General features: G+C 59.6%; 105 protein-coding genes and 2 tRNA genes (2 of these 107 only partly in view). 50 read left to right on the forward strand and 57 right to left on the reverse strand.

Annotated elements, in window-relative coordinates; translation table 11 throughout:
- Positions 1 to 1,047: the 5' portion of an NAD+ synthase gene (locus tag FY152_06485; GenBank protein UXS31750.1), read on the reverse strand. It extends 633 nt beyond the left edge of the window; 1,047 of the gene's 1,680 nt are visible here — the first part of the coding sequence; it begins with the start codon at positions 1,045 to 1,047; the stop codon falls past the left edge of the window.
- A gap of 222 nt (positions 1,048 to 1,269) precedes the next feature.
- Between FY152_06485 and FY152_06490 the strand changes: the two genes are divergently transcribed.
- The 3 genes from FY152_06490 (at position 1,270) to sthA (ending at position 6,026) form a co-directional block, all read left to right on the forward strand.
- Positions 1,270 to 3,210, forward strand: a complete 1,941-nt coding sequence (locus FY152_06490; GenBank protein ID UXS31751.1) for an LTA synthase family protein — start codon at positions 1,270 to 1,272, stop codon at positions 3,208 to 3,210.
- Positions 3,211 to 3,327: 117 nt separating this feature from the next.
- Positions 3,328 to 3,861 carry a DUF1003 domain-containing protein gene (locus tag FY152_06495; GenBank protein ID UXS31752.1) on the forward strand — a complete coding sequence of 178 codons (534 nt, stop codon included), beginning with the start codon at positions 3,328 to 3,330 and terminating at the stop codon, positions 3,859 to 3,861.
- A gap of 761 nt (positions 3,862 to 4,622) precedes the next feature.
- Positions 4,623 to 6,026, forward strand: a complete 1,404-nt coding sequence (gene sthA, locus FY152_06500) for a Si-specific NAD(P)(+) transhydrogenase (protein UXS31753.1) — start codon at positions 4,623 to 4,625, stop codon at positions 6,024 to 6,026.
- 364 nt (positions 6,027 to 6,390) lie between these two features.
- Here sthA and FY152_06505 read toward each other — a convergent pair whose 3' ends face one another.
- A complete protein-coding gene (locus FY152_06505; protein UXS31754.1) occupies positions 6,391 to 7,041 on the reverse strand; it encodes a hypothetical protein in 651 nt (216 codons plus the stop codon).
- 252 nt (positions 7,042 to 7,293) lie between these two features.
- On the opposite strand from FY152_06505, the gene FY152_06510 reads away from it, so the two are divergent.
- Complete coding sequence (locus tag FY152_06510) at positions 7,294 to 8,469, forward strand: carbon-nitrogen hydrolase family protein (GenBank protein ID UXS31755.1); 1,176 nt, start codon at positions 7,294 to 7,296, stop codon at positions 8,467 to 8,469.
- Between the two features lie 136 nt (positions 8,470 to 8,605).
- Here FY152_06510 and FY152_06515 read toward each other — a convergent pair whose 3' ends face one another.
- Both FY152_06515 and FY152_06520 read right to left on the reverse strand, forming a co-directional pair.
- The gene (locus FY152_06515; protein ID UXS31756.1) at positions 8,606 to 10,084 is read right to left on the reverse strand and encodes a trigger factor; all 1,479 of its coding nucleotides are present in this window, start codon (positions 10,082 to 10,084) and stop codon (positions 8,606 to 8,608) included.
- A 238-nt stretch (positions 10,085 to 10,322) separates the two neighbouring features.
- Positions 10,323 to 10,405 (reverse strand) — tRNA-Leu (locus tag FY152_06520).
- A 637-nt stretch (positions 10,406 to 11,042) separates the two neighbouring features.
- Here FY152_06520 and FY152_06525 point away from each other — a divergent pair.
- The 3 genes from FY152_06525 (at position 11,043) to FY152_06535 (ending at position 13,734) form a co-directional block, all read left to right on the forward strand.
- On the forward strand, positions 11,043 to 11,189 hold the full coding sequence (locus FY152_06525) for a DUF1127 domain-containing protein (protein ID UXS31757.1): 147 nt from the start codon (positions 11,043 to 11,045) through the stop codon (positions 11,187 to 11,189).
- A 475-nt stretch (positions 11,190 to 11,664) separates the two neighbouring features.
- Entirely contained in the window at positions 11,665 to 11,808 is a 144-nt protein-coding gene (locus FY152_06530; protein ID UXS31758.1) for a DUF1127 domain-containing protein, read from the forward strand.
- Between the two features lie 468 nt (positions 11,809 to 12,276).
- Positions 12,277 to 13,734, forward strand: a complete 1,458-nt coding sequence (locus FY152_06535; protein ID UXS31759.1) for a methylenetetrahydrofolate--tRNA-(uracil(54)-C(5))-methyltransferase (FADH(2)-oxidizing) TrmFO — start codon at positions 12,277 to 12,279, stop codon at positions 13,732 to 13,734.
- A gap of 42 nt (positions 13,735 to 13,776) precedes the next feature.
- On the opposite strand, the gene FY152_06540 is transcribed toward FY152_06535, so the two are convergent.
- Genes FY152_06540 through FY152_06550 form a run of 3 tightly spaced genes read right to left on the reverse strand, consistent with a single transcriptional unit; the run spans position 13,777 to position 16,131 of the window.
- Positions 13,777 to 14,355: a pilus assembly protein gene (locus tag FY152_06540; GenBank protein UXS31760.1), complete on the reverse strand. Its 579-nt coding sequence runs from the start codon at positions 14,353 to 14,355 to the stop codon at positions 13,777 to 13,779.
- On the reverse strand, positions 14,352 to 14,891 hold the full coding sequence (locus tag FY152_06545) for a pilus assembly protein TadE (GenBank protein ID UXS31761.1): 540 nt from the start codon (positions 14,889 to 14,891) through the stop codon (positions 14,352 to 14,354). Before FY152_06545 ends, FY152_06540 begins: the two co-directional genes overlap by 4 nt.
- The gene (locus FY152_06550) at positions 14,872 to 16,131 is read right to left on the reverse strand and encodes a pilus assembly protein (GenBank protein UXS31762.1); all 1,260 of its coding nucleotides are present in this window, start codon (positions 16,129 to 16,131) and stop codon (positions 14,872 to 14,874) included. Before FY152_06550 ends, FY152_06545 begins: the two co-directional genes overlap by 20 nt.
- Before the next feature lie 556 nt (positions 16,132 to 16,687).
- On the opposite strand from FY152_06550, the gene FY152_06555 reads away from it, so the two are divergent.
- From FY152_06555 to FY152_06575, 5 genes are all read left to right on the forward strand, one after another.
- A complete protein-coding gene (locus tag FY152_06555; GenBank protein ID UXS31763.1) occupies positions 16,688 to 17,815 on the forward strand; it encodes an S-(hydroxymethyl)glutathione dehydrogenase/class III alcohol dehydrogenase in 1,128 nt (375 codons plus the stop codon).
- 284 nt (positions 17,816 to 18,099) lie between these two features.
- Positions 18,100 to 18,858, forward strand: coding sequence for a hypothetical protein (locus FY152_06560; protein UXS33230.1), 759 nt, complete (start codon positions 18,100 to 18,102; stop codon positions 18,856 to 18,858).
- Between the two features lie 85 nt (positions 18,859 to 18,943).
- Positions 18,944 to 19,207, forward strand: coding sequence for an acyl carrier protein (locus tag FY152_06565; GenBank protein UXS31764.1), 264 nt, complete (start codon positions 18,944 to 18,946; stop codon positions 19,205 to 19,207).
- Positions 19,204 to 20,736, forward strand: coding sequence for an AMP-binding protein (locus tag FY152_06570; protein ID UXS31765.1), 1,533 nt, complete (start codon positions 19,204 to 19,206; stop codon positions 20,734 to 20,736). The genes FY152_06565 and FY152_06570 overlap by 4 nt, the downstream gene beginning before the upstream one ends.
- Positions 20,720 to 21,997 carry a type III PLP-dependent enzyme gene (locus tag FY152_06575; GenBank protein UXS31766.1) on the forward strand — a complete coding sequence of 426 codons (1,278 nt, stop codon included), beginning with the start codon at positions 20,720 to 20,722 and terminating at the stop codon, positions 21,995 to 21,997. Before FY152_06570 ends, FY152_06575 begins: the two co-directional genes overlap by 17 nt.
- Here the strand turns inward: FY152_06575 and FY152_06580 are convergent, their stop codons facing one another.
- The 6 genes from FY152_06580 to coaD form a co-directional block, all read right to left on the reverse strand.
- The gene (locus FY152_06580) at positions 21,998 to 23,155 is read right to left on the reverse strand and encodes an aminodeoxychorismate synthase component I (GenBank protein ID UXS31767.1); all 1,158 of its coding nucleotides are present in this window, start codon (positions 23,153 to 23,155) and stop codon (positions 21,998 to 22,000) included.
- Positions 23,156 to 23,192: 37 nt separating this feature from the next.
- Complete coding sequence (gene tgt, locus FY152_06585; GenBank protein UXS31768.1) at positions 23,193 to 24,323, reverse strand: tRNA guanosine(34) transglycosylase Tgt; 1,131 nt, start codon at positions 24,321 to 24,323, stop codon at positions 23,193 to 23,195.
- Entirely contained in the window at positions 24,323 to 25,405 is a 1,083-nt protein-coding gene (gene queA / locus FY152_06590; GenBank protein ID UXS31769.1) for a tRNA preQ1(34) S-adenosylmethionine ribosyltransferase-isomerase QueA, read from the reverse strand. Before queA ends, tgt begins: the two co-directional genes overlap by 1 nt.
- A gap of 330 nt (positions 25,406 to 25,735) precedes the next feature.
- Positions 25,736 to 26,245, reverse strand: a complete 510-nt coding sequence (locus FY152_06595; GenBank protein ID UXS31770.1) for a peptidylprolyl isomerase — start codon at positions 26,243 to 26,245, stop codon at positions 25,736 to 25,738.
- A gap of 36 nt (positions 26,246 to 26,281) precedes the next feature.
- On the reverse strand, positions 26,282 to 26,851 hold the full coding sequence (locus tag FY152_06600; GenBank protein ID UXS31771.1) for a peptidylprolyl isomerase: 570 nt from the start codon (positions 26,849 to 26,851) through the stop codon (positions 26,282 to 26,284).
- A gap of 29 nt (positions 26,852 to 26,880) precedes the next feature.
- Entirely contained in the window at positions 26,881 to 27,375 is a 495-nt protein-coding gene (gene coaD, locus FY152_06605; GenBank protein UXS31772.1) for a pantetheine-phosphate adenylyltransferase, read from the reverse strand.
- Between the two features lie 417 nt (positions 27,376 to 27,792).
- On the opposite strand from coaD, the gene FY152_06610 reads away from it, so the two are divergent.
- The 7 genes from FY152_06610 to FY152_06640 all read left to right on the forward strand — a co-directional run bounded on the left by FY152_06610 (position 27,793) and on the right by FY152_06640 (position 35,503).
- Entirely contained in the window at positions 27,793 to 27,972 is a 180-nt protein-coding gene (locus FY152_06610; protein UXS31773.1) for a hypothetical protein, read from the forward strand.
- Positions 27,973 to 28,417: 445 nt separating this feature from the next.
- A complete protein-coding gene (locus FY152_06615) occupies positions 28,418 to 30,310 on the forward strand; it encodes a peptidylprolyl isomerase (GenBank protein ID UXS31774.1) in 1,893 nt (630 codons plus the stop codon).
- A 15-nt stretch (positions 30,311 to 30,325) separates the two neighbouring features.
- Complete coding sequence (trpD, locus tag FY152_06620; protein UXS31775.1) at positions 30,326 to 31,360, forward strand: anthranilate phosphoribosyltransferase; 1,035 nt, start codon at positions 30,326 to 30,328, stop codon at positions 31,358 to 31,360.
- A gap of 19 nt (positions 31,361 to 31,379) precedes the next feature.
- Positions 31,380 to 32,195, forward strand: coding sequence for an indole-3-glycerol phosphate synthase TrpC (gene trpC / locus FY152_06625; protein ID UXS31776.1), 816 nt, complete (start codon positions 31,380 to 31,382; stop codon positions 32,193 to 32,195).
- Between the two features lie 7 nt (positions 32,196 to 32,202).
- The gene (gene moaC, locus FY152_06630; protein ID UXS31777.1) at positions 32,203 to 32,709 is read left to right on the forward strand and encodes a cyclic pyranopterin monophosphate synthase MoaC; all 507 of its coding nucleotides are present in this window, start codon (positions 32,203 to 32,205) and stop codon (positions 32,707 to 32,709) included.
- A complete protein-coding gene (locus FY152_06635) occupies positions 32,710 to 33,927 on the forward strand; it encodes a molybdopterin molybdotransferase MoeA (GenBank protein UXS31778.1) in 1,218 nt (405 codons plus the stop codon).
- Positions 33,928 to 34,432: 505 nt separating this feature from the next.
- Complete coding sequence (locus FY152_06640) at positions 34,433 to 35,503, forward strand: diguanylate cyclase (GenBank protein UXS31779.1); 1,071 nt, start codon at positions 34,433 to 34,435, stop codon at positions 35,501 to 35,503.
- Between the two features lie 233 nt (positions 35,504 to 35,736).
- Here FY152_06640 and FY152_06645 read toward each other — a convergent pair whose 3' ends face one another.
- The 3 genes from FY152_06645 to FY152_06655 form a co-directional block, all read right to left on the reverse strand.
- Positions 35,737 to 36,345 (reverse strand): pyridoxamine 5'-phosphate oxidase family protein, encoded by a 609-nt coding sequence (locus tag FY152_06645; protein UXS31780.1) that lies wholly within the window; start codon positions 36,343 to 36,345, stop codon positions 35,737 to 35,739.
- Between the two features lie 46 nt (positions 36,346 to 36,391).
- Positions 36,392 to 38,203 (reverse strand): potassium transporter, encoded by a 1,812-nt coding sequence (locus tag FY152_06650; GenBank protein ID UXS31781.1) that lies wholly within the window; start codon positions 38,201 to 38,203, stop codon positions 36,392 to 36,394.
- A 272-nt stretch (positions 38,204 to 38,475) separates the two neighbouring features.
- Positions 38,476 to 38,844 (reverse strand): DUF971 domain-containing protein, encoded by a 369-nt coding sequence (locus FY152_06655; protein UXS31782.1) that lies wholly within the window; start codon positions 38,842 to 38,844, stop codon positions 38,476 to 38,478.
- Positions 38,845 to 38,956: 112 nt separating this feature from the next.
- Here FY152_06655 and moaA point away from each other — a divergent pair, with 112 nt between their 5' ends.
- The 5 genes from moaA (at position 38,957) to mobB (ending at position 43,473) form a co-directional block, all read left to right on the forward strand.
- On the forward strand, positions 38,957 to 40,006 hold the full coding sequence (moaA, locus tag FY152_06660) for a GTP 3',8-cyclase MoaA (GenBank protein UXS31783.1): 1,050 nt from the start codon (positions 38,957 to 38,959) through the stop codon (positions 40,004 to 40,006).
- A gap of 153 nt (positions 40,007 to 40,159) precedes the next feature.
- Positions 40,160 to 41,128, forward strand: a complete 969-nt coding sequence (locus tag FY152_06665; GenBank protein UXS31784.1) for a DMT family transporter — start codon at positions 40,160 to 40,162, stop codon at positions 41,126 to 41,128.
- Position 41,129: 1 nt separating this feature from the next.
- Positions 41,130 to 42,329 carry a multidrug effflux MFS transporter gene (locus FY152_06670; GenBank protein ID UXS31785.1) on the forward strand — a complete coding sequence of 400 codons (1,200 nt, stop codon included), beginning with the start codon at positions 41,130 to 41,132 and terminating at the stop codon, positions 42,327 to 42,329.
- A complete protein-coding gene (gene mobA, locus FY152_06675) occupies positions 42,326 to 42,952 on the forward strand; it encodes a molybdenum cofactor guanylyltransferase MobA (protein ID UXS31786.1) in 627 nt (208 codons plus the stop codon). Before FY152_06670 ends, mobA begins: the two co-directional genes overlap by 4 nt.
- The gene (gene mobB / locus FY152_06680) at positions 42,949 to 43,473 is read left to right on the forward strand and encodes a molybdopterin-guanine dinucleotide biosynthesis protein B (GenBank protein ID UXS31787.1); all 525 of its coding nucleotides are present in this window, start codon (positions 42,949 to 42,951) and stop codon (positions 43,471 to 43,473) included. The genes mobA and mobB overlap by 4 nt, the downstream gene beginning before the upstream one ends.
- A 250-nt stretch (positions 43,474 to 43,723) precedes the next feature.
- Here mobB and FY152_06685 read toward each other — a convergent pair whose 3' ends face one another.
- From FY152_06685 to FY152_06745, 13 genes are all read right to left on the reverse strand, one after another.
- Positions 43,724 to 45,289, reverse strand: a complete 1,566-nt coding sequence (locus FY152_06685) for a LysM peptidoglycan-binding domain-containing M23 family metallopeptidase (protein UXS31788.1) — start codon at positions 45,287 to 45,289, stop codon at positions 43,724 to 43,726.
- A gap of 346 nt (positions 45,290 to 45,635) precedes the next feature.
- Positions 45,636 to 46,277, reverse strand: coding sequence for a protein-L-isoaspartate(D-aspartate) O-methyltransferase (locus tag FY152_06690; protein ID UXS33231.1), 642 nt, complete (start codon positions 46,275 to 46,277; stop codon positions 45,636 to 45,638).
- Between the two features lie 8 nt (positions 46,278 to 46,285).
- On the reverse strand, positions 46,286 to 47,056 hold the full coding sequence (surE, locus tag FY152_06695; protein UXS31789.1) for a 5'/3'-nucleotidase SurE: 771 nt from the start codon (positions 47,054 to 47,056) through the stop codon (positions 46,286 to 46,288).
- A 206-nt stretch (positions 47,057 to 47,262) separates the two neighbouring features.
- Positions 47,263 to 48,546: a serine--tRNA ligase gene (serS, locus tag FY152_06700; protein UXS31790.1), complete on the reverse strand. Its 1,284-nt coding sequence runs from the start codon at positions 48,544 to 48,546 to the stop codon at positions 47,263 to 47,265.
- 104 nt (positions 48,547 to 48,650) lie between these two features.
- Entirely contained in the window at positions 48,651 to 49,454 is an 804-nt protein-coding gene (tatC, locus tag FY152_06705) for a twin-arginine translocase subunit TatC (protein ID UXS31791.1), read from the reverse strand.
- Positions 49,451 to 50,170: a twin-arginine translocase subunit TatB gene (gene tatB / locus FY152_06710; protein ID UXS31792.1), complete on the reverse strand. Its 720-nt coding sequence runs from the start codon at positions 50,168 to 50,170 to the stop codon at positions 49,451 to 49,453. Before tatB ends, tatC begins: the two co-directional genes overlap by 4 nt.
- A gap of 53 nt (positions 50,171 to 50,223) precedes the next feature.
- The gene (locus FY152_06715; protein ID UXS31793.1) at positions 50,224 to 50,430 is read right to left on the reverse strand and encodes a twin-arginine translocase TatA/TatE family subunit; all 207 of its coding nucleotides are present in this window, start codon (positions 50,428 to 50,430) and stop codon (positions 50,224 to 50,226) included.
- 129 nt (positions 50,431 to 50,559) lie between these two features.
- On the reverse strand, positions 50,560 to 51,294 hold the full coding sequence (gene scpB / locus FY152_06720) for an SMC-Scp complex subunit ScpB (GenBank protein ID UXS31794.1): 735 nt from the start codon (positions 51,292 to 51,294) through the stop codon (positions 50,560 to 50,562).
- Complete coding sequence (locus tag FY152_06725; GenBank protein ID UXS31795.1) at positions 51,284 to 52,132, reverse strand: segregation/condensation protein A; 849 nt, start codon at positions 52,130 to 52,132, stop codon at positions 51,284 to 51,286. Before FY152_06725 ends, scpB begins: the two co-directional genes overlap by 11 nt.
- Positions 52,133 to 52,190: 58 nt before the next feature.
- Positions 52,191 to 53,207 (reverse strand): beta-N-acetylhexosaminidase, encoded by a 1,017-nt coding sequence (gene nagZ / locus FY152_06730; protein UXS31796.1) that lies wholly within the window; start codon positions 53,205 to 53,207, stop codon positions 52,191 to 52,193.
- 240 nt (positions 53,208 to 53,447) lie between these two features.
- Positions 53,448 to 56,513 (reverse strand): SPOR domain-containing protein, encoded by a 3,066-nt coding sequence (locus FY152_06735; GenBank protein UXS31797.1) that lies wholly within the window; start codon positions 56,511 to 56,513, stop codon positions 53,448 to 53,450.
- Between the two features lie 66 nt (positions 56,514 to 56,579).
- Complete coding sequence (locus FY152_06740) at positions 56,580 to 58,337, reverse strand: arginine--tRNA ligase (protein ID UXS31798.1); 1,758 nt, start codon at positions 58,335 to 58,337, stop codon at positions 56,580 to 56,582.
- Positions 58,338 to 58,413: 76 nt separating this feature from the next.
- Positions 58,414 to 59,631 (reverse strand): deoxyguanosinetriphosphate triphosphohydrolase, encoded by a 1,218-nt coding sequence (locus FY152_06745; protein UXS31799.1) that lies wholly within the window; start codon positions 59,629 to 59,631, stop codon positions 58,414 to 58,416.
- A gap of 214 nt (positions 59,632 to 59,845) precedes the next feature.
- On the opposite strand from FY152_06745, the gene erpA reads away from it, so the two are divergent.
- Positions 59,846 to 60,178 (forward strand): iron-sulfur cluster insertion protein ErpA, encoded by a 333-nt coding sequence (gene erpA, locus FY152_06750; GenBank protein UXS31800.1) that lies wholly within the window; start codon positions 59,846 to 59,848, stop codon positions 60,176 to 60,178.
- Between the two features lie 97 nt (positions 60,179 to 60,275).
- Positions 60,276 to 61,073, forward strand: a complete 798-nt coding sequence (xth, locus tag FY152_06755; protein ID UXS31801.1) for an exodeoxyribonuclease III — start codon at positions 60,276 to 60,278, stop codon at positions 61,071 to 61,073.
- Positions 61,074 to 61,121: 48 nt separating this feature from the next.
- Here xth and FY152_06760 read toward each other — a convergent pair whose 3' ends face one another.
- The 8 genes from FY152_06760 to FY152_06800 form a co-directional block, all read right to left on the reverse strand.
- A complete protein-coding gene (locus tag FY152_06760; GenBank protein UXS31802.1) occupies positions 61,122 to 61,916 on the reverse strand; it encodes a sel1 repeat family protein in 795 nt (264 codons plus the stop codon).
- Between the two features lies 1 nt (position 61,917).
- Positions 61,918 to 62,220 carry a hypothetical protein gene (locus tag FY152_06765; GenBank protein UXS31803.1) on the reverse strand — a complete coding sequence of 101 codons (303 nt, stop codon included), beginning with the start codon at positions 62,218 to 62,220 and terminating at the stop codon, positions 61,918 to 61,920.
- A 259-nt stretch (positions 62,221 to 62,479) separates the two neighbouring features.
- Entirely contained in the window at positions 62,480 to 63,772 is a 1,293-nt protein-coding gene (locus FY152_06770; protein ID UXS31804.1) for a transporter, read from the reverse strand.
- Positions 63,773 to 64,391: 619 nt separating this feature from the next.
- Positions 64,392 to 67,235 (reverse strand): valine--tRNA ligase, encoded by a 2,844-nt coding sequence (locus FY152_06775; GenBank protein ID UXS31805.1) that lies wholly within the window; start codon positions 67,233 to 67,235, stop codon positions 64,392 to 64,394.
- 217 nt (positions 67,236 to 67,452) lie between these two features.
- Positions 67,453 to 68,412 (reverse strand): DUF2497 domain-containing protein, encoded by a 960-nt coding sequence (locus FY152_06780; protein ID UXS31806.1) that lies wholly within the window; start codon positions 68,410 to 68,412, stop codon positions 67,453 to 67,455.
- A gap of 414 nt (positions 68,413 to 68,826) precedes the next feature.
- Entirely contained in the window at positions 68,827 to 69,498 is a 672-nt protein-coding gene (locus FY152_06785; GenBank protein UXS31807.1) for a protein-L-isoaspartate O-methyltransferase, read from the reverse strand.
- A gap of 821 nt (positions 69,499 to 70,319) precedes the next feature.
- Positions 70,320 to 70,393: transfer RNA gene (locus FY152_06795), tRNA-Cys, on the reverse strand.
- Positions 70,394 to 70,633: 240 nt separating this feature from the next.
- Positions 70,634 to 70,786: a DUF3309 family protein gene (locus FY152_06800; protein UXS31808.1), complete on the reverse strand. Its 153-nt coding sequence runs from the start codon at positions 70,784 to 70,786 to the stop codon at positions 70,634 to 70,636.
- A 737-nt stretch (positions 70,787 to 71,523) separates the two neighbouring features.
- Between FY152_06800 and FY152_06805 the strand changes: the two genes are divergently transcribed.
- Positions 71,524 to 71,829 (forward strand): hypothetical protein, encoded by a 306-nt coding sequence (locus FY152_06805; protein ID UXS31809.1) that lies wholly within the window; start codon positions 71,524 to 71,526, stop codon positions 71,827 to 71,829.
- A gap of 94 nt (positions 71,830 to 71,923) precedes the next feature.
- Positions 71,924 to 72,169: a DUF982 domain-containing protein gene (locus FY152_06810; GenBank protein ID UXS31810.1), complete on the forward strand. Its 246-nt coding sequence runs from the start codon at positions 71,924 to 71,926 to the stop codon at positions 72,167 to 72,169.
- Between the two features lie 513 nt (positions 72,170 to 72,682).
- On the opposite strand, the gene wrbA is transcribed toward FY152_06810, so the two are convergent.
- Positions 72,683 to 73,282 (reverse strand): NAD(P)H:quinone oxidoreductase type IV, encoded by a 600-nt coding sequence (gene wrbA / locus FY152_06815; GenBank protein ID UXS31811.1) that lies wholly within the window; start codon positions 73,280 to 73,282, stop codon positions 72,683 to 72,685.
- Between the two features lie 278 nt (positions 73,283 to 73,560).
- On the opposite strand from wrbA, the gene FY152_06820 reads away from it, so the two are divergent.
- The 5 genes from FY152_06820 (at position 73,561) to FY152_06840 (ending at position 81,924) form a co-directional block, all read left to right on the forward strand.
- A complete protein-coding gene (locus FY152_06820) occupies positions 73,561 to 74,352 on the forward strand; it encodes a competence/damage-inducible protein A (protein ID UXS33232.1) in 792 nt (263 codons plus the stop codon).
- A 205-nt stretch (positions 74,353 to 74,557) separates the two neighbouring features.
- Positions 74,558 to 75,403 carry a universal stress protein gene (locus tag FY152_06825; GenBank protein ID UXS31812.1) on the forward strand — a complete coding sequence of 282 codons (846 nt, stop codon included), beginning with the start codon at positions 74,558 to 74,560 and terminating at the stop codon, positions 75,401 to 75,403.
- A gap of 300 nt (positions 75,404 to 75,703) precedes the next feature.
- The gene (gpt, locus tag FY152_06830; protein UXS31813.1) at positions 75,704 to 76,201 is read left to right on the forward strand and encodes a xanthine phosphoribosyltransferase; all 498 of its coding nucleotides are present in this window, start codon (positions 75,704 to 75,706) and stop codon (positions 76,199 to 76,201) included.
- Positions 76,202 to 76,878: 677 nt separating this feature from the next.
- Positions 76,879 to 80,697, forward strand: coding sequence for a vitamin B12-dependent ribonucleotide reductase (locus FY152_06835; GenBank protein UXS31814.1), 3,819 nt, complete (start codon positions 76,879 to 76,881; stop codon positions 80,695 to 80,697).
- Between the two features lie 93 nt (positions 80,698 to 80,790).
- Positions 80,791 to 81,924 carry a hypothetical protein gene (locus tag FY152_06840; GenBank protein UXS31815.1) on the forward strand — a complete coding sequence of 378 codons (1,134 nt, stop codon included), beginning with the start codon at positions 80,791 to 80,793 and terminating at the stop codon, positions 81,922 to 81,924.
- A 103-nt stretch (positions 81,925 to 82,027) separates the two neighbouring features.
- Here FY152_06840 and FY152_06845 read toward each other — a convergent pair whose 3' ends face one another.
- Positions 82,028 to 83,353 (reverse strand): divalent metal cation transporter, encoded by a 1,326-nt coding sequence (locus FY152_06845; protein UXS31816.1) that lies wholly within the window; start codon positions 83,351 to 83,353, stop codon positions 82,028 to 82,030.
- 314 nt (positions 83,354 to 83,667) lie between these two features.
- Between FY152_06845 and FY152_06850 the strand changes: the two genes are divergently transcribed.
- Both FY152_06850 and FY152_06855 read left to right on the forward strand, forming a co-directional pair.
- Positions 83,668 to 84,033, forward strand: a complete 366-nt coding sequence (locus tag FY152_06850; protein UXS31817.1) for a VOC family protein — start codon at positions 83,668 to 83,670, stop codon at positions 84,031 to 84,033.
- A 142-nt stretch (positions 84,034 to 84,175) separates the two neighbouring features.
- The gene (locus FY152_06855) at positions 84,176 to 84,403 is read left to right on the forward strand and encodes a hypothetical protein (GenBank protein ID UXS31818.1); all 228 of its coding nucleotides are present in this window, start codon (positions 84,176 to 84,178) and stop codon (positions 84,401 to 84,403) included.
- A gap of 45 nt (positions 84,404 to 84,448) precedes the next feature.
- Here FY152_06855 and FY152_06860 read toward each other — a convergent pair whose 3' ends face one another.
- The gene (locus tag FY152_06860) at positions 84,449 to 86,176 is read right to left on the reverse strand and encodes an ABC transporter ATP-binding protein (GenBank protein ID UXS31819.1); all 1,728 of its coding nucleotides are present in this window, start codon (positions 86,174 to 86,176) and stop codon (positions 84,449 to 84,451) included.
- A 229-nt stretch (positions 86,177 to 86,405) separates the two neighbouring features.
- Between FY152_06860 and FY152_06865 the strand changes: the two genes are divergently transcribed.
- On the forward strand, positions 86,406 to 87,644 hold the full coding sequence (locus FY152_06865) for an AI-2E family transporter (GenBank protein UXS31820.1): 1,239 nt from the start codon (positions 86,406 to 86,408) through the stop codon (positions 87,642 to 87,644).
- Positions 87,645 to 87,845: 201 nt separating this feature from the next.
- Here FY152_06865 and FY152_06870 read toward each other — a convergent pair whose 3' ends face one another.
- Entirely contained in the window at positions 87,846 to 88,301 is a 456-nt protein-coding gene (locus FY152_06870; protein ID UXS31821.1) for a GNAT family N-acetyltransferase, read from the reverse strand.
- 106 nt (positions 88,302 to 88,407) lie between these two features.
- Between FY152_06870 and FY152_06875 the strand changes: the two genes are divergently transcribed.
- On the forward strand, positions 88,408 to 88,830 hold the full coding sequence (locus tag FY152_06875; protein UXS31822.1) for a hypothetical protein: 423 nt from the start codon (positions 88,408 to 88,410) through the stop codon (positions 88,828 to 88,830).
- Positions 88,831 to 88,949: 119 nt separating this feature from the next.
- Here the strand turns inward: FY152_06875 and FY152_06880 are convergent, their stop codons facing one another.
- The 3 genes from FY152_06880 to FY152_06890 all read right to left on the reverse strand — a co-directional run bounded on the left by FY152_06880 (position 88,950) and on the right by FY152_06890 (position 91,409).
- Entirely contained in the window at positions 88,950 to 90,104 is a 1,155-nt protein-coding gene (locus FY152_06880; GenBank protein ID UXS31823.1) for a DUF2336 domain-containing protein, read from the reverse strand.
- A 106-nt stretch (positions 90,105 to 90,210) separates the two neighbouring features.
- The gene (locus tag FY152_06885) at positions 90,211 to 90,828 is read right to left on the reverse strand and encodes a flavin reductase family protein (protein ID UXS31824.1); all 618 of its coding nucleotides are present in this window, start codon (positions 90,826 to 90,828) and stop codon (positions 90,211 to 90,213) included.
- Positions 90,828 to 91,409, reverse strand: a complete 582-nt coding sequence (locus FY152_06890; protein ID UXS31825.1) for a nitroreductase — start codon at positions 91,407 to 91,409, stop codon at positions 90,828 to 90,830. The genes FY152_06885 and FY152_06890 overlap by 1 nt, the downstream gene beginning before the upstream one ends.
- Positions 91,410 to 91,519: 110 nt before the next feature.
- Between FY152_06890 and FY152_06895 the strand changes: the two genes are divergently transcribed.
- Positions 91,520 to 92,512 carry a hypothetical protein gene (locus tag FY152_06895; protein UXS31826.1) on the forward strand — a complete coding sequence of 331 codons (993 nt, stop codon included), beginning with the start codon at positions 91,520 to 91,522 and terminating at the stop codon, positions 92,510 to 92,512.
- Between the two features lie 241 nt (positions 92,513 to 92,753).
- On the opposite strand, the gene thrS is transcribed toward FY152_06895, so the two are convergent.
- The 4 genes from thrS to FY152_06915 all read right to left on the reverse strand — a co-directional run bounded on the left by thrS (position 92,754) and on the right by FY152_06915 (position 96,211).
- Positions 92,754 to 94,757: a threonine--tRNA ligase gene (gene thrS, locus FY152_06900; protein UXS31827.1), complete on the reverse strand. Its 2,004-nt coding sequence runs from the start codon at positions 94,755 to 94,757 to the stop codon at positions 92,754 to 92,756.
- Between the two features lie 126 nt (positions 94,758 to 94,883).
- The gene (locus tag FY152_06905; GenBank protein UXS31828.1) at positions 94,884 to 95,405 is read right to left on the reverse strand and encodes a DUF1697 domain-containing protein; all 522 of its coding nucleotides are present in this window, start codon (positions 95,403 to 95,405) and stop codon (positions 94,884 to 94,886) included.
- Positions 95,402 to 95,761 carry a membrane protein insertion efficiency factor YidD gene (gene yidD, locus FY152_06910; GenBank protein UXS31829.1) on the reverse strand — a complete coding sequence of 120 codons (360 nt, stop codon included), beginning with the start codon at positions 95,759 to 95,761 and terminating at the stop codon, positions 95,402 to 95,404. The genes FY152_06905 and yidD overlap by 4 nt, the downstream gene beginning before the upstream one ends.
- A 3-nt stretch (positions 95,762 to 95,764) precedes the next feature.
- Entirely contained in the window at positions 95,765 to 96,211 is a 447-nt protein-coding gene (locus tag FY152_06915) for an iron-sulfur cluster assembly scaffold protein (GenBank protein UXS31830.1), read from the reverse strand.
- Between the two features lie 286 nt (positions 96,212 to 96,497).
- Between FY152_06915 and folE the strand changes: the two genes are divergently transcribed.
- The 3 genes from folE to FY152_06930 all read left to right on the forward strand — a co-directional run bounded on the left by folE (position 96,498) and on the right by FY152_06930 (position 98,636).
- Positions 96,498 to 97,124, forward strand: a complete 627-nt coding sequence (gene folE / locus FY152_06920) for a GTP cyclohydrolase I FolE (protein UXS31831.1) — start codon at positions 96,498 to 96,500, stop codon at positions 97,122 to 97,124.
- A gap of 26 nt (positions 97,125 to 97,150) precedes the next feature.
- Positions 97,151 to 97,603 (forward strand): phosphoribosyl-AMP cyclohydrolase, encoded by a 453-nt coding sequence (gene hisI, locus FY152_06925; GenBank protein ID UXS31832.1) that lies wholly within the window; start codon positions 97,151 to 97,153, stop codon positions 97,601 to 97,603.
- A 94-nt stretch (positions 97,604 to 97,697) separates the two neighbouring features.
- Positions 97,698 to 98,636 (forward strand): patatin-like phospholipase family protein, encoded by a 939-nt coding sequence (locus FY152_06930; GenBank protein ID UXS31833.1) that lies wholly within the window; start codon positions 97,698 to 97,700, stop codon positions 98,634 to 98,636.
- Between the two features lie 171 nt (positions 98,637 to 98,807).
- Here FY152_06930 and FY152_06935 read toward each other — a convergent pair whose 3' ends face one another.
- The gene (locus FY152_06935; GenBank protein ID UXS31834.1) at positions 98,808 to 99,242 is read right to left on the reverse strand and encodes a CBS domain-containing protein; all 435 of its coding nucleotides are present in this window, start codon (positions 99,240 to 99,242) and stop codon (positions 98,808 to 98,810) included.
- Between the two features lie 156 nt (positions 99,243 to 99,398).
- The gene (locus FY152_06940; GenBank protein UXS31835.1) at positions 99,399 to 100,136 is read right to left on the reverse strand and encodes a rhomboid family intramembrane serine protease; all 738 of its coding nucleotides are present in this window, start codon (positions 100,134 to 100,136) and stop codon (positions 99,399 to 99,401) included.
- Positions 100,137 to 100,491: 355 nt separating this feature from the next.
- Here FY152_06940 and FY152_06945 point away from each other — a divergent pair, with 355 nt between their 5' ends.
- From FY152_06945 to FY152_06955, 3 genes are all read left to right on the forward strand, one after another.
- Positions 100,492 to 101,049 carry a PAS domain-containing protein gene (locus tag FY152_06945; GenBank protein ID UXS31836.1) on the forward strand — a complete coding sequence of 186 codons (558 nt, stop codon included), beginning with the start codon at positions 100,492 to 100,494 and terminating at the stop codon, positions 101,047 to 101,049.
- A gap of 183 nt (positions 101,050 to 101,232) precedes the next feature.
- The gene (locus FY152_06950; protein UXS31837.1) at positions 101,233 to 101,850 is read left to right on the forward strand and encodes a PilZ domain-containing protein; all 618 of its coding nucleotides are present in this window, start codon (positions 101,233 to 101,235) and stop codon (positions 101,848 to 101,850) included.
- A gap of 744 nt (positions 101,851 to 102,594) precedes the next feature.
- Complete coding sequence (locus FY152_06955; protein ID UXS31838.1) at positions 102,595 to 103,200, forward strand: transglutaminase-like cysteine peptidase; 606 nt, start codon at positions 102,595 to 102,597, stop codon at positions 103,198 to 103,200.
- A gap of 94 nt (positions 103,201 to 103,294) precedes the next feature.
- Here the strand turns inward: FY152_06955 and FY152_06960 are convergent, their stop codons facing one another.
- Both FY152_06960 and FY152_06965 read right to left on the reverse strand, forming a co-directional pair.
- Complete coding sequence (locus FY152_06960; GenBank protein ID UXS31839.1) at positions 103,295 to 103,732, reverse strand: DUF1489 family protein; 438 nt, start codon at positions 103,730 to 103,732, stop codon at positions 103,295 to 103,297.
- A gap of 65 nt (positions 103,733 to 103,797) precedes the next feature.
- Positions 103,798 to 105,201 carry an L-serine ammonia-lyase gene (locus tag FY152_06965; protein ID UXS31840.1) on the reverse strand — a complete coding sequence of 468 codons (1,404 nt, stop codon included), beginning with the start codon at positions 105,199 to 105,201 and terminating at the stop codon, positions 103,798 to 103,800.
- A 656-nt stretch (positions 105,202 to 105,857) separates the two neighbouring features.
- On the opposite strand from FY152_06965, the gene FY152_06970 reads away from it, so the two are divergent.
- On the forward strand, positions 105,858 to 106,208 hold the full coding sequence (locus tag FY152_06970) for a hypothetical protein (GenBank protein UXS31841.1): 351 nt from the start codon (positions 105,858 to 105,860) through the stop codon (positions 106,206 to 106,208).
- 9 nt (positions 106,209 to 106,217) lie between these two features.
- Here the strand turns inward: FY152_06970 and FY152_06975 are convergent, their stop codons facing one another.
- Positions 106,218 to 106,970: a phosphodiester glycosidase family protein gene (locus FY152_06975; GenBank protein UXS31842.1), complete on the reverse strand. Its 753-nt coding sequence runs from the start codon at positions 106,968 to 106,970 to the stop codon at positions 106,218 to 106,220.
- Between the two features lie 131 nt (positions 106,971 to 107,101).
- Positions 107,102 to 107,263, reverse strand: a complete 162-nt coding sequence (locus tag FY152_06980) for an entericidin A/B family lipoprotein (protein ID UXS31843.1) — start codon at positions 107,261 to 107,263, stop codon at positions 107,102 to 107,104.
- A 178-nt stretch (positions 107,264 to 107,441) separates the two neighbouring features.
- On the opposite strand from FY152_06980, the gene FY152_06985 reads away from it, so the two are divergent.
- The gene (locus tag FY152_06985; GenBank protein UXS33233.1) at positions 107,442 to 108,218 is read left to right on the forward strand and encodes a formyl transferase; all 777 of its coding nucleotides are present in this window, start codon (positions 107,442 to 107,444) and stop codon (positions 108,216 to 108,218) included.
- 96 nt (positions 108,219 to 108,314) lie between these two features.
- The gene (locus FY152_06990; protein ID UXS31844.1) at positions 108,315 to 109,244 is read left to right on the forward strand and encodes a methylenetetrahydrofolate reductase; all 930 of its coding nucleotides are present in this window, start codon (positions 108,315 to 108,317) and stop codon (positions 109,242 to 109,244) included.
- Between the two features lie 64 nt (positions 109,245 to 109,308).
- Here FY152_06990 and FY152_06995 read toward each other — a convergent pair whose 3' ends face one another.
- Positions 109,309 to 110,205, reverse strand: a complete 897-nt coding sequence (locus tag FY152_06995) for a LysR family transcriptional regulator (GenBank protein UXS31845.1) — start codon at positions 110,203 to 110,205, stop codon at positions 109,309 to 109,311.
- 768 nt (positions 110,206 to 110,973) lie between these two features.
- On the opposite strand from FY152_06995, the gene FY152_07000 reads away from it, so the two are divergent.
- Complete coding sequence (locus tag FY152_07000; protein ID UXS31846.1) at positions 110,974 to 112,014, forward strand: GlxA family transcriptional regulator; 1,041 nt, start codon at positions 110,974 to 110,976, stop codon at positions 112,012 to 112,014.
- Positions 112,015 to 112,289: 275 nt separating this feature from the next.
- On the opposite strand, the gene FY152_07005 is transcribed toward FY152_07000, so the two are convergent.
- Positions 112,290 to 113,765, reverse strand: coding sequence for an NAD(P)H-hydrate dehydratase (locus FY152_07005; GenBank protein ID UXS31847.1), 1,476 nt, complete (start codon positions 113,763 to 113,765; stop codon positions 112,290 to 112,292).
- Positions 113,762 to 114,034: a hypothetical protein gene (locus tag FY152_07010; protein UXS30546.1), complete on the reverse strand. Its 273-nt coding sequence runs from the start codon at positions 114,032 to 114,034 to the stop codon at positions 113,762 to 113,764. The genes FY152_07005 and FY152_07010 overlap by 4 nt, the downstream gene beginning before the upstream one ends.
- A gap of 89 nt (positions 114,035 to 114,123) precedes the next feature.
- Between FY152_07010 and FY152_07015 the strand changes: the two genes are divergently transcribed.
- Positions 114,124 to 114,462 (forward strand): P-II family nitrogen regulator, encoded by a 339-nt coding sequence (locus tag FY152_07015; protein UXS31848.1) that lies wholly within the window; start codon positions 114,124 to 114,126, stop codon positions 114,460 to 114,462.
- Positions 114,463 to 114,535: 73 nt separating this feature from the next.
- A protein-coding gene (gene glnA / locus FY152_07020) for a type I glutamate--ammonia ligase (protein UXS31849.1) crosses the window boundary here: on the forward strand, positions 114,536 to 115,343 show its 5' portion. The gene runs 602 nt beyond the window's last position; 808 of the gene's 1,410 nt are visible here — the first part of the coding sequence; it begins with the start codon at positions 114,536 to 114,538; its stop codon lies off the right edge, out of view.

Below are 115,343 nucleotides of genomic sequence, written 5' to 3' on the forward strand. Positions count from 1 at the left end.
ACGGCAGCCCAGCGCTTTCGCGCAATCGGCCGCGTCCTTCAGCGATTCCTCCGAAGTATAGCGGTAAGGCAGCATGATGCAACGCACCCGCTCCTCGCCCAGCGCATCGACGGCAAGGGCGGCGCAGATCGCCGAATCGATACCGCCGGAAAGGCCGAGAACCACGCTCTTGAAGCCGTTCTTGTTCACGTAGTCGCGAAAGCCCAGCATGCAGGCGCGGTAATCCGCCTCCTCGCCTTCGGGAATTTTCGAGAAAGGTCCGCTTTCGCAGCGCCACCCCTCTTCCGTACGTTTCCAGTCGGTGACGGCAAGCGTCGCCTCGAACTGGCTCATCTGGAAGGCAAGTGTCTTGTCGGCATTAAAGCCGAAGCTCGCGCCGTCGAACACCAGCTCATCCTGCCCGCCCAGCTGGTTGGCGAAGACGAGCGGCAGGCCGCTTTCGATAACCTGCCGCAGCGCCACCTGGTGGCGCACGTCGAGCTTGCCGCGATAATAGGGCGAACCATTCGGCACCAGCAGGATTTCCGCCCCGCTTTCGGCCAGCGTTTCGCACACGCCCATCTCGTTCCAGATTTCCTCGCAGATCGGAATGCCGATCCTGACCCCACGGAAATTATAGGGACCGGAAATCGACCCTTCGGCGAAAACGCGTTTTTCGTCGAATTCACCGTAATTCGGCAGGTCGATCTTGTCGCGCAGCGCGATGATCTTGCCGCCATCCAGAAGCGCCACGGAATTGTGCCGGCCCGTCTCGCCCTGGCGCGGAAAACCGATGACGATGCCCGGCCCGCCATCGGCGGTTTCCGCCGCCAGCTCTTCCACGGCCTTCAGGCATGCCTTCAGGAAAGCCGGTTTCAGCACCAGATCTTCCGGTGGGTAGCCGGATATGAAAAGCTCGGTCAAAAGCAGAAGATCGGCGCCCTGTGTCGCCGCATCGGCCCTTGCCTCGCGCGCCTTGGCGAGATTGCCCGCCACGTCGCCAACGGTGGGATTGAACTGCCCGACGGCAATCCGGAGATGGTTCTGGATATCGTGTCTGTCGCTCATGGCTTTTCAATACCGCGCCCGTGCCCGCTCCGCAACGCGGCAATTGCATGGCGACGCCCGTTACGCATGGCAGGCGCCCGTTCACGCTAAGGTTATCGCCGCAGCCGCCAGGTTGCGCAAAGTTCATGTCGCGTTCATCGCGCTTATGTGACAGTTACATGACACTTTTGCGACACCCGATTCACCTCCCCGGATCGGCCGTGCCGCCTGCAATACCGGAGTATGAGTTTGAGAGATTCGGCGCCAAAAACAACGGCTTCCGAAAAGGCTTTGTTCGTCTTTTCGCCTGCATGGACAAGGAGCCTTTCGAAGCTTTCGGGCACGGCCTATACGCTTGCCAACCTGACTGTCGCATCCATCGTGCTGGTCGTGGCGCTGGAGTGGATCGCCCGCGGTTCGCTCCATGATGTCGGTGCGTTCCTCACCTCGTCCACCCGCCCGGGCATGACCACCATTGCCGCCGTTCTGCTTTTGCTGGTGGCGCTGGATGCCATTCTTGGCCGTCGTTATCTGTCGCTCATTGCGGTTACGCCGCTTTGCGTGCTGACGGGACTGATTTCCGCACAGAAACAGACCTATCTCTCCGATCCGCTTTATCCTTCCGACCTGCTGTTTGGCCGGCAGATCCTCGAGCTTCTGCCCACCATGCTGAAGGCCCAGCCGCTGACGGCGGTGCTGGTCGGGCTTGGCCTCTGCGCCACGGTTGCGGCGCTGGCCGCCCTCTGGCTGCTGGCGCGGCGTTATTCTCCGGGCCTGAACTGGCGTGAACGCGCCGCAGGTCTGGCATTGGCGCTGCCGCTTTTGGCCAGTCTCGCCTCGCTGATGGATTATTCGCATTATTCCTGGGTACGCGATCGCCTCAACATCATTCCCATGATGTGGGACCAGCAGGAAAACTACCGCCACAACGGCTTCCTGATGGCTTTTGCCTTCAACATTCCGATGGCGAATGTGTCCGCCCCGCAGGGTTACGGTGAAAACAGCATTGCCGACCTGACGGCGCAGCCCGCCGCCTTTGCCGCCAACAAGGGCGATTACCCCGATGTCATCATGCTGATGAGCGAATCGCTCTGGGATCCGACCCGGCTTGAAAACGTGAAGCTCTCGGCCGATCCGATGCCGACCATTCGCGCCAAACAGTCCGGCAATGTCTTTTCCCCCGAGTTCGGTGGCATGACGGCGAATGTGGAATTCGAGGCGCTGACCGGCTTTTCCAACGCCTTCCTGCCCTATGGCAGCATTCCCTATCAGCAATATATCCGCCGCCCGGTGCCCTCGCTTGCCAGCTTCTTTCGTGGCGAGGGTTATTCGGCCATCGCCATGCATCCGTTTCAGGAATGGTTCTGGAACCGCAAGCAGGTCTATCAGAATTTCGGCTTCGAGGAATTCCGTTCCGAAGAGACGCTGCCGGCCATGGAAAAACGCGGCAACTTCGCCTCCGACGACGCGCTGATGGAGGAGATCATGGCGACGGCCGAGCAGGCCCGCAACCCGCTCTTCCTCTTCGCCGTCACCCTGCAGGGACACGGTCCCTACGAGGCGGGCCGTTATGCCGCCGATACCATCGGCGTGGAAGGCGATCTCTCCCCTTCGGCATCGCAGGCGCTCTCGACCTATTCGCAAGGGGTGGTGGAGGCCGACGAGGCCCTTCTGAAACTGATGCGCTGGGCCAAGAAGCGCGACCGTGAAACCATCATCGTCCTCTTCGGCGATCACCTGCCGCCCCTCGGCCAGACCTTTGTGGAAAGCGGCTACATGCCCGGCATGGTGGCCAGCCGCCGCGCGCCGCTGGAGATCATGAAAAAGGAACACGAGACACCGCTCGTCGTGTGGTCCTCGAAAAAGGGCGTGCGCAAGAATATCGGCACCATCAGCCCGGCGCTGTTGCCCTATCATGTGCTGAAAACCGCCGGCTTTTCCGATCCCTTCTACACCGGGACGCTCGGCGAGGTTCAGCAGGCGTTCTCCGTCATCGACCGGCATATGCTGGTCGGCAAAGACGGCAAGGCCCTGCCCGACTGGTCGATTGCCCCCAATTCCATTCCCGACGTGGTGCGAGATTACCGCCTGCTGCAATTCGACATGATGTTCGGCGAGCAATATGGCCGCGAGCGCTTCTTCCCCGGCTTCAACTGGGTCAACGAGGGCACGCCCTCCGTCTGATGGTTTTCGGCCTGGGACATCTGAACCGCATGGCTGTGGAAATCGTTTGAATTCCATCGCCATGCGGGTTTATCTCGGAACGGCCCGCACCGAACCCTCAGCAACCGGAGACACGCCGTGTCAGATATCTCCGACTATGTCACCTCACATTTCAAGCGCTCCTCCCGTGAAATCGGCGAGGTGGAGCGGCGCATTCTGGAACTGGCGCAACAGAAAAAACTGGTTTCGAGTGACACCAATGCGGAATTTTCCGCCGGCGCGGGCCTTGCCGACAGGCTGGCCGACAATATCGCCAAGGTCGGCGGCTCCTGGGGTTTTATCCTCAGCTTCTGCTTTTTTCTGGTGATCTGGGCCATCGTCAACACCATCGTGCTGACAACGGGGGCCTTCGACCCCTACCCCTTCATCTTCCTCAACCTGCTGCTCTCCATGCTGGCCGCCATTCAGGCGCCGATCATCATGATGTCGCAGAACCGGCAGGCCGCCCGCGACCGCTTCGAGGCCGCCAAGGACTATGAGGTGAACCTGAAGGCCGAGCTTGAGGTTCTCTCCCTGCATGAAAAGATCGATGTGAAGGTGCTGGCCGAACTTGCGGCGCTGCGGCAGGACCTCGCCAGCCTCCACCACCACGTCACCCGCAAAGGCGACTGACGCCGAGCTAAATTCATCCCCGCTTTTCCCCGCCCTGCCGCGCCCTGTTATCTTGAACGCAGTCCTGCCGGGTGGATGCCAGACGTGGCGCAAACCGAGGGACGGTTCTGATAGGGACGGTGGCGCGTTCGTGACGACAGAACCATTTCGCAGGGAGGCGGTGCACAGCCCTTTGCGAGATACGGCATAGTGAAAGACCCGGCTGCGCAACGCATCCGACCCACACCAACCTCAACTAAAGCGCAGCCGGGCAATCGCCCGACGCCCTCCCGCTATCCCCGTCCGGCAGCGCCGTGCGGGATGAAGCTGTTGGGGTTTTTAGGGCGTGTTCAGGAAGTGAAGGAGGAGCACGGGGCTTTACCCCCCCTCTGCCCTGCCGGGCATCTCCCCCTCAAAGGGGGAGATCGGCAAGAGGCCCTTTTGTCGCTTCATTCACAAGCCTATAGATGGGCGAGGCCTTGCCGCAGATCGATCTCCCCCCTTGAGGGGGAGATGCCCGGCAGGGCAGAGGGGGGTAAAGCCACACGCGCCCTACGACCGCTTTGAATCGCACAACCTCCTGAAAGTTCACACCCAGTTACGAATCCGTCAGATTCTTGCGCTACAGATTGACGCAGGCGTTTGTTGCATTGCACTCTTGCGGGCAAGGCTTACGGGGAATCACTTCCCCTCGTCAAAATGGCATCACGACCATTTCGCGGCGACGCCACACCGGACAGCACTGTCCGGTCAACGAAATACATTCTGCACCGGGGTTTTTCATGCACCAGTTCGATCTGATTGTTGTCGGCAGCGGTCCGGCCGGAAGACGGGCCGCCATCCAGGCCGCCAAGCTCGAAAAGAAGGTTCTGGTCATCGAGAAAGGCAGCCGCGTCGGCGGCGTTTCCGTGCACACCGGCACCATTCCTTCCAAGACCCTGCGCGAGACCGCGCTCAACCTCACCGGCTGGCGCGAGCGCGGCTTTTACGGCCGCTCCTACCGCGTCAAGCAGGAGATCGACGCGGACGATCTGCGCCGCCGCCTGCTCATCACGCTGGACCACGAGGTCGAGGTACTGGAACACCAGTTCGCCCGCAACCGCGTGCAGCATATTCGCGGCACGGCAAGTTTCGTTGATGCCAACACCATGAAGGTGGTGAAGAACGACGGTGAAATCATGAATGTCACCGGCACCTCCATCCTGCTGACCATCGGCACCCGCCCCTACCGGCCGCCGCATATTCCCTTCGACGGCCAGGCCGTGCTCGATTCGGATGAAATTCTCGAGATCAAGGAGTTGCCGCGCTCCATGGTCGTCGTTGGCGCCGGTGTCATCGGCATCGAATATGCCACCATCTTCAGCGCGCTCGACACGCAGGTGACGGTGGTGGAGCCGCGCGAGACCATGCTGGAATTCATCGACAAGGAAATCGTCGAGGACTTCACCTACCAGCTGCGCGACCGCAACATGAAGCTGATATTCGGCCAGAAGGCGGAAAAGGTGGAGCGTGATGAGAGCGGCAAATGCCTGGTATCGCTCAGCAATGGCCGTGTCCTGAAAGCCGAGACGGTGCTGTTTGCCGCCGGCCGTGTCGGCGCCACCGATACGCTCAATCTTTCCGCCTGCGGGCTGGAGGCCGACAGCCGTGGCCGCCTGAAGGTCGATCCCGAAACCTTCCAGACCTCGGTGCCGAACATCTATGCCGCCGGCGATATCATCGGTTTCCCGAGCCTTGCCTCCACGTCAATGGAACAGGGCCGCATCGCCGCCCGCCACGCCGTCGGCGCACCGGCCGGCGAGCCGCCGCAATTCTTCCCCTACGGCATCTATGCCGTCCCGGAAATCTCCACCTGCGGCCTGACGGAAGAAGAAGTCATCGAACGCGGCATTCCCTATGAATGCGGCATCGCCCATTTCCGCGAAACCTCGCGTGGCCACATCATGGGCCTCGACAGCGGGCTGTTGAAGATGATCTTCTCGCTCAAAACCCGCCGCCTGCTTGGCGTCCACATCGTCGGCGAAGGTGCGACCGAACTGGTGCATATCGGCCAGGCGGTGCTGAACCTGAAGGGCACTGTGGAATATTTCGTGGAGAATACGTTCAATTACCCCACGCTCGCGGAAGCCTACAAGATTGCCGGGCTGGATGCGTGGAACCGCATGGGCGAGATCAAGAAGGATTGAGAGAGTATTCAGCGGGACGGCACAACGCCATACGGGCGCTTGTGGTAAGGTCGTAGCCTCCTCTCCTCGTCACCCCGGACTTGATCCGGGGTCCAGCCAGCCCAAGTCCTTGGGCTGAAAAGACGCGCCGTGGCTGGATGCCGGATCATCCTCGGGCTAGTTCCGGGGACCGGCATGACAAAGGGAGTTTTTCGCCCCGAGACTTAACCTTAGAAACATAGGCCGCCAACGGCATGCTAAAACCTCTCCGTCGTCATCCTCGGGCTTGACCCGAGGATCCACAATCCGGTGCACCACGGATCCTCGGGTCAAGCCCGAGGATGACGCCGAGTTTTCAGACACCCCACTGCGGGCGGAACCGCACTCACCACCGAATACTATACCGCGCACTAACCCCCGGCCGGAAATGATCCGCATAGCCCTGATCCAGCGTTCCCCGCACCGTCAGATTGTCGCCGATCTTCTGCTCCACCGCCACGCCGCTGCTGAACTCGTTGAAGCTGTTGCGGCTCGCCCCCGTCAGCACGAAAGCCGTGCCGGTCTCCGAGCGGGACAGACGCAGCGACTGCGATACATCCAGCCCGTTCCATTGCTGCGCCGTGCCGTCATAACGCACGGTGAAATTGCGGTTTGCCTCGATATCCAGTTCCGGCGTGACGATGCGCTTCTGCTGCGACGTCATGGAAAGGCTGCTCGATCCCGTCAGCGCGTTGAAGATGACGCCGACATCACGGGCCAGCGAAACGCCGGGCAACTGTTCGGCCAGCAGCGTGACATTGCCCCATACCCGCACCGGCGTATCCACCACCTGCCCCGTCTTCGAGGCATTCATGCCCATTTCAAGCCCGGCGCGGATCGGCGTATCGACCGGCAGTTTAGCACCGATGCGCGCCGTATAGGAGCGGTCGGAATTCTTGACCGGCTTCCAGATCAACCCTGCCTCATCCGCATGGGCGGCAGCTCCCGCAAGGGCATAAAGGGCGATGAAAAGGGCGGAACCCGTACGGAGTGACATACTTGTCCCCTGGCAAATTAAGGGCGCACCGGGAGAACCCGGCAGGCACGGTAAAAGCTTAAGGCCAATGGTTTGGCAGCGATAAGGCCGCACGAGAGCGGCACACAATGCCCGAACGACCGCATGCAACGGCCGGGGCAAATCATGCTGCGCAGGGTGCCAGATGAACAGGAGATGAACAAGAGCAGATGCAGCAAAAAATCATGCTGCACCGCATTGTGATCGGGAAGCTTCCCATGAGAGGTGCACCGAATGCTTGACGAATCGGCTTTTCCCAACGGATATTTGTTGCCGCGTGGCCTGCGCCTAACCTCCACGACCTTCCCCAGCAGGGTCTTCAATGGAGGCAAAGGGACTATTGTCTCAGGCACTTGTCTTGGTCCGATCGTTTCGGGCGGGTTGCTGGGGAACTGCGTCCGGGACGTGAAAGGCCTGACAATGACGCAAAATAGCAATCTAAAACGGCGTGTAAGAGCGCGCGCAGCCAAAACCGGCGAATCTTATACAGCTGCTCTCCAGCATATTCGCAGAATACCGGATGCTCCTTTGAGCAACTCAATACGCGTGGCGGTCGCGCAGACATCCCTGTTCAACGATCCTCGTGACATCTCCGCCCTAAAAACCTGCGGACAGGAAATCCGCCGTCTTATGGACGATGCCCATAAGGCTGGCGCTCGTCTCATACATTTCCCTGAAGGGGCAACGTGCTGGCCACATAAACGGATCATGTCAGAGACTGGTCCGGGGCAAATCGGACCATCCGACTGGACACGCTTTGAATGGGAAACTCTGCGCGAAGAACTGGAGGCGATCAGAAAACTGGCGCGCAAGCTGAAACTATGGACGGTTTTGGGTGCCGTCCATCAACTCACGCCACCGCACCGGCCATATAACAGCCTGTATGTCGTCTCCGATCGTGGAAAGCTTGTAACGCGCTACGACGAACGATTGTTGTCGAACACCAAAATCTCGTTCATGTATTCGCCGGGAAGCGTCCCGGTGACGTTTGAAGTCGATGGCTTCCGTTTCGGTTGCGCGCTTGGCATGGAAGCGCACTATCCGGAAATATTCATGGAATATGAGAAGCTGAATGTCGATTGCATGCTGTTTTCGACCGCGGGCGACGCTCCTTCCAATGCTGCGGCATTTGCCGCAGAGATATTGGGGCATGCGGTGAGCAACACCTATTGGGTCAGCTATTCCACCCTTGCCTCACAGAGTCCCAGCGCTCCCTCGGGAATCGCCGCACCGGATGGTCAATGGGTGGCGCAATGCCCGATGAATGGTTTACCGGCCATTGCGCTAGCGGATGTCATCATCGATCGGGAAAGTCCCGCGCGACCATGGCGGCGAAAAGCGCGCGCCGACCTTTACGCGCCTCATCAGGTGAATAACGACCCGAGAAGCGACAGCCGGAACCAGTTCTAACACTCAATACCGGCCAGTGGCGCTGGTTTGTGCCACTGGCCAATTGGCTCAGGGCGGAACGTCGCGTCCACGCCCAAACAAAAAGGCCGCAGCTTGCGCCACGGCCCCTTGTTCAATCAGCTTGCACTGAAGAAGATTATTCAGCGTCGCCTTCCGCGGCCTTCTTCTTGGCCGGAGCCTTCTTCTTCGGAGCGGCTTCTTCGCCTTCAGCGGCGTCGTCAGCCTTGGCAGCAGCCTTTTTCTTGGCCGGAGCCTTCTTCTTGGTTTCCGTTGCTTCTTCGGCGTCGTCAGCCAGCAGCTCTTCCTTGGAAACGGTCTTGTCCGTTACCGAGATTTCGGAGAGCAGCTTGTCGATGACCTTTTCTTCGAAGATCGGAGCGCGCAGCGAAGCGGAAGCGCCGGGGGTGTTGCGGAAGAAATCGAGGATTTCCTTCTGCTGGCCCGGGAACTGCTGCAGCTGCTGGAACAGCGCGCGCTGCATTTCTTCTTCGGTCACTTCAACGCCGGCCTTTTCGCCGATTTCGGAGAGAACGAGGCCGAGACGGACGCGGCGTTCAGCCAGCTTGCGATATTCTTCGCGGGCTTCTTCTTCGGTCGTGTCTTCGTCAGCGAAGGTCTTGCCCGACTGTGCGAGATCGGTGTTGATCTGGCGCCAGATGTTGTCGAACTCGGCGTCGACGAGGCCAGCCGGCGTGTCGAACTTGTACATTTCGTCGAGCTGGTCGAGGATCTGACGCTTGACCTTCTGGCGGGTGACGTTGCCGTACTGGCTTTCGATCTGGCCCTTGACGATTTCCTTCAGCTTTTCAGCCGATTCGAGACCGAGCTTTTCAGCCAGTTCGTCGTTGATTTCAACGGCAGCAGCAGCGGCAACTTCCTTGACGGTGATGTCGAAGTTGGCTTCCTTGCCAGCAAGGTTTGCAGCCGGGTAATCGGCCGGGAAGGTCACGGTGATGGTCTTTTCATCGCCAGCCTTGACGCCGACCAGCTGGTCTTCGAAGCCGGGGATGAAGCGGCCCGAACCGAGAACCAGTTCGGCATCTTCAGCAGCGCCGCCGTCGAAGGCAACGCCGTCAACCTTGCCGAGATAGTTCATGGTGACGCGGTCGCCATCGGCGGCCTTGCCCTTCTTGGCTTCAAAGGTGCGGGCGCTTTCAGCGATCTTCAGGATCTGCTCGTTGATTTCGTCTTCGGAGACTTCAACAACTTCGCGGGTAACCTTGATGCCGTCATTGGCCTTCAGTTCGATGGCCGGAATGATTTCGTAGGCAACGGTGAATTCGAAATCGGATTCGGCCGACAGGATCTTTTCGGCTTCCTGCTCGTCTTCGGTCATGGAGATGGCCGGCTGGGTAGCAGACTTCTCGCCGCGGCTGGAAAGGATTTCGGTCGGCTTTTCACGAACCAGCTCGTTGACGAGGTCGGCCATGATGGACTTGCCGTACATCTTCTTCAGGTGGCCAACCGGCACCTTGCCGGGACGGAAACCGTTGATGCGAACCTTGTCCTTGGCGTCAACCAGGCGCTCGTCCAGACGGGCCTTCATGTCGGCGGCCGGAATAACGACCTTGAGTTCGCGCTTCAGCCCTTCAGCGAGCGTTTCGATAACCTGCATTTTCCTAACCTTCACATCATGGCGGCGGTGCTCAGACAGCCGTTGGTTTACTTTCGAGCACTGCGCCGGAAACGTCGTTCCCCGGCCGTGGCTTCCCTTATTTCTTGACACAAGCGCCTGCCGGACACCATTGCGCCCGCGCCCGAGAGAAAGACCAAGGGGTAAAATGAACCCCGAAGCTCCCGCATCTTATAAAGATGCACTCTGGCGCAAGCGTGGCACAGCCATGCCTTGCTTGTGGTGCGGGTAGAGAGACTCGAACTCCCACGCCGAAGCGTTGGTACCTAAAACCAATGCGTCTACCAATTCCGCCATACCCGCACGTTGGGCGGCGGTATGTCACAATGTTCAGAAAGGGTCAAGCACGCCGTTCCCCCCGCCCCTCGTTTCCTCCGGACTTTTCTTGTCGCCTGCGCCGGCGGGAAGAGGCCGCCGCCCTCTTTGACTATTTGCAGCCCGCGCCAGGAGAGAAGACACGACAGCGGAACAGAGACTATTCCTTGCGGAGAAAGAAAAGCCGCACAGCCCGGCCCGCGCCTTTCCCGCCCGGCAAATCCGCATGGAGGCCGGCGCGGAAAGCGGAGATATTTATGCGGCTACGTTGACATTATATATAGCACGCCCCGCGCCGCACATTGCGCGCGCCCTTTTTCTAATCTGCAATTCACGACTGCTGCGCCCTCCCCCTGCCCGGTCAACCCTCGCGGATTCGCAATGCCGCCCATCCTGCCACCACCAAAAGCACACAAATTGGTCACAAATTATGCATGCATCGCCGCAATCGGCCCGTTTTACCGGCTTGCATTGCATTCCGCGCATAGGTGGCATCTTGCTTTGTCTGTTTTTCTTTTGATTAAACCGATTATATTCGTGGTCATACAGAGATCGAGTTCAGCCCCGGACCAAAGCCTCCCAAGACTGGCCGTAGAGACTGAACAGCACGAAGAGGAAGATGAAAATGAACATTACTCGCTCGCTCACCAACTGGCGCAAGTATCGTCAGACCGTAACCGAACTCGGCCGCATGACCGACCGCGAACTGAGCGACCTCGGCATTGGCCGTCAGGACATCCGCCGCGTCGCCCGTACCGCCGTCGGCATCTAATCCGCCTCGCCGCTTGAATGCGGCGGATGCGAGACTACCCTTCCAAAAGGCCTGAGGCTTCCGCCTCTGGCCTTTTTTTTGTTTTGGGCGATCCTTGAGCAGCGCCCCTCTCCGCCTTCACATGCCGCGAGCACAGCGGTGAAAAATGCATCGCTCAGCCGATCGCCTGGAGCAATGCGAAGCGCCCGAAGGCATTGCCGGCGCCCCAAAAATTGAAAATGGCCGCCCAAATGCCCTCAGAGGCCGCCCAATCTTCAAAAACCGCCCGAAAGACGGGCATTTCCGCTCATATTTTGCTCAGACGATAAGCAAAGCCGCAAATTTAGCCGACATAGTGCACAAATGCATGGCAGTAGCCTAAATTCTGCACTGCACAACATGGCTCAATGTCTATATATAAACCTCAACAGCCGAGAGCACAGACAAACCGCTGAGCCGGCAGACGAATTCACAAAGAAAGATTGAGGAAACGACCATGAACCCTATCCGCATCGCAAAGAACTGGATCTCCTACCGCCGCACGATCAACGAACTTGGCAGCCTCTCCAACCAGGCTCTGAGCGACATCGGTCTGACCCGTTACGACATCCGTAACGTAGCAGCCCGTTCGTTCCGCTAAGGCGTAAACGATCGTCCCGCTGCCCGACCTCCAGGGCGCGACGATTGAGCGACAGGTAAAAAAAGCGGCGCCTCTGGCGCCGTTTTTGATTCCGGGGTCTGGCTGGAGGAACCAGCCTTTGGAAAGACACCCGGCATCGCGGCATATTTCTTCTCCCTGTCGGGGAGAAGGTGGCCCGAAGGGTCGGATGAGGGGGCTAGCTCTCCGAATATCTCTACCCTCGCCCCCTCATCCCGCTGCCGCGGACTTCTCCCCGGCGGGGAGAAGAAGCAGGCGGCACGCGCTCGTTTCACAATGCCCGCACCTCTTCCTCACCCGCCTCATCCCAAAAACATTTGGCTGCCCCGGCCATGCATGCTAGTGCATCCCGCAACAATGCCGCGTCCTCTGGGATCCGCGCGAAACAATCACTCAAGAGACAGCCGCCGGACGGGAGCCTCTGCCCCGCATGCGGCCCATGGACGCCAGATGGACGCCAGCATGCAAGACAAGACCACTTCTCCCATTCACGTCGTGGGCGGCGGGCTGGCCGGCTCGGAAGCCGCATGGCAGATCGCGCAGAGCGGCGTGCCCGTCATCCTGCATGAAATGCGCGGCGTGCGCGGCACGGATGCGCATAAGGGCGATACGCTGGCGGAACTGGTCTGTTCCAACTCCTTCCGCTCGGACGATGCGACCGCCAATGCGGTCGGCGTCATCCATGCCGAAATGCGGCTTGCCGGTTCGCTGATCATGGCCTGCGCCGACAGACATCAGGTGCCGGCCGGCGGCGCGCTTGCCGTCGATCGTGACGGGTTCTCCGAGGCTGTGACGAAAGAGCTTGAAAGTCACCCCCTGGTGACGATCATCCGCGAGGAAGTGAACGGCCTGCCGCCGAAGGAATGGGGCAGCACCATCATCGCCACCGGCCCGCTCACCTCGCCGGATCTGGCAGCGGCGGTTCAGGCGGAGACCGGCGAGGACGCGCTGGCCTTTTTCGACGCCATCGCCCCCATCGTCCACCGCGACAGCATCAATATGGATATCTGCTGGTACCAGTCGCGTTACGACAAGGTCGGCCCCGGCGGCACGGGCAAGGATTACATCAACTGCCCGCTGAACGAGGAACAATATAACGCCTTCATCGACGCGCTGATCGCCGGCGATACGGTCGGTTTCAAGGAATGGGAAGGCACGCCCTATTTTGACGGCTGCCTGCCGATCGAGATCATGGCCGAGCGTGGCCGCGAGACGCTGCGCCATGGCCCGATGAAGCCCATGGGCTTGACCAATGCCCATAACCCCACCGTCAAGGCCTATGCCGTCGTGCAGCTACGCCAGGACAATGCGCTCGGCACGCTCTACAACATGGTCGGTTTCCAGACCAAGCTGAAATACGGCGTGCAGGCGGATGTCTTCCGCATGATACCGGGTCTGGAAAATGCGGAATTCGCACGCCTCGGCGGCCTGCACCGCAATACCTATATCGATTCCCCGATCCTGCTCGACCGCTCGCTGAAGCTGAAATCCCGGCCGGACCTGCGCTTTGCCGGCCAGATCACCGGCTGCGAGGGTTATGTGGAAAGCGCCTCCGTCGGCCTCCTCGCCGGCCGTTTCGCCGCCGCCGAACGCAAGGGCGAAGCCCCAAGCCTGCCGCCGGCCACCACCGCACTCGGCTCGCTCCTCAACCACATCACCGGCGGCCACCTCTCCTCAAATGATGAGCCGGGCAAGCGCTCCTTCCAGCCGATGAACATCAATTTCGGCCTCTTCCCGGAGCTGGAGCCGGGTTCCATCGTCAAGCCGGAAGGCGTGAAGCGTTTTCGCGGCAAGGACAAGACGATCATGAAACGCCAGCTGATTGCGGCGCGGGCGTTGAAGGATTGTGCGGCGTGGCTCGGGACGGGAAACACCGCCCCGGCTGCGGGAACTGTTCAGGATCATTGAACGGCAAGATATCGGCAACGAAGCATTTCGTGGTCGGTGCTGTCAGCGAACGTTCCAGAAGGCCCAGTCCGACTTGCCCTTCTGATATTTGTAGTGCCGGGAAAAATATGGATTGACCGTCGCCACATATTCGAAATGGAAGGTGGTCGCGCTGAGGAACGAGAACAAGGGGCTATATTTGTAACGCCCCGAAATCACGATGACGGACTCTTCCTCCTTGAAGTTCCCCGCCTTCAGCATCTTGTCCCAGGTCACGTTTTCGGCCGAGCCGAAAAAATTGTAGGGCGCGAATTCGGTCACGGCCACACCACCTACCAGTTTGGCACTCCGCAAGGTCAGATCGAGCTTGTCCGGGTCGAGCGGCTGGCCGGCATCGATGACGAAGGTCTTCACCCCCGTCCTCACCCGCTCCTCAAATTCCGGGAAACGGGCGGACCAGCGGGCGGTATTATCGACGACAGTCACAAAACGGTCGTAACTCAGCCAGCCACGACCGATCTCAATCATCACCGCGAGAAAAATGATCAACATCGGCAACAACAGGGAGAATTCCACCGCAGCCACGCCGCAACGGGACCGCATCATGGCGGCAAGGACCGATTTCAGCCGAAAGACCATCATTCCGTCACCCGAACGGCGGTGATTGCCAGAGAAACATTCTGCAATTGCGGCCGCTTGCCGCCGCTTGGGATCAGCAGACGCGTGGTAGGCAGGATGAATTGCCAATTGTAACCGAGCGCCAGTAGATATTGCCCGGCTTTCCTGTCAGGCGCCTCAAACTTGTTCTCGACCGGAAAGGTCAACGGCACGGCGGTGAAATCCGCATCCGGGATCGGAACGAGCGTTATCTTCATAGTCTCTTCCGTCGTGCCGAGCAGGAAATTCGAGGCGATGACCCGCCTGAACTCACTTTCGGTAACCACGCTCTGACTTGCCGCCGCCTTGCGCAGCAATTCTCCCCCGGCATTGGCCGCCGTCGACAGATTGAGACTGAGCAGCAGTGCCAGGCCGACTTCGAAAATACCGAAGATCAGCAAAAAAAAGACTGGCAGGAGCAGGCCGAACTCGACGGCGGTCGCCGCGCGAATGTCAGCCGCATAGGACCTGAACAGACCACGATAACGATCACAGAACACTTTACTTCGGCGAGTCGACATAGGTCACCTCGAAAGCCGTAATGATGCCACCGAGGCTGTCGCTTTTCCCGCCCGCAGCAATCGTCAGCTTGTAGACGGAGTATGTATCGACCGTGATCGCGTAACTACGGCGTTCCCAGAAGACCTTACCCGTCTGTCCCATTTCGATGATTTTCTTTTCCGGGCCCAGTTGCGGACGCAGCGGCTGCAGGAAGACGTCGATGTCGTTGGTACCGCCAAAGGCATCATTTCGACCATTATACCAGACGGAAACCTCATATTTTCCCGGATGCAGTTCCACATATTTGAAAATGGAGCTGTTGGCATCCTTCCTGTTCTGCCCATCCCAGTGACTGTCCAGCTCCACGACATATTTGGTCGGAGGTATCCGGGCGTTCTGGGCAGTCTGCAGCGAAGGACTTTGCGGTTCGTCTGATTTAACCGGACACGGCAGCTTGGCTTCCGTCGATTGCAACGCACCCTTATCGCCCTCTTTCAACTTGTCGTTCTTTTTCGGATCTTTCGGCTCTGCCTGCGCGCTATCCTGCGGCGAGACACTGGCGCAGGCGAGGCCGGCATCGTTGCCCTTCTTCGGTTCCTCATAACCCTGCCAGCCATGTTTTGCACGACACTCGGCATTGCTCCAGTCCTGAAGCTCGATGCCCGGACCTGTGCCGCCGTCCCATCCGAGTTCCTGATAGCTGTAGACCCCCCAGCAACCGTTAGGGGTCTTGGGGCTTTTGCCGTATTTAAGGACCCGGTCCTTGCCGTTCAGCCGGTCGAAAGTATTGTTGACGATTACCTCTCCATCATAGGGATAGGGGGGAATGCCGCCACAACGGTAGGTCAGCGCGTAATCCAATTTTTCGACATCGAACATGTCCCCCAACACCGTATCGTAGGTGAATTTCGCTTCGATATCGGTGGTCAACCAGTCGATCTTCACTTCGCGGCTCAACACCTTCTGTTTGGTGGAGCGAATGAGCGCATCGAACGTGTCGAGCACATTTTTACGGCGCACCTCATCGAGCGGCACATTCGTCCGGGTCGGTTTCGTCGAACGCTCACAGGCCTGCGCGATCACCCGTTTTGACTGGCTGTAATAGGCCAGAGCCCGGCCACCCTCGAAAAGCAGCCCGAAAGTGAAGAGGAAGATCGGCATCAGCAATGCCGTGAGAATCGCAAAATTCGCCCGCCGGTCCTTGAGAAGCGAGTGAAAATCACTCGTCAGGGCGTGCAGTATTCTTTCAATATAAAACATTATACCTATCGCTTTTCATGAACCACCAAGGATCGTCCCAGCTCCTTCCCCAGCCGGACAGACAAAGGCCGCAGCCGAACGAAGCGCCCGGGCTGTCGCAAAACAAACTCAACAAAGCCGCTGATGCGGGCCGCTCTCATGGCGGTGCGATATGAATGGCCCGGGCAGTCACACTCGGGAGATTAAAATCTCTCAATCCGCCGGTCGATCGTAACGATTACGGGCGAAATTCCATTCGTCATTCAATACGGCGAATTAAACACGAGATTCGTAAATTAAAGATCACACCAAAACTGAAAATAATATGCAAAATCATATATTTAAATCAGATATTCATAATTTATCATAGTCGAAATACTGCATTGAATACGACAGGTGGAAACTCAATTGCGACAATGCAATTTTACCGATCCGTGCTTGTCCCCGCGAGTGTTAGGCCGGTCTCGTCTTTTTGAGCGCGACGGATAGGCGAAAGGCGCCTTTGCCCCTTGTCCCTCCAGCCAAGCTCGGGCAAAACAACCCTGTTCAATCACAAGACAATACCAGGAGATCGAAAATGGACGTTCGCGCCGCAGTTGCCATTCAGGCAGGAAAACCGCTTGAGGTCATGACCGTGCAGCTGGAAGGTCCGCGCGCCGGCGAAGTGCTGATCGAGGTCAAGGCGACCGGCATCTGCCATACCGACGATTTCACCCTGTCGGGCGCTGATCCGGAAGGCCTGTTTCCGGCCATTCTCGGCCATGAGGGCGCCGGTATTGTCGTTGATGTCGGCCCCGGCGTCACCTCGGTCAAGAAGGGTGACCATGTCATTCCGCTCTACACGCCGGAATGCCGCGAGTGTTATTCCTGCACCTCGCGCAAGACCAATCTCTGCACCTCCATCCGCGCCACCCAGGGCCAGGGCGTGATGCCCGATGGCACGAGCCGATTCTCGATCGGCAAGGACAAGATCCACCATTATATGGGCTGCTCGACCTTCTCGAACTACACCGTCCTGCCCGAGATCGCGCTGGCCAAGATCAACCCGGACGCTCCCTTCGACAAGGTCTGCTACATTGGCTGCGGCGTAACGACCGGTATCGGCGCGGTCATCAACACCGCCAAGGTCGAGATCGGCTCCACCGCCATCGTCTTCGGTCTCGGCGGCATCGGCCTCAACGTGCTGCAGGGCCTGCGCCTTGCCGGTGCGGACATGATCATAGGCGTGGACATCAACCCCGACCGCAAGGCCTGGGGCGAGAAGTTCGGCATGACCCATTTCGTCAACCCGAAAGAAGTGGGCGACGACATCGTGCCCTATCTCGTCAACATGACGAAGCGCAATGGCGACCTGATCGGCGGCGCGGACTATACGTTCGACTGCACGGGCAATACAAAGGTTATGCGCCAGGCGCTGGAAGCCTCGCATCGCGGCTGGGGCAAATCGGTCATCATCGGCGTTGCCGGCGCCGGCCAGGAAATCTCGACGCGTCCGTTCCAGCTGGTCACCGGCCGCAACTGGATGGGCACGGCCTTCGGCGGCGCACGCGGCCGCACCGATGTGCCGAAGATCGTCGACTGGTACATGGAAGGCAAGATCCAGATCGATCCGATGATCACCCATACGATGCCGCTCGAAGACATCAACAAGGGCTTCGACCTGATGCACAAGGGCGAAAGCATCCGCGGCGTCGTTGTCTATTGATCGGCTAAACACCACGGCAGACGTGCCCCGCGCGTCTGCCGTTCATGCAAATGTGATCACCCCCGCGCGCCTTGCTGCCGCCGCGATTAACGGGACAGTAAATCTATCGTCGTAAGCCAATATTGCCCGGTGGGGTTGAAAATACCCCCGGAAGCCGGCACGACGCCAGACTGCGGGAGCGACCTCTGAAAATAATACCCATCGACAACGGAAACCGCGTCGCCGCCGTTGCGCTTCTGACGAAGGGTTTCCCGGAAAAAGGCGAGGCCTTCTGGTCTCGCGGCCTGTCATTTATCAGTGCACATCATGAGCGGCGGGACCTCGGCGCGATCGGGCAATTGCTGATAAAGGGCGATGATGCCGTCGGCGTTCTCCTGACGATCAGGAGCCGCCTGCCCGATACCGACCAGATCATCGTCAACCTGTCGAGCTGGTATGTCGAGCCGTCCAGCCGGTGGTTTGCACCGCGCATGCTGCAAATGGCCTCGTCCTCCGAAGAGGAAACCTTCACCGACTTCACCCCGTCTCCCGAAGCCTGCAAGCTGAACGAGAGGCTGGGGTTTTCGACTATAACGGATTACACGCTCTTTTATCCCCTGCTGCCAAAGGCGATCGGTCCGGCAAGGGCGCGGCTGCGCCCGCTTACCGACGTGCCGCCCGGCGCGCTATCGGCGGCGATGCGCGACACTCTGGAGGATCATGCGCGTTTCGGCTGCATCGTGGCGGTGCTGGAGGCGGATCAAATTCATCATCCGCTGGTATTCCTGAAAACAACGACCAAGAGGCTGCCTTCGGCCCGCCTCATCTATTGCGAGGACAGGCAGCTTGCGCAAAGGCACATATCGGCAATTGCCCGCCACCTTCTTCGCAGGGGCCGGCTCGCCATGACCATGGCAGCCTCCGATGAAGAACGGGACGCCGGTGGCTTCGCCGTGCTCAAATCCGCGCCGATACAAGTAAAAGGCGCATGGAACCCACGGTTTATTAACGAAACATATTCAGAATTGGTGTTATTGCCACCCTGGGTATTGGGACGCTCCTGAAAAGACCGCGTTGAACCCTGCCTGCAAAGAAGAAAAGGCGCTTCGGCCAATATATCCCGACAGCGCGAACGAGCGGAGAACAAGCATGGTTTCAGCGCAACTCAGGGAAGCGGATGTAGCAGAGACCGTCTATTCCTACCTCTCGCAGCGTTTCCCGGCCCATGCGCCTTTTGCAGACGATACGCCATTGCTCGAAGGTGGCGCGATTGATTCGCTCGGCTTCCTCGAACTGATGATCTTTCTCGGCGAAGGCTTCGGCATAATCCTCAATGACGAGCATTTCACGCCGGAAAACCTCGGCACACCGGCCGATCTCATAAGCTTCGTCATGCAGGAACGGCGCAGATGACACCCCACGTCCTGCTGCACCACCTGCTCACTGCGCGGGCGGAAAGCGGCGATGAGGCACTCGTCTACAAGGAACAATCGCTGAGCTACCGCGAATTTTCCGATGCGGCTGCGCGTTGCGCAGCAGCCCTGCGGGAGGCCGGAGCGGAGCGTGGTGACCGCATCGTCATCTTCCTGCCGCGCGGTATCGAGGAATGCTGGTCGATCTTCGGCGTGAGCATGGCGTCCTGCGTCTTCGTGCCGGTCAACGCACTTTTGAAGGCACAGCAGATCCGCCATATCGTCAGGGATTGCGGCGCGAAAATCATCATCAGCAGTGCTGCGATGACGGATGAGCTGGGTGCTGCCCTGGAAGACCTGGCAGGTGTCAAAGTGCTGCTGGCGGAAGATATCGACAGACGCCCGGCCGCGACGGCGAAAGCCTCGGCTGCAATTGGCGAGGACCTGGCCGCGATCCTCTACACATCAGGCTCCACCGGATCGCCCAAGGGCGTCATGCTGTCGCATCGCAATCTTCTGGCCGGCGCGCGCATCGTGCGCACCTATCTGGGGATCACGGCCACAGACCGCCTTCTTTCCCTCCTGCCCTTCAGCTTCGATTACGGCCTGAACCAGCTGCTGACGGCGGTGGAACAGGGCGCGACGACGATCATCTCCACCTTCAGACTGGGCGACGACATTGTCCGCGATCTGCGCGACCACGCCATTACCGGCCTTGCAGGCGTTCCGACCGTCTGGGCGATCCTGACCAGGGCGGCGCCCCTGCTGGCGAAAACGCCGCTGCCGCAGCTGCGCTATATCACCAATTCCGGCGGCCGCGTTCCGCAGGAAACCGTCAAGGCGCTGCGCGACCGGCTGCCGGATACAAAAATCTATCTGATGTATGGTCTCACGGAAGCCTTCCGCTCCACCTTTCTGCCGCCGGACGAGATCGATAATCGCCCGACCTCCATCGGCAAGGCCATTCCGGAATGTGAAATTTTCATCGTCACCGACAAGGGACAAAGGGCAAAACCGGGCGAGCCCGGCATTCTCGTCCATCGCGGCCCGACCGTTTCGCTGGGCTACTGGAACCGGCCGGAAGACACGGCCAAGGTGCTGCGCCCCCACCCCTTCATTCCGGCGGCGCTGGGCGGCGAAACCGTCTGTTACTCCGGCGATCTGGCGGTGGAGGACCAGGATGGCTTTTTCAGCTTCGTGGCCCGCAACGATGCGATGATCAAATCGTCAGGCTATCGCATCAGCCCGACCGAGGTGGAGGAGAGCCTGATGTCGACCGGCCTTTTCCAGCAGGTCGCTGTCATCGGCCTGCCGGACCCCTTTGCGGGTGAAAAGGTCCATGCCGTCGCAACCGCTGCAAATGAGAACATCGACGTTTCGGCAGCGCTCAGGAAAGCCGCCGAGACGCTCGCCCCCTTCATGATTCCGCGCGCCATCGAACTGGTCGACCGGCTTCCGGTCACGGCCAATGGCAAGGTGGATTACCGCGCGCTGGTGCGCGAACGGACGGACAATGGCGCCCACGGATAGACCCCAGAGCCACGGCCCTGCCCTTGCCGCCGCGCAATTTGCAGTCAGTGAAAACGATCTCGTCATCGGCGGCCTTGCAGTGCGCGATATCGTCGCCGAGACCGGAACGCCGTGTTTCCTCTATGATGCGAGCGCCATGCGCCGCGCTTATCGCGATCTCGAAACCGCGCTGAGTGACTTTGCCGGCATCTATTATTCGGTGAAGGCCAATCCCCTGCCCGCCATCGTGTCGCTCCTCCGCGAAGAAGGCGCCGGTGCGGAAATCGCCTCCGTCGGTGAATATCGCGCCGCCATCAAGGCGGGTGTGCCGCCGGAAAAGATCATCTTCGCCGGCCCCGGCAAACGCCACGCCGAATTGCTGGAAGTGATCGAGGGCGGCATCGGCGAAATCCATATCGAGAGCGCCGAGGAAATCGCCCGCATCGAAACCATCGGCAGGCCGGTCAAGGCCTCGATTCGCATCAATCCGGTGCCGGACGCGCAGGCAGGCGCCATGCGCATGGGCGGCAAGGCTACCGCCTTCGGTTTCGATGAGGAAGAGCTGGAAAACGTCCTGCCCCTGTTCGGCGACAGCAGGCATATCAATCTCGTCGGCATCCATATCTACGGCGGCACGCAGATCCTCGATGCGGACATGCTTGTCTCCCAGTGGAGACATTCCATCTCCATTGCGGCGCGCATGGCGGACATGCTCGGCAGGCCGCTTCAGACCATCGATCTCGGCGGCGGCCTCGGCATCCCCTATTTCGCCGGGGAAACGCCGCTTGATCTCGCAACGGTAAGCGCCGCCATTCCCGACCTCAAGGCGCTCATGCGGGCGCATCCGCTGATTGCTGACGCCCATGTCATTGTCGAACCCGGCCGCTTCCTCGCGGGTCCCGGCGGCATCTATGTGGCGGAAGTCAATGCGGTAAAGACCTCGCGCGGCACCACCTTCGTGGTGACGGATGGCGGCATGCACCATCACCTGGCCGCATCCGGCAATCTCGGCCAGATCGTCAAACGCAACTATCCCATCGTGGCACCCGCCATGATGCAGGCGGATCATGAGGAAACGGCAACCATCGTCGGCCCGCTCTGCACACCGCTCGATACGCTGGCCCGCAATGCCGCCCTGCCGAAACTGAAAGCCGGAGACCTCGTCGCCATCCTGCAATCGGGAGCCTATGGCGCCAGCGCCAGCCCCACGGGTTTTCTCAGCCATGCGGCAGCAAAGGAAGTGCTGGTGGAAGATGGGGCGTTTGAGGTGGTCGGGCGCTGATCAGCCCCGCAACAACCTGTCCCCAACTGCGAATTTAGATTTCAGCAGGCACTCATCATATTCCGCCTCGGCCACGGAATCGAAAACGATGCCGCCGCCGACATTGAAGACGGCGCGGCCATCATCAAACAGGCTGAGCGTGCGGATCGCCACGGAGAACCGCATCTCACCATATGGAGATATGAAGCCGATCGCGCCGCAATAGGCGTCGCGTGACGTCTCTTCCAGCTCGCGCAGGATTTTCATCGCCCACATTTTCGGTGCACCGGTAACGGAGCCGCAGGGAAACAGCGCGGCAAAAATATCCTCGACCGTCGCCTCAGGCAGAAGTTTCGCCCGCACATGGCTGACCATCTGGTGCACAGTCGGATAGGTCTCGATATCAAACAGCCGTGGCACATCGAGGCTGCCAACCTCGGTGATGCGGGAAATATCGTTGCGCAGCAGATCGACGATCATGCGGTTTTCGGCCAGCGTCTTTTCATCGGTCAGCATCGCCGCGATGATCGCCCGGTCCTCTTCCGCATCGGCCCCGCGCGGCGTCGTGCCCTTCATCGGATGAGTTTCGATGAAACCCTCGCGATCCACCGAGAAAAACAGTTCCGGTGAGCGTGACAGGATAACCGGGCCGCCGAGATCGACCAGCGCGCCATATTTCACCGGCTGACGCTCGACAAGCGACCAGAAGGCCGTCAGCGGATCACCGCTCCAGCGGGCATGAACGGGCATGGTCAGATTGCCCTGGTAACAGTCGCCACGGCGCAGATGATCATGCAGCCGCTCGAAGCGCTGGCAATATTCTTCAAGCGTCCATGCGGGCCGGAGATCGGAGAGAAATGCGTCCGCATCCGGCACCTCGCCGGGGCGCGAAAATCGCCCGGCATCCGGCTGCGGAGCGGAGAAGACGCCAAAGCGCAGAAACGGCACATTGCGGGGCTCGGCCGCAAAAGGCGCAAGCTTCGGCTCGAACAGGAAACCCGCCTCGTAGGACATATAGCCGGCAAGATATTTCCCGTCGCGACGCAGCTGCTCCATGCGCTTGAGCGCTGCAAAAAACGCCTCCGGCTCGTCCGCGACGATGATCTCTTCCGGCTCGGTGAAGGCTGTCACCGTGCCGGTCGTATCATCCCGGAAAAGAACGTAAGGCGCATGTGCCAAGGAAAGCGTCCGAAACAGGAAAAAGGGTCGAGGAGGATCAGACCGGGTCTATATCGCCGCGCGCCCACATCTCTATGGTTTCCGCATAAAAATCGGCGAAACGGCCTTCCTCGATCGACTTGCGGATACCCTGCATCAGCTCCTGATAATAGGCAAGATTGTGCCAGGAGAGCAGCATGCCGCCCAGCGCCTCGTTGGAGCGCGTGAGGTGATGCAGATAGGCGCGGGAATAATCGCGCGAGGCCGGGCAGTTGGACTGCTCGTCGAGCGGGCGCATATCCTCGGCATGGCGGGCATTGCGGATATTGACCCTGCCACGACGGGTAAAGGCAAGCCCGTGGCGGCCGGAACGGGTGGGCATCACGCAGTCGAACATGTCGATGCCGCGCGCCACGGATTTCAGGATGTCGTCAGGCGTGCCGACGCCCATCAGGTAACGCGGCTTTTCGGTTGGCAGCACCGGCAGGGTGATATCGAGCATGCCGAGCATCACATCCTGCGGCTCGCCGACGGCAAGACCGCCGACCGCATAACCCTTCAGATCAAGCTGCTTCAACCCTTCGGCGGAACGGACGCGCAAGTCCGGCTGGTCGCCGCCCTGCACGATGCCGAACATGGCCTTGCCGGGCTGCTCGCCAAAGGCGACGCGGCAGCGCTCGGCCCAGCGCAGCGACATTTCCATCGCCCGCTCGATTTCCTTGCGCTCGGCCGGCAGCGCAATGCATTCATCCAGCTGCATCTGGATATCGGAATCGAGCATGCCCTGAATTTCGATGGAGCGTTCCGGCGACATGTGGTGCAGCGAACCGTCCACATGGCTCTTGAAGGTCACACCCTGCTCATCCAGCTTGCGCAGGCCAGATAGCGACATCACCTGAAAGCCGCCACTATCGGTGAGGATCGGATGCGGCCAGCGGATCAGCTCATGCAGGCCGCCAAGGCGGGCAACACGCTCCGGACCTGGCCGCAGCATCAGGTGATAGGTATTGCCGAGAATGATATCGGCCCCAAGCTCCCGCACCTGATCGAGATACATGGCCTTGACGGTGCCGACGGTGCCAACCGGCATGAAGGCGGGCGTGCGGATCACGCCGCGTGGCATGGCGACTTCGCCGAGGCGTGCGCCGCCGCTCGTGGCTTTCAGGGTGAAGGTGAATTTGTCGTGCATCAGTTTTTCCGGAACAACAGGCTGGAATCGCCATAGGAATAGAAGCGGTATCCGGTTTCGATGGCGTGCTTATAAGCGTCACGCATCGTTTCGAGACCGCAGAAAGCCGAAACGAGCATGAACAGCGTCGATTTCGGCAGGTGGAAATTCGTCATCAGAATATCGACCGCGCGGAAGCGGTATCCCGGCGTGATGAAAATGCCGGTGGCGTCGGACCATGGATGAATAACACCATTCTCATCGGCCGCACTTTCGATCAGGCGCAGCGATGTCGTGCCGACGCAGACGATGCGCCCGCCGCGCGCCTTTACCGCATTCAGCCGGTCGGCGGTTTCCTGCGACACATGGCCAATCTCGAAATGCATCTTGTGATCGTCGGTATCGTCGGACTTCACCGGAAGGAAGGTGCCTGCCCCAACGTGAAGCGTCACGAAATGCCGCTCGATGCCCACCTTGTCCAGCGCGGCAAACAGATCGGGCGTGAAATGCAGCCCGGCGGTGGGGGCGGCAACGGCTCCCTTTTCACGGGCGTAGATGGTCTGGTAGTCGGTCTGATCCTGTGCATCTTCCGGGCGTTTCGCCGCGATATAAGGCGGCAAGGGAATATGGCCGACCGAGGCAATCGCCTCGTCCAGCACAGGGCCGGAAACGTCGAACAGCAGCGTGATCTCGCCCTCCTCGCCCTTCTCCTCGACGGTAGCTTCCAGATGGGCAAGGCCGCAGGCATTGTCGCGCTCGTAACCGAAACGGACGCGGTCACCCTGCTTGATGCGCTTGCCGGGACGCGCGAAAGCCTTCCAGCGGGATTGATCGGCGCGCATGTGCAGCGTGGCCGAAACCGCCGTCTCCGGCGCACCTTCGCGCAGCCTGACACCTTCGAGCTGGGCGGGAATGACGCGGGTGTCGTTGAAGACAAGCGCATCGCCGGGCTTCAGGAAGGACGGCAGGTCGAAGACGCGGTGGTCTTCCATACGGTTCTCATTCGGATCGACCACCAGCAGACGCGCGCTATCGCGCGGGTTCGCCGGGCGAAGGGCGATATTCTCCTCGGGTAGGTCGAAATCGAACAGGTCTACACGCATGAAAGGGTCTTCCAGAAATCCAATTTGACACGGCACGGTGTTTTTGCGGCTCGACGCATCCGCACCCCTCACCCCTCATTCCTCATTCCTGTGCTTGTCACAGGAATCCAGTCGGCGCGCGTCTGCGCGGCGGGAGGAGTCCTTTCAGCCCAGGGACTTGGGCTGGCTGGATTCCTGTGACAAGCACAGGAATGAGGGAAGAAGAGAACGACGCGACGGATGGCAAGCGTCAAAACTGCCGCGTCCATCCTTAAAATCACGTACCGTCAATAAACGTCAAAACCCGCCTCGCATAGACTGCGAGACGGGTCGAACTGCAATTTCCAAAAATCAGGCCGCAGAAGCGAGCTTGATGGAAACGATCGAATCGGGGTCCTTCACCGGCTCGCCACGCTTGACCTTGTCGATGGCTTCCATGCCTTCGATGACCTGGCCCCAGACGGTGTACTGCTTGTTGAGCCAGGGCGAATCGGTGAAGCAGATGAAGAACTGCGAGTTGGCGGAGTTCGGGCTCTGCGAACGGGCCATGGAGCAGGTGCCGCGAACATGCGGAATGGCGGAGAATTCAGCCTTCAGGTCCGGCTTGTCGGAGCCGCCCATGCCGGCGCGGGCCGGGTTGAAGCTTTCCGCACCCTTCTTGCCGAACTTCACGTCGCCCGTCTGGGCCATGAAGTCTTCAATGACGCGGTGGAACACGACGCCGTCATAAGCGCCTTCCGATACCAGTTCCTTGATGCGGGCAACGTGGCCCGGAGCAACTTCCGGAAGAAGCTGGATCACGACCTTGCCGGTCGTCGTTTCCATGATGATGGTGTTTTCCGGATCCTTGATCTCGGCCATGATTATTCTCCTCTGTTCGGGCTCTATTGCCCTACCTTACTTCTTGCCGACGGTGACCTTGATCATCCGGTCGGGGTTGGAAACTTCGCCATTGCCGCCGGCGCCGCGCTTGATCTTGTCGACGGCTTCCATGCCGGACACGACCTTGCCGACCACGGTATACTGGCCGTTCAGGAACGGACCGTCGGCAAACATGATGAAGAACTGCGAATTGGCGGAATTCGGATCCTGCGAGCGCGCCATGCCGACCACGCCGCGCGTGAAGGGAACCTTGGAGAATTCGGCCGGAATATCCGGCAGGTCGGAACCACCGGTGCCCGCGCGCTGGGCGCTGAAGCCCTTCTCCATGTTGCCGTACTGCACGTCGCCGGTCTGCGCCATGAAACCGTCGATGACGCGGTGGAAGGCGACATTGTCATAAGCGCCCTTCTTGGCCAGCGCCTCGATCTGAGCCACGTGCTTGGGCGCGACTTCAGGCATCAGCTCGATGACAACGGGGCCGTCCTTCAGCTGGACGGTCAGGAGTTCGGCGGCAGATGCAAGGGTGCTGGCGGCAAGCGCGCCCGCAAACAGGGCGCCGGCAAAGGCAAATCGAACGAGTTTCATCGGATTGGCTCCAGAATGTGGGGCTGAAGTCAGCGCTTCAGCTTGGCGTTGAGGGCTTCAAGCACGGCTTTCGGCACGAAGGCGTCGACATTGCCGCCCATGGCGGCGATCTGCCGGACCAATGTGGCTGTAATGGGTCGCGACGAGGTGCCGGCGGGCAGGAATACGGTCTGGATGTCCGGCGCCATCTGGCGGTTCATGCCGGCCATCTGCATTTCATAATCAAGATCGGTGCCGTCGCGCAGGCCGCGCAGCAGAAGGCGCGCGCCGTGCTGACGGGCAGCATCGACAACCAGATTATCGAAGGAAACGACCTCCATGCGCGCCGCTTCGCCCGGCAGGGTCTCGGAAAGGGCCTGGCGTATCAGCGCCGCCCGCTCCTCGAAACTGAACATCGGCGCTTTTCCGGGATGGATGCCAACGGCGACGATGACTTTGGACGCGACGTTCAGCGCCTGAATAAGCACATCCAGATGTCCGTTGGTCATCGGATCGAAGGATCCTGGATAAAAGGCAATCGTCATATCGCTCTCAGGTGGTGGGCGTTATGTGCCGCCTTTTGTCATGGAGACGGTCGCGGCGCAAGACTTTTACCACCCCGGCCCCTCGTCGGCGCGGCGTGAACCACGGATGAATAGGCCGTTCAGTGCGGTTTCAGGGCTATTTTTTATAAATGGAGCCCAACAGGAAACCGAAACGCCTCTCACCCGTTAAGCATCCGGAGAATTGAAAATGCTGGCCTTCATGATCGTTCTTTCGATCGTCGCATCATTCGCTGCCGAGTATCTTTTTTTTGAATGACGCCCACCGCCAGTTTCCTGAACGCCAGATGAACAAGCCATTCAAGGAAGTTTCACAGGCGCGATGCTAATCGATTTTTACGGTTGACGCGGAACATGATCGCACATGGCGCGTTAAGAAAGAACCAAAGGAACGGACAGATGTTTGTAAGAGAAAAACAGTCTACTTCGGCAAAGATCAGCGTCATCAGCACCGCCTGGACAGTACTGGTCATCGCCATGGTGGCAACGACGTTTAGTATTTATGAACAGAAGCTGGAAAAGCAGGGTCCAGACTACCCGCAGCTGACCGCCCGTTACCAGTACATGAATTATTACTGATAGAGGGCGAGAATTTCTCGCACCAGATGGAGACACTATCATGTTCACATTTTTGACGCTGCTTCTTGCCTTGATCAGCATTATGTTCGTGACATCGATGATCTCCGTCGTCGCCGAGATGCGGCGCGAAGACGAGGAATTCAAAGCCATGATCAGGCGCGACCGCGCTTTTTGAGTGCCCGATTGCGGCCTGATCGCCGTTAAAAAGATGATTCTTCGCAACCGCCTGGCCGCTCCAGGCGGTTTTGTTTTGCCGTTTTACCGGGCGGCAAGGCGAAGATGATGGCGGAAAAACCGCGTCCCAATCACATAAGCGTTTTCAAAACCCCGTTTTTCCAAGGCAAATTCCCTTCAATTTCCGTTTGGATTGATTTAAGGAACGCCGATACGTTGCGGGCCGGACGGCTGGCGACCGCAATGACGTTCCTGTGAGGTTTGCATAACGATGCTCGATTCCCTGAGAAATGCTTCTCGAACCATGGCAGCCAAGCTGCTGCTTCTCCTGCTTGTTGTTTCGTTTGGCGTCTGGGGCGTCTCCGCATCACTCGTCACCGCCAATTCCCATGCCGTCATGACGGTGGGCGACCAGACGGTCAGCCCGGAGGAATTCCGCCTCGCCTATCAGCGTCAGATTTCCGACCTCAGCCGCCAGTTCGGCACCCGTCTGACGACGGAGCAGGCAAAGGCATTCGGCATCGACCGTCAGGTGTTCAGCCAGCTTGCCGCCGGCGCCGCCCTCGACGAGCTTGCCTCGAAGATGAATCTCGGCCTTTCGGAAGACCGCCTTGCCAACCTCATCGCCGAAGACCCGGCCTTCAAGTCGGTCAATGGCCAGTTCGACCGTAATCTCTTCAGCGAGCGCCTGCGCAATTCCGGCTTCCGCGAAGACGACTATATCAAGGAACGCAGCAAGGTTGCCGTCAGAAGCCAGATCGTCGAAGCCGTCTCGGACGGTTTTGCCGCACCGCAGGTGCTGGTGGATGCGCTGAAACAATACCGCAACGAGCAGCGTGCGGTCGATTACGTCATCCTCTCCAACGCCGTCATCCCGCCGGTGAAGGCGCCGAGCGATGACGTTCTCACCCCCTGGTTCGAGACCAACAAGACGAAATATCGCGCACCGGAATTCCGCAAGTTCACCTATGTGAAGCTGGAACCATCGGACATTGCCGATCAGGCCTCGGTAACGGATGCCCAGATCGCCGATTATTATGAGAGCCACAAGGACAGCTTCCGCACCGCCGGCCGCCGCACGGTGGAGCAGCTGACCTTCCCGGGCAAGGAGATGGCCGAAGCCGCTGCCGAGCAGATCCGCCTCGGCAACACCACCTATGATCAGGTGGTGAAGGATCAGGGCAAGACGCCGTCCGACGTGACGCTCGGTGAATTCACCAAGGACACCATTCCCGACCAGTCGATTGCCGATGCGGCTTTCGCCATCCAGAAGGATGGCGGCGTCTCTGCGGTCGTTGAAGGTTCCTTCGGCCCGGTCATCCTGCGCGTCACCGGCATCAAGCCGGAAACCACCCGCACGCTGGAAGAGGCGAAAGAGGACATCCGCAAGGACCTCGCCACCGCCGCAGCCGCGGAAGAAATCACCAATGTGCATGATCGCTACGAAGACCTGCGCGCCGGCGGCTCTTCGCTTGCCGATGCCGCACAGCAGCTGAACCTGAAGCCCGTTACCATCGCCGCCATCGATGCGGCAGGCCTCGATGAAAAGGGCGATGCGGTTCAGGGCCTGCCCTCCCCGCAGTTGGCACAGGAAGTCTTCAAGACCGAGCCCGGCACGGAAGCCCTGCCGATCAATCTTGGCCGTGAAGGTTACATCTGGTTCGACGTCGACCAGATCATTGCCGCCCGCGACCGCACGCTTGCCGAAGTGCGAGACGATGTCGTGGCCGACTGGACGGCGGAGCAGCAGCGCACCGCGCTTGCCGCCAAGGCCGACGAGCTGAAGGCCCGCGTTGAAAAGGGTGAGACCCTTGAGGCCGTGGCTGGCGAGCTGAGCCTTGCCGTCGAGCAGAAATCCGGCCTGCGCCGCACCAGCGAAGACGCTATTTTCGGCCAGCAGACGATCGCGGCGGTCTTCTCCGGTGCTGAAGGCAAGGTTGGCACGGCGGCTGATGCCGACGGCTCCAGCCGTATCCTCTTCAAGGTCACCTCCGTTGACACCAATGCGCCTGCCGATGCGCTGGCCAATGACGACCAGCAATTCGCCGCCATCGCCCGCGCGGCCGGCGACGACATGCTGGACCAGATGGTCAACCGCCTGCAGAACGATTATGGTGTGACCATCAACCAGGCCCTCGCCGATCAGGCGATGGTCGGCTTCTAACCGGGGGGCGAAAAGATGGCCGAACTGAAGCCGCTGATCGCCAAGGTCGCGAACGGAGAAAGCCTGAACCGCGAGGATGCGCGCACGGCTTTCGACATTCTGATGTCGGGCGAAGCCACCCCGTCGCAGATCGGCGGTTTCCTGATGGCGCTGCGCGTGCGTGGAGAAACGGTGGACGAAATTGTCGGCGCCGTCTCCTCCATGCGCGCCCGCATGCTGCCGGTTTCGGCCCCCGCCAATGCCATCGATATCGTCGGAACCGGCGGTGACGGCATCGGCACCTATAATATCTCGACGCTGGCCTCGATCATCGTCGCCAGCACGGGCCTGCCGGTCGCCAAGCATGGCAACCGGGCGCTGAGTTCCAAATCCGGCACGGCGGATGCGTTATCCGCGCTCGGCGTGAAGCTCGATATCGGCCCCGACCTTATCGCCCGCTGCATCAGCGAGGCGGGTCTCGGTTTCATGTTCGCACAGCTGCACCATTCCGCCATGCGCCATGTCGGCCCGAGCCGCGTCGAGCTCGGCACAAGGACGATCTTCAACCTGCTTGGCCCCCTTTCCAACCCCGCGGGCGCAAAGCGGCAATTGCTCGGCGTCTTCTCGCCGCGCTGGCTGGTGCCGCTTGCCGAAGTGCTGCGTGATCTTGGCTCGGAGAGCATCTGGGTCGTGCATGGCGACGGCATGGATGAGGTGACCACCACGGGCGTCACCCATGTGGCGGCGCTGGAAAACGGCAAGATCCGCACCTTCGACCTGACGCCAAAGGATTTCGGCGTTCAACCGGCTCAGATGAACGATCTGAAGGGCGGCGACGGCATTGCCAATGCGGCGGCGCTGCGTGAGGTTCTGTCCGGTAAACGCAATGCCTATCGCGACGTGTCGCTGTGCAATGCGGCCGCGGCCCTCGTCATTGCCGGCAAGGCGGAAACGCTGGGTCAGGCGATGACGATTGTCAGCGAGGCGCTCGATAGCGGCGCGGCAGCCGCAGCACTGGACCGTCTGGTCGCCGTCTCAAACGAGGCAGACCCCAAGCAGGCCGACCATTAAAAGGAATGAGAGCGAAACCATGAGCGACATTCTGAAAAAGATCGAACTCTACAAGCGCGAGGAAATCGCCGCCGCCAAGGCGAAGGTTTCCCTTGCCGATCTCAAGGCGATGGCCGAGGGCCAGACCGCGCCGCGCGGCTTTTACAGAGCGCTCAGGGCAAAACAGGCCGAGGGCAAGTTCGGCCTGATTGCCGAAATCAAGAAGGCCAGCCCGTCCAAGGGCCTGATCCGCCCGGATTTCGATCCGCCGGCGCTGGCGGCCGCCTATGAAGCGGGCGACGCCGCCTGTCTTTCGGTGTTGACGGACAGCCCGAGCTTTCAGGGCGCGCCGGAATTCCTGACCGCCGCCCGCAATGCCTGCGCCCTGCCGGCGCTGCGCAAGGATTTCATGTTCGACACCTATCAGGTGCACGAGGCCCGCGCCTGGGGCGCGGACTGCATTCTCCTCATCATGGCATCACTCTCCGACGACGAGGCAAAACGCCTGGAAGACGAGGCTTTCGCGCTCGGCATGGACGTGCTGGTCGAGGTTCATGATGCGGAAGAAACCGAACGGGCGCTGAAGCTCGCCTCGCCGCTTCTCGGCATCAACAACCGCAACCTGCGCACCTTCGAAGTCAGCCTCGAAACCAGCGAGAAGCTGGCTGGTCTCGTGCCCGCCGACAAGCTGCTGGTCGGCGAAAGCGGCATCTTCACCCATGAGGATTGCAAGCGGCTGGAAAAGAGCGGCATCAGCACCTTCCTCGTCGGCGAAAGCCTGATGCGCAAGGACGATGTGACCGCGGCCACCAAGGCGCTGCTGACCGGCAGCACCGGCGTTCTGGCAGCGGAATGATCGCCCCATGAGCGAGGCGGGCAAGCTGACACATATAGACGCTGCCGGTGAAGCCCATATGGTCGATGTCGGCGACAAGGCTGAGACCGTCCGCGTCGCCGTCGCCGAGGGTTTCGTGAAGATGAAACCGGAAACACTCGCCCTTATTCGCGACGGCAACGCCAAGAAAGGCGACGTCATCGGCACCGCTCGCCTGGCGGGCATCATGGCCGCCAAGCAGACCGCCAATCTCATTCCGCTCTGCCACCCGCTGATGCTGACCAAGGTTTCGGTCGACATCACTGAAGACATTGCCCTGCCCGGCCTGCGGGTGGAAGCCATGGTGAAACTATCGGGCAAGACCGGCGTGGAGATGGAAGCGCTGACCGCCGTTTCCATCACCTGCCTGACGATCTATGACATGGCCAAGGCCGCCGACAAGGCGATGGAAATCGTCAATATCCGCCTTCTCGAAAAGCGCGGCGGCAAGTCCGGTGATTTCAGGGCTGGCGATTTGCAGCGACAGGGGAGCTGAATGAAACCGCTGCTGCCCGTGGACGAGGCCACAAGGCGCCTTCTGGAGGCGGCGGTTCCCGTAACGGCAAACGAGACGCTGCCGCTTGCCGAATGCGATGGCCGCGTCCTCTCGGCCGATCTCGCGGCGCGTCTGACCCAACCGCCCTTCGACGCCTCCGCAATGGACGGCTATGCGCTCCGCAGTGCCGATGCGCCTGAAATCGGCTCGGTTCTCACCGTCATCGGCCAGGCAGCCGCAGGCCATGCCTTTACAGCGACGGTGGGACAGGGCGAAGCCGTCCGCATCTTCACCGGCGCGCCGGTTCCCGCAGGGGCCGATACCATTCTCATTCAGGAAGACGCCGAAGGGCTGGAGGGTGGAAAAATCCGCACCACCTTCGAAGTCACCGCGGGGCGACACATTCGCCCGCGCGGTCAGGATTTCGCCGAGGGTGAAATCGTCCTGAAGGCGGGACGCGAACTCGGTTTTACCGACCTCACGGTTGCCGCGGCAATGAACCACGCCACACTTCCCGTCTATCGCAAACCGCTCGTCGCCATCCTCGCCACCGGCGACGAATTGCTGCCGCCGGGAAGCACACCGCTGCCGGCACAGATCATCGCTTCCAACACCTTCGGCGTCGCCGCACTTGCCCGCAAGGCGGGTGCGGAGGTTCTCGATCTCGGCATCATCGCCGACGACGACGCCCTGATCCGCGCTGCCATCGGCAGGGCCGTGGCGGCAAATGCCGACGTGCTGGTGACGCTCGGCGGCGCATCGGTCGGCGACCATGACCTCGTTCAGGCGGCGTTGAAGGCGGAAGGCATGCAGCTTGATTTCTGGCGTATCGCCATGCGCCCGGGAAAACCGCTGATGGTGGGCGCCATCGGCGCCATGCAGGTGCTGGGCCTGCCCGGAAACCCGGTCGCAAGTCTCGTTTGCAGCCTACTGTTTCTTGAGCCCCTGATCCGCAGGATCGCCCGCCGCGCCCCCCTGCAGCGCGCCGCTACTGCCCGCACCGCAACGCCATTAAGGGCAAATGATCACCGTCAGGACTATCTGCGCGCCCGCTTCAGCACGGACGAAAACGGCGCATTGGTGGCGGAAGCCTATCAAAAGCAGGATTCATCCATGATGAAGATATTGGCCCATTCCGACGGCCTGATCGTGCGCCCGCCCCATGCTGCGGAGGTGGAAGCCGGGACGGAATGCCCGGTGATAAGGCTTAGGGCCTGATACGCGCGCCGCGCGTCGGGATTTGCGGCAAACAGCTGCCAGCCTCTTTGCAACACTTGCCGAATGGTTGCCGCGCCGCTGCAGAACGGCCCTGCCCCCTTCCGTCCGGCACCAGAACCTCAAATAAAACTGTAACATTCCTGTATCCTGAGACGTATGACAAAAAAAACCGCCTATAAGCGGAGTCATTACGAATTCAAAAGACACCTTCTCCATCCGCCATGGGAATATTTCCCCATATTGTTGTGCCAAAATAAATCACATGAATCCTGTTATTGGGATTGACAGAATAAATGCGATGCTGTCACCAAGACGAACAGTAGAGGGGAAAAATTCCGGAATTTCCAGAAAATGAGAATTACTTATAATTATCAATTAAATAAGATAAAAAACGGCGAAAATGGAATTTCCGGCAACAAAAATTAGTTTCCTATAAATTAAGCTTTCCAAAACGGGCTTCATAATAATAATCATAGTCGATAAGCAGACTCACTGGAGTTTCTTGATGAACACGGCATCCACGCCCAAAACCACGGGACCCGACATTGCCGGGCAGATTGCCTATGCCATGCGGAGCATGGGTGTTTCGCCGATCCCGCGCAATTACAGCCTGTTTTACGAAGCCTATATCGGCTCGAACCCGGCCCTGACGAAGGATCTGGCGGCACTTGGAAACCGCGTCACCCAGGAAGACCTGGACGAACTGTCCACGCGCTACGGTGAAGGCAATCCCGGACGGGCAATCGACGACGCGCATGAGAAGCTGCGGCGCGAACTGGAGGGCCTTCTGGGCACGCTGAGGCGCGAACAATCCTCCATCGAAAACTACAACCGGATTCTCGGCGAAACGCGCCAGCGCATCGACGACAAGAATGCCTCCAGCACCAATATTCTGAGGAATGCGATTTCATTGCTGGCCGAGGCGACGGGCTCGAAGATCATTGATGGCGAAAAGGCGTTCAACGACGTCAACCGCCATGCCGAGGAAATGCATCAGGTTCGCCTGGAGCTGGATGAATATAAGCGCATCGCCAATACCGACTCGCTGACCCGCCTTTCCAACCGGCGCGCTTTCGATGACAGGCTGGCCTCCGTTTATGACAGTTCCATCGGCCTGCAATATACCACGCTCGTCCTGCTCGATATCGACCATTTCAAGCGCATCAATGACACATTCGGCCACCCGGTCGGCGACAAGATTCTCGCCACCGTCGCCTCGGTCATCCGCGCCAATGTGCGCAAGGACGGTTTCGTCGCCAGAAGCGGCGGCGAGGAATTCGCCATCATTCTCGATGGCAATACGCCCGAGGAGGTCATGGTGATGTGCGAGCGCATTCGCCTGTCGCTGGAAAGCACGCCGTTCCGCAATTCCAGATCAGGCGCGGACTATGGCACGGTGACGATCTCCATCGGCTTTGCCTCCGCCGCGCAGGCCAACAATCCGAGCGAGCTTTACGGCCACGCCGACACCGCGCTGTACCACGCCAAGGAAACCGGCAGGAACCGCTCCATCTTTTATGAAGACGGCATGCAGAAGAATTATACCGGCAAGAACTGGCTGATTTACCGGACATAAGCCGGGTGGCATTTACCCCACGATCTCCTCCGTCATGCCGGACTTGATCCGGCATCCAGCTTCAGCGCGTCTGAGTCGTGAAAGACGCCTTCTCGCAATCAAGGACTTGATCGCACTGGACCCCGGATCTAGTCCGGGGTGACGGTGTGCGGATGCGTGGTTTCGCCAAGCGAATAGATGCTGCGGCGCTTTCCCGACGTTTTGATTGGGCCACCTAACCGAGCAGGTTCCTTTCACCACATCGTCTTCGCCGCCCGCGCCGCCCATTCCCGGTCATAGGTTTCCTGATCGAATTCCGCCTTTGCGGCTTTCAGCAGGACGCCGGGTGTGGGCAGCGATGCGGGTTCGACGAAATTGGCGGGGTTCCAGAGTTCGGAGCGCATGAGGGCCCTGGCGCACTGGAAATAGACCTCGTCGATCTCTACCACGATCACCGTGCGCGGATGTTTGCCGTCCATTTCGAAACTCTGCAGCAGATCGGCATCGACCGAAATGACCGCACGGCCGTTGACGCGCATCGTGGTATTCGAGCCGGGGATCAGAAACATCAGCGCCACACGTGGGTCGCGCACGATGTTCAGGAGCGAATCGACGCGGTTGTTGCCACGCCAGTCGGGCAGAAGCAGCGTCTTGTCGTCACCCACCCGCACCACACCGCCCTTATCGCCGCGCGGCGAACAGTCCATGCCTTCGGGCCCCACCGTCGCCAACGCCAGAAAGGGCGAGGCCTCGATCATCAGCCTGTATTCGGCCGTCAGCGAGCCGGTCACCTTGGCGATCGACGCTTCGCTTGTGCCATCATAGATGGCCTTCAATTCCTCAACCGTGCGAATGATCGTCATGTCGGCTCCAATCCCGTAAAACAACCTGCACCCCGCCAGACGGGGCTTAATCTTCCGCCGCCTCTGCCTTTTCCCGCTCCGCCCGCTCGCGCGCGGTGCGGGCGGCAACGAGGTCGGCCGGCTGGGCATTGCCGCGGATCAGCGAACGGCCCGCATAGATGCCGCCGACGACTTCCATCGCGAAACGCTCCTCGTCGCGGTCGCGGAATTCCTCGACCAGACGGGCCGCATCCTCGCGCTCCTCACCCATGGCGCCCAGCACTTCCTCGCTGAAATTCAGCGCCGATTCCAGCGTCTCGCGGATCTGGTAATCGACACCGGCCTTCAGAAGATCGATTGCATGGCCACGGTCATAGGCGCGGGCGAGAACCGGAACCAGCGGGAACTCGTGTTTGACGATCTCCGCGATCCGCACCGCCGCGTCCTTGTCATCAACGCAGATAAGCACGGCGCGCGCCGTGCTCGCGCCGGCGGCATGCAGGATTTCCGCCCGCGAGCCATCGCCATAATAGACCTTGAAGCCGAATTCCGCCGCATCGCGCACGAAGTCGGCATCCTTGTCGATGAGCGACAGCGTGTAGCCCCGGGCCAGAAGCGGCTGGCTGACGATCTGCCCGAACCGCCCGAAGCCGATCAGGAGAATGCTGCCCTCGACATTTTCAGGCACGTCGAGATCGTCGGTATTGGGAACCGCCGCCGGCACCAGCCGGTCATGCAGAATGACCATCAGCGGCGTCAGCACCATGGAGATGATGATGGTCGCGGTCAGGATGGCGTTGGCTTCACGATCCAGAATACCGGCGCTGACAGCGGCCGAATAAAGCACGAAGGCAAATTCGCCGCCCTGCGCCATCAGCACCGCCCGCTCCAGGCTTTCGCGCCGCGTGGTGCCGAGTGCGCGCGCCACACCGTAGATCAGGAAGGCCTTGAGCAGCATGTAACCCGCGACGCTGACGACCACGAGCTGCCAGTTGGAGGCGATGACGGCAAGATCGATCGCCATGCCGACGCCAAGAAAGAAAAGGCCGAGCAGAATGCCGCGAAACGGCTCGATATCCGCCTCAAGCTGATGGCGGAAGGAGGATTCGGACAGCAGCACGCCCGCCAGAAACGCGCCCATGGCCATGGAAAGACCGCTGACCTGCATCAGAAGCGCCGAGCCGAGCACGACCAGCAGAGCCGCCGCCGTCATCACCTCGCGCGCACCGGAGGCCGCCAGCAGCCGGAAGAACGGGTTGAGAAGATAACGCCCGGCAAGAATGAGCGCCCCAACCGCGGCAAGCGCAATGCCCACCGAAATCCAGCGCTCCGAGGGCGTCACATGTTCACCGCCGGAACCGAGAAAGGCAACCAGCGCCAGCAGCGGCACGATGGCCAGATCCTCAAACAGCAGGATGGCGATGATGCGCTGACCTTTCAGGCTCGACATGCTGTTGCGTTCCTGCAGCATCTGCATGACGATCGCCGTCGAGGTCAGCACGAAGCCGGTGCCGGCGACGAAGGACATGATGACGGGAAAACCGAGCCCAACGCCGATCAATGTCAGGCCCGCCATACAGACTAGCACCTGCAACGCGCCGAGCCCGAAAATATCCTGACGCATCGACCAAAGCCGAGACGGCTGCATTTCAAGCCCGATGATGAACAGGAACATCACCACGCCGAGTTCGGCGATGTGGAGGATCGCCTGCGAATCGGAAAAGAAACCGAGACCATAAGGCCCGATCACAAGGCCGGCGGCCAGATAACCCAGCACCGAGCCAAGGCCGATGCGTTTGAAGATCGGCGCAGCCACAACGCCCGCCGCCAAAAGCACGACCACCTGGGCCAAATCATTTCCGTTCGCTTCGACAGCCACACGCCACCCCGTTTAAATTGATAGGACGAGGGTGTTCCCTCGCCAGATTGCCCGAAAGCGCCAGAACCCTTCTTCCGTCATGCCGAACTTGATCCGGCATCCAGCCACGGCGCGTCTGCGCCGTGAAAGACTCTCTCGCGATCAAGGACTTGATCGCGCTGGACCCCGGATCAAGTCCGGGGTGACGGAGTGGGGATGCAACAACATTGCCAAACGCACCGGTTCTTCAAATCCCCTGTCTGCATTCTCACGAGGGCATCTCCCTCCATGTTTTATCGGGATAGCGGTTCCCTGCTCAAGCCCTTTTCAGCGAGCTCCCGTTCATAATCGGCAAACAGTGCGTCACCGGTCTCGCCAAGTTCCCTGAGGTATCTCCAGGTATAGATCCCGCTATCATGGCCGTCGTCGAAGACGATGCGAACCGCATAATTGCCGGTCGCGACTATCGAGCGGATGGCGACATTTCGCTTGCCGGGAACGATGACCTTCTGCCCCGGCCCGTGGCCCTGCACTTCCGCCGAGGGCGAAAGCACCCGCAGCATCTCGGCGTCAAGCCGGTAGGCGCTGCCGTCGTCGAAGGAAACGGTCAGTTGCCGCCGGTCTTTCGACACAAGCAGCTCAGTCGGCCAGGCATCACTCATTTTTCACTTCCGCAAGCTCGTCATATGCGTCAGAATTACGGACTTGCCTCACGATAGGCAAGCCACTACATCACCGTGTGTGCCAGGGGCATCGCGCAATGAGGATGGAGACGTGAACAGTTTCCCCGGATCGCTTGAGAGAGCGCAATCCCTGACGGAAAACAACGCACCGATGGTCGACCCCTTCGGTCGGGCGATAAGCTATCTGCGCGTTTCGGTGACCGACCGCTGCGATTTCCGCTGCACCTATTGCATGTCCGAACACATGACTTTCCTGCCGAAGAAGGACCTTCTGACACTGGAGGAACTCGACCGGCTCTGTTCCCTCTTCATCACAAGGGGTGTGCGCAAGCTCAGGCTTACCGGCGGCGAACCGCTGGTGCGCAAGAACATCATGTCTCTGGTGAGGAACCTCGGCCGCCATGTGCGCACCGGCGCGCTGGACGAACTGACGCTGACCACCAATGGCTCGCAGCTTGCCAAATTCGCCGCCGAACTTGCCGATTGCGGCGTCAGGCGCATCAACGTCTCGCTCGACACGCTGGATGCTGACAAATTCCGCCAGATCACCCGCTGGGGCGATCTCGACCGTGTGATGGAGGGGCTGGACGCCGCAGAGGCCGCCGGCATCAAGATCAAGCTCAACGCCGTGGCGTTGAAGGATTTCAACGAGACCGAAATTGCCGAGCTCATGCGTTTCGCCCATGGTCGCGGCATGGATTTGACGGTCATCGAAACCATGCCGATGGGCGAGATCGAGGAAGACCGGACAGACCGTTATCTGCCGCTCTCCAAGCTGCGCGCCGATCTGGAGCAAAGCTTCACGCTCATCGACAGCGACTACCAGACCGGCGGCCCCGCCCGTTACGTCACGGTCAGGGAAACCGGCGGCAGGCTCGGTTTCATCACGCCGATGACGCATAATTTCTGCGAAAGCTGCAACCGCGTCCGCCTCACCTGCACCGGCACGCTTTATATGTGCCTCGGCCAGGATGATGCGGCCGACCTGCGCACTGCGCTGCGCGCTTCCGACAGCGACGCCTATCTTTCCAGCGCCATAGACGAGGCCATTCTGCGCAAGCCGAAGGGTCATGATTTCATCATCGACCGCACGCATAAACGTCCCGCCGTCGCCCGCCATATGAGCGTGACCGGCGGCTGAGCCTGTTTCTCCTTTCCCCACCCATATAAGCGGTTGAATTACCGGCCTCACCGTGTCACGTCTCTTGGCATGGAGGAATGCGCAGTTGCGCCCGGCGGGCAGCCCTTGAGAGGCAATCGGGGCAAGATTGCGCATGGTCTGGGATCATATGGAATGGCATTGACGGATAATACGCGCGGCGCCCTCTTGATGGCGCTCGCCATGGCAAGCTTCACGGCCAACGACGCGCTGACGAAATCCGTCACCCCCTACATCAATACCGGCCAGATCATGTTCGTGCGCGGCATCATGACGGTGGTGCTGATCTATATCGCCGCACGGCATTTCGGCGCGCTCCGGCCCCTGAAAACCCTGCTGCGGCCCATCATCATCCTGCGCTGTCTCTGCGAGGTGACAGCGGCCGTTCTCTATCTGACGGCGCTCGGCCTCATCGAATTTTCCAACGCCTCGGCCATATTGCAGTCCCTGCCGCTGATCGTGACGCTGGGTGCTGCACTTTTCCTGCGCGAACCGGTCGGCTGGCGGCGCTGGGCGGCAATCATAACCGGTTTCATCGGCGTGCTCATCATCATCAGGCCGGGACCGGAAGGCTTCACATCAGGCGCCCTGCTGGTCGTCGCCTCGCTGGCGGTTACCGCCGCACGCGATCTTCTGACCCGGAAAATGTATGCCGATGTGCCCTCACTCGCCATCACCGTCATTACCGCCTTCGTCAATATGGCGGTGGGTGGCCTGCTGATTGCGCCTTTCGGCGGCTGGCAGCCGATGAACTTCATGATCCTGTCGCATCTTGCCGGGTCCGCCATTCTGGTGCTGGTTGGCTATCAGGCGATCATTCTGGCAATGCGAACCGGCGAAATCTCCTTCGTCGCGCCGTTCCGTTACACCAGCCTGCTCTGGGGTTTCATGATCGGCGTGTTCTTCTTCAATGAAAAGATCGACAGTTTCACCATCATCGGCGCCATGATCGTCATCGGTTCGGGTCTCTACACCTTCTACCGCGAAAGCCTGCGCAAGCGTTCGCAGATGGCCAAGCGCGCCGCCGCAACGCCCACGGCCGCAACCACGGTGCGGCCGGCTTCCGTAACGAAAACTGCCGCTACGGAAGAGGCGGGAGAGTGACATGAACAGCGGCCGTTTTCTTGACCGGACAACCCCGCCCCACATCATCACGCTGGTCGTCATCGCCGGCGTCGCAGCCCTGTGCATGAATGTGTTCCTGCCCTCGCTTGCAGCCATGGCGCTTTATTTCGAGGTCGATTACGCGGTCATGCAATTTGCCGTATCCGGCTATCTCGCCGCTACCGCCTGCCTGCAGCTCATCATCGGCCCGCTATCCGATCTCTTCGGACGCCGCCCTGTCATGCTCGCCAGCATCGCGATCATGATCGTCGCCACCCTCGTCTGCATGCTGGCGCCCAATATTACCGTCTTTATGATCGGGCGCGTGGCGCAGGCGGCCGTCGTTTCCGGTTTCGTGCTCGCCCGCGCCATCGTGCGCGACATGGTGCCGATGGAACAGGCCGCCTCGATGATCGGGTACGTCACCATGGGCATGTCGGTGGTGCCAATGGTCGGCCCGACGGTTGGCGGCCTGCTCAACGACATTTCCGGCTGGCAGTCGAGCTTCGCGCTGCTCGCCCTCCTCGGCGTCGGCATTCTGGCGCTCGCCTGGTTTGATCTCGGCGAAACCAACCACAACAAATCGGCAAGCTTTTCGCAGCAGTTTCATGCCTGGCCCGAGCTTCTGCGCTCGCCGCTATTCTGGGGTTATGCGCTGACCTCGACCTTCTCGTCCGGCATGTTCTTTTCCTTCCTCGGCGGCGCGCCCTTCGTTGGCAGCGTGCTTTATGGCCTTGCGCCGGCCATGCTCGGCCTGCAATTCTTCTTCATGGCCAGCGGTTACATGCTCGGCAATTTCGTCTCCGGCCGTTATGCCAGCCAGATCGGCATCACCCGCATGATGTTGTCGGGCAATGTCATCGCCATTGCCGGCATCGTCACGGCCATTGTGCTGATCTCCACAGGTTCGGAAAGCCCCTATGCTTTCTTCGTGCCGCTCGCCCTTATCGGTGTCGGAAACGGTGTTACCCTGCCGAGCGCCAATGCCGGCATGGTCAGCGTCCAGCCGCATCTGGCTGGCTCGGCCTCCGGTCTCGGCGGCGCCATGACCATCGGCGGCGGCGCAGTGCTTTCGGTACTCGCCTCCTCGGTCCTGTCCAGGGAGGACGGAACCTGGCCGCTCCTTATCGTGATGCTGGCGACCGGCCTTGTCGCCCTCCTCACCACCTATGTCGTAAGGCTGCAGGAGAAGCGGCAATGACGGCCCCTTCCAGAATACCCGGTCTCGTGCTCGCCGGCGGCCTGTCGCGGCGCATGGGCACCAACAAGGCGATGGTGATGCTGGGCGAAACACCGCTGCTTTCCCACGTCGTGCGCCGCATCACACCCCAGGTCTGCGATATCACCATCAATGCGGCAAATGGCTGGGCCGAAAGCTTCGGCCTGCCCGTGCTGCCAGACACCGTAAGCGGCCACGCCGGACCGCTGGCCGGCGTTCTCGCCGGCATGCGCCATTTCCAAAAGCACGAAGCCGGAGGAAGCCATTTCCTGACCGTGCCCGCCGACAGCCCTTTTTTTCCCGATGATCTCGTGGCCCGCCTTTGCGAACACATATCGGACAATGCGATCGTCATCGCCGCCTCCAGCGGCCAGCTTCATCCGGTTTTCGCGCTCTGGCCCGTGGCGCTTGCCAATGATCTGGAAGATTGGCTGAAAAACGATGCGAACCGGCGGATCCGCGCCTATCTGGCACGGCACGTCACCATTGGCATTGCCTTTCCGCCGCTGGAAACCGCAAAGGGCAGCCTCGATCCTTTCTTCAACATCAACACGCCGGATGAACTGGCGCTGGCGCGAAGCCATCTGGAGAGCCTCGCGACATGACGGCTCAAAAGGTCTTCGGCATAGCCGGCTGGAAAAACTCGGGCAAGACCGGCCTTGCGGTGCGCATCGTCACCGAGCTGACGGCCCGGGGCTACCGCGTCTCCACTATCAAACACGCCCATCATGATTTCGATATCGACAAGGTCGGCGCCGATAGCTGGCGTCACCGGCAGGCGGGCGCCCATGAGGTCACCATCGTCTCCGGCACCCGCTTCGCCATCATGCATGAGTTGCGCGGCGAACCAGAACCCTCCTTCGAAGACATCCTCTCCCGCCTCGCCCCCTGCGATCTCGTGCTGATCGAGGGTTACAAATACGAGCCGGTGCCAAAGATCGAGGCGCGCCGGCTGGAGGCGGCGAAAACCGAACCGCTTGCCGGAAGCGATCCTTATATCATCGCCATTGCCGCCGATCATGAGGTGACGGACACTGCGCTTCCTGTCTTCGATCTCGACGATACCGGCGCGATTGCCGACTTCATCGAGAGGACGGTGGGGCTGGTGAGGGTAAGCCAAGGATAGCGTTTTAGGCGCTTCGGATGCATCCCCGCATCCGTCATACCGGCCTTGAGCCGGTATCCAGCGAGCCCAAGTCCTTGGGCTGAAAGGACTCCTCTCGCCGCGCAGACGCGCGTCGGCTGGATGCCGGATCAAGTCCGGCATGACGGAGGAGAAGTGGTATGAAGCCGACGCAAGCTCCCACGATCCCTCACCCTAAAAATGAAAAAGCCGGGCTCTAGACCCGGCTTCGTCAATCCTTGAGACGCAATACCTATTCAAGGAAACTGGAGGGGTTCACCGGCGTCGCATCCTTGCGAACTTCGAAGTGAACCTGCGGACGCTTAGCGCTGCCCGTCATGCCCGATGTAGCGATCGTCTGGCCGCGCTGTACTTTCTGGCCACGCTGCACGTCGAGATTGGCGGCGTTGCCGTAAACCGTGACCTTGCCGTCGTCGTGGCGCACCAGCACGGTGTTGCCGAGCTGCTTCAGGCCGTTGCCTGCATAGATGACCACGCCGTTTTCAGCGGCCTTGATCGGCGTGCCTTCGGGAACCGAGATGTTGATGCCATCGTTGCGGCTGCCTTCGACATTGTCGCCGAAATTGTTGATGACAGCACCGCGGACCGGCCAGCGATATTTGCCGATGCCCGTGGATTCCGGTGCGACGGAAGCCATGTCGGACTTCTTCTCGATATCGCTGACGCTTGCCGTGGCGGCGGGTGCCGACGGTGCAGTCGCGGCAGCAGCAGGCGCCTTGTAAGGTTCCGGCTTGGCGGATGCGGTTTCGACTGCCTTGGCCGCTTCCTTGGCGGGAACGGAGGCTGTCTTGATACCGTCGGTGCCGGCGCCCGGCATGGCAAGCGTCTGGCCGACACGGATGCTCTCGTTGGAAATGCCGTTGGCGGCTTTCAGTGCGGCAACCGATACGCCGTTTTCACGGGCGATTTTCGCCAGGCTGTCACCCGGCTGAACCTTGTAACCGCCGCTTGGCGGCAAGGGCTTGCCACCGGGAGGCGTGAGCTTGCCGGCATCAGAGGAAACCTTGTCACGGGCCGCCGCCTGCGACGGCAGCACGGCCACATTCCCCTCGGGGCTGCGCAGCGGTGTCGGCTGGTCGCCATTGCGGTTAAGCGCGATGTTGCCGGCCGCATCCTTGGCGGCGTTGCGAACCTGACCGAATTTCGGAATGAGGATCGACTGGCCGGCCTGCGCCGAAGAGGCTGTCTTCAGACCATTGACCCGCAGCAGTTCCTTTTCAGGAACGCCGTAGCGGTTGGAAAGGGTCGTGATGCTTTCACCGGGACGCAGCGTCACCGAGGAAGCGCCATCCGTATGCCAGCCATTCTTGTCGGAGCGGACGGTTGCGGTGGTGAGATTGTCGGCGACGGGAACGGCGGCCTGCTGCGCTGGCGCTGCGGGAGACGGCGCGGCCTGTCGCTGTGCGGATGGGAAGGGCTGGGCCATGGCTTCGTTGCGCGTCGCCGGATCGCGGCTCGCCACCGCCGTCGGCGCCGACAGTTCGGAGCGCTGAACCGGAGAGGCGGAGGCCGAGCGGGCCGTGGAAGGCTGCACGTTGCCGCCATAACCGCCGGACTGCGGATAGGAGTTGCCAGCCATGTTCTGGTTGGCATAACCGCCCTGCGGCGCGGCAGAGGCGTAACCGCCATTCATGTCGCCCTGCGGAACAGGAGCCTGCCCGTAAGCACCGCCACCCTGCCGGGTTGGAATTGACGCCGTCGTCATCTGATCCGGTCCACTGGAAAAGAGGCCGCTGAACCGCGTTGCATCCGAGCTACAGCCCGTTGCGACGCTTGCCAGCAATGCCGCTGCGAACATTTTTGCGACTGATTTTCCGATTTTAGACGAATGTCTCATACGCATGACTCGATCTACACTGACGCCAACCCGCCGCATCGACATGCGATCCGGCACAAACTTCACTTCTTGCAAGGCCCATTTCCCGAGGTGGGGAAAACCATGCGTCGATGTTTATGATTAAAGCGCGTTAGTGTTACCACGCCGTTAAAACGTTAAGCCGTTTGGCGCTTTTTTGACACTTCGATAACCATGACGAAAACGATGCGCGTCATGTCTGAACAATAATAATAATGAAAATCAAACAGTTGTTGTAATTTAGAACTTTCGAAGACAAAAATGGAACGTCTTCAAAATTTTCATTTTGTTACAAATGACGCGCAATATGGGTGCTGAGCGGCAGATAGGGCGCTTCGAAGAGCTCTTCCTTTTCGAAGCGGCTGCCGGTCTTGGAAAAGCGCGTCATCACGCAGCGATCATCGTCAAGGATGATCGGCGCGATCATCATGCCGCCGGAGACGATCTGTTCGGCGAAAAAGCGGGGCATGGTGGTAAAGGCCGCCGTGGAGACGATGCGGTCGAAGGTGCCCTCGCCCACAAGCCCGTTGCTGCCATCCGCCTGGCGGATCACGACATTGCGGATGGAAAGATCATCCAGACAGTTCTGTGCCTGCTGCACCAGCGTCCTGTAACGCTCCAGCGAAAAGACGCGCTCCACCCGACGCGCGATGATCGCCGTCATGAAACCGCTGCCGGTGCCGATTTCCAGCACGCGCTGGCCCGGCTTCAATTGCAAGCGGGCAAGGATTTTGACAGCCATGTCGGCGCCTTCCATGAAGGCGCCGCAGTCGATCGGGATCGTCCGGCTGGAATAGGCATCGGCCGCAAATTGCGGCGGCACGAATTTGGAGCGCGGCGTCTGCTCCACCGCCGTCAAAAGGTCGAGGTCGGAAATCCCCTCGCCTCTCAGCCGGAGAACGAGAGCGGCAAAACCTTCCTTTTCGACCATGGCAGATTTCAATCGGCGACTCCGAATCCAAGCGCTTGCGCAACCCGATCCTTGACCGTGTAATCCGTCAGGTCAAGCTTTAGCGGCGTGACCGAAATTTTGCCGTGCTTCAAGGCGTGGATATCCGTGCCTTCGCGGAACGTGCCGAGACGCTCGCCGAAACGCAGCCAGTAATAGGGGAAACCACGGCCGTCCTGGCGTTCTTCCACCGTCAGGCCGAAATCGAGCTTGCCCTGCCCGGTCACGGACACGCCCTGCACATCCTTGGGCGCACAATTGGGAAAATTGAGATTGAGGAAGGTGCCATCAGGCAGATCGACATTCATCAGCTTGCGCAGCAGGTCCGGTGCATAGGTCTCGGCGACTTCCCACGGCACGACACGGCCTTCGGCATGGCTGAAGGCCTGGCTGAGCGCGAAGGACCGCACGCCCTGCAGCGTGCCTTCGATGGCACCCGCAATCGTGCCGGAATAGGTCACGTCATCGGCCATGTTGGCGCCGGCATTGACACCCGACAGCACGAGGTCGGGCTTCTCAGGCAGAACTTCGCGAATGCCCATGATGACGCAATCGGTCGGTGTGCCGCGCAGCGCATAATGCTTGTCGGAAACTTTTCGCAGGCGCAGCGGTTCGGAAAGCGTCAGCGAATGAGCAAGACCGCTCTGATCGGTCTCGGGCGCGACGATCCAGACATCGTCGGACAGCGTGCGGGCGATACGCTCCAGCACGGCCAGACCCTCGGCGTGAATACCGTCGTCATTCGTCAGCAAAATCCGCATGTTCATCTCTCCACTGCTACGCCCTCGGGAAAGGACTAATATTGTCTCTCATGGACGCATCCCCATGACCGTCATGCCGGACTTGATCCGGCATCCAGCCGACGCGCCTCCGCGCGGCGGGAAAAACCTCTTCAGCCCAAGGACTTGGGCTGGCTGGATTCCGGCTCAAGGCCGGAATGACAGAGGCGTCTTCAGGAGCCTGACAATCAGGCCGCCTTCTCGATGCGCGTCAGACCGCCCATATAGGGCAGCAGCACCTCTGGAATTGTGACGGAACCGTCGTCATTGAGATAATTTTCGAGAACCGCGATCAGGCAGCGGCCGACAGCCGTGCCGGAGCCGTTCAGCGTGTGCACGAACTTCGTCGCCTTGTCGTCCTTGCCGCGATAACGGGCATTCATGCGCCGCGCCTGGAAATCGCCGCAGACCGAGCAGGACGAGATTTCGCGATAGGTGTTCTGGCCGGGCAGCCAGACTTCCAGATCATACGTCTTGCGCGCGCCAAAGCCCATATCACCGGTGCACAGCGTCATGGTGCGGAAATGCAGGCCGAGACGCTTCAGCACCTCTTCGGCGCAGGCCGTCATGCGCTCATGTTCGGCGACAGCGCTTTCCGCATCGGTAATGGAGACAAGCTCGCACTTCCAGAACTGGTGCTGGCGCAGCATGCCGCGCGTATCGCGGCCAGCGGAGCCCGCTTCCGAACGGAAGGACGGGGTAAGCGCGGTGAAGCGCAGCGGCAGTTTCTCCTGCTCGAGGATTTCACCCGACACGAGGTTGGTCAGCGTCACTTCCGCCGTCGGGATCAGCCAGCGGCCATCGGTGGTCTTGAACAGGTCCTCGGAGAATTTCGGCAATTGCCCGGTCCCGAACATCGCCTCGTCACGCACCATCAGTGGCGAGGAGACTTCCGTATAGCCATGTTCCGAGGTGTGCAGATCGATCATGAACTGGCCGAGCGCCCGTTCCAGACGCGCCAGCTGGCTGGTCAAAACGGTGAAGCGCGAGCCGGAAAGCTTGACCGCACGCTCGAAATCCATGTAGCCGAGCGCCTCGCCGATCTCGAAATGCTCCTTGGCCTCATGGTTCCAGCCGGGCTTCTGGCCGACCACGCGGGCCACCACATTGTCGTGTTCGTCCTTGCCATCAGGCACATCGTCGAAGGGCATGTTCGGCAGGCGCGACAGGGCGTCGTTCAGCTCGGCGGTGACCTGGCGGTCCTCCTCCTCGGCGCGCGGCATGTTTTCCTTGATGTCGGCGACTTCGGCCTTGAGCTTTTCCGCAAGCTCCATGTTCTTCTGCGCCATGGCGGCGCCGATTTCCTTGGAGGCGGCATTGCGGCGGGACTGCATGTCCTGCAGGGACTGGATGACGGAACGGCGCTTTTCATCGAGAGCGATCAGGCCGCTGGCGGCAGGTTCGGCGCCGCGCCGTGCAAGAGCCGCATCAAAGGCTTCGGGGTTTTCACGTATCCATTTAATGTCGTGCATCGTCGTTCCAGACTGTTGTTGGCCGCCCGTGTTTTATCAGCAAAACGCCGGGCGAAGGGCCCGGCGCGAGGAAATTAAATGAGCGGGAAGACCGTGGCGAAGCGTCAGGTCTCTTCCAGCTCCGTGCTTTTGGATTCCGCCGCACGTTTCCTCTCCACGAGTCGAGCCATGTAGATGGAAATCTCGTAGAGAATGATCGCAGGCAGCGCAAGACCGATCTGGGACATCGGATCGGGCGGCGTCAGCACGGCCGCGACCACGAAGGCCATGACGATGGCGAACTTGCGCTTCTCGCGCAGCCAGTCGCTGGTCAGAAGCCCGACGCGGGCCAGAAGCGTGGTAACCACCGGCAGCTGGAACACCAGACCGAAGGACAGAACCAGCGTCATGATGAGGCTGAGATATTCCGACACCTTCGGCATCAGCGAAATCGCCACCTCGCCATCCTCGGGCAATTGCTGCATGGCGAGGAAGAACCACATGACCATGGGCGTGAAGAAGAAATAGACGAGCGCCGCACCGATGAGGAAAAGGATCGGCGACGCGATCAGAAACGGCAGGAAAGCGGCGCGCTCATTCTTGTAAAGACCGGGGGCCACAAACTTGTAGAGCTGCGAGGCGATTACCGGAAAGGAGATCACCATGGCGCCGAACATCGCAACCTTGATCTGCGTGAAGAAGAATTCCTGGGGCGCGGTATAGATCAGCGACGATTTCGTCACATCCAGCCCGGCCCAGATAACCGCCCACTTGTAAGGAATGACGAGCAGGTTGAAGAGATGTTTGGCAACGGCGAAACAGCCGATGAAGGCGATGAAGAATGCGCCGAGCGCCCAGATCAGCCGCGTGCGCAACTCCATGAGATGCTCGATCAGCGGCTGCGGCTTATCCTCGATGTCCCCGCTCATGCTTCATCCTTTTTGGGCTTTGCAGCCTTTGTTCTTGCCGGTTTGGCCGGCTTGGCTTCTACCACCGCCTTCTCCGCCGCCGTTTTCTTGACGGCAGCCTTCTTGACGACGGCCTTCGCGGCAGGCTTCGAAACAGCAGATTCTTCAGGCGCTTCGACAGCCTTGCTGCGCACGGTGCGTTTCGGCTTGGCGGCCACCGCCTCGGCTTCGACGGTCGCAACCGATTTCGCACGCGCGCGTTTCGGTTTTTCTTCCGCTGCCGCAACTGCGGCAACCGGCGCAGATGCCGCAGGTGCGGAGGCCGCGACAGGCGGCGCATCCGGAAGCTTCATCTCGGGCTCGGGCACGCTGACCAGCGGCGCAACCGGCTCGCTCGTCGCCGGTGCTGCTGTCGAAGACAGGGAATCAGGTGCAGCCGTCGCCTTCTGGAGATCGGACTTGATCTCGTTTCCGAGCTGGCGAAGTGGGTTCATCGCGTCGCGCAGCGAATTGGTCGGATTGAGATTGCGGACATCCGAGATCGTCTGCCGCACATCGTCCATATCAGCCTCTTTCAAGGCCTCATCGAACTGCGTGCGGAATTCCCCCGCCATCTTGCGAAGGCCGGCCATCGTTTTACCGAAGGCGCGGATCATGGGCGGCAAGTCTTTCGGTCCGACGACCACGATCAGCACGACCGCAATCACCAGAAGCTCGCTCCAGCCGATATCAAACATCAATACGCTCCCGAGACCCTAGCGCCGGTCTCAAAACAAGCGGCACAGGCCGCTTACTTGATCTCGTCAGCCTTGTGGTCGACAGTCTTCGCATTGGCATCGGCCGGCGGCGGCGTCTGGTCTTCGTCGGACATGCCCTTCTTGAAGCTCTTGATGCCCTTCGCAACATCACCCATCAATTCCGGAATCTTGCCACGTCCGAAAAGGACGAGAACGATCACCAGAACGATGAGCCAATGCCACACACTAAAAGAACCCATAACTGAAACTCCTGAATTTCGCTTTCAGACGATGTAAGATGTTTGAAAGGCTTTTTCAAACAACAAATTGTCGCTTCAACGGGGAGTGAACATAAAGTTTTTGCGTCTTGTCGCCAGTAAGACGGTCAATCATTCATCGCCATCGCCGCCGCCGGGCGCAAGCAGGCCCAGTTCTTCCAGATCGAGCTGCGTGATCGGGTCTTCGTCCTCACGCAATTCATCGCTCATCATCGGCAGGGGCACTCCGAAATTGGATGGAATTCGGCCAGAAAGCAGCCCTGCCCCCTTCAGCTCTTCAAGCCCCGGCAGGTCGCGCAATTCCTCAAGGCCGAAATGATCGAGAAACTCCACCGTGGTGCCGATCGTCACCGGCCTGCCAGGCGTACGCCTGCGGCCCCTGAAACGCACCCAACCCGCTTCCATCAGCACATCAAGCGTGCCGCGCGAGGTCTGCACGCCGCGAATTTCCTCGATTTCGGCGCGTGTCACCGGCTGATGATATGCGATAATCGCCAGAACTTCCAGCGCCGCGCGCGACAGCTTCTTCGGCTCCTTCTCCTCCGTGCGGATGACGAAGGAAAGATCGCCCGCCGTGCGAAAAGCCCATTGCCCGCCGACCTGCACGAGATTGACGCCTCGATCACCATAGGCGGCCTTGAGCCGGTGCAGAATGGCTGCGACATCCATGCCGCGTGGCAGGCGCTCGGCAATGAACCCCACCGAAACCGGCTCGGCCGAAGCAAAAACCAAGGCCTCGGTGATCCGCTCGGCTTCCTTCAGCTGCCGTTCGGAAAATACCGTGGGTTCGAATCCCACCCCATCTGTCACGATCGCCGCTTCGCCGGTCTCGTCGTCATTCGTCATTATCAGTCCTTTCGGCATTCACGGCGCGATCGTCTCTCTCGCTCCTGCGCATATAGATGGGCTTGAAGGCGCCCTCCTGACGAATTTGCAGCGACCCCTCGCGCACCAGTTCCAGCGAGGCGGCAAACGCGCTGGCGATGGCCGTTACCCGCATGGCGGGGTCGGGCACATATTGCAGCAGATAGTGATCGAGCACGGTCCATTCACCGACATCGCCGAGCAGATTGGTCAAGAGCTCCCGCGCCTCCACCAGCGACCAGACCTGCCGTTTTTCAATCGTGACCTGGGTGATGGCCTGCCTTTGCCGCAGATTGGCGTAGGCGCTCAGGAGATCGTAGAGATTTGCCTCGTAGGCGGAGCGGTTGATATGCGGAATATGCTCCGGCGCGCCCCGGGCGAAAACATCACGGCCGAGCTGGGCGCGGTTGACGAGGCGTTCCGCCGCCTCGCGCATCGCTTCCAGACGTTTCAGCCGGAAGGCCAGCGTCGCGGCCATTTCCTCGCCCGAGGGGCCGTCATCCTTGGATTGCTGCGGAATGAGCAGCTTGGATTTGAGAAAGGCGAGCCAAGCCGCCATGACGAGATAATCGGCCGCAAGCTCGATGCGCACCCGGCGCGCGCTTTCCACGAATTGCAGATATTGTTCGGCAAGCGCCAGTACGGAAATGCGCGACAGATCGACCTTCTGCGTGCGGGCAAGATGCAGCAGCAGATCGAGCGGGCCTTCGAAACCCGCGACATCGATGACCAGCCCGGCCTCACCCGTCAGCCGCTCCGGCGTCACATCCTGCCAGAGCTTGTCCATCGGTGTTGAATTGCGAGACTTGTCTGCGGCCATTGTTCCATCCGCCGGGCGTCCGGCCTGTCGTCCCGATTAACGGGCCGCCGCCCAACTGTCAGGAAACGGCCCACATGGCGTTGAATTCGGCTCTCAGTTCCGCTTCGTCGGAAGCGTCCGCAACGGGGAAACCCGCTTCCACGGCCCGCACCCGCTCCAGCGAACGGCCGGAAAGAACGGGAACCTCCTTCACGACCTGAAGCATTTCACCCATCACGCCGTTGCAATGCAAGACTATATCGCAGCCACCAGCAACAATATTCGCAGCCCGCTCGCCAAGCGTACCCTTCAGCGCATTCATGGAACTGTCGTCGGACATCAGCAACCCGTCAAAGCCGATGCGGCCGCGAATGACCTCCTCGATCACCTTCGGCGAGGTCGTTGCCGGTCTCTCGCGGTCGACAGCGTTGAAGACCAGATGCGCGCTCATCGCCATCAATTCACGGTTCAGCGCCCGGAACGGTACGAAATCATGGGCGTCCAGCTCATCGAGCGGCACATCGACAACAGGCAGTTCATGGTGCGAATCCACCATGCCACGGCCATGGCCCGGCATATGCTTCATGACAGGCAGCATGCCGCCCGCCTTCAGCCCGTCGGCCGCCGCCTGCCCCATCTCGGCCACCATGGTCGGCGAGTAGCCATAGGCGCGGTTGCCAATGACGTTGCTGGCGCCTTCCACCGGCACATCGAGCACCGGCAGGCAGTCGACATTGATGCCGAATTTCATGAGGTCGAAGGCATGCAGGCGCGACATCAGCCAGGCGGCGCGCAGACCCTGTTCACGATCACGCTCGTAGATTTCACCGAGAATGCGGGCATTCGGATAGGCCTGCAGGATCGGCGGCTTGATGCGCTGTACGCGCCCGCCTTCCTGATCGATCAGAACCGGCGCGTCCGGCCGCCCGACGGCATCGCGCATGGCGGCGACGAGATCGGTGATCTGCTGCGGCTCGCCGATATTGCGCCCGAACAGAATGAAGCCCCACGGCTGCTGGTCACGGTAAAGGGCAATCTCGTCGGCGGTCAGCGAAAGTCCGCTGCATCCGAGGATCATAGCTTTGCAATCGGTCATGGTGTCACGCCTGTCTGAGAACAAAAGGGGTAAGGGAAGAATGGCCTTTAGCCATCGAGACTGCGGAGAGGTGCGGTTAATTTCTCCGCGTCATCCTCGGGCTTGACCCGAGGATCCATTTCGGCGGCCGTGGATCCTCGGGTCAAGCCCGAGGATGACGTAGAGTTTGCCGGAAGGTCCGAATATGCCAAGGGCTGCCCACGCGGCAGCCCCAATCTTTCTACGCCGGATCAGTTGCTATCAGCGTGCCACCAGGCAGCTGCCGCCGGCCGAGCGGAACTTTTCGCACAGCGCCACGGCTTCGTTCTTGTCACCGGCCGGGATGCGGACGCGGTAGAACGTGCCCTTGCCGGCGATTTCGGCGGCCTTGATGTCGACGCCACGTCCACCGATGACCGAGCCGAACTTGGCCGACATGCTCTGGTAGGACTTCTGGGCCTCCGCCTGGCTCGGCAGGGACGCGATCTGGATGTAATAACCACCGGCCGAAGGGGTGTTTGTCGCTGCCGGCGTCGCGGCGGCTGTCTGCTGCTGCGCGGCTGGCGGCTGGGCCGGAGCGGTAGCGGCGGGACGGACATTGCCCTGATTGGTGACGGTTGCCACGACATTGGAAGGCTGCGAGGACGGACGCGCTGCAGGAAGCGGCGCCGCCGTCTGCGAGGCCGGTGCGGCAGGCGTATTGGCCTGGGGCTGTGCGGCCTGCTCCGGCGCGACCGGAACACGCGAAGCGGCGATGACGGCGGGAGCGCCCTCACCCGGCTTGGCTGTCTGGGGCGCGGCAAGTTCCGCGACCTTGTCGGCCTTCGGCGGCTGGGCTGCCGGTGCATCGACTTCCTGGGCGACCAGCGTGCCATCCGGCTTGACGATCATCGTGCGGACCTTGCGCGGCGAAACACCGGTTGCGCCGGCGCCTTCGTTGTGCGCGGCCTTTTCTTCCGGCGAAAGCAGGCGCGGATCTTCAGTTTCGCCAACCGGCGTACCGGTTGCGGTTTCCATATCCCCGTCGTTTTCACCTTCCAGCGGCAATTGTTCGGGGATCAGCGTGCGCTGAACCACATCGACCGGCTGCTCGCTGCTGGAAATCAGGGCGGGCTGCTTCGGATCGGCAGCACTGCCGCCAGCCACGCGGTCATACACCGCCTTGTCCTGGTTGGGCACGACGCGACCGCCCGGATTTTCCGGCACGACCTTCATCGGATCATTATCGGCGGAAATGATGACAGGCGCGCCATTGGAGCCGGTGCTGGACGAACCGCCTGATATCAGCGCGTAGACACCGCCGCCGACAAGCACCAGACCGATTGCGGCTGCAACCGGCATGATCCAGCGGCGACCGCCGCGCTCATCCTCATCGCGATAAGCGGCCTGATGATCTACATAGGTGTTCTCGGCATCCCGTGCGTTACCGCGAGAAGCTGCAGCCTCCTGCATGGAGCGGCGGAAGTCCTCTTCCAGCGCCCGTTCGAATTCATCGGCTTCTTCCGGAGCCTGAACGGCGGCACGCGCCTGCGGGGCGGCTGCGCGGTTTTCCGCATGTTTGTGACGATCAAGACCGCCGGCGACCGCAGGCGCAAACAGCGTCGCAAGCTCGGTATCGATATCGAGATCTTCTTCGTGACGGCGGGCAACCGGCTTGGGTTCGAAAACCCCGACCGGCAATTCCGGCACATCCATCTCCACAATGGTTTCCGGATGTTCTTCCGTCTCGCCGATCTGCGAAGGATCGAAAGGCAGGCTCTCCAGTGTCTGCGGCGCAACCGGCTGCGGCGCAGCGGCGGCAGGACGCGGCTGAACGGGCGCAGCTGCGGCAATCGGCGCGGATACCGGCACAACGCGCGGCTGGGGCGCGGGCTGCTCCCTTACCGGCTGGGGTGCAGCGGCAGCGACCACAGGCGCAACCGGCTGCTGGCGAACGGGTTGCGGCACGGGCGCAGGTGCGACCTCGGCTTCGGCAATTTCGGAAAGGTCGAGATCAAGATCGAGATCGTCGAGCGCAAGCTCGAAATCATCGTCGTTGAAGCCCGCAAAATCGCTGAAATCCGGTTCCTGAACGGGAGCCGCAGATGTTGCAGCGGCAACCGGGGCTGCCCGTACCGGTATAGCGGCAACTGGCGGTTCCACCTTCGCAGCCTGAGCGACAGGTGCGGCCTGAACGACAGGCGCAGACTGGACGACGGGTTCTTCACCACGGCCGGGAATGGAATATTTTGCAACGTCGTAGATCAGCTCGTCCATCGGCGACAGATCGGCCGCAACGGACTTCTGAACAACAGGAGATGTGACCGGCTGCGCAGCAGGCGTGAAGGTTTCAGCAGGCAGAGGCGTAAAGGCAGGCGCAGTCTCTTCCGCCTGAATGACGACGGGCGCCGGTGCAGGTTCGATCTGCGGTTCAATCCGGGCTACCGGCTGCTGTTCGGACCTCGGCTCGACCCGTCGCGGATCGACAGCCGAAACATCGCGACGCGCCCCGAAATTGGCAAGCGGCAGACGCAGGCTGGAAAATTCCAGCGAAGAACGGCCGCCATGCGAAGGCGGACGCACGGAAACGGGTGCAGGCGCTTCCTCGGCAACCGCGATCTCCACCTCATCGGCAAGATCGAAGGCCTGCGGCTCCGGCGCGTAACCATGCGAAGACGGAATGTTGCTGGAAACATCGGCCGGAAGTTCCGGCATGGCGTGCCATTCGGGCTGGGCCGGCTCGACGGCCTGCGGCTCTTCCCATGCCAGTTGTTGGGCGGCCTGCTGGTAAACCACCGGCTCGGCAGCACGCGGCTGGCGCGAATGCACGTCGAAAACTTCGGCGACCGCACCGGCATCGTCGCGGAAATCCGCGCGAATGTCCTGCGTCGACGTTTCCACGTAACTGTGAATATAGGCGTTGTCGACTTCCGGAAGCGGCTCTTCCGTGAACTCGGGCGCCACCTCATAGGCCGGCGTCGGCTCCGGCGCATACCGGGCCTCGACCTGCGGCTCGGCCACGGGAGAAAGTTCCGGCTCGCGGCGGGCGAAAACCTGCTCGACACGCTGCATGAAGTCGTTGGGGTGGATGCCCGCACGGACATCGTTTGCTGGATCAAGAACGACCGGATCGGCGTGCGGTGCGTCGTAAACCTCGAATTCCCTCAGAAGCTCATCTTCGAGATTGAATTCGGGTTCGCGGCGGGTCACCGATGGCGCAGCCTCGGAACCCGCATGCGAAGGACGATCTTCGAAGCCGACGATACGCGCCAGTTCTGCCAGAGGATCGTTGTCAGCGAACCCTTCGGACCGGGCGTCCCGGTTATACGCGACATTTTTTTCGACCATTACGTGTTCCACCATCTACGCATTGCAGCTCTTGCCAGCGTATTGTGAGCAAATAATGGTGATATGTTATCGCATCTCGTCAGGCGCGTCCGCTCCTAAAAGAGCCAGGCCAGACTTCAAAACATTCGCGACAGCATTCACCAGCCCAAGTCTGGCAATGCTCAATTCTCGGTTTTTATCGTTAATAAAACGTAATTCCTGATGGTCTTTACCCTTGTTCCAGTGTCCATGGAAGGAACTGGCGAGATCATAGAGGTAAAAAGCAAGCCGGTGCGGCTCATGCGAAAGGGCCGCCGATTCGATCAGGCGCGGATATTCAGCGAGCTTTGCAACCAGTTGCAACTCGTTGATATCGCTAATCAAAGAGACAGACGCCGCCATCTCTTCAGCCGAAGGAGAAAGCCCCGGAAACGCCTCCTGCGCCTGCCGGAAGATCGACATGGAGCGGGCATGGGCATATTGCACGTAAAAGACCGGATTATCCTTCGATTGTTCGGTCACTTTCGCGAAATCGAAGTCCAGCGGCTCGGAATTCTTCCGATAAAGCATCATGAATCGCACCGGATCGCGACCCACTTCGTCCACAACATCGCGCAGTGTCACGAAGTCGCCGGAGCGCTTTGACATCTTCACCGGCTCACCGTCGCGGTAGAGCTTGACGAGCTGGCACAGGAGCACCGTCAGTTTCGACTTGCCTTCCGACACAGCGCGCGCAACCGCTTCCAGCCGCTTCACGTAGCCGCCATGGTCGGCGCCGAGCACATAGATCATCTCGGAGAAACCACGGTCGAACTTGTTCTTGAAATAAGCGACGTCTGCGGCGAAATAGGTGTAGGAACCGTCCGACTTCATCAGCGCGCGGTCCATGTCGTCGCCCACTTCCGTGGAGCGGAACAGCGTCTGCTCGCGGTCTTCCCAGTCTTCCGGCAATTCGCCCTTCGGCGGCGGCAGGGTGCCCTTGTAGACATGGCCCTTGAAGGTCAGATCATTGATGGCCGAGAGGATTGGCCCGCCATTGCCCTCATGCAGCGTGCGCTCCGAGAAGAACACGTCATGCTTGACGTTCAGCGTCTCAAGATCCTCGCGTATCATCGCCATCATCGCGTCGATCGCCTTGTCCTTGACGATCGGCATCCACTTTTCCTCGGGCATGGCGCGCAGCTTGATGCCATATTCATCCGCCAGCGCCTGACCGACGGGAACGAGGTAGTCGCCGGGGTAGAAGCCCGACGGAATGGCGCCGATATCTTCGCCGAGCGCCTCGCGGTAACGCAGGAACACCGAACGGGCCAGCACGTCGATCTGCGAACCGGCATCGTTGATGTAATATTCCTTGGTGACGCCATAACCCGCAAAAGCAAGCAGGTTCGCCAGCGTGTCACCCACCACGGCACCACGGCAATGGCCGACATGCATCGGGCCGGTCGGGTTGGCGGAGACATATTCGACGTTGATCTTCTGGCCCGCACCGATGGTGGAGCGGCCGAAATCGATGCCCTGCCCGATCATGTCGGCGAGAAGACGCTGCCAGTAACCGACCGAGACCTTGAGATTGATGAAGCCAGGACCTGCGACATTGACGCTGTCGACATCGCCATCCGCCTGAAGTGCCGGCACGATGAGTTCGGCCAGCGCCCGCGGATTGGTGCCGAGCGGCTTCGCCAGCACCATGGCGGCATTGGTTGCGACATCGCCATGGCTCAGATCGCGCGGGGATTCGACGGTAATTCGACTGAAATCGACCTTTTCGCGGTTCTCTTTCACGAGATCGAGGGTCTCGAGCGCGTTTTTGATCCTGGTATCGAAATCGGCAAAAATGTTCATCGTTCCAACCTGCGCGAAGGGCTTCTGTTTATGTCCGGCCATCATAACCGGGTTGGCTTCGCGATCGCCCGCTGCCCTATCGCAAATCGGGGGTGTGGTCAAACAGCCGCTGGTGGGCGCGCAGTGCATAACTATCCGTCATACCCGCCAGATAATCGCCCACATGCCGGGCTTTTGCGGCCACGCTCATGCCGGAAATGCTGTCCACCCAGTAGTGGCTCTGCATCTCCGCCGGCGTTTCCATATAACGGTGGAAAAGATCGGTGACGATCTGTGTCGCGCCGGCGCGGATGCGCATGATCTCCGGGTGGCGGTAGATATGGCCGAACAGCAGCTTCTTGATCTGCCGGTCGGTCTCGGCCATTTCCGGCGAGAAGGTCGCAACGGTGAAATCGGCAGCGCGGATATCCGCCGCACTCTTCGGCTTCAGACGGGCCAGATTCTGCTGCGCAACGCCGATCACATCCTCCACCATATGGGTGATCTGCCGGCGCATGATCTCATTGGCGAAACGCTCCTTGTCGAGCACGGGATATTTCGCCCGCACCTGCGCCATCAGGCCGCTGAGGAACGGCACCTCCTCCAGCATCTCGAAAGTGAGATAACCGGCGCGCAACCCGTCATCGATGTCATGGGTATTATAGGCGATGTCATCGGCAATCGCCGCCACCTGCGCCTCGAGGCTGGCATAGCTGCCGATCTCCAGATCCTGCAGCTCGCAATATTCGAGGATGGGCAGCGGAACCGGCCCCTTGATCCCCTCGCCCCTGGCATTCACCAGCGGGCCATTGTGCTTGACCAGCCCTTCGAGCGTCTCCCAGGTGAGGTTGATGCCGTCATATTCGGCGTAGCGGCGCTCCAGCTTGGTGACGATGCGCAGCGACTGCGCATTGTGATCGAAGCCGCCATAGGGCAACAGCACCGCGTCCAGCGCATCCTCGCCGGTATGGCCGAAAGGCGTGTGGCCGAAGTCATGCACCAGCGCCACGCCCTCGGCCAGGTCCTCGTCGAGTTTCAGCGCGCGGGCGAGCGCGCGGGCGATCTGGGCCACCTCAATGGTGTGGGTGAGACGCGTGCGATAGTGATCGCCGTCGGGGCTGATGAACACCTGCGTCTTGTGCTTCAGGCGGCGAAAGGCTGTCGTGTGGACGATGCGGTCCCGGTCGCGCTGGAATTCCGACCGTGTCAGGCTACCCTCTTCGGCAAAAAGACGCCCGCGCGTGGTCCACGGATCGGAGGCGAAAACCGCTCTCTCGCCACTTCCGAAACCCAATGCGCGCTGGTCTATGATCATATATCCACCTGTTGTCTTCTCTGGCCGCGACGTCCTTTTCGTCTCGGCCATTGACCTTTTCATTCACCCTTCATACCTATCGAAGAGGTCAGCGCAAAGCATCATCGCGGCGCAGGCGCCTTCACACAGGCTATAGACCGTTAATTTGACCGGTTTATAATAGTGACAATGAGATAATTGCTCTCCGGTTCTTGACCCCGGCACGAGGAACGACATGGAAAACAGCGACATTACACTTTCGGAAGCCGCAGCGAAGCGAATCGCCCAGATCGTCGCAGCGGATGCAGGCAAACAGGCATTGCGCGTTTCGGTGGAAGGCGGCGGCTGCTCGGGCTTCTCCTACAAGTTCGATCTGGCGGAAGACCCCGCCGATGACGACATCGTGATTGCGCGCGGCGACGCCAAGGTGCTGATCGACAGCATGTCGGTCATCTACATGGCCGGCTCCGAAATCGACTTCGTCGACAACCTGCTCGGCCAGTCCTTCCAGATCAAGAACCCGAATGCGGTCGCAAGCTGCGGCTGCGGCACCAGCTTCTCGATCTGACGCCATTCTATCCACCACATCCTCACCAGCCGTTTCCAAAAACGGTGGCAATCGCTTTTGCATCGGGTAAAAGTACCCCCACAAAAGGGAAACTCCGATGAAGATTGCCACCTGGAACATCAATGGCGTCAAGGCGCGTATCGAAAACCTCTGCCAGTGGCTGAAGGATTCATCGCCTGACATTGTCTGCCTTCAGGAAATCAAATCCGTCGACGAAGGCTTTCCCCGCCTTGAGATCGAGGCTCTCGGCTATCATGTCGAGACACATGGTCAGAAGGGCTTCAACGGTGTCGCCCTGCTCTCGAAGATGAAGCCGGACGAGATCAATCGCGGCTTGCCGGGAGACGATGCCGACGAACAGGCGCGTTTCATCGAGGGCGTGTTTTCCGTCGATGGCGGCGCGATCCGGGTCTGCTCGCTTTACCTGCCGAACGGCAATCCGCCGGATGATCCGGTCAAATATCCCTACAAGCTTGCCTGGATGGAACGGCTGCGCCGCTTTGCCGAAGACCGCCTCGCGCTGGAGGAGCCGCTCATTCTGGCCGGTGACTACAACGTCATCCCCGAACCCTTCGATTGCCACGACCCACGCGTGTGGGAAGGTGACGCCCTGTTCCTGCCGCAGACCCGTTCGGCCTTCCGCAAGCTGGAAAATCTCGGCTTTACCGATGCCGCGCGCGCAACGACGGATGAGCCCGGACTTTATTCCTTCTGGGATTATCAGGCCGGCGCATGGCCGAAAAACAACGGCATCCGCATCGACCACCTGATGCTGTCGGCGGAAGCGGCGGACCGGCTGCAATCGGTCAACATCGAAAAACATGTGCGGGCATGGGAAAAACCGTCCGACCACGTACCGGTCTGCGGTTACTTCGATTTCAGACCGGTCGGCTGACCGGCTCTCACCAAGGCGGCTGAAGCCTCAGCCGCGGGCGACATCAGTTCAATCCGGATCGTCGATCCGCATGTTCTGCGCCATCGCGATTGCCGCGCGGCGATCATTTTCACCAGAGAGCGAAAACGCCTGCTCCTGAAGGCTCTGGATCCAGGTGCAATCCACCGCCGTGCATTTGTCCAACGCGGCCGTCATGAAGGCCAGTCCTTGCGTCGTCTGGCCTTCCTGGAAGAGCAGATTGCCGAAAATCGACATGGCGCCAGCATGGCCGTGCTTGCGCGCCTGGTTAAGCCACTTCTTGGCCTGCTGCACATCCGCGCGGCCACCCTCGCCCGCAAGGATCATCTCCGCCAGCCGGAACTGCGCTTCGGCCACACCAAAGGTTGAAGCCACCTGAAAATAAAGCTGGCGGGCCTGCGAAAGGTCCATCTTCACCGGGCTTCCGGGAATACCGTGGCGGTAATAATCGGCAAGGGAAAGAAGCGCGTTGACGAAGAAACCGGTATCTTCCGAACCCGGCTCGACGCCCTGATTGGCGATTTCGCTGTAAATCTTGAAAGCTTCGAAGTCGTTCTTGGCGACGCCGTCGCCGAAGGCGTACATATTGGCAAGCGCCCAGCGCGAGCCTGTATGGCCCTTTTCAGCCGCGTAGCGATAGGCCTCGACAGCTTCGCCCTTGTTGCCGTTCTTGTAGGCCTTGAAACCGAACTTGAACAGATCGAAGGGGCCGGATTCCTTGGTCACGCCCGCATTGATGTCAAAAGCCGCGGCAGGCATTGCGAGCGACGCAAGCAACATGCCCATAAGGAGCGGCTTTAAAACGTTGGCTTCACATTTCAGCATTTCAGCGAACTTCTCTCACTCTTCCCGGCATATAGCCAATACTTGCGGAATACTGCAAAGCCGAACCCCGCCGGGTCGCGATTTTTCGAACACACTGCGTCTTTCCGGCAGCACTTTCCAGCGCACCGCCGGTGGTTTCATGCGGCAATTGCTCAAAATTTTCAGTGAGACAGATATAGGCATAATTTCCGGCAATATAACGGCGTTTCACCGCCTGCCGGTCAACGTCAAACAAGAAAGCCGGACCAAATTCCCGTATTACTTGCTTAAACCCTGAATCCAAATCCGTTTTCACTTTCTGCAATTCCGCAGGCCCACATCAAACGCCTGCATGTTCTTCCATTCCCGCGCCCATAAACATAAGCCAAGCACCCTGTTTGTGGCGGGAAATGGACAGATATGCCCACATTCCAACGCGGCTCCACGCTTGCAGAAAAGTGTTGCCAAATCGTCACAAAACTTGTGGGCTAGAAATTTTTACCAGGCAGGAATCACAGTCGGCCAAGAAAAAAGGTCCGGTTGGTAAACCGGACCTTTATTTTAGCATCCACGAAAGGATGGCGTCAGAACTTGACCTTCACGCCCGTGGAGATGGCAGCCACGAGATCGTTGCCGAAGGTGTAACCCGCCTCGTCGCCACATCTTGCGCCCAGGGGACCGCAGGGTGCGCCGCCGATGGAAGAGCTGCCCGATGTCAGGAGGCCAAGCGCGCCGGCAATCTTGAACTCAATGTTCTTGTTGGGCGAATAGATCAGCTGCGTGCCGACCATCCAGGTATCGGTCTGCGTGCCGATGACCGTCGATGTGCCGCGATCCCAGGTCAGGCTGACCGCGCCGCTCCACTGTTCGTTGAACTTGTGGCCGATACCGCCCGAAATCGTCCAGCCGTCGCGGTAGAAGAGGTCGAGCGTGTTGATGGCGCTGGCGGTTCCCGCAACGCAGGTCGGCGAACCGACGGCGCAGAACGGAATTGTCTGGATCTGGCTCCAGTCGGTCCACTTCACCGAACCGAAAGCCAGCCAGCCGGGCGCAATACCGGACTGGACCTTCCACTCAATGCTGTCAGGCATGGAGACGCTGCCGTAAACCGGCGTGATCCGTCCGGAAATCGCATTCAAACCAACCGGAAGATTGGTGAGATTGACGTTACCCGTCAGATCGACATCAACGGCACTGTTATAAACAAGGCTGGTGCGGAAAGCGATTTCCGGAATTTCGTAAGCGACACCGGCGCGCCAGCCCCAGCCATCGCCTTCCATTTCCAGCTTGCCGATACCGTTATAGATCGAGGTCGGAATGCCGCCTGCGGCAAGGGCAATCGGCGATACGACCTGACGATATTTGTAGCCGCTGAGTTCCTGATAGAAACCACCGCCGATGATCGAGAAATCACCCTTGCCGAGATCGAATTTCACGCGGCAGGTGGTGGCGTAGTTATGTGATTTCACCTTGGTTTCGATGTTGTAGCTCGCGCCCTGCCAGATGCCGGGGTTGAGATCCGCGCCCCAGGGCTGAGAATAATCGAACATGCAGTCGCCGAAATCGCCGATGGCCGCTTTTGCGCCAACCCGGGTCGACCAGTAGTTCTCGCCATCGTCAGCGCTGGTGCTCCAGCTGGCCGGCAACGGAATGGGTGTCGCACTGGTCGGGCTCTTGTTGGGATTGTCGCGCGCATTCTCGACCTTGCGCTGCGGCGCTACGAAAGTAGCGGAACTATCCAGAACATAGTCGGACGGGTCGAACAGCAGGTCGATATTATAACCACCGCGCTCAAGGCCACCCGCCAGTGAAGGCGTGACCGCCGCGATGCTGACTGCGAAACATACCGCGCCGCGAAAAATTGCAGTTTTTGCCATCTCTCTCCCCAATCAAGGCAATGTGATCGAGGATAGAGTGAAGTGCTGACGGGCAAATGACAATGTGCCGCAGCGCGGCGCGATCCTGCCCGCACAGCCATTTTTTTACGTAAGTTTTTTATGTATGCCCTCTTATATAATCATTTTAGGCTATTTTTCTAACCCGACTGGAAAAACTGATACAAAACGAAACAAATTCCCAACCGGAACGGGAAATGTCGCCAAATAACCACAGTTGGCGGTTTCCCGAACAAACCCGCTTATCAGGCCGTTTTCATTGGTTTTTTTCAGCTTTTCCAGGCGTTTTTGGCGACAATCAGGGTGAAATAATCGCACTGTCAGGCAAGTGCGATTCGCCAGTGCAACGCAGCAATGAAAAGAAATGAATTGTCACAACCGGCAAAAAACACCCGCCCTTGCCGGTGCTTCAGACAGTCGATGAAAGGTCGAAAATACTGGCGCTGTCGTCCTCGCCCGTGAGGCGAGAAACCATCTTCGATCGTGGGCCCTTATCCCCGGGCCAAACCCGGGGATAAGCTTGTGTTCAAGGGGAGAACATCCACGATGGGCCTGCCCTCCTCATGGCCCGCTTTCAATATGCGGCGGCACACCGCAAGCCTTATCCCGCCTCGCTGACGCGTTGCAGGGCGGTTCTGAGGCTCGCCAGCTGAACATCCAGCTCCGCCTTGCGCTCGCGCTCGGCGGCCACGACTTCAGGATCGGCATTGGCCACGAATTTTTCATTCGAGAGCTTCTTGTCGATGCGCTCCATTTCCGCATCCACCTTGCCGATCGCCTTTTCAAGGCGCGCTTTTTCAGCACCAAGATCAACAAGGTTGCCAAGCGGCAGGCAGACAGTGGCTTCGCCGACGATGATCTGCGCGGAACCCTTCGGCGCAACATCGGCGCCGCGGATTTCATCAGCCCGCGCCAGACGCCGGATGGCGGCAGCATGGCGGTCGAGCCGCGCCTCTGTCGATGTGTTGGCGCCGACAACCACCAGCGATGCGGTGGCGCCCGGCGGCACATTCATCTCGGCGCGCGTCGAGCGGATACCGGAGACCAGATCGATCAGCCAGTTGATTTCCGCAGCCGAGGCATCGTCACGGAACTCCGGCACCGGCCAGTCGGTCAGGCAGAGCAGATCGTCCCGCTCCTCGCCCTCGCCGGCCGTGTGCGCCCACAGCTCTTCCGTCATGAAGGGCATGAAGGGATGCAGAAGCTTGTAGATCTCGTCCAGAACATAGGCCGCGCAGGCCTGCGATTCCGACTTTGCCTTTTCGTCTTCGCCGCTGAAGACGGGCTTCAGCAGTTCCAGATACCAGTCGCAGAACTGGTTCCAGACGAAGCGGTAGAGAATGCCGGAGGCATCGTTGAAGCGGAAGTTCTCAAGCGCCGCCGTCACATCACGCGCCGTATTGGCAAGTTCGGTCAGGATCCAGCGGTTGATGGTCAGCGAAGCGGTTTCTGCAAGGAAATGCGGATCGCGCTTCACGCCGTTCATCTCGGCAAAACGCGTCGCATTCCAGAGCTTGGTGCCGAAGTTGCGATAACCGGCAATACGCGCCGGATCGAGCTTCACGTCGCGGCCCTGCGCCGCCATGATGGCAAGCGTGAAACGCAGCGCATCCGCACCATATTCGTCGATCAGTTCCAGCGGATCGATGACGTTGCCCTTGGACTTCGACATCTTCTGGCCGTTCTTGTCACGAACCAGCGCGTGGATATAGACCGTGCTGAACGGCTCGACCGGATTGCCCGCATCGTCCTTCATGAAATGCAGGCCCATCTGCATCATCCGCACAACCCAGAACGGGATGATATCGAAGCCGGTGACCAGCACGTTGGTCGGATAATAACGCGCCAGTTCCGGTGTCTGCTCGGGCCAGCCGAGCGTCGAGAACGGCCAGAGCGCCGACGAGAACCAGGTGTCGAGAACGTCTTCGTCGCGGGTCAGGATTTCACCCGGCTTGAAGTTCTCAAGCTTCTCCTCGACCCAGGCCTTCCATGGGCCTTCATGGGCGATGTAATGCTGGATGGCCGCCTGAAGCGCCTCTTCCTCGGTCTTCTCAACGAAGACCTGCCCGTCCGGGCCGTACCATGCGGGAATCTGGTGTCCCCACCACAATTGCCGCGAGATACACCAGGGCTGGATATTTTCCATCCACTGGAAGTAGGTGTTTTCCCAATTCTTCGGCACGAAATTGGTGCGGCCTTCACGAACGGAGGCAATGGCCGGCTGGGCCAGCGTCTTGTTATCCACCCACCACTGGTCGGTCAGACGCGGCTCGATCGGCACGCCGCCGCGGTCACCATGCGGCACCACGTGCTTGTGCGGCTCGATCCTGTCGAGCAGGCCGGCTTCCTCGAAGATTTCGACGATGACCTTGCGGGCGAAGAAGCGATCCTGTCCTTCCAGACGATCCCACGCGCCATGCAGCGCGGCGGGATGGCTGAGGCCTTCGAGGAAATCCTCGTTCTCCTTGATCGAAATCGTTCCGTCGATATTCATGACGTTGATGGCGCGCAGGCCACAACGCTTGCCGACTTCGAAATCGTTGAAATCATGCGCAGGCGTGATCTTGACCGCGCCCGTTCCCGCCGTCGGATCGGCATAATCATCAGCGACGATCGGGATCTTGCGGCCGACGATCGGCAGAATGACGTGCTTGCCGACGATGCCCTTATAACGCTCGTCCTCCGGGTTCACCGCAACGCCCGTATCACCCAGCATGGTTTCCGGGCGCGTCGTGGCAACGACGATGTAATCGCGCGTCTCGAATTCCGTGGGTTTGCCTTCTTCATCGAAAGCAACGGGGTATTGATAGGTGACGCCCTTTTCCAGCGGATAGCGCAGGTGCCACAGATTGCCCTTCATCTCGATCTGCTCGACTTCCATGTCGGAAATGGCGGTGAGCAACTTCGGATCCCAGTTGACGAGGCGTTTGTCCTTATAGATCAGGCCCTGTTTGTAGAGCGTGACGAAAACCTCGAGAACGGCCTCGGAAAGACCCTCGTCCATGGTGAAGCGCTCGCGCGACCAGTCACAGGACGCACCGAGGCGTTTCAGCTGGTTGAAGATCAAACCACCCGATTCAGCCTTCCACTCCCAGACCTTCTCCACGAAAGCCTCGCGGCCCATGTCGCGGCGGCCCGGAAGCTGGGCTTCCATCAGCTTGCGCTCGACGACCATCTGCGTGGCGATGCCCGCATGGTCCATGCCCGGCTGCCACAGCACATCCTTGCCGCGCATGCGCTCGAAGCGGACCAATATATCCTGCAGCGTGTTGTTGAGCGCATGGCCCATATGCAGGGAGCCCGTCACATTTGGCGGCGGGATGACGATGGTGAAGGTTTCCGCACCCGGCTTGGCATTGGCGCCGGCCCGGAAGGCGTTCGCCTCGTCCCAGGCTTTGGCGATCTTCGGTTCGACGGTTGCGGAATCGTAGGTCTTTTCGAGCATTTCCTGACCTGAATTTTAGAGTTCTTGTGTGGATTTTTTAAATAAGGATGGACGGTCGAGAGTCAACAGAAACCAGCCCGCGAGCGACCCATTGAGAGGTTCCATCTGCGACTATGACCCGATAACGCCTTCATCTTCAACAAAAAAGCCGCCCCGGTGCCGGAGCGGCCTGTGTTTCGTCATGCCTGTCGCATTGCAACAGGCGACCGGGCGTGATTTAGCGGCGCGAACCGCGCGCCACGCGTTCGATTTCCTCACGCACGAGACGCTCCACCAGGGTCGGCAGATTGTCCTCCAGCCAGTCCTGCAGCATCGGACGCAGCATGTCGGCGGCCATGTCCTCGATCGAACGGCGCTCGACACCATCAAAAACCTCCGCAAGCTCGCTGAAGGAGCGCGCGATCTGCGCACCGGCGGCGGCGGAAATAAGGTTGAGCGACAGCCCGCCCTCTTCCTGCGGCTCGGCCAGATCGAATGTCGGCATCTCGACGGCAGGTTCCTGCACGGAAATCTCGAAACGCTCCTCGGCGGCAGGCGTCTCGATGGCGCCGCGCAGCGTCAGCTGATCGAAGCGGCTCCCGGCAAAAGGCGCATTTTCGACGGCGGCAGCGGCGGCGCGATCCTCTGCGGCAAAAGATGCGGGCTGTTCGCTGATGCTTGCGGCAGCGGCTGCCAGCAACGGGCGCACATCGGTCGGGCGCTGCGGCGCGGCGCGTTCAACCGGCTGTGCGGCCGAAGGCTGAGCTACGCCTGAAGACTGGGCAGCGGGAGCCGCTTGTGCGGGCTCACGCTGTGCCTGTGCGGCGAATGCCTGCGGCCCCATGGCGGCGTTGCGGTCGGCAGCGGCACGCACGCGCGCTGCGACATCGGCCAGCGACATGGTCTTGTCAGAGCTGTCCTGCTGTTCAGGCGCCGGCTTTTCGGAGACCGGAGAGAAATCCTGCACCGGCCTTGCGCCATAGGCCTGGTTTGCGGCGGGGGGAACACGTGCCGGCGGGCTGGCAGGCTCCGCCACGAAGGCCGCTTCGCTTGCAGCGTCGTCTTCATCATCATAGACAGGCGGCAACTGTCCGGAAAACGCACCGGCAGGGCCGGTCTCGTTGCTTTCGATGATCCGGCGTATGGACGCCAGAATTTCTTCCATGGACGGTTCACGCGCTACGCTTGGCTGAGCCATATCAATCCCCGGTTTCCACTCTCGAGCGTCCCAGCCGCATCGCTTCGGATGCCGGACAGGGCGCTTCGCACCTGTTCAATTCCTGCATCGCGTTCACGACAATCGAACCCGATCGCCGCGCCGATGCTCTGAAACATGTCAGGTCAAAACCGCCGAGCGTCTTTGCCGTCCCTGTCGCAGGTTCATGCGGGGCAGAAATACGCACACCCCGAATCACCCTTAGTTTAGGGCAGCATACTCAGGAACTAAATCACTGATTCGACAACTTTCGTGGTGATGCACAGCTTTGTGAGAACGGCCTTTTCGGCAATGCCGAGGATGAGCGGGGGGCACATGGCGGCCCTGCCCCAAAAAACAAACGCCGGGGTGAAAACTTCACCCCGGCGTCCGGAACAGAATGATCTATTCCTGGGATCAGAAAACGAATTCGGCCGCCTTGGCGAAACCCGGCAGGGGCTTGACCGAAGCATTGAAGGAGGTCACGGCCGACGTGCTGTTGCCGTCGCGGCGATAGACGGTGGCCTTTGCCGCATTGCCATATCCGACAACGACAACCAGACGTCCGCCGTCACGCAGCTGGTCGGTCAGCGCCGCCGGCACTTCCTCGACCGAACCGTTGACGAAAACGAGATCATAGGGCGCTTCGCCCGCATAACCCTTTTCGAGATCGCCGGTGACAACAGCAACATTGTCATATCCGAGCGAAGCCAGCGTCTCGGTGGCCTGTGCCGCCAGAGCCTCATCGCTTTCGAGAGAAACCACCGAACCGGCGATCTGCGAAAGGATCGCGGCCGCATAACCGGCGCCACCGCCGACTTCCAGCACGACGTCTTCCTTGGACACGGCAGCAAGCTGAAGAAGCTTTGCCAGTGGCGAAGCCTTCATCACGTAACGGGCCGGGAGGCCGTCCCGGGCGGGACAGATCTGCAGATCTTCGTCCGCATAGGCAATCTGCCGCACGCCCGCCGGCACGAAAGCCTCGCGCGGCACGCTCAAAAACGCCTTCAGCACCGAATGTGACGTCACGTCGGTCGTGCGCAACTGGCTATCGACCATATTGGCGCGTGCGGTTTCGAAATCCATCATATCGTTATCGCCTCAATTTCGCGGATGCCGGTCGGGAAGCCTCGGCTCCAAAAGCTCAAAACGGCACGGGTCTCCCCTCGCCTTTGGATAACCTCATAATTGCCCAAGCCTGCGCTTTCAAGCGCGGTGAGCGGGATAAAGCGAAGTGGCGGGGATTTTTAGGGCAGCAGGAACGGGAATGACCGCAACTAAGATGCAACAAGGTCAAGACAACAGGCTCTGTTGGTGAGAGTTCGGGAGGCTAAACCCGAAATTCGAAAAATCGGCCTTCATACGAGCTGCCGAATCCGAGGCGTCCAAGATGCGTTCGGCAGGCACTTTACCGTCCGCCGGTTCCTTTGTCCTTCTTCGCTTGATCGTGATGCCACTTGATGGCGAAGAACATGCCCGTGCCCAGGACGATAACCTTGAGCGGAAAGACGACTATGGGGAACAAGTCTACCCAATCCAAATCCATCATTTCGAATATTTCCAAGCTGTTACGCGACACTATCGATATGATGAGCGCTACCTCAAAACGGATGCTTCAACAACTTCAATTCAGGCGCTCATGCAGTGCCTTTTTGACGCAGCCCAATCGACTCGTTTCGTCTGGAGCTCGTGTTCATGCTACAGCGAGACGAATTGTTGTCATGGAAACGATACGGCCGATGCCTTCGATTCTGCTGCGGCATGCCTCAGCCCATGTCGCAAGGCTTCGTCGTGGGCAAAGGAGACTGTCCGAAAATCAGGGGGGATCTGCATGCAACAAGCTGCCCCGTCAAAGCGCTATCGTAAAAAGAGCTTTTTGACTGCAAGTATTCGATTATCGGTGAAATTGTTGGAGGCCTCGCCCGGAATTGAACCGGGGTACAAGGATTTGCAGTCCTCTGCGTCACCACTCCGCCACGAGGCCTCACACGCTCTTTAATCTGAGCGATGGCGGGCATTTAGAACGAATCCATTTTGGGCGCAAGAGGGTTCGCTGCGAATGTGGTGTTTTTTCGGGCCTGATGGAGCAGGCACCGTCCGCTGCGCTCTAAGCCATTCGAATTCCGTGTTTTTTTGTATCTTCCTCAAATTGCGGAAGAAACAACGCCCGCATTCGGCGCATTTGCGTCGGTGCGGGCGTTTGCTGCATCTTCAATGCTTTCGGTCAAATACGCCCAAGCAAAACCAGGATCAGGACGATGACCAGAACCAGCCCGAGGCCACCCGACGGACCATAGCCGTAATTGTGGTAACCCCAGCTTGGCAGAGCGCCGATCAGGAAAAGAATGAGCAGGATAACGAGGATGGTGCCGATCATGTATAATCCTCCACTATTGGCATGTGTTCTGACTGCTTTAATGGCGCAGGAAGCCAAAAGGTTCCTTTGCTTTGCCCGCGGCAACATGGATCAAAACGGGCATCACCTTCCGTTTCAACGGCTTAAAGCGTCATTGCGGAACGCCCGGTCCCATCGCGGCGAAATTATTTGCCGGATAAGAAGACCGGACACGGGGGGCCACGGCGCTGCGGCGCGTCGCGCCATGCACGGAGCCGGTCCGGCGTTCGACCATGGTAGCTATTTATTCGAGGTAATTTCTCGGTCTATGTATATTAGCAATCACTCGTCATAATTGTTGAAGTCACCCGACCCCTGAAACTGGCGGGAGGACGGAGAGGCCTGGTATCACTGGCAGTGCGCCAGGCCTCCCCCGCAGACTTTCACTCCCCCGGCATTCACTCCTCTGCCGGTAGTCGTTTCCCCCGCAGGCACACGGACATTTTACCGACGGCGCCGCCGGCAGCTCTTGCCTTGGCTCTTTCTCTCCGGCTAGACCCCGGACCGGGAGGAAGAAACGAGAATCATATGTCCGGTTTTGCGAACCTCATCCCGCTTTTCATCTTCGGCCTCCTCGTCTACTTTTTCTTTCGCTGGGTCGCGCGCGACATTCAGGATCCGAAGAGCAAATAATCGGAGAAAAATAATCTCCGTCCCCTTGTCCGCCGGGAACCGCCGCGCCTCCACATCGTTTTCACAGACGCACTTCGGAGGACAGGATGAAGACGCTCGTATCATCGGCCACTATCGCGCTCGCACTGGCACTTACCGGATGCACCACAGCCGGACCGGGGGGCTATGTCGGCCCCGCGCCCTATGTCGAACCCATCCCCGGCAGCATCATCTACCGAGGCCAGCCACGCACCAAGTTGACCAAATCGCCGATCGGCAGCACGTTCAGCCATGAATTCCGTATCGACGGCAGCACGAGGGCGGTGGAAACCTACCGCATCGCGCCGGATCGCTCGCTGGAACTCATCGACCGGCGCATCATTCGCGACTGGCTGTTCGGGCGCGACGACTGACCGCACCGCAACGGTGAGAAACCGCCCTGCAACGGGATTGCACATCCTGACCGCTTCGTTTAGAGCCGGGCGCAACAACCAATACGGATAAGCGATGAACACGCGCTGGCAAAAACCCGTCCTGATCGCGTTCGAAACGCCGGGCGATTATACGAGCATCGAAACCACACAGGCGGCTTCCTGGGCGCTGATCGAGGATTGGCCGATAGAGGATGGTGATGCGCTGGACAAGGCGCTGCTGGTCTGCGCCGCCGTCGACGCCGGCAAGAAAAAGCCGGAAGATGCGCGCAAGGCCTTCATCGCCGCCGCAATCGAGGCAGGCCTCGATTTCAAGGGGTGACGATGCGAGGATCGTTTAACCGCAAGGTGACAAACGTGTCGCGCCACGCGAAAATTCAAGACAACGGATTTGATCGGTCAAAATAGATGGAAGCGTCCGGAAACATGAAAAAAGCCCTGTTCATCTTTCTTCTGTCCTGCCTGGCAATCGGCCTTCTCGGCCACCTCGTCGTGGCCTTCGTCGTCACCGGCTGAAGCCGCCAAGGAGCACCCGCCGCCACGCGCAAGGACGGCGTGTTAAAAATTCCTAAATTTCATTCTTCTGTTATGGAACCGCGATAACTCTTTTCCGTTCTCTTTTCGATGAAACAAGGAGGATTGAAATGCGTGACGGATTGAATGGTTTTCTCGAAATCTCGATGCTCGGCTTCGTGGTCGCAACCTGCCTTTTCATGGTCAACCTGCCGATCTGACACGGCTTACCAATCATGTCCCTGAAGGACCGGCGGCTTGAATGCCGGGATAAGAAAATGCGGCCTTTCGGGCCGCATTTCTTTTTTTCAGCAATTCAGGCTCAGGCCGAAAGCTTGGCGGCGAGCTTGGCGACATGCGCGCCCTGGAAGCGCGCGCCTTCGAGCTCGATCTGCGAAGGCTGGCGCGATCCGTCACCATCGGTAATGGTGGAGGCGCCATAAGGCGAACCGCCCTTGATTTCATCGACACCCATCTGGCCCTGGAAAGCATAGGGCAGACCGGCAACGGCCATGCCGTGGTGCAGGAAGGTGGGAAGGAAACCGAGGATGGTGGATTCCTGGCCGCCATGCTGCGTGGCGGACGAGGTAAAGGCGGCGCCCACCTTGCCGACCAGCTTTCCACTGAACCACAGGCCGCCCGTCTGATCCCAGAAATTGCGCATCTGCGAGGCGACCGTGCCGAAACGCGTGCCGGCGCCAACGATGATGGCGTCATAATCGGCCAGCTCGTCGACCGTTGCGATCGGGGCTGCCTGATCCAGCTTGAAATGGGAGGACTTGGCGACTTCTTCCGGCACCAGTTCCGGAACGCGCTTGACGACGACGTCAGCGCCTGTCGATTTCGCACCTTCCGCGACAGCATAGGCCATTGTCTCGATATGACCGTAAGAAGAATAATAGAGTACCAGAACCTTCGTCATTCTCTTCGTTTCCCTTGTTGGAACTGCCTCCGGCGTACCGGCTATAAGTTTCTTTAAAAACTCGATGATCATCGGCTTTGACCCGTCAAATGTGTGTGGAGAAAAGGTAGCCGATGGGCCTCTCTCCCACCAGTCGGGGATTGGCATACGCACTGTTCACCATGAGTGAACGCAAACTGGCATCGTCAACCATTTCCCGTTTTGCGTTTATTCAAAACCGCTTTGCATTCACGCTGACGCGGCGTTAACGTCGGGCGAAACAGATGATGAGTGCAACCATGTCCAATCCCTCCTCCTCCCAATCCGTCGTCACCGCCGCCATGCTCGCCATTGGCGACGAATTGCTGTCGGGCCGCACCAAGGACAAGAATATCGGTCATCTCGCGGATGTCCTCACCATGTCGGGAATTGACCTCAAGGAAGTGCGCATCGTCGCCGATGAGGAGGAGGCAATCGTCGAGGCGCTGAACGCGTTGCGCAGCCGTTATGATTATGTCTTCACGTCGGGCGGCATCGGCCCGACCCATGATGACATCACCGCGGACGCCGTCTCAGTCGCATTCGGCCTGCCCTGCGAACACGATGCCGAAGCGCTGCGCCTCCTCGGCGAGATGTACCGCGTCCGCGAGATGGAATTCACCGAAGCGCGCAAGCGCATGGCGCGCATGCCGAGGGGCGCTGCGCACATTGCCAATCCGGTTTCCGTCGCGCCGGGCTTCGTCATCGGCAATGTCCATGTCATGGCCGGCGTTCCGCAGGTATTCCAGGCCATGCTCGACAATGTCATGCCGACGCTGCGCACCGGCGCGAAGGTCATGTCGCAGGCGGTTCGTTCGCCCTATGGCGAAGGCGATATCGGTACACCGCTCACGGCCATCCAGAAGGCGCACCCCGAAACCAGCATCGGCTCCTATCCCAAATATGACGGGCAGCGTTTCTCGACGGAAATCGTCGTGCGCGCCCGCGACGCCACCGTCCTGAAGGCGGCGGCGGAGGCGGTTACGGCAATGATCGAAACCATCGGCGAGGAAAAAAGGCTGGCCGCCAGCAAGGGCGACGCAACCGCTTGAGACAGAAAAGGCTTGAGACGAAAAGAGTTTGACCAAAATCAAGGTGGCGGCCCGCAAAGGCGGCCACTCTCCCCCTAGAGCATTTCCAGGAAAAGCGGGGCCGCTTTTCCATCCGGACAATGCGTAAAACAAGATTTAGATCGTTCCGGCGATTCGAATAGAGGCCGGAAATATCTGAAACCGAGATGTCACCGAGGAGAGAGAAATGGGTTACAAAACGATACTGACAGTGGTCGACAATGTTGCGAACACGCAAAAGCTCGGCGAATTCGTGGTGAGCCTTGCCGACCAGTTTTCCTCGCATGTGATCGGCCTGCATATGGAAACGCTGGCCGCCGTTCCGCTGGTCGCACCGATGGAAATTCCCGACCCCGCCACCGTGCAGGCGCTGCAGGACGTGGCGCATAAGGAAACCACCGATGTCGGGACACTTTTCGAGCGCACGCTCTCGGCCAATGGCATCTCGCATGAATGGCGCAGCTTCATCACCTCGGTTGGTTACGCCTCCGCATCGGCGATCGACAGCGCCCGCTGCGCCGATCTCATCGTCGCCCGCCAGAGCAGTTCCTCGGCCCTGTCCGACAGCCGCTCGGACATTGACGGTTTTCTCTATGAAAGTGGCCGCCCCGTTCTTCTCGTTCCACATGTGCTGACGGTCGCAAAACCGATCAAACGGGTGCTCATAGCCTGGAACGGCTCGCGCGAGGCGACACGCGCCACCTTCGATGCCCTGCCCTTCCTGATTGCGGCCGAAAGCGTAGAGATCTTCTCCGTCGATCAGGCCGAGAGCGAAACGCAATCGTCCGGTCTTGCCGGCACGGAACTGGCCGCCACCCTTGCCCGCCACGGCGTCAACGTCACGGTCACCTCGCAGGAAAAGATCGCCGGCGTCTCGCCGCAGGCGGCCATCGAAAACCGCCTGTCCGACCACAGCATCGACCTTCTGGTCATGGGCGCCTATGGCCATTCCCGCTGGTGGGAACTGCTGTTTGGCGGCGTGACCCGCACCCTGCTGGATTCCATGACGGCGCTGACGCTGCTGTCGCGTTAAAAAACAGGCTCCGTAAGCTCTCTCGGCTTTACGCACGAAGCGAGCGGTTCCCGCATATTTCTTCTCCCCGCCGGCGAGAAGTCCGCGGCAGCGGGATGAGGGGGCAAGGGTCGTGAGTTACGGCAACGTTTCCCCCTCATCCGACCCTTCGGGCCACCTTCTCCCCGATGGGGAGAAGAAACAAGCCGCAGACTCTCGGTCCATATCAATTGCCCTGCCCTACGCGCAAAGCTTGCCTTTTTGCCGGTCTTGCGGCTATTAGCCAAAGCCATCGACAATTTTGACCAGATGGTAGACGACATGTCCCTTCCCGATAAAGCCTTTCCCGTATCCTGGGATCAGTTCCACCGCGACGCCCGCGCGCTTGCCTGGCGTCTTGCCGGTCTCGACAAAGAGTTCCGGGCAATCGTCTGTATCACCCGCGGCGGCCTCGTGCCGGCGGCGATCATTTCCCGCGAACTGAACATCCGCATGATCGATACGGTCTGCATCGCCACCCGCCATGACTATGTCAACCAGGGCGACACGGTTCTCCTGAAGGGCGTGGCGCCTGAACTGATGGCCGATAGCGGCGAAGGCGTGCTTGTGGTGGACGATTTGACCGATACCGGCAAGACGGCGCTGGAAGTGCGCGAAATGTTGCCGAAGGCGCATTTCGCCTGTGTCTACGCCAAGCCGAAGGGCGTGCCGACCATCGACACTTTTGTCACCGAAGTCAGCCAGGACACCTGGATTTATTTCCCCTGGGACATGGGCTTCACCTATCAGGAGCCGATCGCCAAGGGATCGCGCGGCTGATCACCCGCGCCACTCAAAAGCAGCCGTGAAAAGCCGTCCCGCCGGGGCGGCTTTTTTGTGGAGAAATGCCTTTTTGACGACGACAGAAAAACACGGAAAAACCGCAGTGTCGCCTTTATGCCTCACCCCGGAAATGCGCGGTTTTTGCATTCCGCTGCGGAAACCAGCCTCGCACAAGCTTCAAATTCTCTCGCCAAGTCACTGATTTTTTTGAACGCTTTTGCTTTCCCCGTTTTCCACAGGCAGTTCACACAATATCTTGTGGTTAAAAATGCGTTTCAATCTATGGCTTGACGAATCTATGCCGCGAGAGGAAAGTGACAATTATGTTGCGGCGGCAACGGACCGGAAAGTAACGAGGCCGGCTCCTTTCAATCTCAGCTCGCTAATCCAGACGCGGCGTCCCGGCCATCAGGGGGCGGTTTGCCGGTGGGTTTCTGCGCGCCTTCGGGAACCGCCAAAAACATGACGCGGGGACTGGCGGCAGGAAGCTGTTGATACTATATTTAGTATTCCACACGATGCTTGCAGCCGAATAAGCCACGAGATACAGGGATCACATCCAAGGATGAACATCCCTTTCAGAACGGCAACAACCGGCTGCGCGCAAAGACCGCACGGCTGGACCGGATTTTTGCGCCCTTGACCGGGCGCCCAATGGACGAGGACAGGAAACCATGCGCATTGAACGCCGCTTCACGAAGCCCGGCCAATCGCCTTACGCGGAAATCGACTTCCGCAAGGCCGTCAGTGAGATCAAGAACCCTGATGGTTCCATCGTGTTCCGTCTGGCGGATATCGACGTTCCCGCGCAGTTCAGCCAGGTTGCCACCGACGTTCTGGCGCAGAAATATTTCCGCAAGGCCGGCGTGCCGAAGTTCCTGAAAAAGGTTGAGGAAAACGACGTTCCTTCCTTCCTGTGGCGCTCGGTTGCCGATGAGAAGGCCCTGAAGGACGTGCCCGAGGCCGAACGTTACGGTTCCGAGACCGATGCGCGCCAGGTTTTCGACCGTCTGGCCGGCACCTGGGCCTATTGGGGCTGGAAGGGCAAATATTTCTCCACCGAAGAAGATGCCCTCGCCTTCCGCGACGAGCTTGCCTACATGCTCGCCACCCAGCGCGTCGCCCCCAACAGCCCGCAATGGTTCAACACCGGCCTGCACTGGGCCTATGGCATTGACGGCCCCGGCCAGGGCCACTTCTATGTCGACCCCTTCACCGGCAAGCTGACCAAGTCCAAGTCCGCTTACGAACATCCGCAGCCGCATGCCTGCTTCATCCAGTCCGTCGAAGACGATCTGGTCAATGAAGGCGGCATCATGGACCTGTGGGTGCGTGAAGCGCGCCTGTTCAAATACGGCTCCGGCACCGGCTCCAACTTCTCTTATCTGCGCGGCGAAGGCGAAAAGCTTTCCGGCGGCGGCAAGTCCTCCGGCCTGATGAGCTTCCTCAAGATCGGCGACCGCGCAGCCGGCGCCATCAAGTCCGGCGGCACCACCCGCCGTGCGGCGAAGATGGTCGTCGTTGATGCCGATCACCCCGATATCGAAGCCTATATCGACTGGAAGGTGAACGAGGAGCAGAAGGTTGCCGCGCTGGTTACCGGTTCCAAGATCGTCGCCAAGCACCTGAAGGCGATCATGAAGGCCTGCGTCAATTGCGAGGCTGACAATGGCGATTGTTTCGACCCGGCCAAGAACCCTGCCCTGAAGCGCGAAATCCGCGCTGCCAAGAAGGACATGGTGCCGGAAAACTACATCAAGCGCGTCATCCAGTTCGCCGAACAGGGTTACAAGGACATCCAGTTCAAGACCTATGACACCGACTGGGATTCCGAAGCCTATCTCACGGTTTCCGGCCAGAACTCCAACAACTCCGTCTCGCTGAAGGACGACTTCCTGCGCGCTGTCGAAAATGACGGCGACTGGAACCTCACCGCCCGCAAGGACGGCAAGGTCATGAAGACGCTGAAGGCCCGCGACCTCTGGGAAAAGATTTCCCACGCCGCCTGGGCATCGGCCGATCCGGGCCTGCACTTCAACACCACCATGAACGACTGGCACACCTCGCCGGCCGAAGGCCCGATCCGCGCCTCGAACCCGTGCTCGGAATATATGTTCCTTGATGACACGGCCTGCAATCTCGCCTCGCTGAACCTTCTGCAGTTCAAGGATCAGGCAACGAAGCGCATCGACATCGCCGATTACGAACATGCCGTGCGCCTGTGGACCGTCGTGCTCGAAGTCTCCGTGATGATGGCGCAGTTCCCCTCGCGCCAGATTGCCGAACGCTCCTACGAATACCGCACGCTCGGCCTCGGTTACGCCAATATTGGCGGCCTGCTGATGTCCTCCGGCATTCCGTATGACAGCGACGAAGGCCGCGCCATTGCCGGTGCGTTGACCGCGATCATGACGGGCATTTCCTACGCCACCTCGGCTGAAATGGCCGGCGAGCTTGGCCCCTTCCCGAGCTTTGCGCCGAACCGCGACAACATGCTGCGCGTCATTCGCAACCACCGCCGCGCCGCTCATGGCCTGTCGGATGGTTATGAGGGCCTGTCGGTCAACCCGGTTGCGCTCATCCATGCCGATTGCACGGATCAGGACCTTATCACCCACGCCACCGCCGCCTGGGACAAGGCGCTGGAGCTTGGCGAAAAGCACGGCTACCGCAACGCCCAGACCACCGTTATCGCGCCGACCGGCACGATCGGCCTCGTGATGGATTGCGACACGACCGGCATCGAGCCCGACTTCGCGCTGGTGAAATTCAAGAAGCTCGCCGGCGGCGGTTATTTCAAGATCATCAACCGCGCGGTTCCAGATGCGCTGCGTTCGCTCGGTTGTTCCGAAAGCCAGATCGCCGAGATCGAGGCCTATGCCGTCGGCCATGGCAATCTCAACCAGGCGCCGGCCATCAACCCTTCCACGCTGAAGGCCAAGGGCTTCACCGATGAGAAGATCGAAGCCGTCAATGGCGCGCTGAAGAGCGCCTTCGACATCAAGTTCGTCTTCAACCAGTGGACGCTCGGCGCCGACTTCCTCAAGGAAACGCTGAAAGTTTCCGACGAGCAGCTCTCCGACATGAGCTTCAACCTGCTCGAGCACCTCGGCTTCGGCAAGAAGGACATCGAAGCGGCCAATGTTCACGTCTGCGGCGCGATGACGCTGGAAGGCGCACCGTTCCTGAAAAACGAGCACCTGGCCGTCTTCGATTGCGCCAACCCCTGCGGCAAAATCGGCAAGCGTTACCTCTCGGTCGAATCCCATATCCGCATGATGGCGGCGGCACAGCCCTTCATCTCGGGTGCGATCTCCAAGACGATCAACATGCCGAACGATGCGACGGTTGAGGATTGCGGCGCAGCTTACATGCTCTCCTGGAAGCTGGCGCTGAAGGCCAACGCCCTTTATCGCGATGGCTCCAAGCTTTCCCAGCCGCTCAACGCTTCGCTGGTGGAAGACGAGGACGAAGAAGATTTCGTCGAGGAACTGGTCCAGCAGCCGCTCGCCCAGCAGGCCGTGACGATCACCGAAAAGATCGTCGAACGCGTCATCGAGCGTGTCTCGCGTGAGCGTGAAAAGCTGCCGAACCGCCGTCAGGGTTACACCCAGAAGGCAACGGTCGGCGGTCACAAGGTCTATCTGCGCACCGGCGAATTCGGCGATGGCCGCATCGGCGAAATCTTCATCGATATGCACAAGGAAGGCGCTGCCTTCCGTGCAATGATGAACAACTTCGCCATCGCCATTTCGCTCGGCCTGCAATATGGCGTGCCGCTGGAAGAATATGTGGAGGCCTTCACCTTCACCAAGTTCGAACCGGCCGGCATGGTGCAGGGTAACGACGCGATCAAGAACGCCACGTCGATCCTCGACTACGTGTTCCGCGAACTCGCCGTCTCCTATCTCGGCCGCCACGATCTGGCCCATGTCGATACGTCCGACTTCTCCAACACGGCGCTCGGCAAGGGTATTCAGGAAGGCAAGACCAACCTCGTTTCCACTGGCTGGACCCGCGGTTACAAGCCGACGCTGGTTTCCAGCAATGGCGGCGAACGTTCGTCTTCCGAGCCCAAGGGTTCGGCAACGGCAGCCCCCGCCCGTGGCTCGGCCAACGTGACCTCCTTTGCCGGCTCAGCCGCCCGCAAGCTGGAACCGACGGTCGCCATCGCAACCTCCGAAATCGTCTCCTTCAAGCGCGATTATGAAGAGCGCGCCAAGGAGCTGGCGGAAGAGATTGCCGAAGAGGTGATCGACGACGTGGCCCAGGAAGCCAACCAGACCGCCACCGCCCTCTTCTCCGACAAGGCCGCCGCCGACGCGGCATCGGCCAAGGCGGAAGCCAAGAAGGTGGAAAACGAACGCCGCATGCGCTCGATCGCACAGGGCTACACGGGCAACATGTGCTCGGAATGCCAGAACTTCACGATGGTGCGGAACGGCACCTGCGAGAAGTGCGATACGTGCGGTGCTACGAGCGGGTGCAGCTGAGAAATACATGGATAAGTAGTAAATCTGCTTTCGCATGGCATCAGGCTAGACAATTATGTCCCCGTAACGAGAAATTCGCTGCGGGGATATTTTATGAAAAAGCGGCCTATAAATCTCTACCTGGATACGTCGGATTTTTATGAGTTATACAAAGAGGACGTGAGAGAAGACCTAATACCATTAAAGCATTACCTAATAGAAAAAGTGAAATCCGGAGATGTGGTGATAGGATACTCATATCCTATTATTTTTGAGGTTTTACAAAACAGCGATGAAAAACATCGAGAAGACCGACTGAAGAGGGCAAGGTTTCTAAAATTGATCTGCGGGGAAAATGCTCATCCCCATCCAGTTGACTTGCTAAAAGGTCATCGTTTTCCCAATCAAGGCATCTGGATGCCTCACAGCACAATTGATGTATTCTCCCCTCAAAACTTGCGTAGTCTTCTAAACATACGGCAAAAAGAGACCGCTAAAGAACGAGAAGGCTTGTCGCGGGCTCAACGACGTTCCGCGCAATCTCGTCGAGGATTAAAAAAGCTCCTTCAGGAGACCCCTCGTTTAACAATTAGAAAGGATATGTTCGAAGACATTCCTGTTTCTGACGATTTCATTAATTCAAGATATATTGAAAGATACTGGCGTGGCGAAATATCGATAAATACTGTCAGTCATGCTTTAAAAAAATGGATACACGATCCAGAAGTTTTTTTTCAGATTTGGTACGAATACTCTGGCTTAAAAAACCCTTTACACGGTTTAGTGACTGAAAAATACAATGAGATTTCAGAGAAATTGTCAAAAGCCATATCAGCGATAAAAAATGCAAGGGATACATATAAAAGCGTCAAAAAATCGCGCTCAGCTTACTATGATGAATTAAGGAAAGTTGAGCTACCTTCTACCTTAAAGTCGTCCCTTTCTCTGCCGAAGCTACCCGCATTTGAATTAACCCTGCCGAAAATCGACTGGACGTCAATTTTTGGCGAAGATAGGGGACAACATTTTCCATGGTATATGGAGGAGGTGATAAATGAACGACATCAACCTCAACCATCAGATTTAGTTGATCTCCTTCATTTACTCTACCTGAATGATGTGGATTTATTCAGATGCGACCGCAAGATGTCAAACTTGATGATTAAAATTGATAAAAACAATATCGGAAAAATCATTTCAAATCGCCTTGAAATACCAGAAAAGATAGAAAATCTCCTGAAGGATTGATATAAATACTGCCTTCATCACCAAAAAGTCCTGGAGATTTATTATACACTCCTTGATCGTTGTGACCGGTAACCGAGCCCAACAGTGGCGCGGCCCAGTCGCCTCACCCCATAAAATCCACCAGCAACTTCACATTCAGCCCCGCGATCACCACCGCAATCAGCCACGCAAAGGCCGAGAGCCACAGCGGCGCTTTCAGTGCGCCCATCTTGGCGCGGTCGGAGGTGAACATGACGAGCGGAAAGACCGCGAAGGAGAGTTGCAGGCTCAGCACCACCTGCGTCAGGATCAGGAGTTCCGCCGTGCCGCTGTCGCCATAGAAAATGGTGACGCCGGCGGCCGGGACGATGGCGATGGCGCGGGTGATGAGGCGGCGTAGCCAGGGGGCGAGTTGCATCTTCAGGAAACCCTCCATCACGATCTGGCCCGCAAGCGTCGCCGTGACGGTGGAGTTGATGCCGCAGCACAGGAGCGCCACGCCGAACAGCGTCGGCGCAATGGCAAGGCCGAGCAGCGGCGCGAGCAGATTATGCGCCTCCCCCAGTTCTGAGACATTCGTCTGCCCGGTTTTATTGAAGGTCGCCGCCGCGAGAATGAGGATTGATGCGTTGATGAGCAGCGCGAACATCAGGGCGATGGTGGAATCGAGTGTGGCGAATTTGAGCGCCTCACGCTTTTCGGGCAGCGTCTCGCCGATGGCACGGGTCTGTATGATGCCCGAATGCAGGTAGAGATTATGCGGCATCACCGTCGCCCCCAGAATGCCGAGCGCCAGATAAAGCATGTCCGGATTGGTGACGATATCAGTCGTCGGCGCGAACCCAAGGATCACCTGCCCCCAGTCGGGATCGGCAAGCGCCACCTGAATGGCGAAACACACGGCGATGACGCCAAGCAGCGTGATGACCAGCGCCTCCACCCAGCGGAAGCCGAGCTTTTGCAGATAAAGGATCAGGAACACATCAAGCGCGGTGATGAGGACGCCGAGTTCAAGCGGAATGCCGAAGATCAGGTTGAGGCCGATGGCCGTGCCGATGACCTCGGCGATGTCAGTCGCAATGATGGCGATTTCGGCCAGCAGCCACAGCACCATCGCCACGGGTTTCGGATAGGCATCGCGGCAGGCCTGGGCGAGATCGCGCCCGGAAGCAATCGCCAGACGCGCGCAGAGCGATTGCAGGACAATGGCCATGATGTTCGACACCAGCGCGACGGTCAGCAGCGTGTAGCCGAATCTGGAACCGCCGGCGAGCGAGGTCGCCCAGTTTCCGGGATCCATATAACCAACCGCGACGAGATATCCGGGTCCGAAAAAGGCCATGGCCCGGCGAAACGTGCCGGCATTCGGCTTGACCCTGATCGTGCTGTGAACGTCGGAGAGCGAAAGGTCGTCGCCATTCCGCCGCCATCCAAAGACAGGCTTGTCCATCTTGCGAACTTTCAAATGGAATTTTATTAATGCAATTGCAAATCATTCGCATAAACGGGATTGACTGGCAAGCGTGCTTTTGACCTCTTTTTGATGCGGGAGATTGTCGGTCATTTTGCCGGCGGTTATCCCGGCACGGGAAGCCCCTGCTCCGGCAGCGCCGCGGGACATCAGGGCCGCTAGATGCGCCCGGAGCGGCGGGTTTTTGCCACCGCATGGGGGACTATTTCGTTTGGCGATTGACAGCCGGGATGTCGTGCCATGTACACAGGCGGTCGATACATTTCCGGCACTATTTCAGAAGGAACAGCGAAGTGAACCTGATTGCCCACGTCGAAATTCCGGTCCTTGATCTTGAAAGGGCAATGCGTTTCTACACCGCCGTTTTTGATGTGAACTTCGAAGAGATCGTCACGATCCACGATAACCGGATGGCCTATTTCCCCTTTGAGGAGGGAAAGGACGGGGCGAGCGGCGCGCTCGCCGAGGGCGAGACCTATGTTCCGACGAAAGATGGGGCGATTATCTATCTTGGCGTCCAGAATATCGATGATGTTCTTGCCAGAGCCGTTCAGCATGGCAGCGAAATCCTGTTTCCGAAAACGCCGGCAAACGAGAATCTCTTCGTCGCCGAAATCGCTGACAGCGAGGGAAATCGCATCGCCATCCAATCCACCTGAGGCGGATTCCGCGGCAAAATAACGTTGGCGATGGCCGGGCAACCCTCACGGCCTTGTCATCGCCCCTGCCCCGTCATTGCGGAACAGCCGCTCGCGCGCCTGCGTTGATCTTTCACGAAGCAACGATATTCCGGGGAAGCTCATGCGATACGGCGATAAATTCAGTGTGGTGCATCATCCGAGCCGATGGCCGAAATACATCATGGCGCATCGAAGACCGCGTGACTGGCTGATGACGATCAGCGGCATGGTGCTGCTGTTCATCGTCGCCGCCACGGTCGCCATGGGTTATCTCGTTACCAGCCATCCCGGCAAACCGGAGCCGAACCCCGGCATAGTCGAGGAGCAGGCTACGGAAAACGGGGCGTAAAGCAGCGCTAGCGGCACAAAGCCTCCGGCGGCAGGCGCCGGGGACTCAGGCCGGAAGATGCGCGCTGAACTGCGCCTCATGCAGGCGGCTGTAATGGCCTTTGGCGGCCAGAAGCTCGGCGTGGGCGCCGGTTTCGGCAATGCCTGTCTGGTCCACCACCACGATGCGCGATGCATCGCGGATCGTCGCCAGCCGGTGGGCGATGACGAGCGTGGTGCGGCCTTTGGCAAGTTCCGTCAGCGATTGCTGGATGGCCCGTTCGGTCTCGGTATCGAGCGCCGACGTCGCCTCATCGAGAATGAGGATCGGCGGGTTCTTGAGGAACATGCGGGCAATGGCAAGACGCTGTTTCTGGCCGCCCGACAGCTTGACGCCGCGCTCGCCGATAACGGTGTCGAGCCCGAGCGGCATCGCCTCGATGACGCCATCGAGACGCGCGCGCCGTGCCGCATCCATGATTTCCTCATCCGATGCACCGAGCCGGCCATATTCGATATTCTCGCGAATCGTGCCGCCGAACAGGAAGACATCCTGCTGCACGATGCCGATCTGGTTGCGCAGTGAAGTAAGCTTCATCCTGCGGATATCGACGCCGTCAATGGTGATCGCGCCGCTGGTGACGTCGTAAAAGCGCGGCAGAAGCGAACAGAGCGTTGTCTTGCCAGCTCCTGAAGGGCCAACGAAGGCCACCGTCTCGCCGGCGCTGATCTTCAGGCCGATATTGGTAAGAACCGTCTTGCCCTCGGCATAACCGAAACCGACATGGCGATATTCAATATCGCCGCGCAGCAGCGGCGCTTCCACCGCATCCGGCGCATCAACGATATCAGGCGCCGTGTCCAGCAGCTCGGTGAAGCGGCGGAAACCGGCAATGCCCTTGGGATAGGTCTCGATGACCGAATTGATCTTTTCTACCGGCCGGAAAAATACGCCCACCAGCAGCAGGAAGCCGACAAAGCCGCCTTCGGTCAGGCTGCCCGTCAGCACGAACCAGGCGCCGCAGATCATCACGATCATCTGCGTCAGGCGCATGCTCATATAGCTGAGCGAGGTGCTGGCGGCCATGATCTTATAGGCGTCGAGCTTGGTGCGGCGGTATTTCTGGTTGTCCTTCTCGAACAGCGCGCGCTCGTGGTCCTCATTGGCAAAGGCCTGCACCACCCGCATGCCGCCGACATTTTCCTCGATACGGGCGTTGAAGTCGCCGACACGACCGTAGAGTGCGCGAAAATTCTGCGTCATGCGGCCGCCGTAACGACTGGTCACCCAGGCGGTGACGGGTACGACGGCGGCAGTGATGAACGCCAGCTGGACATTGACCGACAGCATCAAAAGGAAAGCGCCAATGAAGGTCATGATGGCGATGAACAGATCCTCGGGGCCGTGATGGGCTACCTCGCCGATCTCCTCCAGATCCTTCGTCAGCCGCCCGACAAGATGGCCGGTCTTCTGATTGTCGAAATAACGGAAGGAAAGCTTCTGCAGATGATCGAAGGCCAGACGCCGCATATCGGTCTCGATATTGATGCCGAGCATGTGTCCCCAATAGGTGACGGTCGCCATTAGCCCGGTATTCAGCACGTAAATGACGAGAAGACCCACCGACGCCGCAAGGATGATCGCCCATTCACCGCCCGGCAGCAGCACGTCGACAAAGGCCTTCACCGCCATGGGAAAGCCGAGTTCGAGCACGCCCGACAAAACCGCGCAGGAAAAATCGAGAATGAACAGACCGCGATAGGGACGGTAATAGGAAAAGAAACGGCGGAGCATGGCATGACCTGGAGATCGGACGCGGCAACCCTGCGCCGCAAGAAAAACGGAGTTCAATTGTCATATTTCAATGCGCGAGCCAAGACCGATGTTCTATTTTTACCAAAATCGTTCAATAGGCTAGGCAATAAACACACAACGGTAATGTGATCCGATTATATTGCACTTATATGTATCGGTGTGACAGAGTGAATGCACCCTTCGGGGAGAATGCGAGAAAGAGCCTGCCGTGAGTAATATTGACAGCCGTAAGCCCAGTGGCGAACCGAGATGGCTTGGTCCCGCCAGCCCGACGCGGATCGCCCTGATCCCGCCCATCTCGGCTGCGCGCTGGCTGCTCGTTCTCGTTGCCCTTGCCGGCATTTATTTCTTCCACGGCTTTCTCGTCCCCGTTCTCGCCGCCCTCGTCATCGGTTTTGCCAGCTGGCCGGTCTATACACGGCTCTTGCGGCAGGTAGGCGGCAACACCACACTCGGCGCCACCATCGCCATCATCCTCATCCTCGCCTTCCTCGTCGTGCCGATTTTCATCGCCGCCTCCTATACGGCCAGCGAAATTCGCGAATGGTTCGGCTGGGCCGTTCATGTCAACAAGACGGGCGCTCCCGTACCGGACTGGATCGCCGCACTTCCCGGCGTCGGCCCCTGGTTCGGCGAGCAATGGGTGAAATATATCGGCACGCCGGGCGCCATCGGCGAAGTCATCCAGCTCGTCAGCGGCGCCAATATCGGCAATATCTACCGGGCGATCCTCGCTGCCGGCAATGGCGCCTTCCACCTCGTGCTGACGCTGCTGTTCATGCTGATCGCGCTGTTCTTCGTCTACCGCAACGGCGCCGGCTTCACCCGCCAGGTCGACCTTGTGGGCGAACGCATCCTGCCGACACGCTGGGAACGCATCTCCCGCGTCGTGCCCGCCACCATCAGCTCCACCGTTACGGGCATGACGCTGATCGCCATCGGTGAAGGCATCATCCTCGGCATCGCCTACTGGATCGCCGGGGTGCCCTCACCCGTCACGCTCGGCGTTCTCACCGGCGTCATGGCCCTCATTCCGGGCGGCGCGCCGCTCTCCTTTACGCTGGTCTCGATCTATCTGGTCGCCAGCGGCTCGCCGGCCTACGGGCTGGCGCTGTTCGTCTGGGGCTCGGTCGAGCTTTTCATCGTCGACAAGACCATCCGCCCCAAGCTGGTCGGCGGCCCGATCAAACTGCCCTTCCTGCCGACCTTTTTCGGCCTCGTCGGCGGCGTCAAGACCATGGGCTTCCTCGGCCTCTTCATCGGCCCTGTGTTGATGGCGCTGCTCGTGGCGATCTGGCGCGAATGGGTGCGCGAAGTGGAACTCTCGGGCGCCGTCAGCGCCGAGCTTCCGCCGTCACCGCCCACGCAGGACGATCCCGTTGATGAGGTCGCTGCGCTTGAAGACGATAACGAGGAAACAACGGCATTTCGAAAAGCCGCTTTCTGATTGCTGATGCCTGCAGTGAAGGGCTTGCTCTAAAGCGGCTCAGCTGGCGAAAAATCCCTGAACCCCGCCTCCGTCATGCTCGGGACTGTCCCGAGCATCTGCGACCGATTGATTTCACGCTACGTGGTTGGATTCTCGGCACAAGGCCGAGGGTGACGTCGAGTGTGCAGCACGGCTTGCCGGCAAACGCGCGCAGCAGGCTTAAAGCGCCTTCTCCATGAACAGGCTGAGCGGATCAGGCCTGTAGGGTGCGAAGGCTTCGATCTCCACAAAGCCCGCCTTGCGGTAAAGACCGATCGCTTCCGGCTGGCTGATACCGGTTTCGAGCCGGATGGCGGCAAGACCAAGCTCCACGCCACGCGCAACAAGCGTATCCATGATCAGCTTGCCGATCCGCAATCCCCGCGCTTCGGGATCGACGAACATGCGCTTGACCTCCGCCGTGCCGTCGCCCGCTTCCACCAGCGCACCGCAGCCGACCACGCTGCCATCATGCCGCACGACGAAAAAGGAAACATTGTCCTTTTCCAGCTGGCCGATATCGACAAGGTGATTGCTCTCGGCGGGATAAAGCGATGCCATATAGGCGTTCGAAAGATCGATGAGGCGCAGAACCGCTTCCTGCCGGGGCGTTTCAAGCTTGATTTCCGTGGCCAATGCGATGCCTGCTTTCTCTATAAAAATGCGTATTTCGTCGTAATGTCACTGCAATCCCGATAGATGAGTTTCTAGAGCATAATTCCTGACAGAGGCAACACACATCATGAAAACAGCCCTCGTCCTCATGACCTTTCTAGGCTGCGACGATAGCGCCACCGATTGCCATTACATCGCCACATCGCAGCAGCGCTGGACGAGTATCGAGCTCTGCGACGCCGTTTCCGAGAAGGAGCTGGAACGTTACGCCAATGCGTCATATCCGGTCGTCGTGGCGGTGTGCCAGACACCCGGCGAAGAGACGCCCCAGACCGCGGGCAATACGCCCGGCACCCAGCCTCCTGCCGCCGCTGCACCGGCAGAGACACCACAGGTGACGCAGAAGGAAGAAGAGAGCATGACCCGGCAGGCGATCAGCCGCGTCAGCCGTATCCTGCCGTCCACCGAAGGTGTGAAACACCTGCTCGGAACGCCGGTGCGGATGGTTGAAAACAGCTATTCCTGGATCGCCAAACGCTTCGAGAAATAAGGAAATGACCTCCACTCATTCCTGTGACAGGCATAGGAATGAGTGGAGGTGGGATGCGCCGGTTCGAAAAAACATCGCAGCGTTTAATGGATTTCGATCTCGCCGAAAATCCCCAGACCTCAGGCTGCTTCCACCGTCAAGGCTTCCGCATAGTGCCGCGCCTTCTGCCGTTCTTCGGCCATGGCGAGTTTGCGGACGGCATGCAGCAGCTCGAAAAGCGTTTCCGAGCCATCGGCATTGCGGAAATGGGCAAGCAGTTCGGCCGAAACGGAAGCTGCGGCCTCTGAAAGATGCGAGCGGGCGGCGCGGCGCCACATCAGCGTCGCCTCGGTAAAGACATCGACGACATCACCGAAAAGGCCGATCGACTGGAACAATGCTTTCAGCGCATGTGGCCGTCCGGTGGCAAGAATGGCGCGTACCTTACGGTCGTCGAGGCCCGAAAGATTGACCATCGCCGCCGTGAAGAATTCCAGCTTGCCCGAACAGACGGCGTGGATGAGAAGCGCCGGTGTCAATTCCAGCCTCTGCCGCAGATGCTCCACCAACGCGGGCAATTCAGGCGACGAAACGCTGCCGGCAATAAGGATGGTGGCGCAATCCTCCGCTTCGCGGAAAATGCTGTCGGCGCGACTTTGCGCAATCAGGGCATGAACCAGTGCTGAGCCCGCCAGAGCTTGGCTGACGCGGCCCATCAGAAGGTGACGCGCATCGGCCGGCAGCGCCTCGCGGCGAAGCAGAAGATCGCGAATATCGGCATCCGAACCATGGCGCTCGGCAATGCGCCGCAAGGAAAACGGCGTGATGAAGGCATCGTCGTTCTCGAGAAGAATGATCGTTTCCGGCAAATCGCCGACTTCGGCAAGTGCTGCACAGACCCCGCGCGGCAGGGCCGGCCTCGCGGCGATGAGGGCACGGGTAACACTTTCGCCACGCCCGGCAAGATCGACTAGATCGGCCTCCCCGAGAACGGGCGAACGGGCAATCACCGTGCAGGCGATTTCCGGCTGGTCTTCGGCAAGCGAAACGAGAATGGCGCGCGGCGCATCGGTGGCTTCCGCCAGCGCCTCGGCAAGCGCCAGCCTGACACGCGGCGAAGGATCGTCGAGAAGATAGGTCATCGCCATATAGGCGGCGTCGCGGTTCTCCCGCGCCATGTCGGAATGCAGATAGGCGCGACCGAGAGCATTGGCGGCTTTCGCCCGCTCGGTCGATCCAGCCTTTTCAGACCAGCGAAGAAATGCCTGTACGATCACCTGAGCCTCGAAACACATTCGCAACAATGAGTGACGGCATCATCGCCGCCACCATGTATAAAACTCTAGGCGCAAATGGTTTACGTTTGGTTCACCATAAAATTTAACCGTTGCCGGCGAAGAACTATATTGATGGCGCAGTAGAAGGCCGCTGCAGCTGGAATACATCGCTGCCGCCGTCGCAATAATCCATATAACCCATGCGCGCCACGGGACGCGCCAGCCCCATATCGATACGGCCGTCGCGAATGATCGTCTCATCGATGTGGATCGCCATGACCTGTCCGATGACCATCCACGAATCCGCCGGCTTGCCATCGATGTCCATGAGCTGCTGTATCTGCGTCACCCGGCATTCCAGCACGGCCAGCGCCTCGCCCACGAAAGGCGCATCCACGACCCGACCGTCAACGGCGGTCAGACCCGCAAGGGCGAATTCATCGACATCGTAGGCGACGGGCGCTGAAGAGGCATTCATCCGGTCGACCAGGTGGCGGCTGACGAGGTTGGCGGTGAAAACGCCGGTCTCCTCCACATTGCGCAGGCTGTCCTTACGCCCGCTGGAGGAAAACATGACGAGCTTCGGCCGGTCGGAAATCGCATTGAAGAAGGAATAGGGAGAGAGGTTGAGAGAACCGTCCCTCCCCTTCGAGCCGATCCAGCCGATCGGCCGCGGCGCGACGATCGCCTTGAAAGGATCGTGCGGCAGACCGTGCTGGTTGGTATCGGTGGTGTAGAACATCAGACGTCCCCAACCCAGGTCACCACGTCGGCAAGCTCCGGCCGTGGCCGTTCCACCGGCGGGAATGTCGTTGAGCCGATATGGATATAACCCGCCACCTTCTCGTCCGCGGCAACGCCCAGTTCCGACAGGAAGGCCTGGTCGAAGGCGAGCCATTCCGTCAGCCAGTTTGCCGCATAACCATTGGCATTGGCCGAAAAGATGAGATTGAGGCAGACGGCGCCGGCGGACATGACCTGTTCCCACTCCGGGATTTTGAAATGTGGCTTGGCGGTGCTGATGACGGCGATGACGACAGGCGCGCGGGTGAAGCGGGTACGCTCCGCATCCTGCTGCTGGAGGTCCAGCTCCGGGTTCTTCTCGAGCGCGATCCGGAGCGCGGCTTCACCAAGGCGCACACGATCTTCACCGCGGTAAACGACGAAACGCCAGGGCGCCAGCTTGCCGTGATCCGGAACGCGCACGGCAAGGCGCAGGATTTCCTCGATGTCCGCTTTCGAAGGACCCGGCTCGGAAAGTTGCAAAGCGGGCGTGGAACGGCGCACCTTGAGATAGTCGAGGAGCTTGATATCGCTTGTCATGATCAAAAATCTTCCATTCTGCTGTCATCGCGAAATTATGGGCCTTGAAATAGCCACGGCATTGGTTTTGAAGTGATCCGGGAAAATCAAGAAGTCAATCGGTATCGAAAATGTCGGCAATCAAATTCGTGGCCAAATTCGCGACACGTCTGGCCATTGCGTTCGCCGCGATCGGCATTTTATCACAGGCAGCTTTTTCGCAGGATGCGTTTAAAGACTTCAAGCAGCTTGGCGGCACGCCGAAAATGCCGAAACTCAATGCTTTCACCGCCCCGACTGCGCCCAATGCCCCGACAAGCACCGCCCGCGACATCGCCATGGAAGCCAAGCTGACGAGCGAAGGCGAAGCGGTGAAGGAAGGCCTGTCCTGGCGCGTTTTCAGCCCGATCCCCGGTGCTGACGGCAAATTGCCGATGCTGGCAAGCTCCGAGGGCGGCTCGGCACATTTTAATCTGGTTCCCGGAGAATATTTCGTCAACGTCGCCTTCGGCCGCGCCGGCGTCACCAAGAAACTCAACATTCCGACATCAGGCAACGTTCAGAAACAGGTGTTGATTCTCGATGCCGGCGGTTTCGTGCTGAACGCGGTCGCAGGTTCCGACAAGCAGATCTCCGGCACCCAGCTGAAATTTTCCGTCTACTCGTCGGACGCCCGGCCGGACGGCGAGCGCGGCCTCGTCATGTCCGATATCAAGCCCAACACCATCGTCCGCCTCAATGCCGGCACGTACCACGTGGTTTCCGAATATGGCAACGTCAATGCGGTGGTGCGCGCCGATATCCAGGTGGAAGCCGGCAAGCTGACGGAAGCGACCCTCCAGCATCAGGCCGCCCAGATCACCCTCAAGCTCGTCTCCGAAGAAGGCGGCGAGGCCATTGCCGATACGGCCTGGTCGGTGCTGAACGGCGGCGGCGACGTGGTCAACGAAAGCGTCAGCGCCTTTTCGACCATGGTGCTGGCAGAAGGCGAATATACCGCCATCGCCCGCAACAAGGACAAGGTTTTCCAGCGCAACTTCAAGGTCACGTCCGGCCGGGATTCGGACGTGGAAGTGCTGATGAAGGATCAGGCGCCGGAAGATATGACCGGGGATTTCGAGTAGGTTCGATTGAACTAATCGCGAGGCCAGCGGTATGACCCAAAAACCTCTCCTCCGTCATGCCGGACTTGATCTGGCATCCAGCCACGGCGCGTCTGCGTCGTGAGAAACGAGTCTTTCGCGATCAAGGACTTGATCGCACTGGACCCCGGATCAAGTCCGGGGTGACGGAGTGCGGATGCCCCGCCTTCTGCCAGCACATCCCCACAAACAAAACGGCCCCCGAAGGGGCCGTCGTCATTTCTCAAGCAACCTGCTTCTTCGCCGCAAGCTTGCGCTTCACATCCGGCGGCGTCGCTTCGTCCACAAGGCTCGTAATCGCATCTTCCAGCGACATCGGCGTCTGGTTCTGCGAACCGAGACGGCGGATGTTGACGGTGCGCTCTTCCGCTTCCTTGCGGCCGCAGACGATGATGACCGGAACCTTGGTCACCGAATGCTCGCGGATCTTGTAGTTGATCTTCTCGTTGCGGAAATCGGTCTCGACTGCCATGCCGGCCTCGCGCAGCGCTTCGGCAACCTCACGGCCGTAATCATCCGCATCCGAGGTGATCGTCGCGACCACGACCTGAAGCGGCGCAAACCACAGCGGCATATGGCCGGCGAAGTTCTCGATGAGAATGCCGAGGAAGCGCTCCATGGAGCCGCAGATGGCGCGATGGATCATCACCGGCTGCGTCTTTTCGGAGTTCTGGTCGATATAGAAGGCGCCGAAACGTTCCGGCAGGTTGAAGTCCACCTGCGTCGTGCCGCACTGCCATTCACGGCCGATGGCATCCTTCAGCGTATATTCGAACTTCGGCCCGTAGAACGCGCCCTCGCCCGGCAGAATGCCGGTCTTGATGCGGCCTTCGGACTGTTCCTCGATGGTCTTCAGAACATCCATCATCACGCTTTCGGCGCGATCCCAGAGATCGTCGGAACCGACGCGCTTTTCAGGGCGCGTGGAGAGCTTGACGACGACTTCGCTGAAACCGAAATCCTCATAGACGGAGAGGATGAGGTCGTTGATGCGCAGGCATTCCGCCGCCATCTGCTCTTCCGTGCAGAAGACATGCGCATCGTCCTGCGTGAAGCCGCGAACGCGCATCAGGCCATGCAGAGCCCCGGAAGCCTCATAACGATGCACGGTGCCGAATTCCGCAAGGCGGACGGGCATTTCGCGGTAAGACTTCAAGCCATGCTTGAAGATCTGCACGTGACCCGGGCAGTTCATCGGCTTCAGGGCGAAAACGCGCTGATCGGCTTCCTCGTCATCGGGATGGGTGAAGGCATGGGCGGATTTCACCGCGAACATGTTTTCCTGATACCAGCCCCAGTGACCGGAGGTTTCCCACAGCGACTTGTCCAGCACCTGCGGCGCGTTGACTTCCTGATAGGTATTGGCAAGCCGGCGGCGCATATAGGCCGTCAGCGTCTGGAACATGCGCCAGCCCTTGCCGTGCCAGAACACGACGCCCGGGCCTTCTTCCTGGAAATGGAACAGGTCCATTTCGCGGCCGAGACGGCGGTGGTCGCGCTTTTCGGCTTCCGCCAGCACGTGCAGATAATTGTCCAGCTCTTCCTGCGTCGCCCAGGCGGTGCCGTAGATGCGCGACAGCATCGCATTGTTGCTGTCACCGCGCCAATAGGCGCCGGCCACCTTCATCAACTTGAAGGCCGTTCCGATCTGCCCCGTGGAGGCCATATGCGGGCCACGGCAGAGATCGAACCAGTCGCCCTGGTAATAGATCTTCAGGTCCTGACCTGCCGGAATGGCGTCGACCAGCTCGACCTTGTAGTTCTCGCCCTTGGCGGCGAACACTTCCTTGGCCTTTTCACGTGACCAGACCTCGCGGGTAAACGGCTTGTTGCGCAGAATGATTTCCTTCATGCGCTTTTCGATCTTTGGCAGATCTTCCGGCGTGAAAGGTTCGTTCTTGGCGAAGTCGTAATAAAAGCCGTTCTCGATTACAGGGCCGATCGTCACCTGCGTGCCGGGCCACAGTTCCTGCACGGCTTCAGCCATGACGTGGGCGGCATCGTGGCGGATGAGCTCCAGCGCACGCCCGTCTTCACGCGTGACGATCTCGATTTTGCCATCGGTGATGGTCTCGGACAAATCGCGCACGGTGCCGTCAAGCGCAATGGCGACAGCCTTCTTGGCAAGCGATTTGGAAATGGATTCGGCGACCTCGCGGCCGGTCGTACCGGCGGGGTAGCTGCGCACGGATCCATCGGGAAATGTAAGGGAAACAGCTTCAGACATTGTCTAACTCTCCTGTCCAGTCCCGCCAACGAATGCGGGTGGTGTTGGAATAATAATCGCCCGACTAGTAATGGGCAGGCAGGCTGATAAAGAATTTTGCCGTTCCAGTCAAAGGTGAACGGCGTTTCACCGGAGCATTTCAGCGAGTCCGTTGACGGTATTGGCGTTGCGTGTCGTCCCTACCCCAAGCCTCCTGGTGGTCAATACCGATAGAAGCCGGCTTTCGCTTGGCTTGCCGCCAAAATCGATCCAGAGGTCGCCGCCGACAAGGGTGATCTTTTCATCCCGGCGATATTTCTCCAGAAATCCGAGGACGTCGCTGCCGAGTGGCTCGCGCATCACCCGCACGCAGACGTCCGGTGGATGACCGTCAGTAAACGGATTCTCGGCGGTCAGTCTCAGCCAGTCAGGGCCTGAACGAACGAGAATATCGACATGTTTGCCGAACCGTTTCTCAAAGGCGCGCTCGAGCCTGTCCTCGATGTCGCGAACAGGAGCAGCCTGCGCGTGAAAGACAAGATTTCCCGTCGCGACCAGCGTTCTGCAGTCACCAAAACCGAGCTCCTGCGCCATTTCACGCAGATCGGCCATGAGGAGCCGCCTGCCCGCACCAAGCACGATACTGTGCAGCAGAGCCACATAGGTCATCGGCGCAGCTTCCAGTAACGCCAGGGCGCCCACCAGCGCCTGTTGCCGCCGAGCTTTTCCGGCACCGGATCAAGCCCGCTGGTACCACCCGGCCCGCAGCGCGCGACGCGAAACAGCGTCATCCATCCCCCCGCCCAAAGCCCGTGGCGGGCAATGGCCTCATAACCATATTCGGAACAGGTGGGGATGTGGCGGCAGGAGTTCCCGATAAAACCGGAAAGCGTCAGCTGATAAAGCCGGATGAAACCGACGCCCAGAAGCCGCCCCGGCGTTTTGGCAAAGGCGCCGCCCCAGTTGCGGGATCGCCCGGCCTTTACCGCCGTCTCATTATGCCGGCAGCCCGGTTCGCCGCACATTGCCTAACCCGCAGCGTTCAGAACCGGCCGGCTCTCGATCTGGTCGAGCGCATCGATCACCGCTTCGAAAGTCAGCATGGTCGAGGCGTGGCGGGCCTTGAAGTCCCGGACCGGTGAAAGCACGCGCATATCCGCAAAACGGCCCGTCGGCCCCTCGCCGTCCTGTTTCAGCATGGCAAGCATGTCTTCGCGCGCCTGCCGAAGCTCGGCACTGGAAGCACCGACGATATGATGCGCCATGATGGAGGCGGAGGCCTGCCCCAGTGCGCAGGCGCGAACCTCATGCGAAAATGCCGTGACGATGCCGCCTTCGAGCTTCAGATAGACCTTGAGTTTCGAGCCGCACAGCCGCGAGTGTTTCTCGGCGCTGGCATCGGCATCCTCGAGAACACCGATCAGCGGAATATTCCCGGCAAATTCCAGAATGCGATTATTGTAGATATCGTCCATCGTCAGGTGTCCGGCGCGCTCAAGAATGCCCAAAAACAGGACAGGTCAAATTTTTCAAACACAGCGTTTCTCGCGGTGAAGCTTTCCTGCCCTTCATTCTCATTATATGCTAACGAGCTTTCTGGACATCAAGCTGCGATGAAATTAACGGCTCTGATACCGAAATATCAGCATCGGTCTTGCCAAAATGCTGTAAAACAACCAGATAGCAGCAACAGCGGACAGAAGTCCGCTTTTAAAAAAACGAAGTTCAGGTGCGGCCTTGACCCGCATCGGGAGAGACGGAATGGATGCGATCGTGAAGAATTTCCCCGGCGCTGGCGCAAAACCCGATGTGGCCGAGGCTCGCCCAAGCCAGGCGGAAGCGGAAGAAGCAGTACGCGTTCTTCTGCGCTGGGCAGGAGAAAACCCCGCCCGCGAAGGTCTCTTGGATACGCCCAAGCGCGTCGCCAAGGCCTACCGCGAACTCTTCGCCGGTTATGAGCTGAACGTTCAGGACGTGCTCGGCACGACCTTCGAGGAAGTCGGCGGTTATGACGATGTGGTGCTGGTGCGCGACATCCCCTTCTTCTCCCATTGCGAACACCATATGGTGCCGATCGTCGGCAAGGCGCATGTTGCCTATCTTCCGGCCGGACGCGTGCTCGGCCTGTCGAAGATCGCCCGCGTCGTCGAAATCTTCGGCCGCCGCCTGCAGACACAGGAAAACATGACCGCGCAGATCGCGAGATCCATTGAGGAAACGCTGAAACCGCGCGGCGTGGCCGTCATGATCGACGCCGAACATATGTGCATGTCCATGCGCGGCGTAAACAAGCAGGGGTCCACGACCCTCACCACCAGCTTCACCGGCACGTTCAAGAACGATCCGGCCGAGCAGGTGCGCTTCATGACCATGGTGCGGAACCGTTAAGGTTCCGCTTTTCCTCCGGGGTAGCAATGTCCACATCGTTTCCGTCCGCGCCTGCGGACAAGGAAGTGCTCGAAAACGCAGGCCTTTTTTCACCGAGATTCGATGCCCACGGCCTCGTCACCGCCGTGGTTACGGATGCGCATGACGGCGAATTGCTGATGGTCGCCCATATGAATGCGGAAGCCCTGGCTCTGACGCTGGAGACCGGCATCGCCCACTATTACAGCCGCTCACGCGACAGGATCTGGAAGAAGGGCGAAACATCAGGCAATCTGCAGACGGTGAAGGAGTTCCGCACCGATTGCGATCAGGACGCCGTCTGGCTGAAGGTCTGCGTCGCCGGTCATGATGCCACCTGCCATACCGGTCGCCGCTCGTGCTTTTACCGCACAGTTGAGTTGGCCGACGGCAATGCCGTCACCAGAATCACCGACGATACCCGCCATTTCGATCCGGCCAGCGTCTATTCGGACAAGTGAAGCTCGATCTTCCATCGGCCGCACCAATTTGCTACCAATATAGGGGGCTCCGGGGATAAGGGCGGAGTCCGTAGAACTGGCAGGGAGTGCGGTCATGTTGGGATGGGGTAATCGTCACAATCCTCTTGCGGTTGGAAATCCCGAAAACATCGGCAACGAGCCGCCCGTCACCGAGATTGTCGACACACGCCGCATCGCGCTGGCGCTCGGCGGCGGCGCAGCACGCGGCTGGGCCCATATCGGCGTCTTGCGGGCACTGGACGAGGCCGGGGTGAAGATCGGCATGATTGCCGGAACCTCGATCGGAGCGCTGGTGGGTGGTTGTTATCTCGCCGGCAAGCTCGATGAGCTGGAGGAATTCGCCCGCTCGCTGACGATGCGCCGCATTGCCGGCCTTCTCGACCTCACAATCGGCGGCGGCGGCCTCTTCGGCGGCATGCGGCTGACCAAGCGCATGCAGGAGCATCTGGAAGGCCTGCGCGTCGAAAACCTCGATCATCCCTTCATCGCCGTCGCGACGGAATTGCGCACGGGCCACGAGGTCTGGATCCATCAGGGCGATCTCGTCACGGCGCTGCGCTCATCCTATGCGCTGCCGGGAATTTTCGAGCCGGTGCAATGCAACGGCCGCACGCTGATCGATGGTGCACTGGTCAATCCCGTGCCGGTTTCGGTCTGCCGGGCCTATGAGCAGGCGCTCGTCGTTGCCGTCAACCTCAATTATGATCTGTTCGGCCGCTCCGCGGTGGTCAAGCACGCGGCTTCATCAGCCGGCGGCGGCGCTGCCCCCGTGGAAAGCGCCCCGCGCCCCGGCCTACCGGGCGTGATGGTACAGGCCTTCAACATCATTCAGGACCGGATTTCGCGCTCGCGTCTTGCCGGCGATCCGCCCGACCTCATGCTGCACCCCCGCATCAACGATATCGGCCTGTCGGAATTCCACCGCGCCAGCGAAGCCATCGACAGGGGATATGAGGAAACGCGCGCCCGCATTCCTGAACTGGAGCGCATGCAACAGGCGTTCCGCCGCTGATGCATGACGCGTAGGGTTAGATTTTAGCGCCGAGCATTTCGAGCTAGAGAAAAAACGCGTGCTCCCGCGCCCTCCTACCTGTGCTCGTCACAGGAAGGAGCGTGTCGGGGCACTCGGTCAAAACCTTACGGAATGCCCCGCTGGAACCACCGCTAGCCAAGGTGCGAAACCTCAGCCGGCGATATAGGCCTTGATATGTTCGGCCTCCAACTCGATCTCGCCGATCCGCGCCTTCACCACGTCACCGATGGAGATGATGCCGGCAAGACGGCCGTTTTCCTCGACCGGAATATGGCGGAAACGTCCGCCTGTCATGATCTCCATCAACTCGTCGGTGGTGGAGTTGTGATGACAGCGGATGACGTTCCTGGTCATGGCCGCCGAGACCAGTTGCTGGAGGGAAGCGGCGCCCTGGCCTGCCACGGCTTTCACCAGATCGCGTTCCGTGAAAATGCCGAGAACGACACCGTCGGCATCCGTCACGACGAGAGCGCCGATCTTATGCGCATGCAGCGTTCCCGCCGCTTCGCCGATGGTCACGCCCGGACCGACAGTCACGACATCCCGGCCCTTGCGGTCGAGAAGATCTTTTACGAATGTTGCCATGCCTTCCTCCTCTTTTCAGCAATCCGCAACGCGCCGCAGTCTCCCCCGACGGTTGCAAATCATGGAGCATGGTGCGCTGAGGCCCGCGTGAATGCAATCCCGGATGGGACGCGCGCAAGCAAATTTGCGCCACGGCCGTCAAGGAGCGTGATCGCTTCAGCGCAGCGGACGATCGAACAGGCCGAAGAAAAGAAAGCCAAGCAGGTAGCCGAAAATATGCGCATCCCAGGCGATTGCACCGCCGACATCACCGAACAGCGGAACCCCGACCGCAATCAGCACATTGCCGAAAAGCCACATCAGCGTGAAGACGAGCACGGTTCTGTTTGAAAGCGCCGCCAGAATGCTCTGCCGGGGCATCAGATGCCCGAAAGAAGCGCTGTAGCCGCCGCGAGCGGGGAAAGCGAAACGGCAGGCGGCCCCCATCAGCGCCGAGACCACACCTGACGCCCCGATCAGGACCGTGACATCGCCCCAGTTCAGCGCCGCATGGCCAAAGGCCGAAACGGCGGCGGAAATGCACCACAACAACACGAATCGGAGTGTGCCGATCCGGCGCAGAACCGGCGCGCCGAAGGCCATCAGCCACAATCCGTTAAAGAGAATATGCTCGATGCCGCCATGCAGGAAAGAATAGGTGACCGGCGTCCAGAGCCATTCCATTCCCTGCTGGGAGAAAGACATGGCATAACGCAGCGGAATGAAGCCGAAGGTGAAAATGTACCAGGCGGTCCCATCCTCCGACAGAAAATAGGCCGGAAGCACATAGGCCAGGAGCAATGCAGCCAATAGACCGACCAGAAACGGCGGCAGGTTGAAGACGGGATTGTTCGTGTCGTCTTTCGGTTCCGGCGTTTCCGAAACCGGCGGCTGCTCGCCGTCGCCATAGGACATGATACCATCCCTGTCTTTTTAGAAATTTACGTCTCCGAGCAATATAGGAAGCCCGGACGAAAAAAAAGCCGTCCTGCCTTTGATGCACCTGACGCGAAAACCCTATCGGTCCAAGCGCCGGGATCAAGGACAGTCCGGCTTGAGACAGCGCCCTGAAAGTCTCGGGCGGAGCCATCAATTGTGCTGACGGACGTTACCCCGACATGGCTGCACCGATGCCACGGCTCTTGCTAACGCGCAATCTCAACCATTTGTTAACCTTAACAAAATCGACTGGCACGAAATTCGCTACACCTCTCCATACAGACGTTCGAAAGGACATGATGTCCCAAAAACGAACATGGAGAACGATGCTATGAAAAGCATGGGCGGACTGGACATATACAACTATTGGGACGAGTTGCGCGGCAACAAGCCCGCGCCCCGTCGCGAAGACATAGATCCCGCAAGGCTCAAACATCATCTGGGCGATCTCTTCATCCTGACGGACAAGGGAGAACACTCGCCATTCTTCCGCCTGGCCGGTACACGTCTCTGCGATCTGTTCGGCCGGGAATTGCGGGATCGTCCGTTTTCGGAACTGTGGTCGGCGGAAAAAGCCGTTTTCCCCTGCCGCGTCGCGCGTGGCATCCTGCAGCATAGGTTACCCGTCGTGTTCGACGTGGAGGCAGAGGATAATCATGGCGCGGCACCGCTGGCATTCGAGATGCTGCTGTTGCCGCTGCGCACCGACGAAGGCACGGCCCCGCGGTTGCTCGGAGCGCTGCTTCCGGAACGGCCGCGTCACGAATTCGACGCGCCCGTCAACTGCCTTGTGATGAAGGGCAGCCGCCTGCTGCACCTGGACATCGCCTCAGCAAATTATGCGGCGAATGCGGGAGCCGCCGTCACACCGCGCACGGGAAACTGTTGAAGACTGATCCACCTGCCCCGGTGCGGGCAGACGGCACGCAGCCGTCGTGTAATTTCGTTTAAAAAACGTCATATGTGTAACGATTATTGCCATTTGGAAAAATTGTAGAGATCAAACAATACAGTCTGTTAACCCGGGCAAGGTAGAGATTTGTGATCATTATCCGTCACAATTGCGCTGTCCATGTTTTCATCTCGCTCGGCCAACACCGCCCAAATTCTGCGTCCCGTTGAAGAGGCGCCCCTCGACGACGCCGTTCGCGTGTCGTTCAGCGGCCGTCTCATGTTGCCCGACCATCAGGAATATGATTGCACAGCGACCGAGATGACCGCCGAGAAAGCACAGTTCAGCTGCTCCGGCATCGCCCGCAACGGCGACCGTGTCATCGCCTATCTCCAGCACATTGGCCGCATCGAAGGAACGGTGACTTCGCTCACCGCCTCCGGCTTTGTCATCGCCATCAATGCGCCGGAGCGCAAGCGTGAAAAGCTTGCCGCCCAGCTGGCATGGATCGCCAAGCGCCAATTGCTTGGCCTGCCGGAAGACCGCCGCCACGACCGCCTGACGCCGCGCAATGCCAAGGCCCAGCTGGTTCTGGAAGACGGCGTGCTTGTCACCTGCCGGCTCATCGACCTTTCCCTGTCCGGCGCTGCAATCGAAATCGAAAACCGGCCGCCGCTCGGCAGCCGCGTGCAGCTCGGCAAGGCCATGAGCGGCAAGATCGTGCGTCACTTCATGGAAGGCGTGGCGGTCGAGTTCGATCGCGTCCAGTCTCCCGACGCCCTGATCGAATTTCTCTAGACATTTCCAGTGGCAGTCCTGGAGTAGTTTTACGCACAGAATGCGTAAAACCGGGGGTAAGAAATGCCCCGACAAATTCAATCCATGGAAGGTGAAGCAGGCCTGATGCGGGCGCAGCATTTTGATGCGCCAGGACCTATCGCGAATACTGCTTGCCGTTATGACAGCCTCGAGCCACCGCGCGGACGCGCATCGACGCGATTCCCGCAAAACCGGAATGGCGGCGGCGGAGATTGAGTTTTAAACAGCACGTCCTGCACCGTCTATTCCGCTTAACCCAGATGCCATATGGCCGGTCACAGCGCGTAACTTAGCGCCACTGCGGGCAGTTTCCTGCACTTGGACCCTCAGGAAAACGCCCGTTCCAAAACTTTTTCCAAGAAAAAAGCAGTTTTTTCGAAGTTTTTTTCGCTGACTTTTCGTGCTGTCCCGACCTGAAACAGCCATCCCAAAACGGGAAATCCATGTCCCTGCGCTGCGCCACCGGATGACTTCACGCGGCCGTGAAAACAGCGCAACTCAAAAAATCGCTGTCAATACAGTGGAATAAATGGCTACCAAAAGACTAAGGGCGGGATGCGTAAAATTCTAATAAAATTTGTCTCAAACACGCATAAAAACTCACTCAAATACAGTTCAAAATAGCGGCTAATTTGCTGAAATTTAAGCTCAAATTGCCCCACCTAAATTTCCGGCGGGTCAAAATATACCTGCGAATGTCTCCTCAACACGGGGAGACAAGCAATGAACAACAACCGTATCGTTTTCGTCCTGATCGCATTCATCGTCAGCGCCTTCGCAAGCCAGGCAGGCGCATCGCCGGCCGCAGTCATGCGTGTGATCGGCAAGGCCAACCCGCCGATCGGCCACTATGAATTCTGCCAGACCTATCAGAGCGAATGCCAGCCGACCTCGCTGGATACCGGTCCGATGAAGCTGACCGAAGAGCGCTGGAAGACGATGCTGGACGTCAACTACACCGTCAACACGACGATCACGCCGATGACCGACATGGAAATCTACGGCGTTGAGGAACGCTGGGCCTATCCGACCACGGTCGGCGATTGCGAAGACTTCGTGCTTCTGAAGCGCAAGATGCTGATGAACAAGGGCTTCTCCGCCTCCAACCTGCTGATCACGGTGGTTCTGCAGCCGAATGGCGAAGGCCACGCCGTCCTCACCGTTCGCACCGATCGCGGCGATTTCATCCTCGACAACATGCGTAACAAGGTCATGAACTGGTCGGAGACCGAATATACCTACCTGAAGCGCCAGGACACCGCCAATCCCGGCCGCTGGATGAAAATTCAGGATGGCCGCGCCACCAACGCCGTCGGCGGCATCAACTAAGGCCGTTCAAGCGACAGCAATACCGTCTCCCCAAACGAAAAAGCCGGCTCCGCAAGGAAGCCGGCTTTTTCGTTTTCATGCAATTCGCTGAGCGTCAGAGCAGGCCAAGCTCGGCCAGCTCCCGGCGCAGATCGGAAGGCATATCCTCACCGCCCGCACCGCCGCCGCCGAGATCGCGCGGCGCTTCGTCGTCCTTGAGATAACGCCAGCCCTGAAACGGCCGCTTCGGCGCTGGCGAGGTTTCGATCACCTCTGGGCCGAGAATGAGATCGCAGCGGGTAATACCGTCGTCGCCCTTGAAGGAGCGGAGGTCGAGAAGCTTCTGCCGCGCCTGCACCTGCCCCTTGATGACCCAATAGAGCGAGCCGCCTTCCAGCAGCTCCTCAACTCGCTTGGGGATCATCCGGGTCGTGTGCACGCTATGCGGCTCAAGGCCGGCGGCAATCGCGGTCAGCGAGCGATGCGCGACCCAGTCTCTCAAATCCTGGAGTGAATCCGCGCCGACGCAAAGTTTTATCAGATGTAGAGGCATGGCCCTATCAATGCCTTTTTGCGGCGGGCGTCAAGCATCTGGACAATGCCCGCCGCCCTGCCCGCTCAGCACTCCACAACGTTGACGGCCAGGCCGCCGGTGGAGGTTTCCTTGTATTTCTCGCTCATGTCGTTGCCGGTCTGACGCATGGTTTCGATACAGGCGTCGAGCGGCACGAAATGCTGGCCGTCACCCTTCAGCGCCAGCGACGCCGCCGTCACCGCTTTCACGGCACCCAGCGCGTTGCGCTCGATACAGGGCACCTGCACCAGCCCGGCAATCGGATCGCAGGTCATGCCGAGATGATGTTCCAGCGCAATTTCAGCAGCATTTTCAATCTGCTCCGGCGACCCGCCCATGACCGCGGCAAGACCCGCGGCCGCCATGGCCGCCGCCGAGCCGACTTCGCCCTGACAGCCCACCTCAGCGCCTGAAATGGAAGCATTGTGCTTGATGATACCGCCGATTGCGGCGGCCGTCAGCAGGAAGTCCCGCACGTCGTCAACAGTCGCATCCTCATGGAAATGCCGGAAATATCTGACCGTGGCCGGAACGACGCCTGCCGCACCATTGGTCGGCGCGGTAACCACCCGGCCGCCGGCGGCGTTTTCTTCATTCACGGCCATGGCATAGACACTGAGCCAGTCATTCGCCAGAACCGGGTTCATCCGGTTGCTGCGCCACTCCTCATTCAGCTTCTCATAGATGGAACGCGCGCGGCGGCGCACCTTCAGGCCGCCCGGCATGATGCCATCGACCTTAAGGCCCCGCTCGATACAGCCGTTCATCGCTTCCCAGATCTGGTCGAGACGTTCGTTCAACTCCTCGCGGGAAACCACCGTTTCCTCGTTCGCACGTTTCATCTGCGCGATGGTTCGGCCGGAACGACCCGCCATATCCAGCATCTCCCGCGCGGTGGCGAAAGGATAAGGCACGCGCGGACCGTTATCGATGGTCTTGCCACGCTGCTTGATCGCCTCCAGTTCCGTATCGGTGACGACGAAACCGCCGCCAACGGAATAATAGATGCGCTTGATCAGCAACCGGCCCTGATTGTCGAAGGCGGAGAAAGTCATGCCGTTAGCATGGCCCGGCAGCGGGTTCTTCTTGTCGAAGACCAGATCTTCAGCCGGTCGGAACTCATAGGACGGATGGCCGGGCGGCGACACGGTGCCGGCCTTTTCCACCTTTTCGATAATGGCGTCCATCGCATCGGGATCGACAAGGTCCGGCCGCTCGCCGGTGAGACCGAGAATGACCGCACGCCCGGTGCCATGACCAATGCCAGTAAAGGCAAGAGAGCCATGCAGGCTGACCTTCAGACGCGAAACGGAGGCACCCGCCGGACGCGGCCACTCATCCGAGAGGATCAGGGCGAGAAAGCGGTTCGCCGCCGTCATTGGCCCCATCGTATGCGAACTGGAAGGACCGATGCCGATCTTGAAGACGTCGAAGACCGAAAGAAACATGAGGTTTGTCCTGAATAAAAATGGATTCCACCACCATCATATCCAAAGCCGCGACGGATCGCCACAAAAGAGCGTCAGCGGTTTGCACAGCTGCGACATATCGGCCGCCCATACGAAAACAGCACGGTTTCCAGAGGAAAACCGCGCCGTTTCAAAACCCGTCAATTCAGGAGAAGTGCTTATGGGCTGCCAAAAATGTACGTCAATGCGAGAAAAGCGGCAAAGCCTGCAAGTGCGCGCAACGTGACGCCCCAGCAGGATTTCTGAGCGGTTTCTTCCATGATTACTCCAGCTATTCACTCTCCGGGGGATCTTCAAGACCCGGCCCGTGGATGAAGCATTTATTAAAATCCGGCGGGGAACGCAAATGCAAAAAGCGGCTAAATGAAGGCGTTTTTGACAGGCTGCCATTCGCCCATTGCATAGGTATAAGAAAAAACAAAGCCTTAGAGGCAGGCTGTCGACAAAGCCATTTTCACCCATCGCCTCAATTTGAACCAAAGTGTAACCGGTTTATGAAGGTTTCACACAAACACCTGTTGAAAACTGCTTCCACCGGCACGTTAAGGTCGAATTTCCGCGGTCAGACTGTTGCGCCTTGAAAGCCTGCGACCACTGCTCTATCGACAGACAACGGCAACGGGACACGTCATTTCATGCAGCAGGCATCATCCTTTCCCGATCGCGAAACGGTCGCATCGAAACTGGCTTCGCTTGCGAGCGAGGACAAGGCCTGGGTGCTGCTGTTGATGGAAAACGCCTTGCAGGATGAAAACCTGCTGGCCGGTCTCAGTCTCTATCTCGACAGGCAGGCCAATGCGCCCTTCCTTAACAGCCTGAGGCTGGAGGCGGCAGGCGAATGGCTTGGCAGAAACGCCCCGGCCCGCCTGCAGATCCGCCTGATGGAAGCCGCAAAGGCCAGCCAGCATCCGACCTACCTCTCCTTTCGTCAGGGGCTGACGGCGTCGGGTGGCCTGGAAAAAGCCTATCCCAAGGCCCCGATCTGATTTTTCGGCTTAATCAGGCACTTTCTCGACGACCGCGATGATCGGCCCCATGGGAAACAGCGAATCCCGCCTTTTCATCGCGGGAATGTCGACGCTGGAAATCGTGCCGTCGAGATAGAGCGCGTTCGGTGCATCCAGCACGTCGCGGAACAGCGTCGCGAAATCGTAGAAGCGCACGGTCGTTTCCGAAATCGCGAAATGCACCCTGCCATCGCGGGAGACGCCGACGCCGTTGCGGCGTTTCAGGCTGTCGCTGTCGGGCAGAAATCGCGGATGCAGCTTTCCGTCTATCACCAGCATCGGCCCGGACTGTGTGGCAAAATCCGGCTTAACACCTGCCGCCAGATAGGCCTGCGTTTCGAGAACGCCCGCCGTGGTCCCCTTCAGATAAAAGACGCCATTCGGCAGAAGATGAAAGTTGCCCCAGCCGCCACCTGTGCTGATCGGCGAGGTCTCGACACCATTTTCGATAAAGAGACCGACCGGTGAATAGTCCGAATGATACATGCCGCCATTCATGGCGAAGATGCTGAACATGTGCTGCCGCCAGAGCGCGGAGGAAAGATCGGAAAAAGACCGATATCCCTCACCCGAGACATGGTCGCGGTCATAAATCCGGATCGTGCTTTTTTCCGGATCGAAACTGCAGACGGTATAACGGCCGCCCGCATGGTCCATGATCCTGCAGAAATCCGCCTGTCCGCCCGCCTGCGCCGAAATCGGCAGCAGCAATGGCAGCAGAAACCTCATCAGTCTTTTCATCGATCGTCCGTTCACGCGTTTCGCGCACATGCTGGCGCGATTCCTACAGCATGAATTGTGACCGTGAAATCAGGTCAAAGAAAAGGCGCCAGCCGGAGTTCGGATGGCGCCATGCTTCCTGGGGGAGTTTTTTAGCGGCGAGCGGCGCGGTCGACGCTGCGGCCGGCGTCCTGCGTCGCATCAACGGCATTCGCCGTATCCCGGCCCATGCCACGAATGGTATTGCCGCATGAACTCAAGGTCACGACGGTCAACAGAGCCACGAAGACGGTCGAAAGAATACGTGTGATCATTTGAAAACTCCCCTATGACTTGCGTCCAAAAGCAAGCGCCAATGTGATATGCGTCACATTAACGTGAGCCGCAAAAATCGGTTCCACCGGCGTTTTAAAAAATCACGTCGATGAAAATTAACATGGTTTTCAAGTTCGTAACGGAAACTCGCGCCCGAGGAAAAATCGTGTGAGTGACATGACTGATATCAACAATCGGCTTCTGGTAATGACGGCGGGCGGCCTGAACCCCAATGTCATGATCAATGCGCTGGCCGCCCGTTTCCCCGACATCCACGTCTTCGTGGAACAGCCGGAAAGCAAATCGGCGATTCTCAAGCGGCGCGCGCGCCGGCTCGGCTGGATCGCTGCCGCGGGCCAGATGGCAACCATGGTTGCTTCAAGGCTTGGCAAACGCTTCACGCTCAAAAGAACACGGGAGATCATTGCCGAACATGGGCTGCTTCCCGATCTCCATCATGCAGTGCCCGTCACGCAGTTTTCCTCACTGAATGACGAGGAATGCCACAGGGCCGCCAACACGTTACAGCCGGCAGCGATCTTCACCATTTCCTGCCGTCTTTTATCACCCGCCACTCTCCGGTCATTGCAATGCCCGGTCATCAATTTCCATGCCGGCATCAATCCGGCCTATCGCGGCCAGATGGGCGGCTACTGGGCGCTGGTGGAAAAGGACCGGGGTAATTTCGGCGCGACCGTGCATCTGGTCGACAAGGGCGTGGATACCGGCGCCACGCTCTATGAAAAACGGCTGAAACCCTCGCCTTCCGACACGATCGCCACCTACCCGCTGCTATTAACCGCCGGTTCGGTTGATATTGCCGTCAGCGCCATTGAGGATGCCCTTTCCGGCAGCCTGTCACCAAAGCCGCCCTCGCCCGGAAAATCCGTGCTGCGGTTTCCGCCGCCGATCTGGACATGGCTGTGGAACGGGCTGACGAAGCGGGTCTGGTAGGCAGGCCCATTTATCAGCCCATATGAGGCCAAACTTCGTCGCAGATGCAGGCCTGTCTTGCCGCAACAGGCAAAGACTTGGGTGAAAAACCGGTGCATGATAATAAAAAGGACCATGCACAAATTGCCCGATATCACCACCTCTTCCATTATCCCTGCTTCCATTGAGGCCTCGCCCGCACAGGTGCTTGGCCCGGCAAGTCTTGCCGGCCTGTTCCCGCAAGGGGTGCGCGTCTACCTGACCGACACGGGAGCGGCCTCGCAGGGCAGACTCGTGGATGCCGCCAGACATCTTCGTGAACTCGGCTACAATCCCGTGCCGCATCTTGCCGCGCGGCGCATATCCTCCCGCGCGGACTTTGAGGAACAGGTGAAGCGGCTTGCGGGCGAAGCGGATGTGTCGGACGTGCTGGCGGTCGGCGGCGGCGTCGACAGGCCGGCCGGTCCCTTCACATCCAGCATGGACATGCTCTCGACCGGCATTTTCGATCGCTGCGGCATAAAGCACATCGCCATCGCCGGCCACCCCGAAGGCAGCCCCGACTTCAGCGAGGAGACGGCAATGGCCGCGCTCAGGCTGAAACGCGATTTTGGCGAAAGAACCGGTGCGACGATGCGTATCGTCACGCAATTCGGCTTCGATCCCGCGCGCTTCATCGCCTGGGCGGAAGGGCTTGCGGCGTCAGGCATAGACCTGCCAGTGCATATTGGCGTTTCCGGCCCGGCGAAGATCACGACACTATTGAAATATGCCGCTCTCTGCGGCGTCGGCAATTCCATCGCCTATCTGAAGAAAAACGCGCTATCCCTGACAACGCTGGCGAAGGGCCACTCGCCGGAAAGCATCGTCGGACCGATCGAGCGGCATTGGCAGGCCAATCCGTCAGGACCGATCCGGCAAATCCACGTTTTCCCCTTTGGCGGACTGCAGAATTCGGCCGACTGGCTGGTCGGCCGTGGAAGCTGGCAATCCCATGAAGAGAAAAACACGGGCCGTTCGGCATCGCCGGGCTCGGTTGCGGTCTAGGACGCTGTCTGCGGCGCGACGGACAGCGCCGCCGCGCAAGCACCCGAGTTATTCGCACCGCGCCTCAAGCCGCCTTGGCAACCTCGACAAACGCATTGCGGATGCTTTCCGCCACCGCAAGGATGGGACGAGAAGGCTTTTCGGCCATGATCAGACGAATATCGAAACAGCCAAGTTCCGGCAGACCTTCCTTGTCGCCGAGAATGACCATGTCGTTTAACACATAGGATCGCGGCAGGGGTGCGATGGCAAGATCGGCGGCAATCGCCGCGCGCTGCGCCATCGTGTGACCGCTGAGATAGGCAACGCGGAAATTGCGCCCGCGCTTTTCAAGCGAATTGATCGCCTCTGAACGCCAGATACAGCCCTCTTCCCAAATCGAGATTGGCAGCGGATCGCGCAGATAGGCCGTGCCGCATTTTGCCCCTGCCCAGACAAGGCGCTCGCGCATCAGCACCTCGCCGGTATCTCGCAGCGGATGCGAGGCACAGTTGACCAGCGCCAGATCCAGCCGCCGTTCGTCCATGCGCTTGTAGAGATTGGAGCTGGAATCAATGGTGACATCGATCATGATGCCGGGAAACGCCTCGGCAAAACGCTTGAGGATGCCCGGCAGCAGACCGCGCTCGCCAATATCCTCAGGCGCGCCGAGACGGACCACGCCTGACAGTTCGGGCATGACAAAACGCGACACGGCCTCGTTGGACAGCGCGATCATCCGGCGCGCATAGGTCAGAAGCGTCTCGCCATGCGCCGTCAACGTCACCGAGCGGGCATCGCGCAGGAACAATGTCGTCTTTAACTGCTCCTCGAGCTTCTTGATCTGCATGGAAACGGCCGAGGGCGTTCTGAACACCACCTCGGCGGCGGTGGAGAAGTTTCCCGTTTCCGCAATCGCGACGAAGGTTCTCAATATGTCGTTATCCAGCAACGGCAGGGGTTGGCGGAAAGTCACGGTCATGGCACGCACCTTCAAATATTTTGATTTATAGATGGATATCATTTCGTTTGATTGAATGTCAACAAGGGCGCACCATCCGGGACATCGAATGACAGGGCCGAACACGGCCTCTTCGGAGCCAGGCACTCATCGTGCAAGGCAGGCATAGAAGCCGGCAGGCTCCGCTGGCCAGTCATTCAAAACATTGATGAGTGATATAAAATTCATTCTCTTGTTTGATGGAATATGCAGGCGCATACCGAATTCGCAAACAGGATCGTGGTTCAGGAAAGGATCAAGACAATGACCATGATACATTATCTCCCAACGGTGACACGCTCTCCGCATCGTCCTCCGTCCAGCTGGCTGCATCGCGTGTCGGGCTATGTTTCCGGACTGTATCAGTCATGGCAGCGCGCAAGAATGCTGCGTGCGCTGGAAGGATTGCCCCCTGAAACATTGAAGGACATTGGATGGCCGACGACGGACAACAACCGCATGCGCATCGTCCGCAGATAAATCGAGACCGGTGGTTCGCAATCGCCTTGAGACTTGCGAACCACCCCACCAGGTCATAAAAGCAACCGCAACGGCGTAAAATGACCTGCCTGTTTTACATGCGACACAACGCCTTTTAAAAAGGCTCAAGGCAAATTTTGCATATTTCAAAAGCGTTTTTTTGACAGCCCCGATTCCACGGCGTATTTTTCGCTAAAGATGTCGTAAACAGGACATCCAGAAGACCAATTCCAAGAGAGGAATTGCGTATTCGCAACGGAGCACGGGCAAATGAGCAAGAACTCCCAGAAGAAACGCTCAATCGTCTTTTTTCTCATTCCGCAATTTACCATGCTGCCCTTCGCTGCAGCGGTTGAAACGCTTCGCATCGCCAACCGAATGCTGGGCTATCAGGCCTATGAATGGCGCATCGCCTCGCTCGACGGCCAGAAGGTCATGTCATCCAGCGGCATCTGTCTTGAGGCCGATACCTGTCTTGCCGACGAACGGCGATATGTCAGCGGCGAAAACCGCCCGGAAATGGCGATCATCTGTTCCGGCATCGATGTCGACCAGCACATCAACAAATCCGTCAACGCCTGGCTGCGCGAAGCTTATAATCGCGGCATCGCCATCGGCAGCCTCTGTACCGCCGCCCATATTCTGGCGCAGGCGGGCCTTTTGAACGGCAAGCGCTGCGCGATCCACTGGGAAAACCTGCCGGGTTTTTCCGAAGCCTTTCCGCAGGTGGAAGTCTATGCCGACCTCTTCGAAGTCGACAGCAACATCTATACCTGCGCCGGCGGCACGGCATCGCTCGACATGATGCTGAGCCTGATCGGCCAGGATTTCGGCGAAAACCTCGTCAACCGCGTCTGCGAACAGCAATTGACCGACCGGGTCCGCAGCCCCAATGACCGCCAGCGCCTGCCGCTACGCGCCCGCCTCGGTGTCCAGAACAGCAAGGTTTTGTCGATCATCGAATTGATGGAAGGCAATCTCGCCGAACCGCTGTCGCTGCTCGATATAGCCGATGCCGCCGATCTGTCGCGCCGGCAGGTGGAGCGCCTCTTCCGCCAGGAGATGGGCCGCTCCCCGGCCCGCTATTACCTCGAAATCCGCCTCGACCGCGCGCGTCATCTGCTCGTTCAATCGGCCATGCCGGTGGTCGAAGTCGCCGTCGCCTGCGGTTTCGTCTCGGCCTCGCATTTTTCCAAATGTTATCGCGAAATCTACAATCGCACGCCGCAGCAGGAACGGGCCGAACGCAAGCTGCTGATCAGTGCGTCGCGAATGGCGATGGCGAGCCAGGCAGGCAAGGCCGCGCATTGAATGCTGGATTGAATGCCTCAAACGCGAGGGAACTTGTTTCCGGGTTAAATACCTCTCCTCCGTCATGCCGGACTTGATCCGGCATCCAGCCACGGCGCATCCGCGCCGTGAAAAGACTCTCTCGCGATCAAGGACTTGATCGCACTGGACCCCGGATCATCCTCGGGCTTGTTCCGGGGACCGGGGTGACGGAGTGCGGATGATGGAACTGTGCAAAAACCACCGGATCAGCGAGCGGTCGGCAGCCAGCAAACAGCGAACACAATCAGGCTAACTCACCCAAACGGCCGAACCGCGTGGGACAAATCCTCCGCCGTCATGCCGGCTCCCGCCCTCTTGCCCGCCTCCCCATGCAGCCAGACACCGGCCGCAGCCGCCTCGAAGGCGGGGGCTCCCTGCGCCAGCAGCGCGCCGATGACGCCGGCCAGCACATCACCTGATCCGGCCGTCGCAAGGCTCGCAGGCGCATTCGTGTTGACCAGCGCCCGGCCGTCCGGCGCAGCAATCACCGTATCCGCTCCCTTATAGACCAGCACCGCGCCGCTGCGCGCCGAGGCAGCCTGCGCCCTCTCGATCTTGCTCAATCCGGCATCCTCAACAAGATCGGGAAACAGCCGCGCAAATTCTCCCTCATGCGGCGTCAGCACGAATTTTCCCGTGCCGGATGTCACGCGCTCGAACAGGGTCTCCGGACGATCCTTGAAAGCGGTGATCGCATCTGCATCCAGAACCACGGCCTTGTCGCCAAGCAGGGACACGAACTGCCGCGCCTTTTCGAGGTCGCCGAAACCGGGCCCGAGAACGAATGCGCCATGGCGTTTGTCGTCCAGCCAGTGTCCCAGATCCTCGGCATCATCCAGACCGGCACTCATCACCGCCGTCAGCGTCACCGAAAGCACGTCGAGCGCTTCTCTGGGGGCGGCGATCGTGACGATGCCGGCCCCCGCCTTCAGCGCCGAAAGCGCCGTCATCCGGCTTGCCCCGGTCGCATGCGGCGGGCCGGAAAAGACGGTCAGGTGCCCGCGCCGGAATTTATGGGTCTCCATATCGGCATGCGGCAAGGCATCCCGCCAGATCAGCGGATCATTTTCCGCCACCGATCCCGCATGGGCAGCAAGGATGCGGGAGGGAATGCCGATATCGAAAACCTCCAGCGCCCCGCATAATTCCCGGCCGGGCAGGAGCAGATGGCCGGGCTTACGCGCCATGAACGTCACCGTGCGCTCCGCTTTGAACGAGGCACCGAGCGGCACGCCCCGGCGGCCGCAGAGACCCGACGGAAGATCGACGGCAAGAACCGGCACAGCCGCCTCTGTCACCGCATCGATCACCCGGCTGAGTTCCGGCGGAATATCACGGGACAATCCGGCCCCGAAAACTGCATCGATCACCATGTCACCGTCGAGCGGCACATAGTCGCCAAGCGTCAGTGGTGTGATCCCGATTCGCTCGAAAGCCGTCCGCGCATCACCCTTGAGCGCTCCGACATCGCCAAGGTGATGAACGGCAATCGCCGCCCCGCTTTGCAAGAGTACGCGCGCCGCCACATAACCATCGCCGCCATTGTTGCCGCCACCGCAGAGCACCACGAAACGCAGCGCCTGCGGGTAATGGCGAAGGGCCGAGGCGGCGACCGCCTGCCCCGCCCGCTCCATCAGATCGTAAAGCGGAATGCCGGATTGACCGGCCGCCGCATCGATGCGGGCCATGACAACAGGGTCGATCAGGAAGAGGTGCGATGGGGATTTCATGGCCCGATCATTCCCGCAAAACGTCGGAAAGGCAATCGATACAAAAATAAGCAGATCGCCACGACCAAATAATAGTCAAATGCATAAAATATAACCAATGCAACTTGACGCCGGCATCGCTCTTCAAAATATTCAATATCGCTAAAATAATACAAATCCGTAGAATTGGTGATGGAATTTTCGGGTTTTGGCGAGAAATTGGCCGGAAAACCGCAAAATGCGAATGCTTTTTGTGCCGGAAGGCCGGGGGAGCGAAGTTTTTTCTTCAAGCCCGCTTCCGATCTGGCACAATACGTGCATTCTTGTGGCAGAGCGGGAATAACCTGCTTTAACGGGAGAAGCGGAGAGATATTTTCTCATGAAAAAGATCGAAGCGATCATTAAGCCTTTCAAGCTCGATGAAGTGAAGGAAGCCCTTCAGGAAGTCGGACTTCAGGGAATCACGGTCACGGAAGCAAAAGGCTTTGGTCGTCAGAAAGGCCACACGGAACTTTACCGCGGAGCGGAGTACGTCGTGGACTTTTTGCCGAAAGTGAAAGTCGAAGTCGTATTGGCGGATGAGAATGCGGAAGCCGTCATCGAGGCGATCCGCAATGCGGCACAGACCGGACGTATCGGCGACGGAAAGATTTTCGTTTCCAATATCGAGGAAGTCATCCGCATCCGTACCGGTGAAACAGGCGTGGACGCCATATAATCAGAACCAGGTCCTAAGCCGGGGAGGCTTGGGTTTTCACCTCGTCACCACCACACTCAAGGAAAACGTTTAAATGACGACCGCAAACGATATCTTGAAGCAGATCAAGGATAACGACATCAAGTTCGTGGACCTGCGCTTTACCGACCCCAAGGGCAAGCTGCAGCACGTCACCATGGATGTGGTGTGCGTCGACGAAGACATGTTCGCCGATGGCGTCATGTTCGACGGCTCCTCGATCGCCGGCTGGAAGGCCATCAACGAGTCCGACATGGTGCTGATGCCCGATCCGGCAACCGCCCATACCGACCCGTTCTTCGCCCAGTCCACCCTGGTCATCCTTTGCGACATTCTCGACCCGGTCTCCGGCGAAGCCTATAACCGCGACCCGCGCGGCACTGCCAAGAAGGCCGAAGCCTATCTCAAAGCATCCGGCATCGGTGACACGGTTTTCGTCGGCCCCGAGCCGGAATTCTTCGTCTTCGACGACGTGAAGTACAAGGCCGACCCTTACAACACCGGCTTCAAGCTCGACAGTTCCGAACTGCCGTCCAACGACGACACGGATTATGAAACCGGCAACCTCGGCCACCGTCCGCGCGTCAAGGGCGGCTATTTCCCGGTTCCGCCGATCGACAGCCTGCAGGACATGCGCTCCGAAATGCTGACGGTTCTGTCGGAAATGGGCGTGGTCGTTGAAAAGCACCACCACGAAGTGGCTGCCGCACAGCACGAACTGGGCGTGAAGTTCGACACGCTGGTCTCCAGCGCCGACAAGATGCAGATCTACAAGTACGTCGTCCACCAGGTCGCCAATGCCTATGGCAAGACGGCAACCTTCATGCCGAAGCCGATCTTCGGCGACAACGGCTCGGGCATGC

The sequence above is a fragment of the Agrobacterium tumefaciens genome, assembly GCA_025560025.1.
Taxonomy (GTDB): domain Bacteria; phylum Pseudomonadota; class Alphaproteobacteria; order Rhizobiales; family Rhizobiaceae; genus Agrobacterium.

Coding starts and splice junctions, on each gene's coding strand:
- FY152_06800 (UXS31808.1), bottom strand. CDS start 70,786: ATGATCGGCACCATCCTCGTTATCCTGCTCATTCTTTTCCTGATCGGC.
- FY152_06785 (UXS31807.1), bottom strand. CDS start 69,498: ATGATGGATTTCGAAACCGCACGCGCCAATATGGTCGATAGCCAGTTG.
- FY152_07005 (UXS31847.1), bottom strand. CDS start 113,765: ATGAAATCCCCATCGCACCTCTTCCTGATCGACCCTGTTGTCATGGCC.
- FY152_06955 (UXS31838.1), top strand. CDS start 102,595: ATGAACAACAACCGTATCGTTTTCGTCCTGATCGCATTCATCGTCAGC.
- FY152_06855 (UXS31818.1), top strand. CDS start 84,176: ATGCGATACGGCGATAAATTCAGTGTGGTGCATCATCCGAGCCGATGG.
- FY152_06610 (UXS31773.1), top strand. CDS start 27,793: ATGTTTGTAAGAGAAAAACAGTCTACTTCGGCAAAGATCAGCGTCATC.
- FY152_06990 (UXS31844.1), top strand. CDS start 108,315: ATGATAATAAAAAGGACCATGCACAAATTGCCCGATATCACCACCTCT.
- erpA (UXS31800.1), top strand. CDS start 59,846: ATGGAAAACAGCGACATTACACTTTCGGAAGCCGCAGCGAAGCGAATC.
- FY152_06985 (UXS33233.1), top strand. CDS start 107,442: ATGACTGATATCAACAATCGGCTTCTGGTAATGACGGCGGGCGGCCTG.
- FY152_06725 (UXS31795.1), bottom strand. CDS start 52,132: ATGGCCGCAGACAAGTCTCGCAATTCAACACCGATGGACAAGCTCTGG.
- xth (UXS31801.1), top strand. CDS start 60,276: ATGAAGATTGCCACCTGGAACATCAATGGCGTCAAGGCGCGTATCGAA.
- FY152_06505 (UXS31754.1), bottom strand. CDS start 7,041: ATGTCACTCCGTACGGGTTCCGCCCTTTTCATCGCCCTTTATGCCCTT.
- FY152_06545 (UXS31761.1), bottom strand. CDS start 14,891: ATGTCGACTCGCCGAAGTAAAGTGTTCTGTGATCGTTATCGTGGTCTG.
- FY152_06685 (UXS31788.1), bottom strand. CDS start 45,289: ATGTTCGCAGCGGCATTGCTGGCAAGCGTCGCAACGGGCTGTAGCTCG.
- FY152_06935 (UXS31834.1), bottom strand. CDS start 99,242: ATGGCAACATTCGTAAAAGATCTTCTCGACCGCAAGGGCCGGGATGTC.
- FY152_06635 (UXS31778.1), top strand. CDS start 32,710: ATGAAACCGCTGCTGCCCGTGGACGAGGCCACAAGGCGCCTTCTGGAG.
- FY152_06915 (UXS31830.1), bottom strand. CDS start 96,211: ATGGACGATATCTACAATAATCGCATTCTGGAATTTGCCGGGAATATT.
- FY152_06525 (UXS31757.1), top strand. CDS start 11,043: ATGAACATTACTCGCTCGCTCACCAACTGGCGCAAGTATCGTCAGACC.
- FY152_06740 (UXS31798.1), bottom strand. CDS start 58,337: ATGAACATTTTTGCCGATTTCGATACCAGGATCAAAAACGCGCTCGAG.
- FY152_06970 (UXS31841.1), top strand. CDS start 105,858: ATGCAGCAGGCATCATCCTTTCCCGATCGCGAAACGGTCGCATCGAAA.
- tatB (UXS31792.1), bottom strand. CDS start 50,170: ATGTTTGATATCGGCTGGAGCGAGCTTCTGGTGATTGCGGTCGTGCTG.
- FY152_06515 (UXS31756.1), bottom strand. CDS start 10,084: ATGCAGGTTATCGAAACGCTCGCTGAAGGGCTGAAGCGCGAACTCAAG.
- FY152_06995 (UXS31845.1), bottom strand. CDS start 110,205: ATGACCGTGACTTTCCGCCAACCCCTGCCGTTGCTGGATAACGACATA.
- FY152_06825 (UXS31812.1), top strand. CDS start 74,558: ATGGGTTACAAAACGATACTGACAGTGGTCGACAATGTTGCGAACACG.
- FY152_06975 (UXS31842.1), bottom strand. CDS start 106,970: ATGAAAAGACTGATGAGGTTTCTGCTGCCATTGCTGCTGCCGATTTCG.
- FY152_06655 (UXS31782.1), bottom strand. CDS start 38,844: ATGAGTGATGCCTGGCCGACTGAGCTGCTTGTGTCGAAAGACCGGCGG.
- coaD (UXS31772.1), bottom strand. CDS start 27,375: ATGACGATTGCCTTTTATCCAGGATCCTTCGATCCGATGACCAACGGA.
- thrS (UXS31827.1), bottom strand. CDS start 94,757: ATGTCTGAAGCTGTTTCCCTTACATTTCCCGATGGATCCGTGCGCAGC.
- trpD (UXS31775.1), top strand. CDS start 30,326: ATGGCCGAACTGAAGCCGCTGATCGCCAAGGTCGCGAACGGAGAAAGC.
- moaC (UXS31777.1), top strand. CDS start 32,203: ATGAGCGAGGCGGGCAAGCTGACACATATAGACGCTGCCGGTGAAGCC.
- sthA (UXS31753.1), top strand. CDS start 4,623: ATGCACCAGTTCGATCTGATTGTTGTCGGCAGCGGTCCGGCCGGAAGA.
- FY152_06890 (UXS31825.1), bottom strand. CDS start 91,409: ATGACAAGCGATATCAAGCTCCTCGACTATCTCAAGGTGCGCCGTTCC.
- FY152_06645 (UXS31780.1), bottom strand. CDS start 36,345: ATGACGATCATTCGCACGGTTGAGGAATTGAAGGCCATCTATGATGGC.
- FY152_06780 (UXS31806.1), bottom strand. CDS start 68,412: ATGGCTCAGCCAAGCGTAGCGCGTGAACCGTCCATGGAAGAAATTCTG.
- FY152_06820 (UXS33232.1), top strand. CDS start 73,561: ATGTCCAATCCCTCCTCCTCCCAATCCGTCGTCACCGCCGCCATGCTC.
- FY152_06810 (UXS31810.1), top strand. CDS start 71,924: ATGAACACGCGCTGGCAAAAACCCGTCCTGATCGCGTTCGAAACGCCG.
- FY152_06575 (UXS31766.1), top strand. CDS start 20,720: ATGGCGCCCACGGATAGACCCCAGAGCCACGGCCCTGCCCTTGCCGCC.
- FY152_06805 (UXS31809.1), top strand. CDS start 71,524: ATGAAGACGCTCGTATCATCGGCCACTATCGCGCTCGCACTGGCACTT.
- FY152_07000 (UXS31846.1), top strand. CDS start 110,974: ATGAGCAAGAACTCCCAGAAGAAACGCTCAATCGTCTTTTTTCTCATT.
- surE (UXS31789.1), bottom strand. CDS start 47,056: ATGCGGATTTTGCTGACGAATGACGACGGTATTCACGCCGAGGGTCTG.
- FY152_06745 (UXS31799.1), bottom strand. CDS start 59,631: ATGATCATAGACCAGCGCGCATTGGGTTTCGGAAGTGGCGAGAGAGCG.
- trpC (UXS31776.1), top strand. CDS start 31,380: ATGAGCGACATTCTGAAAAAGATCGAACTCTACAAGCGCGAGGAAATC.
- FY152_06835 (UXS31814.1), top strand. CDS start 76,879: ATGCGCATTGAACGCCGCTTCACGAAGCCCGGCCAATCGCCTTACGCG.
- FY152_06615 (UXS31774.1), top strand. CDS start 28,418: ATGCTCGATTCCCTGAGAAATGCTTCTCGAACCATGGCAGCCAAGCTG.
- FY152_07015 (UXS31848.1), top strand. CDS start 114,124: ATGAAAAAGATCGAAGCGATCATTAAGCCTTTCAAGCTCGATGAAGTG.
- FY152_06640 (UXS31779.1), top strand. CDS start 34,433: ATGAACACGGCATCCACGCCCAAAACCACGGGACCCGACATTGCCGGG.
- FY152_06600 (UXS31771.1), bottom strand. CDS start 26,851: ATGAAACTCGTTCGATTTGCCTTTGCCGGCGCCCTGTTTGCGGGCGCG.
- FY152_06530 (UXS31758.1), top strand. CDS start 11,665: ATGAACCCTATCCGCATCGCAAAGAACTGGATCTCCTACCGCCGCACG.
- FY152_06945 (UXS31836.1), top strand. CDS start 100,492: ATGAAAAGCATGGGCGGACTGGACATATACAACTATTGGGACGAGTTG.
- FY152_06940 (UXS31835.1), bottom strand. CDS start 100,136: ATGTCCTATGGCGACGGCGAGCAGCCGCCGGTTTCGGAAACGCCGGAA.
- tatC (UXS31791.1), bottom strand. CDS start 49,454: ATGAGCGGGGACATCGAGGATAAGCCGCAGCCGCTGATCGAGCATCTC.
- FY152_06760 (UXS31802.1), bottom strand. CDS start 61,916: ATGCTGAAATGTGAAGCCAACGTTTTAAAGCCGCTCCTTATGGGCATG.
- FY152_06930 (UXS31833.1), top strand. CDS start 97,698: ATGTTGGGATGGGGTAATCGTCACAATCCTCTTGCGGTTGGAAATCCC.
- FY152_06540 (UXS31760.1), bottom strand. CDS start 14,355: ATGATGGTCTTTCGGCTGAAATCGGTCCTTGCCGCCATGATGCGGTCC.
- tgt (UXS31768.1), bottom strand. CDS start 24,323: ATGCACGACAAATTCACCTTCACCCTGAAAGCCACGAGCGGCGGCGCA.
- queA (UXS31769.1), bottom strand. CDS start 25,405: ATGCGTGTAGACCTGTTCGATTTCGACCTACCCGAGGAGAATATCGCC.
- yidD (UXS31829.1), bottom strand. CDS start 95,761: ATGTGCGGCGAACCGGGCTGCCGGCATAATGAGACGGCGGTAAAGGCC.
- FY152_06860 (UXS31819.1), bottom strand. CDS start 86,176: ATGCTCCGCCGTTTCTTTTCCTATTACCGTCCCTATCGCGGTCTGTTC.
- gpt (UXS31813.1), top strand. CDS start 75,704: ATGTCCCTTCCCGATAAAGCCTTTCCCGTATCCTGGGATCAGTTCCAC.
- nagZ (UXS31796.1), bottom strand. CDS start 53,207: ATGACCGATTGCAAAGCTATGATCCTCGGATGCAGCGGACTTTCGCTG.
- hisI (UXS31832.1), top strand. CDS start 97,151: ATGTCCACATCGTTTCCGTCCGCGCCTGCGGACAAGGAAGTGCTCGAA.
- FY152_06775 (UXS31805.1), bottom strand. CDS start 67,235: ATGCTCGAAAAGACCTACGATTCCGCAACCGTCGAACCGAAGATCGCC.
- FY152_06960 (UXS31839.1), bottom strand. CDS start 103,732: ATGCCTCTACATCTGATAAAACTTTGCGTCGGCGCGGATTCACTCCAG.
- FY152_06875 (UXS31822.1), top strand. CDS start 88,408: ATGAAAACAGCCCTCGTCCTCATGACCTTTCTAGGCTGCGACGATAGC.
- FY152_06905 (UXS31828.1), bottom strand. CDS start 95,405: ATGACCTATGTGGCTCTGCTGCACAGTATCGTGCTTGGTGCGGGCAGG.
- FY152_06510 (UXS31755.1), top strand. CDS start 7,294: ATGCTTGACGAATCGGCTTTTCCCAACGGATATTTGTTGCCGCGTGGC.
- FY152_06550 (UXS31762.1), bottom strand. CDS start 16,131: ATGTTTTATATTGAAAGAATACTGCACGCCCTGACGAGTGATTTTCAC.
- mobB (UXS31787.1), top strand. CDS start 42,949: ATGACGGCTCAAAAGGTCTTCGGCATAGCCGGCTGGAAAAACTCGGGC.
- FY152_06535 (UXS31759.1), top strand. CDS start 12,277: ATGGACGCCAGCATGCAAGACAAGACCACTTCTCCCATTCACGTCGTG.
- FY152_06670 (UXS31785.1), top strand. CDS start 41,130: ATGAACAGCGGCCGTTTTCTTGACCGGACAACCCCGCCCCACATCATC.
- FY152_06490 (UXS31751.1), top strand. CDS start 1,270: ATGAGTTTGAGAGATTCGGCGCCAAAAACAACGGCTTCCGAAAAGGCT.
- FY152_06845 (UXS31816.1), bottom strand. CDS start 83,353: ATGGACAAGCCTGTCTTTGGATGGCGGCGGAATGGCGACGACCTTTCG.
- FY152_06980 (UXS31843.1), bottom strand. CDS start 107,263: ATGATCACACGTATTCTTTCGACCGTCTTCGTGGCTCTGTTGACCGTC.
- FY152_06770 (UXS31804.1), bottom strand. CDS start 63,772: ATGGCAAAAACTGCAATTTTTCGCGGCGCGGTATGTTTCGCAGTCAGC.
- FY152_06665 (UXS31784.1), top strand. CDS start 40,160: ATGGCATTGACGGATAATACGCGCGGCGCCCTCTTGATGGCGCTCGCC.
- FY152_06690 (UXS33231.1), bottom strand. CDS start 46,277: ATGGTCGAAAAGGAAGGTTTTGCCGCTCTCGTTCTCCGGCTGAGAGGC.
- wrbA (UXS31811.1), bottom strand. CDS start 73,282: ATGACGAAGGTTCTGGTACTCTATTATTCTTCTTACGGTCATATCGAG.
- FY152_06555 (UXS31763.1), top strand. CDS start 16,688: ATGGACGTTCGCGCCGCAGTTGCCATTCAGGCAGGAAAACCGCTTGAG.
- scpB (UXS31794.1), bottom strand. CDS start 51,294: ATGACGAATGACGACGAGACCGGCGAAGCGGCGATCGTGACAGATGGG.
- FY152_06880 (UXS31823.1), bottom strand. CDS start 90,104: ATGTGTTTCGAGGCTCAGGTGATCGTACAGGCATTTCTTCGCTGGTCT.
- FY152_06885 (UXS31824.1), bottom strand. CDS start 90,828: ATGTTCTACACCACCGATACCAACCAGCACGGTCTGCCGCACGATCCT.
- FY152_06570 (UXS31765.1), top strand. CDS start 19,204: ATGACACCCCACGTCCTGCTGCACCACCTGCTCACTGCGCGGGCGGAA.
- FY152_06715 (UXS31793.1), bottom strand. CDS start 50,430: ATGGGTTCTTTTAGTGTGTGGCATTGGCTCATCGTTCTGGTGATCGTT.
- FY152_06840 (UXS31815.1), top strand. CDS start 80,791: ATGAAAAAGCGGCCTATAAATCTCTACCTGGATACGTCGGATTTTTAT.
- serS (UXS31790.1), bottom strand. CDS start 48,546: ATGCACGACATTAAATGGATACGTGAAAACCCCGAAGCCTTTGATGCG.
- folE (UXS31831.1), top strand. CDS start 96,498: ATGGATGCGATCGTGAAGAATTTCCCCGGCGCTGGCGCAAAACCCGAT.
- FY152_06735 (UXS31797.1), bottom strand. CDS start 56,513: ATGGTCGAAAAAAATGTCGCGTATAACCGGGACGCCCGGTCCGAAGGG.
- FY152_06950 (UXS31837.1), top strand. CDS start 101,233: ATGTTTTCATCTCGCTCGGCCAACACCGCCCAAATTCTGCGTCCCGTT.
- FY152_06565 (UXS31764.1), top strand. CDS start 18,944: ATGGTTTCAGCGCAACTCAGGGAAGCGGATGTAGCAGAGACCGTCTAT.
- FY152_06595 (UXS31770.1), bottom strand. CDS start 26,245: ATGGCCGAGATCAAGGATCCGGAAAACACCATCATCATGGAAACGACG.
- FY152_06965 (UXS31840.1), bottom strand. CDS start 105,201: ATGTTTCTTTCGGTCTTCGACGTCTTCAAGATCGGCATCGGTCCTTCC.
- mobA (UXS31786.1), top strand. CDS start 42,326: ATGACGGCCCCTTCCAGAATACCCGGTCTCGTGCTCGCCGGCGGCCTG.
- FY152_06895 (UXS31826.1), top strand. CDS start 91,520: ATGTCGGCAATCAAATTCGTGGCCAAATTCGCGACACGTCTGGCCATT.